This is a genomic window from Actinoplanes sp. CA-030573 (assembly GCF_050951115.1).
In the GTDB taxonomy this organism is placed as follows: Bacteria; Actinomycetota; Actinomycetes; order Mycobacteriales; family Micromonosporaceae; genus Actinoplanes.
This window is the reverse complement of record NZ_CP192038.1, coordinates 4,524,855-4,637,731: the sequence shown is the minus strand read 5'-3', so window position 1 is coordinate 4,637,731 and position 112,877 is coordinate 4,524,855. Positions and strand designations below refer to the sequence as shown.

The following is a 112,877-nucleotide window of genomic DNA, read 5'->3' as shown; positions in this document are numbered from 1 at the left end:
ATGAGCAAGGGCAACGAGGCCACTCCCCTGCTGCTGGCCGCCGCCCGCCGGCTCGAGCCGGTCGATCCCGGGCTGGCCCGCGCCACCCACCTCGACGCACTGCTGGCGGCCCTGTTCGGCGGCCGGCTCAACGATCCGGCGCTGACCTCGGAGGTCGCCCGTGCGGCCCGGGCCGCGCCGCGCCGGCCGGACGGCGCCACGGACGCGGGCGACCTGCTGCTGGAGGCGTTCGCGGCGCTCGCCGAGGACTACGCGACGGCGGTGCCGCCGGCCCGGGCGGCGCTGCGGGCGGTCGGTGACGACGACGGGACGTGGCTGCGCCGGCTGTGGCAGGGCGTCGTGCTCGCGCTGGAGGTGTGGGACGACCGGAGCTGGCACGATCTGGCCGAGCGGCACCTGCGGCTGTCCCGGCAGGCCGGCGCGCTGACCGACCTGCCGATGGCGCTCGGGTCGCAGATCCACGTGCTCGCCCTCTGCGGCGAGCTTCGGGCCGCCGCCCGGCTGGTCGACGAGGCGCGGTCGGTGCTGCACGCGACCGGCAAGACGGTGGAGCCGAACGGCGCGCTGCTGGTCGCCGCCTGGCGGGGGCAGGCGGGCGAGGCCAGCGAGCTGATCGAGGCGGGGCTTGCCGACGCGACCGCGCGGGGCGAGGGCATCGCGGTCGGGGTCGCGCACTACGCGCAGGCGGTGCTCGCCAACGGCCTGGGCCAGTACGAGGAGGGTCTGGCCGCGGCGACCAGGGCGACCGCCCATCCGCGGGAGCTGGCCGCGCCGAACTGGGCGCTGCCCGAGCTGGTCGAGGCCGCGGTGCGGCACGGCCGGCCCGATCTGGCCGCCGACGCCCTCGACCGGCTGACCGAGCGCACCAAGGCCGCCGGCACCGACTGGGCGCTCGGCATGGACGCCCGGTGCCGGGCCCTGCTGGCCGAGCCGGGTGAGGCCGAAGCCCTCTACGTGGAGGCGATCGACCGGCTCGGCCGCACCCGGCTGCGGCCCGAGCTGGCGCGCGCCCGCCTGCTCTACGGGGAGTGGCTGCGCCGGGCGGGGCGGCGGGTCGACGGGCGGCGGGAGCTTTCCCAGGCGTACGAGATGCTGAATGGGATGGGGGCCGAAGGCTTCGCCGAGCGAGCCCGCCGTGAGCTGGCGGCCACCGGCGCGACCGTGCGCAAGCGCAACCCGGAGACCCGCAACGACCTGACCGCGCAGGAGACGCAGATCGCGCAGCTGGCCCGGGACGGGCTGTCGAACACCGAGATCGGCGCGCAGCTGTTCATCAGCGCCCGGACCGTCGAGTGGCATCTGCGCAAGGTCTTCGGCAAGCTCGGGATCAGCTCACGCCGGCAGCTGCGCGGCGCCACCCTCCGATAGCGGCCGGCGGTCGTACCCGTGGAAGAGCGAGTAGTCCCCCGCCTCCCACGCCTCGCGCAGCCCCGGCGCCGCGAGATCCCAGTCGGGCCGGGTCTCCCGGGTCGCCGCCCGCAGGTCGAGCCACAGGTCGTCGGTGGACGGCCGGCCCCAGAACCAGTAGCCGTTGTAGATCGTGTGGATCACCAGCCCCGGCTTGAGGACGAGGGTGTGCGGGATCATCGGGTTGTTCCCGGGATCGGTGTACTCCTGGATGTCCAGGTCCTGCTGGACGATCCGGCCCGGGTCGGAGAGGAACGGCCACTGGGCGCCCACCGACGCGCGGAACTCCTGCGACCGGTGGTGGTCGTCGGTGGAGATCGTCGCGATCCGGGTGTAGGCCACGGCAATCTTCGGCTGGAAGGCGGCCAGTGCCAGGTGCTGCTGGTGCTCCTTCGGGCAGTAGTGCCCGCGGGCCAGCGTGAGGATCATCGGGTCGCGGCCCTGGATCTCACTCAGCCGGCGGACCGTGCCGGTGTGGTCGGGCAGCGCGTAGTCGGGGAATATCCCGCCGGGAACGATGTCGGAACGCATGCACCGACTGTGGCTCCGGGCCCGGCCGATCGCGCCCGTGCGAGTCCCTGGTGTCGGACCAGTGACTTTCCCTGGGTCGAAGGACACCGCGGCCGTGCGAGCTTTTACGGGCGGCGCCGGACGGCGCCGGCCAACCGCGAGAGGTGTTCCGATCATGGACTTCAGACTCGAGGTCATCGTGCTCCCCGTCTCCGACGCCGACCGGGCGCTGGCCTTCTACCAGAACCTGGGGTGGCGGCTGGACGCCGACTTCACCACCGACCCGAAGTTCCGGGTGATCCAGCTGACCCCGCCCGGCTCGCCGGCCTCGGTGATCTTCGGCGCCGGCCTCAGCAACGCGGCGCCGGGCAGCTACCAGGGTCTGCACCTGGTCGTCGACGACATCGAGGCGGCCCGGGCCGAGATCGCCGGCAAGGGGGTCCCGATCAGCGAGGTGTTCCACGACGCGGGCGGCGTCTTCCACCACGCCGGCACCGACGGACGGGTGGCCGGCCCGGCCCCGGAGCACGCCAGCTACGGCTCGTTCGCGTCGTTCGCCGACCCGGACGGCAACGAGTGGGTCCTGCAGGAGATCACCAAGCGGCTGCCGGGACGGTGAGCAGATGACCGCCGACTACGACGTGATCGTGCTGGGCGGCGGCGCCCCCGGCGAGCACTGCGTCGGTGACCTCGTCGACGGTGGCCTGCGGGTCGCCGTGGTCGAGCAGCGCCTGGTGGGCGGCGAGTGCTCGTACTACGCCTGCATCCCGTCCAAGACGCTGCTGCGCCCGGGTGAGGCCGTGCACGGCGCCCGGGAGGCGGCCGCCACCGCCGAGGTCGACGTCAAGGCGGCGCTGGCCTGGCGCGACTTCATGGTGTCCGACTACGACGACGCGGGCGCGGCGCGCTGGCTGGAGAACAACAACGTCGATCTCGTACGGGGTCACGGCCGTCTCGCCGGCCCCGGTGCGGTCGAGGTCGGCGGCGTCCGGTACACCGCCGGGCACATCGTGCTGGCCACCGGCTCGGAGCCGGCCTTCCCGCCGATCCCGGGCCTGGCCGGGCTCGACGGCGTCTGGACCAACCGGGAGGCCACCGCCATGCGGGAGGTCCCGTCCCGGCTGCTGGTGCTGGGCGGCGGCCCGGTCGGGGTCGAGCTGGCCCAGGCGGTGCGCCGGCTCGGCGGCGAGGTGGTGATCGTGCAGTCGGGCGAGCACCTGCTCTCCCGCGAGCCCGCCCCGCTGGCCGACGCGCTGGCGCAGGTGTTGCGCTCGGACGGCATCGAGATCGAGCGCGGCGCCCGGGCGACGGCCGCCGGCCGGGACGGCGACGACTTCGTGCTGACCCTCGGCGACGGCCGCGAGCTGCGCGGCGACCGGCTGCTGGTGGCCACCGGCCGCCGGATCCGCACCGAAGACCTCGGGCTGGAGACCGTGGGCGTCACCGCGAGCCCGCGCGGCATCCCGACCGACGCCCGGCTGCGCGCGGCCGACCGGCTGTGGGTCGTCGGCGACGCCACCGGCAAGTTCCTGCTCACCCACGTCGGCAAGTACCAGGGCGAGGTGGTCGCGTCGAACATCCTCGGCGAGGTCCGCGAGGCCGACTACACGGCCGTCCCGCGAGTGGTCTACACCGATCCGCAGGCCGCCGCGGTGGGCGCGACCGAGGCGCCGTTCCGCGGCACCGCCCCGCTCAACGAGATCGCCAAGACCGAGACCTACACCCGGGCCTACGCGGAGTCCAACGGCTTCCTCACGCTGCTGAGCGACGGCGAGCGGCTCACCGGGGCGTACGCGCTGGGCCCGGAGGCCGGCGAATGGCTGCAGCAGGCGACCCTGGCGATCCGGGCCCGGGTGCCGGTGGACGTGCTGCGCGACGTCATCCAGCCGTTCCCCACGTTCTCGGAGATCTTCGTCAACGCGCTGAAGGCGTTGCGCCGCGAGATCGCACGATGACCACGACCGCCTTGCGCAGCCCGGTCGGCACCGCCCTGATCGCCGCCACCGTGCTCTCCTCGATGGTCGGCTTCCTCGACGCCAACGTGGTCAACGTGGCGGTGCCGGCGATCGGCGCCGACCTCGGCGCGGGGGTGGTCGCGCTGCAGTGGACGCTGACCGGCCATCTGCTGACGGTCGCGTCGCTGCTGCTGCTCTCCGGCGCGCTGGCGCCGAGCCCGGGCGCGCTGATCGCGGCCCGGGTCGCGCCGGGCGCCGGCGCCGCCCTGGTGGTGCCGACCAGCCTGGCGGTGCTCAACGGCACGCTGCGGCGGGAGGACCGGGCGCGGGCGATGACCACCGTGCTGTTCTACGGCGCGCTGGCCGCCGCCGGCTACCTGCTGGTCATCCAGTGCCAGCTGGTGCTCGGCTACCCGGCCGCCCAGGCCGGCGCCGTCTCGATCCCGAACTCGATCCTGTTCCTGGCGCTGTCGCCGGTCAGCGGCTCGCTGGTGTCCCGGTTCGGGCCGCGCTGGCTGATGACGGCCGGCATCGTCGCGACCGGCGCCGGCTTCGTGTGGGTGTCGGCCGCGGGCGCCGTCGACGACGCCGACCTGGGCGAGGCCTCGGCGGTGAACGACGCCGCCTCCCGGATCGGTGGCGCGGTGACGATCGCCTGCGTGCCGCTGCTGATCGGCGCCGGTGGCGGGGACCTCGCCGCCGCCCTGGTCGACGGCTTCCGCCCGGCCATGCTGGTGCTGGCCGGCCTGTGCGGGCTGGCCGCGCTGGTCACCGCCGACTTCGTCAGCGACCGCAAGCCCGCCGCCGAGGTGCCCAAGCTCGCCCCGCCCGCACCCCACCGCGGATGCGCGGTGCCCGCGACCACATAGGAGGTTCACCATGCCCCAGCTGGACGGACAGACCGTCGTCGTCATCGGCGGCAGCGCCGGAATCGGGCTCGAGACCGCCCGCCTCGCCCGCCGGGAGGGCGCCGAGGTCGTCATCACCGGCCGCGACGCCGACCGGCTCAAGCAGGCCGCGGCCGAGGTCGGCGCGCGCGGCACCGCCGCGTTCGACGCCACCGACCCGGTACGGCTGGAAGGCTTTCTCGCCGACCTCGCCGGCCCGATCGACCACATCCTGCTGACCGCCGGCCACCCGTTCTACGGCCCGCTGTCCGAGCTCGACCTCGACGAGGCCCGGCGCTACGTCGCCACCGAGCTGGTGCAGCCGCTGGTTCTCGGGCGGGCCGCGATCGGCCGGGTGAACCCGGGCGGCACGTTGCTGTTCGTCAGCGGCACCGGCGCCCGCCGTCCCGCGCCCGGCCTGATCCTGACCACGGCGATGAGCGTGGCGCTGCCCCCGGTGATCGCCGGCCTGGCCCTGGAGATCGCGCCGATCCGGGCCAACGTGATCGCCCCCGGCTTCGTCGACACCCCGCTGTCGGCCCGGCTGCTCGGCGACGACCTGGAGAAGCGTCGGCAGCAGCTGCGCGACACGCTGCCGATCGGCCGCGTGATCGGTCCCGCGGACGTGGCCGCGCTGGCCGTGCACATCATGGCCAACACCGCCCTGAACGGCGCGACCTTCGACATCGACGGCGGCCAGCAGTTCGTACGGGGCGCATGAGCGACGCGGAACCGGCTCCGGCGCTCAGGACGCGCGGGTCAGCCGGGCCACCGCGCGCTGCCGCAGCGCGAACGCCTCCCGGGCCGCGTCGCGCAGGCCGGCCACCAGCGGCGACCGCGACCGGCGCGCCCACGGCACCGGGACCTCCGTCGTGCCGTACTTCTGCTTGTAGGCGTTGCCGCCGACGAAGTCGAACTCGGTGACCCCGCGCTCGGCGGCCCAGCGCAGCGCGTGCCAGATCAGCGCCTCGTTGGGGCGCAGGTGCTGGTCGGGCCGGTAGCTCGCCCCGCCCCAGAAGTACATCGTGCGGTGGTACCACGGGAGCACGGCGGTGGCGATGCACCGGCCGCCGGGGTCGCGGGCCCGCAGCAGCAGCAACCGCCCGGGCGGCCCGAGGTGCCGGATCAGCGACCGGACCCGCTCGATCGAATAGGTCGGCACCAGATTCTGTTTGGCGAATACGTCGCGCAACTGATCGTAGAATTCGGCCGCGAATTCCGGATCATCGTGCGCCTCCTCGATGGTGACGCCGGATTTCGCGGCCTTGCGGATGTTGCGGCGGCAGGCCGGTGCCATCGCGGCGAACAGCGCCCCCTCGTCCCGCGACAGGTCGATCACCGCGGTCGGCGCGGCCGACCAGCGCAGGCCCAGTCCGTCCAGGTCGGACTCGGCCGCGAAGCGGTCCCGGATCTCGACGTGGGCGCAGCCGAGCACGCCGAACGCGAACGGCATCAGCGCCTCCAGCGCGGACCGGCGCGACACCCCGGGACGCAGGCAGAAGCCCTGGTAGGAGGTCGTCCAGCCGGCCATCGGGCTGCCCAGGATGCGCAGGCCGAAGCGGCGGCTGACCAGGCCGGTGAAGTGCCCGACCACCTCGTCGCCGTCGTGCACGGTGGCCAGCACCGGCTCGGCTCGCTGCGCCTCGGCGACGAAATCCAGCCAGGCCCCGGTGTGGAAGATCAGGCGATCGCCGTACGTCTCCCGGTCCCGCCAGAGTGCGGCGGACGGCGTCGCGGGCTGCAGTCGAAGCATCGGGCGCCCCCTCGAAAATCAGGATGATGCGCCACCGCAAGTCCATTCCGCAAGGACGTCATATTTGATGTGAAGTTCCCTCACATTCAAGATGACAATTGCTACTGACGCGGCCCGGCCCGCCTTTGTCAGCCTGAATGACATGCGGCCGCCGACGGAGATGAGACGACGCCTGAACGAGCTCGGGCTGCGCAGCCGGCTGCGGGCGAACCCCCGACTGCAGGGCCGCATCCTGGCGCCGGCCGGAGCGTTGCGGCGGCTGCCGTCCACCGCGGGTCTCTACTTCCCCTTCTACCACGACGTGCCGCCGGAGTTCGCCGCCGGCCTGCGCCGCCACCTGCTGACGTTCCGCCGCCTCGGCCCGATGGTCTCCTGGGACGCGGCCCTGGAGATCCTGGCCGGCCGGCGCCCGCTGCTCGGCCCGATGTTCTGCCTGTCCTTCGACGACGCCCACCCCAGCTGGCGGGACGTGGTCGCGCCGGCCCTGGCCGACCTGGGCGTGCCGGCCACCTTCTTCGTCACCACCGCCCTGATCGGCCGGCCCGGCAACCTCGGCTGGGACGACTGCCGCGACCTGCTGGCCGCCGGGCACGGCATCGGCTCGCACTCGGTCACCCACCCCCGGCTCGCCGACTGCGACGACGGCACCGCGCTGCGGGAGATCGCCGAGTCCCGGCGGGAGCTCGAGGACGAGCTCGGCGCCGAGGTCCGGGACTTCGCCGCGCCGTACGGGCATCCGGCCGTCGACTTCACCCCGCGCGACGTCGGCTTCGCCCGCCAGGCCGGCTACCGCAGCTTCGCCACCACCCTCCGCCCGGCCATGCACGCCGGCGGGCCGCCGATGGCCATCCACCGGCAGGGCCTGCACCCGGCGTGGCCGCTGTGGGCAGTCAGGACCCGGGTCCATGAGTGACACCCGCATCTTCCTCTCCCCGCCCGACGTCAGCGACGTCGAGCGCAAGCTGCTGCTGGCCGCGTTCGACTCGAACTGGGTGGCGCCGGTCGGCCCCGACCTCGACGCGTTCGAGGCCCAGGTCGCCGAGCTGGTCGGCGTACGGCACGCGGTCGCCCTGGCCAGCGGCACCGCCGCCCTGCACCTGGCGCTGGTGGCGGCCGGCGTGCGCCGCGGCGACACCGTCCTCGTCCCGTCGTTCACCTTCGCCGCCACCGCGAACGCCGTGATGTACCTCGGCGCCCGCCCGGTCTTCCTGGACAGCACGCCGGACAGCTGGAACGTCGACCCCGGCCTGGTGGCCGAGGAGCTGCGCGCCCGCGCGCAGCGTGGACAGCTCCCCCGGGCGGTCGTCGCCGTCGACATGTACGGCCAGTGCGCCGACTACCAGCCGCTGCTCGACGCCTGCGACCGCTACGACGTGCCGCTGATCGAGGACGCGGCGGAGGCACTGGGCGCTTCCTACCGCGGCCGCCCGGCCGGGTCCTTCGGGCTCGCCGGCGTTCTGTCGTTCAACGGCAACAAGATCATCACGACCGGTGGCGGGGGCATGCTGCTCACCGACGACGGCCGGGTCGCGGCACAGACCCGGTACCTGGCCACCCAGGCCCGCGAGCCGGTGGCGCACTACGAGCACCGGACCGTGGGCTACAACTACCGGCTGTCCAACCTGCTCGCCGCCGTCGGCCGGGGCCAGGTGCAGCGGCTCGGCGAGATGGTCGCGGCCCGGCGCGAGACCGCCCGCTACTACCGGGAGGCGCTCGGCGACCGGCCCGGCGTCACGTTCATGCCGGTGGCCGGCTACGGCGAGCCCAACTGGTGGCTGACCTGCCTGCTGGTCGACCCGCAGGACCGCGACCCGATGCTGGCCCGGCTCGCCCGGCACAACATCGAGGCCCGCCCGGCCTGGAAGCCGATGCACCTGCAGCCGGTCTTCCGGGACTGCGTGATGCGCGGCGGTGCGGTCAGCGCCGACCTGTTCCGCCGCGGCGTGTGCCTGCCCAGCGGCTCCGCGCTCACCGCGCGCGACCGGGAACGCGTCGTCGAGGCCGTGCGGGAGGGATGAGCGGGATGCGCATCGTCTACATCCACCAGTACTACTGCAACCCGGGGATGACCGGCGGGATCCGCTCGTACGAGCAGGCCCGCCGGCTGGTCGCACACGGCCACACCGTCGACGTCATCACCACCGACATCGCCGGCGGCCCACGCCGGGTCACCGACGACGACGGCGTCACCGTGCACTGGTACCCGGTGCCGTACTCGAACCACATGTCGTACGCCCGCCGCCTGCGCGCCTTCGCCGAGTTCATGGCCCTCGCCGCGGTCAAGGCCGCCCGGCTCGAGGCCGACCTGGTCTTCGCCACCAGCACCCCGCTCACCGTCGCTGTGCCCGGGGTGATCGCCGCGAAGCTGCGGGGCGTGCCGTTCGTCTTCGAGGTGCGCGACCTGTGGCCGGAGGTGCCGATCGAGATGGGCGCCCTGCGCAACCCGCTCGCCCGCCGGCTCGCCTGCGGCCTCGCCAACTTCGCCTACCGCAACGCGGCCGAGGTCGTCGCGCTCTCCCCCGGCATGGCGGCGGGCGTCGCGGCCCGCCGGCCCCGGACGAAGATCACGATGATCCCCAACGCGGCGGACATGGCGATGTTCGATTCCGTACGGCCGGAAGCCGTGCGCCGCTTCCGCGAGGACAACCGGTGGCTCGGCGACCGGCCGCTGATCGTCTACACCGGAGCGCTCGGCCAGGTGAACGGGGTCGAGTACCTGGTGCGCGCCGCCCGCCGGATGCGCGAGGCCGACCCCGAGTGCCAGGTGCTGATCGTCGGGCACGGCCGGGAGTGGGAGTCGACCAAGGCGCTGGCCGCGTCGGCCGGCCTGCTCGACGTGACCGTGCGCATGTGGGAGCAGGTGCCCAAGGCCGACCTGCCGGTGATCCTGGGCGCCGCCACCATGTCGTCGAGCTTCGTGCGGCCGATCCGCGCCCTGTGGGACAACTCGGCCAACAAGTTCTTCGACGCGCTCGCCGCCTCCCGGCCGATCGCGATCAACTACGGCGGCTGGCAGGCCGACCTCATCGCGGAGTCGGGGGCGGGTCTGGTCCTCGACCCGTACGACGCCGACGCGGCCGGGGCGCTGCTGGCCACCCGCTGCCGGGACGAGCCGTGGCTGCGCCGGGCCCGGGCCGCCGCGCACGCGCTGGCCGTCGAGCGCTTCTCCCGCGACCTGCTCTTCGAGCGATTCGAGGCGGTACTCACCCGGGCCGCCGGCCGCACCACCGGAGTGGGAGCCGACCTTGGAACTGCGTGAATACGTACGGGCATGCCGCCGCCGTTGGCTCTGGCTGCTCGTCCCGGTGCTGATCGCCACCGCGGCCGCGGCCGGGCTGAGCCTCTCCTCGCCACCGGCCTACCGCTCGTCGGTGGTGCTGTTCGTGACGACCGCCTCCGGGGATCCGGACGCCCGGGCGAGCCGGCTCAACTCGTACATCGCGCTGCTCACCGGCCCCCGGGTGGCCCAGAGCGTGGTCGCCAAGCTGGGCCCGCCGCTCACCGCCGGCCAGGTCGAGCGGAGCCTGTCGGCCCAGGTGCAGGACGGCACCGACCTGCTCGTGGTGACCGCCACCGACCCGTCCGCCGCCCGCAGCCGGCGGATGGTCACCGCCGCCACCGCCGCCCTGGTCCAGCTGGCCAAGCAGCTCGACCCGCCGAGCGCGGCCGCGCCGGACGGCCCGAAGCCGTCGGTCACCGTCGCCCAGGACCCGGTCACCACCCGCGAGCCGAGCAACCTGGTGCGCAACCTCGCCTTCTCGGCCGTGCTCGGCCTGCTGATCGGGGCGGTCGCGGTCGCCGTGCGGGAGGCCACCGGCAAGACCGTCAACGACGAGGACGACCTGCGCCGGCTCGGCCTCGGCACGGTCGGCGTGATCGCGCTGCCCCGCTCGGCCGGACCGCCCGGGGAGGTGCTGGCCGAGGCGTTCCGGCGGCTGCGCAGCCTGCTGCCCGAGGTGGCGGGCGGCGACCGGTCCGGGCGCGGCGCCTCGCTGCTGCTCACCGGCAGCCACCCGAAGGAGGGCACCACCGCGATCGCCTGCGGGCTGGCGATCGCGGTGGCCGAGACCGGGGCCCGGGTCGTCCTGGTCGACGCCAACCTGCGTACCCCCGGCGTGGGGCGGTACCTGGCCATGGACGCCGGCCCGGGCCTCGCCGACGTCCTCGCCGGTCACGCCTCGGTCCGGTCGGTGCTGCGCGAGTCGCTCGGCGGCCGGGTCACCGTGCTGCCCTGCGGCCGCAGCGGCACCGACCCCGGCGAGCTGCTCGCCTCGCCCCGGCTCGGGGCGGCGATGAGCGCGCTGACCGAGTCCTTCGACGTGGTGCTGGTGGACGCGCCGCCGCTGGCCGGCGTGGCCGACCCGGTGGTGCTCAGCCGGGTGACCGACGGGGCGCTGCTGGTCGTACGGGCCGGTCGCACCCGGGTCGCCGACGTCCGGCGGTCCACCGACCTGCTGGAACGGGTCGGCGCGCGGCTGGCCGGCGCCGTGCTGAACGCGCTGCCGCGCAAGCTGCCCACCGGAACCGGCCTGCACCGGCCGCCCGAGATGGGCCGCTCCGAGGGCATCGGCCTGGTCACCGGGCCAGGCGCACCGGGCGAGCCCGTCGGGCCGGGCGTGCGCGGCGAGCCCATCGGGCCTGGCGGGCCGGGCGGGCCTGGCGGGCCGGGCGGGCCGGGCGGGCCGGGCGGGCCGGCCGAGGTCGCCGAGACGGTGGTCGTCGTGCCGCCGGAGGCGAAGCCGGTCCGCGCCACCGCCCGCGTGTCGACGGCGACGTCAACGTCGCCGTCGCCGTCGGCCGAGCCCAGCCGCGGCCGGGCCAAGGTCGTCAACGTCGGGCCCGACGGCGAACCGGAACCGGAGAACCTGCCGGTCAAGCGGGCAGACGACGACGATGAGTGAGCCGGCCGTTCGGCACGCCGACCCGATCGCCTGGCTCGGCGACCGGCTGCGCGAGCCGTACGTCCAGCTCGTCGCCTCCCAGCTGCTGGTCGGCGCGGTGGCGCTGGCCGCCAACATCATGATGGTCCGCGCGCTCACCCCGACCCACCGCGGCGAGGTCGCCCTCATGCTCCAGGTCGTCTACCTGGCCACCCAGGCGCTGCTGCTGGGCACCGAGCGCAGCTTCGTGGCCGCCTACCACGAGGCGCCACCGGCCGCCGCCGTCCGCGCCTACGGCCGGCTGCTGATCCTGCCCTTCGGCGCCGGCGCGGCGATCGCCGCCGGATACATCCTGGTCGCCGACGAGCCCGGCCCCGCGATCGTCGTGCTCCTCGCCGGCTACGCGATGCTGGAGGCGGCCGGCCTGGCGAGCCGGGCCGTGGCCATCGCCATCGGCCGGGTGCACGACTTCCTGACCAGCCGGGTCATCGAGTCGGTCCTGCTGCTGGCGGCGATGGCGGTCCTGTGCACGGCGCGGGTGGACAGCCCGGCGCTGTGGCTGGCCGCGTACCTCATCGCCTGTCTCGTCCCGACCGTCGGCTATCTCGTCTTCTGGCTGCGGCTGCCGGGCGGGACGCTCGACGACCAGAACCGGCTGGTCCGCCGCCAGGGCGCGGCGCTCTTCCCGGCCGCCATCTCGAACATGGCGATGCTGCGCTCGGACCGGCTGGCGCTGCCCGTGCTCGCCTCCACCACCGCGCTCGGCCTCTACGCCAGCGTCGCCACCATGACCGAGCTGCTGGCCTGGCCGCTGCGGGCGTACGCCGACTCGCGGCTCGGCCGCTGGCGGCAGGCGCACCGGGAGGGCCGGTTGCGCTCCCGGCCGATCATCGCCGCCACCGTGCTGTACGTGCTGGTGGTCGCGCCGATCGCGGCCGGCTGCCTCTATCTGCTGATCGTCCCCGTCTTCGGGCACGCCTACGCCCCGGCCAAGGCGGTCGTGCTCCCGCTGGTCGCCGCCGCCGGCCTCTACGCCGTCTCCCGCATCATCCTCGGCCTGCTCGTCGCCCGCGGGCACGGCACCCTGGTCTCCGCGGCCGAGATCGCCGGCTTCGCGGTCAGCTTCACCGCCTACGTGCTGCTCATCCCCGGCCACGGCATCGCCGGCGCGGCCTGGGGTTCGCTGCTCGGCTACGGCGCCGGCCTGCTCTTCGCGCTGGCCGCCGCCCGCTTCGCCCGCGCCCCGCTCGCCGCCCGCGCGCACCTCGCCGCCCCGGCCGAGGGCGGCGCGCGGTGACCTGGCTGCGCACGCCCCGCGTCTTCCTCGCGCCCGCGGTCGTGCTGATCCTGGTGGCGATCGGCGGCCGGTTCACCCTCGACCGGGCCGGCTTCCCCGACCTCGCCTGGGTCGACCTGCGGGTGGCCGGCCTGGCCGGCGCGCTGGCCGTGCTCATCGCCGACATCGCCCGGCGGCCCGCCCTCGACCGGGCGACACCGCGGCGCGAGGGATGGCTCGTCGCCACCGCCCTGTTCTTCCTCTACCAGATCGCCTCCGGGCTCTGGGCCCCGCACGCCTCCCGGGTCGGCCCGCAGACCCTCGACCTCGTGCTGATGGCGGCCCTGACGATCGCCTTCTACCTCTACGCCGCCGGCGACCCGGACACCGTCGTGCGTACCACCTTCCTGCTGTTCTACCTGGCCGGGATCGTCTTCGCGCTGGCCGCCCTGTTCATCAACGGGCCGGGCGAACAGGGCCGCTACTCGGCCTTCGGCGGCGGCCCCAACGTCTTCGTCCGCATCCAGATCCTCGGCATCATCAGCGCCGTCGCCCTGGCGCTGACCCGCGGCCGCCGATGGCCGCTGCTGGCCGTGCCGCTGTTCCTGCTCGCCGCCGTGCTCTCCGGCTCGCGCGCCGGCCTGCTCGCGGGGCTGGCGGTCGGCGCCGCCGCCCTGCTCAAGCTGCGCCACCGCCTCCGGGCCGGCCCGGTCGTCGCCGCGCTGCTGCTGGTCACCCTGGCCGGCGTCGTCGCCGGACGGTTCGCGCCGCCCCAGTTCACCGGCCTGTTCCGGGAACGGTTCGTCCAGCAGACCGTCCAGCAGCACTACCTTTCCGACCGCACCAGCATCTGGCGGTCCGCCCTGCACCTGGCCGCCGGCCATCCGTTCACCGGGGCCGGGCTCGACGGCTTCTACGGCTACATCGGCGTCAACCAGGGCATCGAATACCCGCACAACTACCTGCTCGGGGTGGCGGCCGAGGGCGGGCTGATCGGGATCGGGCTGCTGACGGTGGCGGTCGTGCTGTGGTCGGCGACCGTCCGCGGCGGCGGGGCCCGTCCCCGGCTGACCGGGCTGGCCGTGGCATCGGCCGCCTTCGTGGCGCTGAGCAGCCTGTTCTCCGGCGACTACTACGACGCCCGGCTGGCCTGGCTGTTCGCCGCCATGGCCGCGGCCGCCGCGACCGTGCCGGTGGCCGCCGCCGAGACCCGCGCCGTGACCGGGGATCTGGTGCCGGGATGAGACGACGGACGGTGCTGCTGCTGGGCGCGGCCTCGCTGCTGGCCGCGTGCGACCACGACCGCGAGGTGCCGGCGATGATGAAGCCGCTGCCCGCGCCGTCGGCTCCGGCCCCGCCGCCGGCGGCGCTGCGCCCGGTCGCCGACTGGGCCGGCGTCTTCCGGCAGAGCTGGGACTACCAGTGGCAGAACAGCCTGCCGCTGAGCCGCTCCGACGACAGCTGGGACCACTACGACCTGTCCTACTCGGTCGACTCGTGCGTGGCCATGTTCCGGGCCACCGGCGACGGCCGCTACCTCGACCGGGCGCTGACCTTCGTGGAGAACGTGGCCGCCGCCGCCCGGCCGTCCTCGTCGCTGCCGCATTCCAGCTTCCACGACCACTACCTCGGCTGGGCGTCGTCGAAATCGGGCGAGGGCGGCGACGAGGTGCCGCTCTACGAGAGCTACTTCTGGCGGTACGGGACGGCGCTGCTGGTGGCGATGCGCGACGGCCGCGTGGAGAACGACCGTTACCGCCGGCTGCTCGACTTCGCCGAGGTGCACGTCTTCGAGAAGTGGTTCGCGCGCGGGACCGGCAACATCTACCGCGAGCGCACCCACATGGCCGCGCACTGGGCGCTCATCGCCGGCAACCTGGCCCGGGTCACCGGCGACACCGGCCGGCGGGCCCGCTACACCGAGGTGGCCGCGAGCATCGACCGGAGGCTGCGCGGGCAGATGCGGCGCAACCCGGTCGAGCCGACCGCCTACTTCTGGTCGGACAAGTGGGGCTCGGCCAAGCGGCCCGGTCAGGACGTCAGCCATGGCAACGGCGTCATGGCGTACGTTTCGGAGTCGCCGGCCTGGTCCACCGCGGACATGGCGGCCTTCTGCTCGCTGCTCGGCCACGTGGTGTGGCCCGGCGGAACCGTCTACCGGGCGTACGTCGACGGCAGCGGGACGGACAACGGCTGGTTCTCCGACGGGTTCGTGAAGCTGGGCCGCTTCGACCCGGCCACCCAGATGCGGCTCGACGGCCACCGCGTCGTCAACGACCAGTTCGCCGCGAACATGGCGCTGAACGCCCGGATCCTGCGATCGGGGCGCAGGGAGGGGGGACGATGACGCTTCTGGACCCGTCGTCGGAGGTGTGGGCCGAGACGCTGGACCGTCTCGATCACGACCTGTATCACTCGCCGTCGTACGTTCGGCTGGACGCACGTCTCTACGGTGGGTCTCCGGTCGCGTTCCACTTCTCGCGGGACGGCCATGTCTTCCTGCTGCCGCTGATTCTGCGTGACATTCCGGACATTTCGCTTCGCGACGCGATCTCGCCGTACGGGTATCCGGCGCCGGTCAGCGACACCCTCGACCCGGCCTTCTGGGCGTCGGCCTGCGCTGCGCTGGTGGCGACGCTCCGCGACGGGGGAATCGTCTCCGCCTTCGTCCGATTGCACCCGCTCCTCGGCGTACCCCTGGAGGTCTTGTCTTCGGCGGGGGAACTCGTGCGGCACGGCGAGACCGTCTCGATGGATCTGACGGTGTCGCTGGAGGAGATGTGGCGGCAGACCCGGTCCGACCACCGCAACCACATCAACCGGGCGCGCCGGGCCGGCACCAAGGTGGTCTTCGACGACTGGTCCCGGCTCGGCGAGTGGGTGGAGGTCTACCACGACAACATGCGGCGGGTCGGCGCCGGCGACTACTACTTCTTCACCACCGAGCACCTGGCCGCGCTGCACGACGCGGTCGGCGACCGGATGCACCTGGCGGTGGCGCTCGAGGGCGACGAGGTGGTCGGCGGCAACACGTTCTTCACCCACGACGGGATCGCCACCGGCTATGTCTCGTCCACCCGCCGGGCCCGCAACCGCTACGCCGACGAGCTGCTGTACGACGAGGTGCGCCGCTTCTGCAAGGCGCGCGGCGACCGGGTCTTCCACCTCGGCGGCGGCAAGGGCGGCGCCGACGACTCGCTGTTCTTCTACAAGTCGGGCTTCTCGCCGAGCCGGCACCCGTTCCACACCTGGCGGGTGGTCGCCGACCCCGCGCGCTACCGGGAGCTGGTCCGGTCGCGGCGCCCCGGGGCCGATCCGGACGACCTGACCGCCACCTTCCCGAGCTACCGCCTTCCCTGAGGAGCCAGCATGCGGATCACCTGCGTCGGCGGCGGTCCCGCCGGTCTCTACTTCGCGGTGCTGGCCAAGCTGGCCGACCCGCGCCACGAGGTCACCGTCCTCGAGCGAAACCCGGCCGGTGTCACGTACGGGTGGGGCGTCGTCTTCTGGGACGATCTGCTCGACGACCTGTTCGCCCACGACCCGGTCAGCGCCCGCCGCATATGGGACGCGGCCTGCAAATGGGACGAGTACGAGGTGCGCGCGACCGGCAAGGCGACCACTCACCAGGCCGGGTACGGTTTCAGCCTGGGCCGGCACAAGCTGCTCGACATCCTCGCCGAGCGGGCCGCCGAGCTCGGTGTCGACCTGCGCTACCTTTCCTCGTTGTCGCTATCGCCGTCCTCATCGCCGTCCTCATCGCCGTCCTCATCGCCGTCCCCATCGCCGTTCCCGTCCCCCTCCTCGCTCTCGTCGCCGTCGCCGTCGCTTCTTGACGCCGATCTGGTGGTCGCGTGCGACGGCGCCGGCAGCCGCATCCGCGAGGCCGACGCCGGCCACTTCGGCGCCGAGGTGGCGACCGGCACCAACAAGTACATCTGGATGGGCACGCCGTACCGTTTCAAGACCTTCACGTTCGGTTTCGAGAAGACACCGGCCGGCTGGATCTGGTTCCACGCGTACCCGTTCAGCGACGAGGCGAGCACCTTCATCGTCGAATGCCAGCCCGCGACCTGGGCCGCGCTGGGCTTCGACCGGCTGGACGGCCGCCAGAGCTCCGACCGCCTGGCCGCCATCTTCGCGTCCCACCTGAACGGCGCCCCCTTGATCGACCAGCGCGCCGAGACCGGCGGCACCGGCTGGCTGAACTTCCGCCGCGTGACCACCCAGCGCTGGGACCACGGCAACGTGGTCCTGATGGGCGACGCCGCCCACACCACCCACTTCGCAATCGGTTCCGGCACGAAGCTGGCCATGCAGGACGCCATGGCCTTGGCCGCCGCGATCGCCACCAGCCGCGTCCCCGCCAGTCCCGGTACCGCCAGTCCTGGTACCGCCAGTCCCGGCCGCGCCCGCCCCGGGCCCGGCCCCGGCAGCCCCGGCCCCGCCAGCCCCGGCCCCGGCCCCGCCAGCCCCGGCCCCGCCAGCCCCGGCCCCGCCAGCCCCGGCCCCGGTCCCGCTCGGCCCGGCCCCGGCGCCCCCGGCGAGCTCGCGGCGGCGCTGGAGCGTTACGAGGACACAAGAAAGGCAGCGCTGGCCCCCCTGCAGCGAGCGGCAAAAGCAAGCAGCGAGTGGTTCGAGCGAATGCCCGAATACGGCGACCTACCCGCCAAACAGTTCTCCTACGCCCTGTCCAACCGCCGAGGCGAATACCCCAGGTGGCGCCACGCCCTGCACATGACCACCCAGTTCCCGCCCACCAGGGCCATGCTGCGCCGAGCCCTGACACTCCGCCGGGCGCTACGAGCCCGCCGCCGAACCAAAGCACACCCGGCAGATCAACACAACCTCATCCACAGCACCCAGTTATCCACAGCCCCAGACCGCCATCCGAGCGATCTTTCATTTTCTCCGCCACAATGACGAGCGGGGGCTTCCCCCAGGGAGGGCGGGCCTTTGCCCGACTTTGTCCATTCGATTCGGCGGTGCGCGTTCGTCACCATTATCTGCCATGACGCGAGCCACGCTGAGATGACATTTCCCTGAATGCTTTTTTCCGGGTGGACATGCTGCAGTCAGGAAGGCGGGTGACGATTTTCGGAAAGCCGCGGCGCCTTTGGTGGCCGTCGAGCGCGGCGCAGCCTGGACAGGAGACGTCTGAACTCGGAGGGCCGGAAGTCCAATGTGTCGACGCTGCTCGAGATGGCGCCGCTCAGACCGAGGCTCGGCCTGCCTTTGATCTGCGCGAGAAAGTTGGGCCCGACGTTCGGCCCCCAGCTGCCGAACCTGACACAACTCAGCCCGGCGCTCGGCTTCACGCTGCTCGGCACGACAAACCTCGGCCCGGCACTCAGCCTCACGCTGCTCGACGCGACCAAGCTCGGCCCGGCACTCAGCCTCACGCTGCTCGACGCGACCAAGCTCGGCCCGGCGCCCAGCCTCACGCTGCTCGACGCGACCAAGCTCGGCCCAGCGCGGCTCGCTGCGGGCCCACTCGGCACGACCCTCATCCAGCCGGCCGCGCGCGTGACGCAATCGCTCGGCATGCCGCCGCGCCAAACCCCACGTGCGGTGGCGTTCGTGCTCTCGGCGGAATTCGTCGGCCTGCGGAGAACGGCGCCGCGATGCATTGTGGGCACGCATGGCGGTCAATTCTGCCGCCGTGAACAATAGCATCTGACGCATGGAAGAATTATCCCGCAACCCTACTTCGCCGCGTCAGTAAATGATCGTGCCATCCTCCATTCTTAGGCGGGAGGGGAGGCGGGAAACGACGCGGCCGGGGTTGACATTGTCGTGGCGTCAAGGTGTCTGCTGTCTGCATGCGGATCGGAGAACTCGCCGGCCTCGTCGGCGTCAGCACGCGGGCCATCCGTCACTACCACCGGATCGGGCTGCTGCCCGAGCCGGCGCGTCAGGGGAACGGGTATCGGGAGTACTCGCTGCGGGACGCGGTGGGGCTGGCCCGGGTTCGGCGGCTGGTCGAGCTGGGGCTGAGCCTCGGTGAGGTGGGTGACGTGCTCGCCGGGGACGCCGGGCGAGATCTCGCGGAGATTCTGCGGGAGCTGGACGCGGATCTGGCGGGGCAGGAGGCGGAGATCCGGCGGCGGCGTGGACGGCTGGCTCAGCTCCTGCGGCAAGCGGAAGCGGGCATGCCGGCCGAGCAGGCGCCGGTCTCGCCGGGGCTGGCCGGGCTCTTCAACGACATGGCCACGGCCGCGGCGCGGCGGGAACGGCCGGAGCCGGCGATGGCGGCCACGGATCGCGAGGTGATGGCGTTGCTCGAGACGGTGTCCACGGCCCACCGGGACAAAAGCTGGCTCGACGCGCTCACGGGGAGCCTGGAGGAAGATCCGGAGGCGGGCGAGCGGGCGTACGCGCTCTACGCCCTCCTCGATGAGCTGGCGGGCGCGGCGGCCGATGATCCGCGGGTCGAGGCGGCGGCCGAGGCGATCGTGGCGGCGATCCCGGAGGCCGCGCGGCGGGCGATCCGGATTCCGGACGGCTTCTTCGACGGGCCGCCCGAGGGTTTCGCCGGGGCTTTCTACGCGAACTTCGCGCCGGCTCAGGCCGCCGCGATCCGGCTGGCAATGAAGCAGATGAAGCAATGAAGCAGACGAAGCGATGAAACAGATGAAGCGATGAAACATGACGAGACGAGGAGAATCATGACTTCCACGACCGATCTGGTACGCGCGGCGTTCGACGCGTTCAATGCCGGCGACGGCGACAAGTGCATGGCGTTCACCGCCCCGGACCTGATCATGAACCTGGCCGAGATGCCGGAGCCGCGGCGTGGGCAGCAGGCGTGGCGCGAGGGGTTCGACCTGATGAGGCGCGCCTTCCCCGATCTTCGCGCGCACCTCGAGGACGTCGTCGCCGAGGACGACCGGGTCGCGCTCCGGCTGCGGTTCCGCGGCACGCACGAGGGCGAGTTCCTCGGCATTCCGGCCACCGGCCGCCCGGTCGAGTACGTCAGTCACGAGTTCTACCGGGTCGCCGACGGGCTGATCGCCGAGGAGTGGATCTGCTCCGACATGGCCACCCTGTTCCGGCAGATCAGCTGACCGGCTCCGAAGAAGGGGCCGGCTCCGAAGAAGGGGCCGGCTCCGAAGAAGGGGCCGCCGACGAAGCAAGGGCCGCCGACGGAGAAAGGACCGCCGGCGAAGCAAGGACCGCCGGCCGGACAAGGGCCGCCGGAAAGGCCCGCAACACGGCCGTCAGGCGGTGGACGTCGGCGGGCGTGCATCGATGGTCGGCGGGGACGGTGAGCATCCGGGCGGCCAGCCCGGCCGCCTTGCCGTCCCCGCTCCACACGCCCCCGCGGTCCTGCCGCCAGTGCACCGGCGCGTAGATGCCGTGCGCGGCCAGGTGGCGCAGCAGCGCGTCGCGGCCGGCCTCGGTCGGGCACACCAGCTGGAGCCGGAAGGATCCGGCGCCGAGCACCCGCCACGCGGCGGTGACGGGAGGCAGGGCGGCGGCGAGCGCCGCGGCGTTGGCGACGGCCCGGTCGCGCAGCGCCGGAGCGTCCAGCAGCGGGAGCACGGCGGCGGTGAACGCACTGGCCGGGGCGGAGCTGCCGAGCAACGTCTGCTCCCCGCGCTGCTGCAGGGCGCGGAAGGCGTCCTTGGCCACCGGACGACCCGCCAGCCACGCCGACTTCAGCACCATCGCCGCCAGCTTGAGCTGGGCGCCGGCGCTCCCGTCCCCGGCCGGCGCGGGCAGCTCCCGCGACTGCGGCGACCACAACAGACCGCCGTCGGGCACCGGCAGCGTCTTGCGGAGCGAGGCCATCGCGTACGGCGCCTCGCTCGTGCGCGCCCACGCACTCAGCGGATCGTGCGAATGGTCCTCGACCACCACCACCCCGGGATGGTCGCGCATCCAGGCCCGCCACACCGCGGGATCGTCGCGGCCGAACAGGTTCTGGGCGAGCACCACGTCGCCGGCGGCCGCGCGCACGGCCGGCAGGCGCGGTCCGCCGTCGTCGGGCAGGTGGCGGTAGAAGGCGATCGGCACCTCGGCGGCGAGCAGCTCGGCCACGCCCATGCAGAAGTACGACGGCAGGTGCAGCCGGCCGTGCGGGCGCAGCATCCGCAGCAGGGCGCGCAGGGCGCCGGAGCCGGTGGCGAACAGCTCGTGGCGCCCGGGCAGGAAGGGCGCGCCCGGCGACACGAGGGACGCGTCCCAGTGGAACTCGGAGCCGATCTCAGGCGGCACGGCGCTGGATGTTGAGCTGGTCGACGTGGACCGGCGGCTCGCCGCGGTGCAGCGAGGTCGCCGTACGCCACAGGATGCGCAGGTCGAGCGCGGGCGACCAGTGGTCGATGTACCAGCGGTCGAGCGCGAAGCGCTGCTCCCAGTCGATGTCCTCGCGCCCGTTGACCTGGGCCCAGCCGGTGATGCCGGGCTTGACCTCGAGCCGGCGCCGATCGGCCGCCGTGTAGTGGGCGACCTGCGGCAGCACGTCCGGGCGGGGGCCGACCAGGCTCATCGTCCCGGTCAGCACGTTGACCAGCTGGGGCAGCTCGTCGAGGCTGGTGCGGCGCAGGAACCGGCCGCAGCGGGTGATCCGGGGGTCGTTCTCGAGCAGCCCGAACGGGTCGGCCAGCCCGATCTCGCGGGCCATCGCCACCGAGTCGTGCACCATCGTGCGGAACTTCCACATCCGGAACGGCACCCCGTCCTTCCCGGCGCGCTCCTGCTTGAACAGCACGCCGCGTCCGTCGGCGATCCGGATCCAGGCGGCGACGGCCACAAGCACGGGAAGCAACAGCAACAGAGCGACGGCGGCGGCAACGCGATTGGCAAATTCCCAGGTCGTACGTCTCATAGCGACTCCACGTTCGGTCCGGTGAGGCGGCGGCGGGTGTCGAGCACATAGCCGGCGTGCTGAAGGACGAGGCCGAGGTCGAAGGCGTCGTGGTCGGCCAGCAGCAGCACGGCGTCGGCGTCCGCCAGCTGCGCGGGGGTCGCCTGGACGCGGGCGACCCGGCGGTCGACGTGCGCGTCCTCGACGACGTGCGGATCGGCGGCGCGGACGTCGGCGCCCATCTCCAGAAGCAGCGCGGCGATGCGGCGGGCGGGCGACTCGCGGGCGTCGCCGGTGTTCTTCTTGTACGCGAGGCCCAGCAGCAGGATCCTGGAGCCGTTCACCGCTTTGCGCCGCTCGTTCAGGGCCGCGACCAGGCGGCGTACGACGTAGTCGGGCATGTGGTTGTTGATGTCGTTGGCGAGCTCGACGAACCGGAAGCTCTGCCCGAGGGTCCGCTGCACGCGCCAGCTCAGGTAGGACGGGTCGATCGGCAGGCAGTGGCCGCCGACGCCGGGGCCGGGCACGAAGCGCAGGTAGCCGAAGGGTTTGGTGGCCGCCGCGCCGATCGCCTCCCAGATGTCGATGCCGAGGTCGTGGGCGAAGACGGCGAGCTCGTTGACCAGCGCGATGTTGACGTGCCGGAAGGTGTTCTCGAGCAGCTTGGCCAGCTCGGCGACCCGGGTGTCGGAGACCGGCACCGTGCGGTCGACGATGGTGTCGTAGAAGGCCTGGACGGCGCGCAGCGAGGGCTCGTCGATGCCGGAGACGACCTTGGGGGTGGTGACCAGGGTCCAGTCGCGGTTGCCGGGGTCGATGCGCTCGGGGCTGTAGCCGAGGAAGAAGTCGGTGCCGGCCACCAGGCCGGAGCCCTCCTCCAGCAACGGCGCCACCAGGTCGGCGGTGGTGCCCGGGTAGGTGGTCGACTCCAGCGCGACGGTGGCGCCCGGCCGCAGGAACCGGGCCAGGGTGCGGGCCGAGGCCTCGATGTAGGAGAGATCGGGCGTCCCGTCCCGCAGCGGGGTGGGCACGGCGATGACCGCGACGTCGAAGCCGCCGCAGGACCGGGGATCGGAGGTCGGGTGGAAGGACGTCAGGGACTGCAGCGCGGACGAGGGAACGTCGTCGACATAGGACTCGCCGGCGGCGAGGCGCTTGATCCGCTCCTCGTCGACGTCGAAGGCCACCACGTCGTGGCCGGCCTGCGCGGCGCGGACGGCGAGCGGCAGGCCGACGTATCCCTGCCCGCAGACGACGACTCGGGTCATGTCAGTGCCTTCCGTTGCCGTTGTGGGCGGCGGACAGGGCCGGGCTCTCGGCCAGCCAGCGCAGCACCGCGATGAGGTCCGGCCGGGGCGCGCCGGGGTCGAGCAGGGAGAGGACCGCGCCGTCCAGCGGCGGCACCGGCACCTGGGACAGCAGCGGGTGGTGGGGCCGGCGGTCCTCCTCGCCCGGGCCGAGCAGCACTTCGTGCAGCTTCTCGCCGGGCCGGAGCCCGGTGTAGACGACCTGGATGTGCCGGTCGGCCGCGTCGGCGAGCCGCTTGGCGACGTCGGCGATGCGCACCGGCTCGCCCATGTCGAGCACGAGCACCTCGCCCGCGCTCTGGACCGCGCCGGCCTGCACGACCAGCCGCACCGCCTCCTGGACGGTCATGAAGAAGCGGGAGACGTCGGGGTCGGTCACGGTGATCGGGCCGCCCTTGGCCACCTGCGCCTCGAACGCGGTCAGCACCGAGCCGCGGCTGCCGAGCACGTTGCCGAAGCGGACGCTGCAGTAGGTGCCGCCGGCCGACTCGTCGGCGGCCGCGGTCAGCCGCTCGGTGATGCGCTTGGAGTAGCCGAGCACGCTGCACGGGTCGGCGGCCTTGTCGGTGGAGATGTTGACGAACCGGTCGACGCCGTGCCGCAGCGCGGTCTGCAGCATCTGGTAGGTGCCGATGATGTTGGTCTTGAGCGCCTCCGACGGGTGCATCTCCAGCAGCGGCAGGTGCTTGAGGGCGGCGGCGTGGAAGACGACCTGGGGGCGGTGCTCGCGGAACACCTCGTCGAGGCGCTGCTGGTCGCGGATGTCGGCGACGACCAGGTTGCGGTCGTCGAGCAGGCCGCGCCCGTCCATCGAGAGCTGCACCGCGTGCAGGCCGGACTCGTCGCGGTCGAGCATCACCAGCCGCTCCGGGCCGAACGGGGTGATCTGACGGCACAGCTCCGAGCCGATCGAGCCGCCGGCGCCGGTGACCAGCACCCGGCGGCCCTCGAGGTAGCCGGCGATCGCGGCCAGGTCGATCCCGATCTCGCGGCGGCCGAGCAGGTCGGCGTGGCTGACCGGGCGGATGTCCTCGATGCTCACGGTCCGGCCGAACAGCTCGACCACCGGCGGGACGACCTTCAGGTCCACGTTGAGCGCGCCGGCCCGGTCGCTGAGCTCGCGGACGAGGTCGGCGCTCGCGCTCGGGATCGCGATCAGGACGGTGTCGGCGTCGTACCGGCTGACCACCGAGGCCAGCGCGTGCCGGGTGCCGGTCACCGGCACCCCCATGATCCGCAGCGCACGCTTGCGGGGGTCGTCGTCGAGCAGGGCGACCGGGACGTACGGGCTGGACGGCGTCCGCAGCATCGCGCGGACCACCTGGGCCGCCCCTTCGCCGGCCCCCATCACCACCACCCGGCTGCATCGCTCCGGCGACGGCCGCAGCCGCTGGTCCTGCAGCAGGCGCACGGCGTAGCGCACCCCGGCCGCCAGGACCAGCGCGATCAGGCCGGATCCGATGATCGCGGCGCGCGGCACGAGCCGGCCCAGCAGAGTGTCGAGGACGAAGACCACCGGCGTGGTCACCGCGGCGGTCCGGGCGAGCGCGGCGATCTCCTCGAAGCAGCCGTACGACCACCGGCCGGTGTAGAGGCCGAAGTGGATACCGGCGATGGTCTGCACCACGGCGGCGACCGCGGCCAGCTCGAGAAGGCCGGAGCAGTTCAGGTACTGCAGGTGGCCGTCGTGGCGCAGCAGCGTCGCGATCAGCATGGCGGCCGCGAGCGCCAGCGCGTCGGCGCCGGCCCGCGCGGCCCGGCCGGGGAGGGCGGCCCACAGCCACGGCGTGGGCCGTGAGCCGCCCGGTCGCCAGTCGCCGGGGGTGGTCTCGTCCATGGTTCCGCCGGGCGCCGGCCGAGCTTCCATGGTTCCCCCTCGCGACTGTTTCCGTCTCTTTTCCGGAGGGTGTCAGGCGCGGTGGGCGGCCCACAGTAGCAATTGTCATCACCAACGCGAGCAAGCTTCACGTTGGCTATGACACGGCTGCCACCAGGCTTTTTGCGGCCCGAGAAAGGTGAATGACCATCGCGATACCCGTGACATTTGCTTCTTTTAATACCGCCGCGCCGTTTGACAGCGTCGTTTCACCGGGTGTGCCGGAATGGAGTCGCAGATGAGAGTGCTGCACGTCATCACCGCGCTCGGCGACGGCGGCCCCGAGCACCAGCTGCGGCTCCTGGTCGACCGCCTGCCGCACGAGAGCGAGGTCGTCACCCTGTCGCCGCCGGGCGCGGTCGCCGACGCGCTGCGCGCCCGCGGCACCACCGTCCACGAGGTCACCGGCCGGCGCGGGCTGGGCGCCGTCGGCGCGCTGCGCCGGCTCATCCGCCGCGGCCGGTTCGACCTCGTGCACACCCACGTCCACCGGGCCTGCGTGCCGGGGCGGTTCGCCGCCCGCCTGGCCGGCGTCCGCCGGGTCGTCGCCACCGAGCACCGCCTCGGCGACACCGCCGGCCGGCTGTACCTGACGACCGAGCGGCTCGGCCAGGTCACCATCGCCGCCTCCCCCGCCGTCGCCCGCCGGCTGGCCGAGTGGGGCGTGCCGGACGAGCGCATCGAGGTGATCCCGAAGGCGGTGGCGCCCGGCGAGTTCGGCTACGACCCGCGGCTGCGCGCCGCCGCCCGGGCCCGGCTCGGCATCGCCCCCGGCGCGGCCGTGGTCGGCGGGGTCGGCCGCCTCGAGCCGGGCGAGCGCTTCGACCGCCTGATCCGGGCCGTCGCCGAGGCGCCGGGCGCGACGCTGCTGCTGGCCGGCGACGGCCCGGCCCGGGACGCCCTGCAGAAGCTGGCCGCGATCGAGGGCATCGCCGATCGGGTCGTCTTCGCCGGCCGGGTCCCGCACGCCCGCGAGATGCTCTGCGCCATGGACGTGTTCGCCTCGCCCGGCGAGGACACGTTCGGCCTGGTCGTGCTGGAGGCGATCGCCGCCGGGCTGCCCGCGCTCTACGCCCGCTGCCCGCCGCTGGAGGAGCTGGCCGCCGCCCGGGCCACCGTCGAGGGCGCCCGCCGGCTGACCCCGCACGACCGGGAGTCGCTCCCCCGGGCGCTGCGAGCCGAGCTGCTCTGCCTGGCCGAGCGCCACGGCGAGCGCCTGCCGGCCCGGGCCGCCGGTCCCCGCTACGACGCCGACCATCTGGCCCGCGAGGTGGACCGCGTCTACTCCCGCACCGGCCCCGTCTCGTGAAGCACAATGGCGGGATGGCGATCCTGCGGTCGGTCAACGTCGGTCTGCCCAAGGACGTGGTGTGGCGGGGACGGACCGTGCACACCGGCATCGGGAAGTCCCCGGTGGACGGGGCGGCCATGGTGCGGCGGCTCAACATCGACGGGGACGGGCAGGGCGACCTCGGCGGGCACGGCGGCGAGCAGCGGGCCGTCTTCGTGTACCAGCTCGACTCGTACCGCTACTGGGAGAAGTTCCTCGGCCGCGACGACTTCACGCTCGGGCAGTTCGGCGAGAACTTCACCGTCGACGGCCTGCCCGACGACGAGGTACGCATCGGCGACCGCTACCGGATCGGCGGCGCGCTGTTCGAGGTGACCCAGCCGCGCGTGACCTGCTACCGGGTCGGCATCCGCACCGGCGAGCCGCGCATGCCGGCCCTGCTCGTCCAACACCACCGGCCCGGCTTCTACTTCCGGGTGCTCCAGGAGGGTGAGGTCCGCGCCGGCGACGACATCGTCAAGGTCGCCGACGGCCCCGAGCCGCTGACCGTGTCCGAGGTGGACGCCCTGCTCTACCTGCCCGGCCACGCCCGCGAGCGGATCGCCCAGGCGCTGCGCATCCCGGCGCTGAGCCCCGGCTGGCAGGGCTCGTTCCGGGCGATGCTGGCCGAGCCGGAGTCCGGCACCGGCAACGCCGGCCTGGTCGACGCCGCGCCGCCGCCGGCCTGGACCGGGTTCCGGCCGCTGCGGGTGACCGCGGTCGAGGCCGAGAGCAGCACGATCGCCTCGGTGCGGCTGGCCGACCCCGGCGGCGCGCCACTGCCGGCGGCGCTGCCCGGGCAGTTCCTCACCGTACGGGTCGGCGCCGGCCTGGTCCGCAGCTACTCGCTCTCCGGGCCGCCGGGCGCCGCCGAGTACCGGATCAGCGTCAAGCGGGAGCCGCACGGCCGGGCCAGCGGCTACCTGCACACGCACGTCCACCCCGGCGACACGGTCCAGGCGGCCGCGCCGCGGGGCACGTTCGTCCTGCGCCCGGGGCCGGCGCCGGTCCTGCTGGTCAGCGGCGGGGTCGGCGCGACGCCGGTGATGGCCATGCTGCACGCCCTGGCCGCCGGGAAGTCCCCGCGCGAGGTGTGGTGGCTGCAGGCGGCCCGCGACGACGCGGAACGCCCGTTCCGGGCCGAGGCGGCCGCGCTGCTGGCGGAGCTGCCCCGGGCCCACTCCTGCGTGGTCCTCAGCCGGCCCGGGCCGGACGACCGCGACTTCGATGCCCCCGGCCGCCTGACGGCGGATCTCCTGCGGACGCTGCGGCTGCCGGCCGGCGCCGACGCGTACCTCTGCGGCCCGGCCGCGTTCCTCACCGACGTCGCCGCCGCCCTGACCGGCCTGGGCGCGCGGGTGCACACCGAGATCTTCGGCGCCCGGCCCGGCCTCACTCCCGGCATCGGCGCGGCGCCGTCCCGGCCCCCGCACCCGCCGGCCGCCGGGGCCGCCGGGGCCGCACGGGCCGCCGGGGCCGCCGCACCCGCCGGGGCCGCCGCACCCGCCGGAGCCGCCGCCGGGCCCCCGGTCTCGTTCGCCCGCAGCGACCTGACCGTGCCCTGGCCCGACGGCGCCGGCAGCCTGCTCGACCTGGCCGAGGCGTGCGACGTGCCGGTCCGCTGGTCGTGCCGGGCCGGCGTGTGCCACACCTGCGAGTCCGGGCTGCTCGCCGGCGACGTCGACTACACGACCGAGCCGGTCGACCCGCCGGCCGCCGGCAACGTGCTGATCTGCTCAGCCCGCCCGCGCGGCCCTGTCGTCCTGGACCTGTGAGACCGGGGCCCCGGCCGCGCTCCCGACCACGCGGCGGACCGTGCCGAACCGCAGCAGCGCATGGAAGGCGAGCCAGCCCAGATAGACCCCGAGCACGTTCGACACCAGATCGTTGGCCTCGGCCCAGCGGTTGTCGTGCACGGTCAGGATCAGCACCGCCTGGGTGATCTCGATGCTCGCGCTCAGCATCAGGCCGAGACGGAGCACCCGGGCCCGGTCGCGGATGCCGAACAGGATGTCGAGCAGGCCCGCGAAGGGCAGCGTCATCACGACGTTCAGCACGAAATCGGTGGGGCGCAGGGCGTACAGGGGAAGGGGGTTGATCCGGAAAAGCTGCGGCGGTGACCCGGGGGCCAGGTGCATCGGCAGGAACGTGGCGCCGAGGACGGCCACCGCATACCAGCCGGCGAACCAGCAGGCCGCGAGCCGCATCGGGGTGAGCAGGCCGCGGCGGCGCAACAGCAGCCAGGAAACGACCATGGCCAGTACGCCCAGCGGCAGCAGGATCGGCAGCGCGGGCACGACGACCGGGTCGTTACGCATCCCGGCCAACGGTACGTCGACCCGGCGGTCACCGTCCGCTCAGTGCAGCCAGCCATCCTTGCGGGCGATGCGGATCGCGTCGAGCCGGTTGCGGGCGCCGGTCTTCGCGATGATCGCGGACAGGTAGTTGCGCACCGTGCCGCCGGAGAGGTAGAGCCGGCTGGCGATGTCCTTGACCGAGTCGCCCTCGGCGGCCAGGCCCAGCACCTCGAGCTCGCGGGTGCTCAGCGAGCGCTCGGCGTTGAGCGACGCCGCCTGCAGCATCGGCGAGACGATCCGCTCCCCGTTGGCCAGCCGGCGCACCGAGTCGGCAAGCAGCGTCTCGGACGCGCCCTTGACCAGGAAGTTGAGCCCGTTGGCCCGGCGCCGGGGCGGGAGCATGCCGCGCTTGGCCGGGTCGGAGAGCACGAGCATCGCGCAGGACGGGATGGCGGTGTGCAGGTCGGCGGCGAACGGCAGCAGCTGGCTCACCATGTACTCGGTGTCGAAGACGATGACGCCGGGCCAGAGCTGGACGGCCCGCTCGACGAGATCGCCGTCGAGCGGCAGGGTCGCGACGTAATGCATGCCGGGCTGGGACTCGATCAGCGCGCGCACCGGTACCCCGAAATACCCCTCGTCCCGCACCACCAGCACCCGGATCATGACACCACCTCGTCGAAGTGCCGCGATTTGTGCGGATCAATTCGGGAGCTCACCGCACCCGCTCAACGTACCGTTCACCGGCAAGCCGGGCACGGCCCCTGACCGATCGAACGATGCAGATATGGCGGATCTTCGCGCCGGCCGGCCGAACCGGTGGCCGGGTGCGGATCTCGGGCGTAGGCTGCCCGGCATGGCGCCCCGCGAGAATCCCCCGTTCCGGGCCGACCACGTCGGCAGCCTGCTGCGACCCACCCGGCTGCTCGAGGCGCGGCAGAGACGCGCCACCGGCGAGATCGAGGCCGGCGAGCTGCGCGCGATCGAGGACGACGCGATCCGCGACGTCGTACGGATGCAGCGCGAGGTGGGCCTGCGCTCGGCCACCGACGGCGAGTTCCGGCGCACCTCCTGGCACATGGACTTCATCTACCGCCTCGGCGGCGTGCACCCGACCGACGAGAAGATCCAGGTGCACTTCCGCAACGCCGGCGGCGAGCTCGACTTCGAGTCGGCGGCGCTGGCCATCGACGGGCCGGTCCGGCTGAACGAAACGATCTTCGGCGACGACTTCTCGTTCCTCGCCTCGACGGTCGAGCCCGGCATCACCCCCAAGCTGACCATCCCGTCGCCGAGCATGGTCCACTACCGCGGGGGCATGGCCGCGATCGACCCGGCCGTCTATCCCGACCACGAGCAGTTCTGGGCCGACCTGTCCGCGGCCTACGCCGAGCAGGTGCGCCGGGTCGCCGCCCTCGGCTGCCGCTACCTGCAGCTCGACGACACCAGCCTGGCCTACCTCAACGACCCGGCCCAGCGGCGCCTGCTCACCGAGCGCGGCGACGACGCCGACCACCAGCACCTGCGCTACATCAAGCAGATCAACGCGGCGATCGCGGACCGCCCGGCCGGCCTGAACGTGACGACCCACATGTGCCGCGGCAACTTCCGCTCGTCGTGGGCGGCCGAGGGCGGGTACGACTTCGTGGCCGAGGCCCTGTTCAGCGAGCTCGCCGTGGACGGCTTCTTCCTCGAGTTCGACGACGACCGGTCCGGCGGCTTCGCCCCGCTGCGCTTCGTCCCGCCCGGCAAGATGGTCGTGCTCGGCCTCGTCACCACCAAGCGCGGCGAGCTGGAGTCGAAGGACACCCTCAAGCGCCGGATCGACGAGGCGAGCAAATACGTCCCGCTCGAGCAGATCTGCCTCTCCCCGCAGTGCGGCTTCTCCTCCACCGTCGAGGGCAACGTGCTCACGTACGACGAGGAGGTCGCCAAGCTGCGCCTGATCGTGGAGACCGCCGAGGAGGTCTGGGGCTAGAACGCCTTGTCGTAGAGCGCGAGCATCTCGTCCGACACCTCGCCGCTGTAGCCGCAGATCATCACGTCGCCCTGCGCCGACGCGACCAGATAGTCCTTCCCGGTCACGAACGTGCCGCTGCCGCCCAGCAGCTGCTCCGAGCTGTCGTCGGTCTGTGCCACCTTGACCTCGGCGAAGTCGGCGCCCTTGAAGACCTTGGTCACCCGCAGCGTCACCATCCCGCGATCGATGCCGGTCACCGTGCCCTGAACGGCGAAATCGGCATCCGCGGCCAGGCGCGCCGGTTCCGGTTCCCGGCATTTCGCCTGTACGTCCGGAAGCCCGATCGTGGTGGACGGACCGTCGGCCGGGGTCGGCGCCGCCGCGATCGGCGTCCCCGGCGTGGGTGACGACGGCCGGCCCAGCCACCAGCCGGTACCCGCGACGATCAGCACGACGGCGGCCGCGGCGAGGGCGGCCAGGTGCCATCGCACCGGTGGTTTGGTCACGGCGGTGGCGCTGCTGCTCATGGTCTCTCCGATCAGACGCGAAACGTGGCCGGGAGCCGGCGGCGGCACCGACGCCGCCGGATCCGCCCGGCGCAGGCGCGAACGCAGGTCGTCGTCGGTCATCGCCGTCTCCCTTCTCTCGCCCCGTCATGTCCGGCCGGCCCGGTCACCTTTCGCAGCTCCTCGCGCAGTCGCTGTTTGGCGCGGTGCAGCCGGATGCTGGCCGCGTTGGCCGAGATGCCCAGCACCACCGCGATCTGCCCGGCGGCCAGGTCTTCCCACGCCCACAGCCGCAGCAGCTCCGCGTCCTCGGCCCGCAGTCCGGCCAGCGCGGCGGCCAGGTCGTCGTCGGCCGGCGCCGGCCCGTCGACGACCAGCGGCGGCGGATCGAGCGCCGTGATACGGGCGGCAAGCCGCGCCTGCCGCCGCCGCCCGCGCTCGGCGTTGGCCAGGCACCGGCGCGCCACCCCGTAGACCCACGGCAGATGATCGTCCGGAATCTCCCCGAGCCGCCGCCAGCACACCAGCAGCGTCTCGGAGAGCACGTCATCAGCCGTGGCCGAGTCGGTGCGCCGCACAAGAAACCGCCGAACCGCATCGATCACCCCCGGCGCCATACCCTCAAACCGACGCCGGCGCGCGTCCACGTCCACAAGGTCCACCTTCGCTCATGTCCGGCACCGGGCCGGCCCTTTCGCCGCGTCTTCAACCCCCGAAGCCGATGGTCGGCGGCCACATCCGTCGGTCGTCACCGGTGCGCCCGGCGGGGGTCGCGACCGTAGGTGCCGACCTGCCCTTCCGCCGCCCTTTGCTCTGCTCACCAATACGCGCCACCAGTGGATCAGCCGCTCGCCCGCCCGGTCAGCCGGTCCGCCCGCTCATCCGGCCCGCCCGCCCGCTCACTCACCTGGCCCGCCCGCCCGCTCGCCGCCCGCTCAAACCAGCCCGCCCGCTCACTCGCTCAGCCGGCCCGAGCAGTGCGATGCCGCCGAGGGCGACCGTGTCGGTGATCACCACGCCGCCGCCCACTCACCCGCTCACCCAGCCCGCTCGCCGCTCGCTCACCCGGCGCGCTCGCCGCTTGCTCACCGGCGCGCTCGCCGCTCGCTCGCCCGGCCCGCTCACCGCGCGCTCACCCGGCCCGCTCGCCGCTCGCTCGCCCCGCCCGCTCACCGCCCGCTCACCCGGCCCGCTCGCCACTCGCTCGCACCGCCCGCTCACCGCCCGCTCACCCGGTCCGCTCACTTGCTCACCCGGCCCGCATATCCGCTCACCCGCCCGCTGACCCCGCTCGTCGGCGTCGAGCACGGGCAAGCAACGGCAAGTCGCAGCTTGGGGACAAGCGTGCGAAATTGTCGTAGGTTGGCCGTAGAGTCCGGCCCACCCAGTGACGGGGTGGGTCAGGTTAACGCAGTGTCGGAGTGGCCACGTTTCACCCAGCGACGGCCTGGGCCGAGTTTCACCCCGTGACGGGCTGGGCGAGGTCTCACCCAGCGACGGGCCAAGCCACTATTCACCCCAGCGACGGGCCAAGCCACGTTTCACCCCAGCGACGGACCGAGCCACGCCTCACCCAGCGACACGATGGGCCAGACACGTCACAAGCACCTTCACCGCCCACCTCCCGCCCTCCCCCGCCAACGACGTCATGCTCCCGGCTCATTGCCAGGGTGTCTCACGGGTGCGATCCCCGGCGTACGTGCGGAAAGGTCTTGGTCATGAGTGACACGCGCAAGGACGTCGCGGAGCTCGCCCAGCTCCTGCACGAGACCTCCGAACGGCACGGCGCCTTCGAGGCCGTCGCCCCCCAGCACGACTGGTGGGACTGGTACGCCGCCTACCTGGACGCCCGGCAGCGCGGCCGCGCCCCGCGGGATGCGGTCGCCGCCGCCGACGACTACATGGCCGAGGTCAAGAACATTGTCCTGCCCCCGGACGTGGCCGCTAGCCGAAGGTGAACGAGTAGAGCTCCGCCCCCGGGTCGAGGAACGTGATCTCGGCGGTGCGGTCGGCGACCCGGCCCGGCTGCCGCAGCAGCTGGTAGAGCCGGCGGTCGGCGGCCGTGCCGTGGCCGTCGGGGTCGAGGTCGCCGCCGGCCGCCTCGCCGGGGGGCGCGCCGTCGAGCCGCACGCGGAACCGCACCGGGGTGGCCGCGCCCATCACCACGTTGAGGTCGCGGGCGTGGAACCGGTACGCGACGCCGCCCGCCGCCGAGTTCAGCGTGGTGGCCTGCTCGCCGATCGTCCAGTCGCCGTCCAGCGCCCAGGAGTTCAGGCCGAGCCGGCCGGGGACGCTGTAGCGGCGGGGCTTGTCGTGATCCAGGCCCTCGGGCGACGCGAACCGCTCGGCGCGCGCGTAGCCGGCGTAGTTCTCCGGCGAGCGCAGCGTGCCCCAGTCGGCGCCCACCTCGGCCCCGGACGCCTCCACGGTGACCAGGTGGTGCGACGAGGAACCGAGCAACTCCTGCAGGACCAACTCGGTACGCCCGTACTCGCCCTCCCCGAAGTGGTGGTACCGGATCCGGCCCTCGGTGTCGGCCAGATAGAGCGCGGGCCAGTAGTGGTTGGCGAACGCCGTCCAGATCGCGTAGTCGTTGTCCATCGGCACCGGCCAGCCGACGCCCCGGGCCGCGACCTCCCGGCGTACGTTGGCCTGGTCGTGCTCGAAGGGGAACTCCGGAGTGTGCACGCCGACCACGACCAGGCCGGCGGCGGCGTACCGGCGCGACCACTCCCGCACGTAGGGGAGCTGCCGCAGCCAGTTCACGCAGGTGTAGGTCCAGAAGTTGACCAGGACCACCTTCCCGCGCAGGCCGCCCGGGGTGAGCGGCGGCGAGTTGAGCCAGGTGGTGGCGCCGTCGAAGGCGGGCAGGTGCCCCTCGACCGGGAGGCGGGCGGACCGATGCGCTGTCATGCCTCCACCGTCGCCGCCGGAGCGACGCGTCGCACCAGTGACGGCCACTGGTGTCTCAGGCCGGGCACAGCACGGGCGGGCGATGATGCGGGCATGACGACGCTGGCACAACGCCCCGCGGCCCTGCTCGTCGCCGTGTCCCGCCCGTGGTTCTGGCCCGTCTCCTGGGTGCCGGCGTACCTGGGAACGGTCCTGGCCGGCCGGTCCTGGTTACCCGCCGACCCGTTCCGGTCGCTGGTGGCCCTGCTGGTGCTGGGACCGCTGATCTGGGGCGCGGTGCTGGCCCAGAACGACCTGCACGACCTGCCCAGCGACCGCGCCAACCCGCGCAAGGCCACCGCGCCGCTGGTCACCGGCGCGGTGACGGCTTCGCGACTGCGGCGGTGGTACGCCTGCCTGGCGCTCGCGTCGCTGGCCACGGCCCTGCTGGTCGGCACCCTCTTCGTGCTCGGCGTGGCCGGCGTCCTGGTGCTGGGCTGGGCCTACAGCGTTCCCCCGCTGCGCCTGAAGACCCGCCCCGGCTGGGACATCGCGGTCAACGCCCTGGTCGTGGGCCTGGTCTCGCCCGCCGCCGGCTGGTCGATCACCCGCTCGCCGGAGGAGTTCCCGTGGCAGTTCGCCGTGATCGGCGTCCTCTTCGCCGCGGCCCTCTACGTGCCGACGACGGTGACCGACCTGAGTGCCGACCGAGGAGCGGGAGACACCACCTTCGCCGTACGCTTCGGGCCGCGCACCGCCTATCGCCTGGGTGTCGCCCTGTGGGCCGCCGCCCTGGCGTTCTGCCTGCTGTGCGCCGCGCTCGACGTGCTGGTCCCCCGCTCGACGCTCGTCCCGCAGCTGCTGACGGTCCCGGTGCTGCTGGCCGGCTACGCGGCGCTGACCCGCCGGCCGACCATCGCCAAGATGGCCGCCGTCTCGATCCTGTTCGGCATCCCGACGATCGGATTCGCGCTCGCCTACATCGGCTGAGACGCGGACTGAGGCGGCGGAAAATCCGGTGGGCGCCGCCCCCATCGGTCTCTACCATGGTGGCATGGACGTCAGCAGGCGACTCACCACCGCGACCGCGCGAGCTACCGGCTCGACGGTCGCCGCTGCCTGACTTCTTCCTCATTCGCCGGCGACCGGAAACGGCTCGCCGGCTTTTTCGTGCCCGCGGTCCCCTTCCGGTCGCCGTTTTGTCCGGAAAGGACCACTGCCATGAACGTCGACGACACCGTACGCACCTTCATCGACTTCTACCGGGATCGCGGCCACGTCCCGATCCCCGGTCATTCGCTCGTCCCGCCGCCCGGGGATCCGGTCCTGTTCACCACCTCGGGCATGCACCCGCTCACCCCGTACCTCGAAGGAGACCGGCACCCGCAAGGCCGCCGCCTGGTCGATGTGCAGCGATGCCTACGCACCACCGACCTCGACGAGGTCGGCGACGACACCCACCTCACCGTCTTCGAGATGCTGGGCTCCTGGTCGCTCGGCGACTATCCGGGCACGCAGAGCCTGACCTGGGGCTACCAGCTGCTGCGCGACGGCTTCGGGATCGAGCCGGGCCGGCTGCACGTCACCGTCCACGAGCAGGACGAGCCGTCGCGGGAGACGTGGGAGCGGCTCGGTGTCCCGATCGAGCTGACCACCGACGAGAACTGGTGGTCGAACGGGCCGACCGGACCCTGCGGCCCGGACTCGGAGATCTTCGTCTGGACCGGCGACGGGCCGCCGACCGGCACGCCGACCACCGACGAGCGGTGGACCGAGGTCTGGAACCACGTGATGATGCGCTACCGGCGCCTCGAGGACGGCACGCTGCGGCCGGTCGAGCCGGAGAACATCGACACCGGCATGGGACTCGAGCGCATGCTGACCGTCCTGCAGGGCAAGCGGTCGGTCTTCGAGACCGATGTCTTCCGGCCGTGGACGGGCCTCTGGGAGCTGGACGAGCCGGACCGCCGCCGGGTGGTCGACCATCTGCGCTCGGGCATCGTGGTGATCGGCGACGGAGTCCGGCCGTCGAACACCCGTCACGGCTACGTGCTGCGGCGGCTCGTCCGCCGCACGCTGACCACGCTCTGGCGCACCGATCCGACCCGCACGCTCGGTGACCTGCCGTCCGAGCCGATCGAGCACACGATCGACCACTTCGAGCTCAAAACCCTTCCCTCCCCCGTACGCGATGTGCTCGGCACCGAGGAGAAGACCTTCCGCGACCTGCTGCGGCGGGGCCGTTCCGTGGTGTCGCGGCGTCGCGAGCGAGGGCCGCTCACCGACGACGACTACCGCTTCCTGCACGACACCCACGGGCTGCCGCGTGACCTCGTCGACCTCATTCGGGGTTGACGTCGGTGCGCATGACGCAGTTCTTCGTCCCCTTGGGCCGCACGTAGGTGAAGCCGGCCCGCTCGAAGAGCGCGCGGGTGCCCGAGTAGAGCACCGACACCTTCTTGCCGTCGTTGTCGTGCGGATAACCCTCGACCGTGCCGCCGCCGTCGCGCGCGATGAGCTCGAGCGCCCCGCCGAGGGCGACGGCCAGCAGGCCCCGGCGCCGGTGCTTCTTGTCCACGAACATGCAGGTGATCCGGTAGTCCGGCAGCACCTCGGTTTCCGCGTCGTACTGCTTGCGGTGATAGATGTTGGGCAGTTCGGCCGGCGACCCGTACTGGCACCAGGCCACCGCCTCGTCCCCGTCGAGGACGAGGGCCGCATGGGCCCGCCCGCACCCGACCAGCTCGCGCTTGAGCTCCCGGTTCTTCTCCGCGCTGAAGGTCTTCTCCTCGTGCATGGTGTGGAAATAGGTGCACCAGCACCCACCGAAGACCCCGTTGTGGCGCTCCATGAGGCGCGCATAGGCGTCCCAGGTCTCCGGGCCCAACGCCGCGATCGTGTAGTCCATCGGCCCTCCTCCCGCCGACCGAGCTTCGCCACCCTGTCCACCTCCCGTCAAGCGGGCCGCGCCAGGGCGGGCGCGTTCCACGGCGCGGCGGGCAGTGACGAGATCAGGTCGACCTCGTCGGCCATGACCGCGGAGAGGTCCATCAGCAGCCGCCGGACTCCGGGGAGATCCCAGCCGTAGCCGGCGACCCGCTCGCTCGCGTCGAGCAGGGGCCGGGCGAACCGGTCGCGGGCCCGCTCGTAGCCCGCGAGCGCGTCGCGTTGCCGGCGGCCCGGCCCGGGTGCGGCGACCACGGCCCGGGCCAGCAGCTCGGCGTCGCGGAGGGCGTCGGTCATGCCGTGCGTGCTGAGCGGGTCCTTCCACTGCCCGGCGTCCCCGGCCAGCGCCCAGCCCGGTCCCCACGCCCGGCGCAGGCGGCCGGGGACGCCGCGGACGTGGCGGACGGCGTCGGCGCGACGGCCGGCGGCCAGGCGCGCGCCGACGCCGCACTCCGCGGCGAGCCGGTCGAGGGCCGCGCCGGTCCCGCCCCCGCGGACCAGCCGGTCCATCGTGGCCGGATCGGTGCCGAGGAAGACACAGGTCAGGCCGTCGTTGGTGGGAATCAGGCCGGCGCTGACCCCGGGACGGTAGAACCACTCGTACCCGTCGGCGGCGAGCCCGGACCAGTAGCCGTACAGGACGGCGGACGACGCGTGACCGGCGGCCCGTACCGGCGCCCGCACCCAGTCGGCCACCGCCGACCGGCGGCCGTCCGCCCCGACGACCAGCGCGGCACGTTCGGCGTCGGCCGAGCCGTCGCGGGCGCGGGTGGTCACGCCGGTCACCCGGCCGTCGCCGTCGCGCAGCAGGCCGGTCACCGCGGTGCCGAACCGGACCACGGCGCCGGCCTCGGCCGCCGCGTCGGCGATCACCCGGTCGATGACGGTCCGGCGCGGCGCGTACAGGGCGTCGACCCCCGCCGCCGGCCGGATGGTGACGGAGACGGTCTCGTCGCCGTAGTGGAAGACGGTGCGCCGGACGGCCGGTGTTCCCGCCTCGACGATCGGGTCGAGCAGCCCCCATTGCCGCAACAGCAGCGTGCCCGGGCGCATCAGCGCGTGCGTCGACAAGGTGTCGCTGCCGTGGCGGGCGCGGTCCAGGCACAGCACCCGCAGCCCGGCCCGGGCCAGCAGCAGCGCGGTGGAGGCGCCGGCGACCCGCGCACCGACCACCACGACGTCCCACGGCGCGGTCATGCCGCCCTCCCGTCCCGTGGCCGAGCGGCCGCGCCGAGGTGGCGCAGCACCCGGCCGGTCACGGCGGCCGCGTCGTGGCGGACGCCGTCGAGGAACGTGGAGTTGCGCCGCGACTGCCAGCGCATGCCGACCACGTACAGGCCAGGCGCCGGGGTGCTTCCGCCGGTGTGCACGATCTCGCCGGCCCGGTCGAGGACCGGCACGTGCAGCCAGGGGTACGCCCGCCGGTAGCCGGTCGCCCAGACCACGCTCCCCACCCCGTCGCGGCGCAGGTCCAGCCGCTCGACGGCGCGGTCGGTGCGGGCGGCGAGCACCTGCCCGGGCCGCTCGGTCCCGTCCGCGAGCCCGTTCGCCGCGGCGTACCGGTCGATGCGGTGCCGCAGCCGGCGCAGCCGGAGGTCGGCCGCGGCCGTGGTGAACGGAAGGTCACCGGCGAACCGGACCCGGCGCCGGTCGGCCGCGACCAGGCGGCCGGCGAGGACGACCCCACGCCGCTGAAGAGACCACAGGTCCACGTCCCGGCCGCCGGCGTTGCCGGCGAGCTGCAGGGACGGTTCCCGGCGCGTCCCGGCCGGCCGCGGATGCTCGTCGAGCCGCCGGTCGAGCACGCCCATGGCGTCGAGCCACCACATGATGTCCCGGCCGCGGTACCGCCGGGGCACCCGGCTGTGCGAGCCGGCGGCGAGCACGACCGGGCGTCCGGCGGCGGTCAGCTCGTCGGCGATCTGGGCGCCGGTGGCGGAGGCGCCGACGACCAGCACCCGGCCGTCCGGCAGGGATTGCGGGTTGCGGTAGGTGGCGGGGGTGACCTGCGCGATCCGCGGGTCGAGGGCCCCGGCGAGGGCCGGGACCGCCGGCACGTCGCACCAGCCGGTGGCCACCACGACGGCCCGGGCGGCCCAGGTCCCGGCGGTGCTCGTCACCTCGTACCGGCCGCCGCGCGGGCGCACCGACAGCACCTCGGCGCCGGCCACGACCGGGGCGGCGAAGGCCGCCGCGTACGACCGGAGGTAGGCCGCCACCGACGCGGCCGGCATGAACCCGCCGGGATCCGGGCCGGTGTACCGGAATCCGGGCAGGCGGCTGAGCCAGTTCGGGCTGAGCAGGCGCAGCGACTCCCACGGATGGGACGCCCAGCGGTCGGCGATGCGGCCACGGTCGAGCACGACGTGGGGCACGCCGGACGCCGTCAGCGACCAGCTGACCGCCAGGCCGGCCTGGCCGGCGCCGATGACCACGACGGGTATGCCGGACATGAGAGCTCACTTCCTCGGGACGGGGCCTACCGGCTCGGGGTGGCGGCGACGTCGATGACGACGTCGGTGCCGTTGGTCAGCACGTCGTACACGGCGGACCGCCGGCGGGACCGCTCGACCAGCGCGGCCAGCTCCTCCGCGCTCGCGTCGCCGTCCACCTCGAAGTGGACGCGGATCTGCCGGTAGCCGTTGCGGACGTCGGCGGCGAGCCCGAGGATGCCGAGCAGGTCGATGTCGCCCTCGACGGTCGACTCGACCCGGTGCAGGGTGATGCCCCGGGCGGCGGCGATGTTGGCCAGGCCGGCGGTCAGGCACGCGGCGACGGCGTGCAGCAGGAACTCGACCGGCGTCGGTCCCTTGCCGGTGCCGACCAGGACGGCCGGGTGGTCGGCGTCGTAGGTGAACGGCTCGGTGCGGGTGGTGTCCTCCTGGCCGGCGCCGAAGAAGCCCTGGATCGTGGTGCGGTTGTGGGTTCCGCTGATCCACGTGTTGCGGGCCCGGAACTGGAAGCCGGCGATCTCGGGGCTGGCCTTGACGGCGTCGAGGGTGGCGAACAGGGTGGGTACGTCGACGCCGTTGCGGGCGACGCGGGTGGTGGTCTCGGACATGACAGCGGCTCCTCGGTGTTTGTGAAAACCTGTCGCCCGGGACGCTAGGGAGCGGACCTTCCCCGGACCTTCCCCCGGCGTTCCCCGTCCCGACCGGGGAGGATGGCTGTGCCCGACGTCCGGATCACGCTGCTGGGAGGCTTCGGCGTCGTCGTCGACGGCCGCGGGGTCCCGGCCGCGCAGTGGCGGCGGCGGCAGGCGGCGGCACTGGTCAAGATCCTGGCGCTGGCGCCGGGCCGGGCGCTGCACCGCGAACGGGTGATCGACGCGCTCTGGCCCGGGCTGGAGGTCGGCGAAGCGGCGCCCCGGCTGCACAAGGCGGCCCACTACGCCCGCCGGACGCTGGGCGACGCCGGTTCGCTCGTGCTCGGCGGCGAGTCCGTCGCGCTGTGTCCCGGCGCCGCGGTCGACATCGACGCCTGCCGGTTCGAGCGGCTCGCCGAGGCGGCGCTGGCCGCGGGCGACCCGCGGGCCGCCGGGCGGGCGGCCGACACGTACACCGGGGATCTCCTGCCGGACGATCCGTACGAGCCGTGGACCACGGCGCCGCGGGAGCGGTTCCGGCTGCTGCACTCCCGGGTGCTGCGCCTGGCCGAGCGGTGGGAGACGCTGGCCGAGGCCGAGCCGGGCGACGAGCAGGCGCACCTGGTGCTGATCCGCCGCCGGGCCGACGCCGGCGACCGGCGCGGCGCGCTGCGCCAGTTCCGGCAGATGGAGCGGGAGCTGCGCCGTGAGCTGGGCGTCTCGCCGAGCACGGCGGCGCTGCGGCTCCGCGACGAGTTGATCGGGGAGGGCCGCGCCGCGCGGAGCGGCACGCCCGCGGTCGCCCTCGTCGGCCGCGGACCGGAGCAGGCCCGGATCGACCGGCTGCTCGACGCGGCCCGGCAGGGCCGCGGCCGGATCCTGTTCCTGGCGGGCGCCGCCGGCGTCGGCAAGTCGGCCCTGCTCGCCCGGGTCGAGACCGCCGCGGCCGGCCGCCGGATGCGGATCGGCCGGGGCGCCGCCGCCCGGATCGAGGGCGACTGGCCCTACGCGCCCGTGCTGGAGGCCCTGGCCGACCTGTCCCGGCAGCATCCGAGCCTGCTCGACGGGCTGGACGACGCGTTCCGGGAGGAGATCGAACGGGCGCTGTCCGGACGGCAGTTCAGCTGGGACGGGCGGGGCGCGCATCAGCGGCTGTTCATCGCCGTGGCCGAGCTGGTCGGCCTGGCGTCGGCGGGCGAGGGCGCCGTGCTCGTGGTGGACGACGTCCACGACGCCGACGAGGGCAGCCTCCGCCTGCTGCACTACCTGGCGCGTACGGCGGTCACCCAGCGCCTGCTGATCGCGGTCGGGCACCGGCCGGTGCGGTCCGGGACGCTCGCCGAGGTTCGCCGCAGCCTGCTGGCCCGGGGCAGCGCCGTACCGCTCGACCTGGCCCCGCTCCAGGCCCCCGACGCGGCGGCCCTGGCCCGCCGGCTCGTCCCGCGGGCGGACCCGGTCATGCTCGACGCGATCGGCCAGGCGTCCGGCGGGTTGCCGTTCGCGATCCTGGAGATCGCGCGGGGCATGGCCGCCGAGGGCCCGGGCCGGGCGGCGGGGACGCTGGTGCCGGCCGCCCTCTCCGAACGGGCGCGAAGGGCCCTGTCGGCGGCCGCGGTGCTGGGGTCCACGGTCGACGCCGACGAGTTCGCCGGGGTGACCGGGCTGTCCGACGACGACGCCGACGCGGTGCTGGAGCAGGCGGTCGAGCTGCGCGTCCTGCATCGCGCCGAGGCCGGCTACGCGTTCCGGCACGCTCTGGTGCGCGAGGCGTTGCTGGAGGCGGCCGGGCCGGACGGCCGGCGGGAGGCGCACCGGGCGGCGGCCCGGACGCTGGAACGGCTCGGGCGGTCGCCGGCCCGGATCGGGCACCACCTCGTCCAGGGCGGCCGGGAGAAGGCCGCCGTGGGCTGGCTGCTGACCGCCGCCGAGACCCAGGCCGCGCTCGGCGCCTACCGCGACGCGCTGGCCACCCTCGAGACCGTCTCGGCCGCGGCGTCGGGACCGGACCGGGCCCGCCTGCTCACCCTGCGGGCCGACCTGCTGACCGCGTGCGCCGACCTCGGCGCGGTGGACGCCTACCGCGACGCCCTGCGCGCCGTGTCCGACCCGGCGGCCCGCAAGCCGTTGCTGACCCGGCTCGCCCGGGCGGCCACCACGGCCGGTGACCTGGAGACGGCCGAGGTGGCGGTGGCCGGGCTCGATCTCGACGGCAGCGACAACGACGCGGCGCTGCTGCTCATGCGCGGCAACCTCGCGTACTACCGGAACGACTACGCCGCCGCCGAGGAGGCGGCGGCCGAGGCCCGCCGGCGGGTGGCGCTGGGCGGCCAGAGCTGGCGGTTGTTCGACCTGATCGCCCTGCAAGGCCTGCTGGCCCACCACCGGGGCGAGTGGTTCCAGCGGCTGCGCGGCGAGCTGCGCAACGTCATGCGGCGGCCGGACCTGGCGGTCGGCATCTTCGACTCCCACCTGTGCGTGGCCGAGTTCCTGCTCTACGGCCCCACCCCGTACGACGAGGTGATGGAGCTGGCCCGGCAGCTGCGGGACACCGCCGAGCGGGCCGGCGTGCCGCGGGCGGTGGCCTTCGCCACCGCGCTGCGCGGCGAGGCGGCGCTGCTCAAGGGCGACCTGACCCTGGCCGAGACCGAGCTGCGGGCGGCGGCCGGCCTCCACCACGACCTGGAGTCCCCGACCGGGGAGGCGCACTGCCTGGAACGCCTGGCCGAGGTCGAGCTCGCCCGCGGCGACCGCGCCGCCGCCGGCCTCCTGCTCCACCGGGCGTTGCCGCTGGCCCGCTGGTCGATCATCGGCCAGCATCTGCTCCAGCGCGTGTGGGGCACGATGATCATGGCGGCGCCCGGCCCGGAGGCCGCCCGCGCGGTGGTCGACCGGGCCGAGGCGACGTTCGTGGCCGAGGACAGCTGCTCGTTCTGCGTCATCATGTTCGCCGTGCCGGCCGCATGCGCCTGCGCCGACGTCGGCGACCTGGCCGAGGCCCGCCACTACCTCGCCCGCGCCGAGACCTCCGAGGCCATGTGGGAGGGCACCGCCTGGCAGGCCTCCCTGCTCGAGGTCCGGGCCCACATCGCCCGCGCCGACCACGACGACAGCACCGCGCGCCGCCTGTTCGGCGAGGCGGCCGCCCAGTTCGAGGCGGCCGGCCACCCCCTCGACGCCCAACGGTGCCGGGCCTGATCCCGCGCGGGAAGTTTCCGGGCCGCCGTGTCGATCGGGGCCGCCGCCGTCCGACCTTGGGATGAGAGGGTCGGAGCGCGACCCCGCGAGCGAGGAGAGAACCCACCATGGCGAAGTACATGCTCATCATGCGCGGCACGGACGAGACGGTGGCCAAGATGATGGAGACGCCGTTCGAGGAGATGCTCGAGACCATGGGTCGCTTCAACGACGAGCTGATCCGGGCCGGCGTCCTGGTCGCGGTCGAGGGGCTCGACGACCCCCGCCAGGGCGTGGTCGTCGACCACACCGGCGAGACCCCGATCGTCACCGACGGGCCGTACGGGGAGACCAAGGAGCTGTTCGGCGGCTTCTACATCCTCGACGTCGCCTCCCAGGAGGAGGCCGTCGAGTGGGCGAAGCGCCTGCCCGCCTTCCCCGGCACCAAGACCGAGATCCGCCGGGTGCCGAGCATCGGCGAGTTCCCGCAGGACAACGAATGGGTCGTCAAGGAGAAGGCCTGGCGCGAGCGGACCGGCCAGCTCTGATGCAGCCGGTCGAGGCCGTCTGGCGGATGGAGTCGGCGCGGATCGTCGGCGCGCTCGCCCGTTACACCCGGGACTTCGCGCTCGCCGAGGACGTGGCCCAGGAGGCGCTGGCCGAGGCGCTGGTCTCCTGGCCGCGCGACGGCGTGCCGGCCGACCCGGTGGCGTGGCTGCTGTCGACGGCCCGGCGGCGGGCCATCGACGCCTTCCGCCGGCGGTCGGCCCGGGACGACCGGTACGCGACGCTGGCCGCTTCCCGGGAGGCGGCCGGGGACGACGAGCTGCCGTGGGACCCCGACCGCATCGAGGACGACCTGCTCGCCCTGATGTTCATCTCGTGCCACCCGGTGCTCTCGCCCGAGGCCCGGGTGGCGCTCACCCTGCGCGCGGTCGGCGGCCTGACCAGCGAGGAGATCGCCCGCGCGTTCCTGGTGCCGGTGCCGACCGTGCAGGCCCGGATCACCCGGGCCAAGAAGACGATCGCGGCCGCCGGCGTGCCGTTCGAGCTGCCGCCGGCCGAGGAGCGGCGGCAGCGGCTGGGCGGTGTGCTCAGCGTGCTCTACGTGATCTTCACGGAGGGATCGACGGCGACGGCGGGCGACGATCTGTTGCGCACCGATCTCGCGTACGAGGCGATCCGTCTCGCCCGGATGCTGTGCTCGCTGCTGCCGGCCGAACCGGAGGCGCACGGCCTGCTGGCGCTGTTCGAGCTGACCGCCTCGCGGTTCCCGGCCCGCACCGGTCCCGGCGGCGAGGCGATCCTGCTGGAGGACCAGGATCGCCGGCGCTGGGACCGGTCGGCGATCCGCCGGGGACTGGCCGCGCTCGGGCAGGCGGCGAAACAGGGCCGCGGCCTCGGCCCGTACGGGCTGCAGGCCGCGATCGCCGCCTGCCATGCCTGCGCCGCCTCGGTCGCCGCCACCGACTGGGAGCGCGTCGTTCTTCTCTACGAGGCTCTGGGCCGGGTGGCGCCGTCGCCCGTGGTCGAGCTCAACCGGGCCGTCGCGGTCGCGATGGCCAGCGGGCCGCGGCCGGCGCTGGAGATCGTCGACGACCTCGTCGCCACCGACCGCCTGGCCGGCTCGCACCTGCTGCCGACGGTGCGCGGCGAGCTGCTGACCCGGCTGGGCCGCACCGCCGAGGCCCGGGCCGAGCTGGAGCTGGCCGCCCGCCTGTGCGGCAACGTCCAGGAGCGCGCGGTGCTGCTGCGCAAGGCGGCCGCGCTCAGCGACGGATGAGCTCGACGACCGGGATCTCGCGCCCGGCCGCCTTCACCTCGTGGTCGGCGAAGAACGGGTAGGCGGCCTTGATCTCGTCCCACGCGCGTGCCCGGTCGTCGCCGGTCAGCGGCACGGCGGTCGCGTCGTACGACGAGTCGCCGATCTCGACGGTCACGGCCGGGTCGGCGACCAGGTTGCGGTACCAGTCGGGGTCGGCGGTCGCGCCCGCGTTGGAGGCGATCACCAGCAGGCGGTCGCCTTCCCCCGCGCGGTGGAACATCATCGGCGTCGTGTGCCGCCGCCCGGTCCGGGCGCCGGCGGTGGTGAGCAGCAGCAACCGGTCGCGGTGCATGCCCTCGATCTCGCCGCCGGCCCGGAACTGCCCGATCACCCGCTCGTTGATCGCCCGGATGTCCATCAGCCGAGCGCCTTGAGCTGCTCCTCGAGGCGCTCGCGACGCTGGGTCAGCACGTCGATGACGGCCTCGGTCTCGTTGAGGTTCGTCAGCTCGCTCGCGATCTCCTCCGGCTCGACATAGCCCTCGGACGTGTCGGTGTCCTCGCCGCGGCGGGCCTGCACATCGCCGGCGACCCGGCGCAGCTCGGCGATCTCCGCGTCGACGTCGCTGATTTCCTGGCGGAGCTGCTCGGGCGTGGTCTCGTCGCTCATTCCACCATCCTAGAACCCGCATGATCCGGTACGCGTCCCCGGCCGCGCCGCCCGGCTACGGTCGGGTGGGGTCGGGCAGGCCCGCCGCCGTGAAGGCCTTCCGCACGTCCTCCGGGCCTTCGGTGAAGTGCGCCCAGCTGTCGATGTGCGCGGCGTGCACCTCGCCGGCGCGCAGGATCCGGGCCGCCTGCACCATCCCGGCGGCGTCGAGCGTGAGGTTCGCGTCGCCGACCAGCTTCGTGCGCGCGGCCCCGCCGAAGAGGATCGCCACGTCGATCGAGGGGAACCGCTCCGCGATCCCGGCCACCACCCGCAACGAGGCGTTGTCGCCACTCACGTACACGGTCGGCAGGCCTTTCCCCTGCAGCACGAACCCGGTGACCGGCCCGACCAGGTGCTCGACGCCGTCCGGACCGTGCTGCGCCGGCACCGCGGTCACCGTGACCCCGCCGTCCAGGTCGATCACCTCCCACGTCGCCAGCCCGCGCGCACTGATCCGCTCGGCCGCGGCCGGCGTGCTCAGCACGAGCGGCACCGTCGCGGAGAACTCGCGGCCGGCCCGATCGAGGTTGTCCGGATGCTGGTCGTGCGACAGCAGCACCACGTCGATCGTCCCGGCGGCCGGGCGCGGCAGCAGCGGCGGCGCGGTCCGGGTCAGCTTCCGGTCGCCGATCGGGTAATCGCCCGGCTCGTCGAATGTCGGGTCGGTCATGAACGTGACACCGCCCAGCGTGAACTGCACGGTCGGGCCGCCGAACGAGCGGATCGCCAAACTCATGACGCCCATGTTGGGCCTCACCAGCACAACGGCACAGTGGCGCAAAAGCCATCCTGCGATAAATTCAAGCCATGACCCGCAGCCGTACGACGGTGGGCGTGCTCGTCGGCGACGATGCGCCCATGCTCGAGGTCGCGGTGGCCCCCCGTGTGTTCGAGGCCGGCCGGCACGAGGTGCGGGTCGCCGGGGAGCACGAGGGACCGCTGCGCACCACGGCCGGCATCGCGATCACCCCGCCCTGCCCGCTCACCGCGCTCGACGAGGCCGGCATCGTGGTCGTCCCCGGCTGGCGGCTGCCGGGCGGCACCCCGGTCGGTCCCGGCATCCTCGACGCGTTACGCCGCGCCCACGACGAGGGCGCCACCGTGGTCGGCCTGTGCCTCGGCGCGTTCGTGCTGGCCGAGGCCGGCCTGCTCGACGGCCGGCGGGCCACCACACATTGGCGGTACCTGCCCGAGCTGGCGGCCCGGTTCCCCGGCATCGAGGTCGTCGCCGACGCCATGCGGCACGCCCTCGACCACCTGGGCGACCCGGCCCTCGACGTCGACCGGCTCGCCACCGTCGTCCACGTCAGCCGCCGCACGTTCGACCGCCGCTTCCGCGAGGCGGCCGGCTGCTCGCCACTGCAGTGGCTGCTGCACCAACGTGTGCTGCACGCCCAGGACCTGCTTGCCGGGACCGAACTGACGATCGACGGCGTGGCCCGGGCGGCCGGTTTCGCCGGCGGCGTCGCGATGCGCCCGCACTTCCGCCGGATCCTGGGCGTCTCCCCGCAGGCGTACCGCGCCGCCTTCAAGATTGATTGATCCCACTATGATCGCCCTCACGTCAGCCGATGCAGGGGAGGCACAGGCGATGGGCGACACCGGGCCTTCGGGCACGTTGGACACGGGAGTGCCGCACGGCGCCCGGATCTGGAACTACTGGCTCGGCGGCAAGGACAACTTCGCGGCCGACCGTGCCGTCGGCGACCAGGTCAAAGAGGTCTACCCGGACGTGGTCGAGGTGGCCCGGGCGTCCCGGCAGTTCCTCGGCCGTGTCACCCGCTTCCTGGCCGGCGAGGCCGGCATCCGCCAGTTCCTCGACGTCGGCACCGGCCTGCCCACCGCCGACAACACGCACGAGGTGGCCCAGCGCGTCGCCCCCGAGTCCAAGATCGTCTACGTCGACAACGACCCGCTCGTGCTGGTCCACGCGCGGGCCCTGCTGACCAGCAGCCGCGAGGGCGTGACCGACTACGTCGACGCCGACGTCCACGACCCCGGGAAGATCCTGCGCGCCGCCGCCACCACGCTCGACTTCGCCCAGCCGGTGGCGCTGATGATGCTGGGCATCCTCGGCAACGTGGCCGACGACGACACCCCCGGCCCGGCCGAGATCGTCGACGCGTTCGTGAGCGCCGTGCCGTCCGGCAGCTACCTGGTGCTGAACGACAGCGTCATCACCGCCGAGACCGCCGAGGCGGTGAGCACGGCCCGCAGCGGCGGCGCCGACTACCACCTGCGCACGCCCGAACAGATGCGGGCCTTCTTCACCGGCCTGGAGCTGCTCGAGCCGGGCGTGGTGTCCACCCCGTTGTGGCGCCCGGAGGCCGGCGCCGAGCCGGCCCACCTGAACGTCTACTGCGGAGTCGCCCGCAAGCCGTGAGGCGGCTCAGCTCGATTCCTCGCCCGAGCGGTTCAGGTACGCGTGGACGAGGGCGTTGCGCTGCTCGTAGGTGACCGTGCCCTTGAACCGGACACCGTCGATCCCGATCTCGACGTCGGCCGGTTGCCGGCGCAGCCAGGAGGCGATGACCTCCAGCACCGAGGTCACGAGCACCGGCGCCGGCGTCACCACGAGGCTCCCGGGTGGTTCGCCGGCCGGCCCGACGGCGACGTCGCCGACGTCCAGGAGCGTCTCGCGGAGGTTCCGCGTCAGCTCCGCCACCCGGGAGTCGTCGAGGCCGTCGCCGCACAGGGTCAGGCGCAAGCCGTTCGCGTTCACGTTTCCTCCGGCCGTCGGTCGCCGGCCCGCGTCGCGCTTCCGCCGGGACGCGGCCGGCCCGGTCCGGCGCACGAGAACGATGCCGGCGGCGGGAGCGGCGCGGCGACGGTTCATGACCTTCACCATGACGGCGCTCGCCGGACACCGGACATCAGCCGGACGGGTCGATCCGCCGCCCGGACACCCCATTGCGCCGGACGGATCAGGCCGGGACCGCGGGCAATCCGGCCAGCGCGGTCGCCACGGCCTCGTCGGAGAGCTCGTGGTCGGCCATCTCGCCGGCCAGGAACGTGCCGTACGCGGGAAGGTCCAGGTGACCGTGGCCGCACAGGGCGGTCAGGATCACCTTCTGCTCGCCGGTCTCCTTGCAGCGCAACGCCTCCTCGACGCACGCGGCCAGGGCGTGCGTCGGCTCCGGCGCCGGGATGATGCCCTCGCTGCGGGCGAAGCGGACGCCCGCCTCGAAGCACTCCCGCTGCGTCTTGGCGACCGCCTCGATCAACCCGAGCTCGTAGACGTGCGAGATCAGCGGCGACATGCCGTGGTAGCGCAGGCCACCGGCGTGGATCGGGTCCGGGATGAACTCGTGGCCGAGCGTGTGCATCTTCATCAGCGGCGTCATGCCGGCGGTGTCGCCGAAGTCGTACGCGTACGTGCCCTTGGTCAGCGACGGGCACGACGCCGGCTCGACGGCGCGGATCGTCGGCGCCATGCGGCCGGCCAGCTTCTCGCGCAGGAACGGGAACGCCAGGCCGGCGAAGTTCGAGCCGCCGCCGGTGCAGCCGACGATCAGGTCCGGGACGTCGCCGGCCTTGGCCAGCTGGAGCAACGCCTCCTCGCCGATGATCGTCTGGTGCAGCAGCACGTGGTTGAGCACGCTGCCGAGCGCGTAATTGGTGTCCGCGCTCCGGGCGGCGACCTCCACCGCCTCGCTGATCGCGATGCCGAGCGACCCCGGCGACTGCGGATCCTCGGCCAGCACCTTGCGGCCCGCCGCCGTCAGCGGGGACGGCGACGGATGAATGGTGCCGCCGAAAGTCTCGATCATGATTTTCCGGTACGGCTTCTGGTCGTACGACGCACGCACCTGCCAGACCTCGCACTCCACCCCGAACTGTGCACAGGCGAAGGCGAGCGCCGTCCCCCACTGGCCGGCGCCGGTCTCCGTGGTCAGGCGCCGCACGCCCGCCGCCGCGTTGTAGTACGCCTGGGGAACCGCGGTGTTCGGCTTGTGCGAGCCGGCCGGCGACACCCCCTCGTACTTGTAATAGATCTTCGCCGGCGTGCCGAGCGCCTTCTCCAGACGCCGCGCCCGATAGAGCGGCGACGGTCGCCAGAGCCGGTAGACCTCGAGCACCTCCTCGGGAATGTCGACGTAGCGCTCCGGCGTCACCTCCTGCGCGATGAGCGCCATCGGAAACAGCGGCGCGAGATCATCCGGCCCGACCGGTTGCAGCGTGCCCGGATGCAGCACCGGAGGCGGCGGCGCCGGCAGATCGGGCACGACGTTGTACCAGCGGCGGGGCATTTCCTCTTCGGACAGAAGAATCTTGGTGGTCATACGCCCGATCATCCTCCGCCGTGCAGACATGACCGAGGAGTCCACCCACACTGTTGACACAACGGAAGAGATGAGCGGGACGGCCTCTTCCGCGGAAGGCGGCCCGGCGTCGTCGTGGGGCGACCTGCGGGAAGCGATCGACGACGCAGCTGTCGACCAGACCGAGCCGATTTCGCGGGCCGATCGCCCCGAGGTGGAGTCGCACGCCGCGGTCGAGCGCCACGACGGTGGCGACTCCCGCAAATGGTGACATCGGAGCAGCCGCCGAGATCGCGCTGCGGGCCCGCTTCGTCGAGCAGCACGGTGAGCTGGTCAACGCCTTCTACTGCGTGAACGTCATCGCCGGCTGCGCGCTCACCGAGCGTTCCGAGCGTCGACGGCGCCGGCGGTACACGACCCGCACGCTGCACACGGTCATGAACCGGGCCTCGCCACGGCCGGCCGAGCTCGAGGACACCTGCAACAAGCTCGCCGCCCGCGCCATGGGTCCGGGCGCCATCCGGCCGCTGGTCGGCGCCACCTTCGGCGCCGTGGCCTATCTCGGTTCTCGTCGCGGGCATTCTGGGCTCGACCACGACCGCCGCCAGTCCGACAGTCGCGTTCGGCCTTGCCGCGATCACCGGCTTCAGCGAGCGGCTCGCGACCGACGTGGTGAAGCGCGCGGAGGCGTTCGGCACCGTGGCGACCGTCCGAGAGGGGGATCCGGCCGCCTCCGGACGGGTCCGACCGGCGGCGTGCATGCCGGTCGCAGTCCGGCCGGCCCACCGTGGCGGGCCGGCCGGCACCGGGCCGCCTATCCCGCGGTGACGACGCCGGTGAGGACGGCGGCGCCGCTCACGTCGTCGGTGTGCAGGACGACCGACTCGTCGGGCTCGGTCAGCGTGTCGGTGATGGTGGGGATCGAGAGCTCGCCCGTTGTCCGGCCCGGCTCGACGGAGGCCCACGGCACGACGCCGGTCGAGGACAGCGGGCGGGACGGCTCCGGGTCCTCGAACGAGTACCAGGTGAACCAGTCGGGGTCGACGTCGGTGCTGGACAGCTCGGCGCCGGCGGTGGGCGCGACCGGCACGCCGGCCACGTAGTACGGCGTCTCGGTCGGCGCCGACAAGGTGAACGGCCACGTCAGCGCGCCGCCCTCGGCCACCCGCACGGTGGTCGGCGACCAGGTGACGGCCGGGCGCGGATCGTCGTCGACGACCTGGATGCCACCCGAGTAGTCGCCGATCACGAAGCCGCTGACCGTCTTCGCGTACAGGTAGGAGGCCTCGCCCTCGCCGAAGAGGGTGTCGCCCTTGACCTCGACCGGCACCGGGATGCTGCGGGCGCCGGGGCGCACGGTCGCCAGCCAGGTCCTGACCGCGTAGCTGGTGCCGTCGACCAGGAACAGCCGCACGACGCCGCCGCCCCGGCCGGTGATCTTCACCGGCACCTGGTAGGTCCTGCTGCCGGCGTCGCCCTCGGGCGCCTGGATCTCGCCGATGTCGATGCGCGGCAGGCTCGCCTCGCGCGGGTCCGGCGTGCCGGGGTTCCAGCCCCAGGCGTCCAGCAGCCAGGCCTTGCCGTTCGCGCTGCGCGGGGTGATCTGCAGCGCGGCGATCCGGCCCGCGAAACCGCGGAGCGAAACCCGGACTTCCTGGCCCCAGTACGCCGAGTTCAGCCCCGCCGCCGGCAGGCCGTCGAGCCGGGCGTCGCCGAGGTCATGGCGCTTGCCGTCCTCGCCGGTCACGCTGACGGTGAAGCGGGTGCCGGCCGAGCTCGGCGGGACGATCACGCGCAGCGCGAGCTCGCGCGAGCCCCGCAGCGACACCGGGCGGGCCGGCGACAGGGAGATCGGGCGCCCCGGGCTGGTCCAGCTCAGCGCCGCCGCGTACCGGCCGGGCTCGGGAATCACCGGGCCGAACGTGGTGAAATGCACCAGCCAGGCGTTGAAGTCGTCGGGGTTCAGGCAGGAGCGCGCGGCCACGTCGGTGACCTGCTCGCAGATGCGCGCGCCGGCGGAGACACGCACGCTGGGGCCGGGGGCGAGCAGGGCGGTGCGGTTCGCGCCGAGTGCGGCGCTCAGGACCCGGGCCGGGTACGCGCTGGGAGCACCCCGCCCACTGCCGTCGAGCAGGGGACGGACCCGGTCGTCGCCACCGGCGAACAGACGCGCGGCGGCCGCGATGTAGGTGGCGCCGGCGTTCTGCTGCTGGGTCGCGGTCAGCCGGGTGGGCGCGCCGGGCGAGCACACCGGGTCGGGCTCGTCGCCCGGGGTGAAGTCGTCGGACGAGGGCGCGGCGGCCTGTCCCGGCGTCCACTCGGTGTTGAAGAAGTTGTGGTTGGCGCCGACCACGTAGAGCGCGCTGTGCAGCGCCTTGCCCCTGCTGACGCCCCGGGTCGCATCGACGAACATCTGGCCCTGCAGGTCGTAGACGTCGCCGTCGCAGCCCGGCAGGATCGTCGCCGACGGCACGTCCGGGACCGGGTCGTGCCCGAAGATCGTCGGGCCGATCAGCAGCAGGCCGCGGATCGTCCAGCGGACCGGCCCGTGGTAGCCGTCCTGCGCGGCCGGGGGCGGGGTGAGCGTGTCCATGGCGGCCCGGCTCACGCCCTCGCCACCGCGCGAGTGGCCCATCAGGAACACCTTGCTCAGATCGGGCCGTGCGGAGCGTACGACCGCGGGGGTGGGGGAAGCCGGGTTGGAAGCCCACTCGGCCCACCTGGCCAGATGCAGGCGCACCAGCGAGGACCGCGCCTGGGCGCCGCCGTCGTCCGCCGCCCAGTCCTGGCCGTTGATGCCGTTGGCCGAGATCGACACCGTGAGGTAGCCCTGCGAGGCCAGCAGTTGCTGGGCCTGGAGATAGCCGCGGTAGCTGGGGATGGGTTCGGTGCCGGCCGGGCAGGGCCACTCCTGCGGCACGTCCTCGTCGGCGCCGTGATAGCAGACCGCGTGGCGGCCGTGCAGGAAGAGCGCAAGGGGCCGCTTCCCGGGCGCACTCACCGGCGCCACGACGACGGCTCGCATCTCGACCTTCTCCGGGAAGTCCGGGAGCTTGACGGGGTCGAGGTTGTACTCGCCGCTCGTCGTCCGGTAGGGCCCCTTCTTCCCGGGGTCGACCGCGTTGGGCGGCAAAGCGCCGGTCGCCGCTTTCCCTTCCTGCCCGATTTTCCGGGATTTACCGGGCGATAGCCGGTCGATGCGCTTACCTCCGGCGCGGACGGTGAGGTCCCCGAGGCTTGTCGCATCGTCGAGGGTGAACGTCTTGCCGTCGGGCGCGGGCCGCGGCCGCCCGAGCAGCTTGTCGCCGGACCAGAACTCGACCGCGGCGTCGCCCATCGGGATCCGCTTGTCCGAACGCCACGTCAGCCGCCCCTGTTCGACCGTCCAGCCCGCGTCGACGCCGCCGGGGGTCGCCGGACCTGGCGGCTCGGCACTCGCCTGCGCTTGCCATCCGGCGACGGTCAGAGACAGGGCGAGGGCAGCCACCAGGAATCTCCGCATGCGACTCTGTCTATCCAACCGGCGCAAGTCGGATACCGCGCCGCTGTTCCCCGGAGTGAGCCGCCGTCAGCCTCTGCCGATCGCCGGTCGATCGCCCTGGCCGTCGCCCGCCCGGCGCAGACCGCCGCCCGACCACGCGGGTCCGCCCTACGCGGCCGCCGGTCTGCGGCTCCCGGCGCCCGGGTCAAGACCAAGAACGGACGAGACCGGCCACCTGCTCGGCGAACTTCCGCACGCTCTCGTGCGGATCGAGGGCAGCGCGGTCATCCAGCAGCGGCTGAGTCCCGGGATGACCGGGCCAGCCCACCGCTACGGCATGAAGCGCTGACTTCCGCACTTCTTCGTCGGGGTCCCGGACGGCACGCTCAACCAGCAAGGGCCGACTACCAGCGTCCTCGGGCCATCCGAACGCGATAGTCCATAGGACATCACTTCGTGTGAGCGCGTCGCGGTCGACGACCAGGCGGCGATGAAGCCAGTGCGGCGTGCCGCGCCGGTCGTGCCACCGGTCGGCCACCAGCCGAACGACCTCGCTGCGGACGATGGAGAACGGGCCAGGATCGTCGTCGCCGCGCCGGCACAGCCAGGTGAAAGTGCCCGGGTCGTCCGGCCGGCCACGAGCGACCGCCCGCACGGCATCCCGGCGCACGTTCTCCTCGGGATCCTTCTCCCCTCGATCACGAAGCAGCGCCAGATTGTCACCGGTGCCGGACCAGCCCGCCGCGATCGCCCGGACGGCGGCCGCCCGCACGTCTTCGTTGTCATCGAGGACGGCGCGGACGCGCAGCAGCGGCAGGACACTGGAATCACCGGTCCAGCCGGCGGCCATCGCCTCCAACGCTGCCCGCCGCGCATACCCGAACATGCCGTCGTCGGCGGTGGCCCGTTCGCGCAGCCACGACAGGGTCTCCGGCCGGTCGGGCCAGCCGCTGGCCACGGTCTCGACCGCGATCCGACGCGCGTATTCGTCATCGTCCTCGACGGCTCGGCGCCGCAGCCACGGCAGAGTGGCGTGGTCATCCAACCAGCCCGAGACGACGGCACGCAACGCGTGGTACCGGACCGTCCCGTCAGGGTCGGCCGTGGCGCGTTCACGCAGCCAGTCACGCGCGTCCGGTTCGCCCGTCCAGGCGGCCACGACGGCCTCCATGGCATCCAGCCGCACGAAGGCACGCGGATCGTCGACCGCCCGCTCCCGTAGCCACGCGAAGACGCCGGGATCGGCCGGCCAGCCGGCGGCGATCGCCCGCACTGCTGCCCGGCCGGCGTTGCTGAGGTGGCCCGGATCGTTCGCCGCACGCTCGCGGAGCCAGGCAAGCGTGCCGGGTTCCGTGGCCCAGCCGGCGGCGACCGCCTCCACCGCAGCCTCGCGTACGGCTTCCTCGTCGTCCGCGGCGACGTCGTCGCGAAGCCAGACCAGGGTGTCCGGGTTGCCGGCCTCGACGGTCCCGATGGCGCGCACCGCGGCGCCGCGGACGGCGGGATCCCCATCGGCCGCTCGTTCGCGCAGCCAGGAATCGAGCCCGGGATCGCCGGGCCACCGGCTCGCTATCGCTTCCACCGCAGCGGCTCGCACCGCCCCGTGGGTATCGGCGATTCGTTCGTACAACCAGGGCCGGACGTCAGGATCGCCGGCCCAGCCGCCGGCCACTTCCTGAACGGCGGCTCGCCGCAGGCGTTCGCTAGGGTCGCCGGTGGCCAGGCGGCGCAGCCAGGCGAGCGTGCCAGGATCGCCGGCTTCGACCGCGGCCAGTGCCTGGACCACGGCGATCCGCACATTCACGTCCGGCCCGAGAGCGGCGACGACACGGAGATGGCGGCGGAACGGCTCCGAGGGGTCCAGGACGGCGGCGATCCGCACGGCGAGCGGGATCACGCTGTACTGGGGAAAGAACTGCTGGTGCGCCTCGTGCCCCCGTACGCGGTACCACGCCAGGTAGTGGTCACGACCGGGCCAGTCGGGCCCGGCGACGGAAAGGGCTGGGAGAACCGCCTGCCCGACGGCGTCCATCACGCCGGGGTCGAACGACAGTTCATTGAGGGTCTCGAGGAGGTCGGTGAGGGCCCGCGCGAGGGCGGTGTTCTGCCCCTTCAGGGCGCCGGGCATGCGGATCTCACCCAGGCAGCGCACGGCGAGCAGGATGTGGTGCGGCACGACGCGGGGACGAAGGGACCAGAGAGGGTCGGCGGCCAGCAGCCGCTCGACCACGCGGCCCGCGAGGTCCTCCCGCATGCCGATCAACAGCAGCAGCACCTCGTGCCAGGCCGGATCCTTCCACCGCCGCCCGAAGACGCCCGCAACGAGGTCGTCCCCGGACAGCTCCCCCTTGCCGAACCGGAGATCGATGTCGGCGGCGGCGAAGTACTCCAGGAACGCCCGGTGGACGAAGCCGTACACCTCGCCGCCGAACCGGCTGAGGATGAAGTTCCGGTGCCGGAACTGCTCCACCATGGCCCGGGCCGCGACCCGGGCCGGGCCGGGCGGCAGCCCGTGGCTCTCCTGCAGATAGGCGCGGAACATGTCCAGCAAGGCCGGGCCTGCGATGTGGTTGCCGGCCAGGCCGGCCCGGCTGTCCTGCAGGCGCCGGGCGACCAGCCGCAGGAGCTCGAGCTTGTCCTCTTGATCCAGTTGGGGCAGGCCGGGACCGGCCGCCGCTAGATGTTTACCGACCTCCCAGTGTTCGACGAGTACGGTGACGGCGTGCTCGTACACGCGCCGGCGATCGCGGGGCAGCTCCCCGCGCCGGCCGATAGCCGCCAGGATCGTCAGCAGCAGTGGGTTGCCGGCCAGCTCACGAACCGCGGGCGAGTCGTCGATCGCGGCCAGCAGGCGGTCGGCGAGCCCGCCGGGCGTGGAGGTGGCGTCCAGGAGGGCCGCGCGGTACCAGCGATCCGTGAAGGCGGCGATCCGATCCCGGTCGAGATCCTGGAGCAGATGATGGACGAATCCGGCCGCGTCCAACGCGCCCCGGACGTAGCCCACCCGACGGGAGGTGACCAGAACCCGGACGCGCGGATAGCGGGCGGCGAATCCGGCGATCCGATGGGTGACGCGCTCGCGGTCGCCGAGGTCGAACAGCTCGTCCAGCCCGTCGAACACGACCAGGACGCGCCCGGAGCCGAGCCTCCGTTCGAGCAGTTCCCGAGGCAGTCCAAGCCGTTCGTCGGTGCCCCGGTACTGGTGATCCAGGTAGTCGAGGAAGGTGCCGTCCCGCCATCGGGGCTCGGCGTAGCTCCGGAGCTCGACCAGCACCGGCAGGTCCGCACGCGGGTCCCGGGCGAGTGCTACGGCGAGGAACCGGGCCAGCGTCGACTTACCCGACCCCGGATCGCCCAGCACTACGCTCCGGCGCCCGGCCGGCTCGGCGAGCACGTCCAGAACCGGCCGGGGCGTGCGCTGCTCGTACACCCGGTGCGCTCGCAGCAGCGCCTCTCGGTCGAGACCGGCGGGCAGATCGCGAGCGCCGGCGGCCCCGGGCGCGGCCCGCCGCTGCCACAGCTCCCGGGGAAGCTCGACCGGCGGCGGATCGGGCCGCACGGCCGGTACGACGAAGACTTCGCGCAGCTCGATGTGCGCCGGCTGGTCCTGGCCGTCCAACGGGAGCACCGCGGCGATGTCCAGGCGGCCGTACCGGTTCAGCAGCCGCTCCCGGTACGCCTCCAGCAGGTCGTCGTCGGGCTCGCGGGCACGGCGTCCGGCAGGATAGGCCTCGTCGTAACGGGCGCGCCATCGCGCCATGTCGTGATCGGATTCCACCAGCGTGTGGGGACGACCGTCGGCGTACCGCAGACAGGCGTCGATGAACGCCTCCACGGTGGCCCAGCGTGGGCGACCGTGGCCGGTCGGCAAGCCGATCAGCGTCGAGGTGGCGACGCTGTGCCCCGCCCGGTCGGCGTTTCGTTTCAGGGCATCCTTGGAAGGCCGGCCGGCCCGCTCGTGCAAACCGCGAAGTTCCTCGTGCATGCGCCGTCCGCTCATCCGACCGCCGGCAGTCCATTGTCCGGACGGTCCACAACGAGACCGAACCAGACGTTGCCGCCCCGACGGTGTACTCCATCAAGTTGCCCATCGGCAAGGAGCACATCGATGTCCGGCACACTTCATCAGCTCACGGCCACCATCTTGGGGTTGCTGCCCGAGCTCACCACCGTGGCGCGGTTCCTTACCGCGCTCACCGCGCTCGGGCTGGCCGCCGACCGCGCCGCGCGGAGGTCTCGCCGGCGCCGGCGAGACCGGACGGGACGGTAGCCGGCTGCCGGTGACGCGGGCAGGGGCCGCCGCCGGTGGCCGCCGCGCACGGCCCTTTCGGGGTCGGGTGCCCGCACTGCAGCGCCGGGTCGTGGACGTGGCACAGGCCGGACCGGCCCGCGTTGATGCTGCACGGCGCGCCCCTGCGGGTGGTGGCCCGGCAGGCGACCACCTTGCCTCGCGGCATCGGCACCCCCTTTCCGAGGAAACTGAAGCGCCGAAGGCTACTCGGGTTCACGTCTCCGCGAGTGTCCCCTGTGGATAACACACGCGTCACCGCCGCGGGCGGCTTCGGGGAAGGGAGCTCGAGCTACCGCAGCAGGCTGAAGACCACGCCCGCGACGGTGGCGCCGATCGCGGCGCCCACGATCACCTGGGCCGGGGTGTGGTCGCGCAGGCGGACGCGGGACCAGCCGACGGCGGCCACCACGGGCGCGATCACCAGCAGGAGCGGGCCAAAGACCAGGACCAGCACCACCGCCGAGCCGGCCAGCACGCCGGTGTGGATGCTCGACTTCCAGAAGTGGTTGATGCCGGTGGCCACCACGCCGCCCGCGAACGACGCCACGATCAGGGCGACCAGCTCACGCGGCGCCGCGGTCAGCACCAGCAGGGTCAGGCCCACCGACACCGACAACAGCCCCAGGAGCAGGGGCCGGGTGCGCTGCTCGCGGACCCCGATGTGCCGATCGCTCAGCCGGCCTCGACGGACACCAACGGCAATCATCCCGTACGGGATGAGCGCGCAGAACGTGCTCGCCAAGAGCCCCCACGCCAGGCCTTGGACCGGCCCGGCGGCGTGGATGCCGATGACCACCGGCAGCACGGCGGCCGGCACCGCGGGCGCGAACACCTCGGTGAGCAGGCGGGCGACGGTCGGCATCGCCCTCATCCTGCCCAACGAGGTGTCCCCTGATCATCGCGGGGCCGGAAATTCACCCCGGCCGGGAAGATCAGCCCGCGTCGACGGTGAAGGTGGTCAGCCGCTGGGTCCCGGGACCGATCGGGACGATCACGCCGCGCACGGTCCGCGGATCCCGCCACGCGAGGTCGACGGACGGGGCCTGCTTGCCGGCGGCGAAGCCGGGGATCGGCCGGTCCGCGACGACGCGGCCGTCCCGGGCGACGGCGATCATGCCGTCGTCGTGGACGATCGCCAGGCCCGAGCCGTCCGGGGAGAGGCGCAGCCCGTTGACGAAGTGGCAGTCCTTGCCCACGTCGACACTCCCGGCCGGGCGGCCCCCGGCGGTGTCGAAGACCAGCAGCGAGCACGGGTCCGCCGCCCGGGAGACGACCAGCCGGCGCCCGGCGAGGTCGGCGGCCTGGACCTCGCCGCCGATCGTCGGTTCCGGCACGAGCAGGCGCTCGCGGCCGGAGCTCAGGTCGTGCCCGACCAGGCCGGCCGGCCGCCACAGATACGCGCTCGTGGCGTCGGCCGCCAGCAGGCTGACGGGTGCGCCGGGGCGCCGTACGTCCCGCTTGATCTGGATGTCCCCGCTCGCGGTCGCGACCACCAGGTTGATCTCCAGGCCGGTCACGCCGGGCCCGTCCGGGCGATGGCTGCCGGGCGCCGTGTCGTGCGGGCCGAGCGCCACGATGCGGCCGTCGGGGAGGCCGATCGCGCGGTCCCAACCGTCGGCCCCGTGCACGGCGTGGGTCGTCAAGCGGCCGTCGGCACCCAGCTCGCCGATGCGCTGATCGCCCCCGAGCGTGGCCGTCTGCCCGTTCACCCGGTATCTGCCCGCGGCATCGGCCAGCAGCAGGCGTTGGCTCGGTGCGGGACTTCCGGCGGTCGCCGCGGCGGCGGGCAGCGGCGCCGGCCGCGGGACCGGCCGCAAGCCCCCGCTCGCCGCGACGAAACCGACCACGGCGACGGCTGCGGCTGCGGCTGTGCAAGCTGCCGTCACCTGACGGGCCCGACGCCGCCGGGCCCGCCGCGCGACCCCCTCCAGCCCTTCGCCGCCATATCCCGGCCCCTCGGCGGCAACGGCCCGGACCGCCGCGCCGACGTCGTGCGGAATCTCGTTCACGATCACTCCTTCTCGCTCAGCGCGGATCGCAGCGCGGCCAGGCCGCGAGCCAGCCGGCTCTTCACGGTGCCCTCGTTCAGCCCGAGGGTCTCGGCCGTCTCGGCGGTGGTCAGGTCGAGCAGGATGCGGCAGGTCACCACCGCCCGCTGCGGCGCCGGCAGCCGGGCCAGCGCCGCCCGCGCGGCGACCGCGTTGTCGGGCGGATGCACGGCCCGCCGGTCCTCGCCCGCGGGCGGCCGCTCCCGGCGGATCTTGCGCCACCAGGAGGTGGCCCAGTTCAGCCCCACCCGGAACACCCACCCGGCCGGGTTGTCCAGGCGCCGCACGACGGCCCAGCGCGCGTACGCCCGGGCCATCGCCTCGTCGACCGCCTCCCGCGCGAGGTCGTCCCGCCGCAGCGTCACCGCCAGCGCGCGGTAGACCCGGTCCACATTGGCCCGGTAGAAGGCCTCGAAGCCCTCGCCGGCGCCGGCCGAACCCCCGGCCGAACCCCCGGCCGAACCCCCGGCCGAACCCTCCGCCTGATCCCCGGCCGAACCCTCGTCCTCGCCCACCGGCATCGCCGTAACCACCATGTCCCGTACACGCGCGACCCCGCCGCGGGGTTCCCAAGCAATTCGCCGCCGTAGATCCTGGTGCCATGACGCAACCCGATGTCATCGCCGACCTCGAGGCCGAGCAGGACGCGCTCGAGGCCCTGCTGTCCAAGCTCTCCCCCGCCGACTGGACGAGCCCGTCGGCCGCCGCCGGCTGGACCAACGCCGACGTGGTGCTGCACCTCGCCCAGACCGAGGAAGCCATGGCCGCCGCCATCGAGGGCGGCACGCCGGTCGACTGGCGCGGTTACGGCCCGGACGTGGACGCGGCCATGGACGCCCTCGTGCGCGCCCAGCCGGGCCCGCCCGGGGAGATCTTCGAGCGGTGGCGGGCCGGGCGGCGGGCCGCCCTCGCCGCATTGCGCGCCGCCGACCCGGGGACGCCGGTGCCGTGGGTGTCGGCCTCGCTGAAGCCGCGCACGCTGGCGACCACGCGGCTGGCCGAGCACTGGGCGCACGCGCTGGACATCGCCGGTCCGCTCGGTCTGGACTACCCGGACACCATGCGGCTGCGGCACGTCGCCTGGCTCGGCTTCAGCACGTTGCCGTACGCTTTCCGCCTCGCCGGCGAGACGCCGCCGGCCCTGTTCTGCGACCTGACCGCGCCCGACGGTTCGACCTGGACGTTCGGCGATCCCGCGGCCGAGTCGTCGATCAGTGGTGCGGCCGGCGCGTTCTGCCGGGTGGGCGCGCAGCGTCTGGCGCCCGCCGACTCGGGTCTGGAGACCACCGGCCGGTACGGCGAGACGGCGCTCCGCCGGCTGCGGAACTACGCCTCGACGTAAGAACCATAGCCACTTTGCATCTTTCGTCGGAGGCAGGGTCACCCGAACGGCGGTTGGCGGGCGCATGCCGGAAATCCACACTGACGCGGTGATGAGTCGGACATCCTCGTGGCCGCCGCGGCGGCGTCTCTGGCGGCGGCTCAACCCGATCCAGTGGGCCGCCGTGATCGCGGTGGTGCTGGGCTGGCTGGCCGTGCTCGGCGTGCTGATCGCCGGGCCGGGCCCGCACCCGGCGCCGGCCCCGCCGGCGGTCCACTCCACGCCACATTGAGGACATTGTCCGTTGTGGTGGTTTGCGCGCATCGACGAACGGCACTTTCGGGCTCCGCTTACCCACGGTGACGAGACAGCGGGTGACGGACGGTATACGGTGCGCCTATCCCGAAGCGACCGCCGCATCCGTACGCCATCCGGGAAATGACGACTGACCAGCCGGTTTCCGTTATTTTCGGCCGTGCCGCCTGACTAGCCAGGTGTTTCGAAAGATCGATTCCGCGGATGCCCGACGATCATTGTGGAAAACGTCGCCGATCCGGGGCTCACCTGCCGGAACGCAGATCATTCGAGCGCTTTTCCGGATCGGGGGAAACTATTGACCCGGGGTACATGATGTGGGCGTGGCAGCAGAATCTCACCAGTTGGCGCGGGGGCGGCATCGGCCTCCGGTGGATCCACGGCCCTACCACAACACCGTCGTGTCTTCCCGCACCCGGGTGCGCGAAGTGCGTTATGAACAGCTCGACCTCGGTCGCGGCGAGGCCATTCAGGCGCTGACCCGCGACGTTCTCATTCACCGTTCGCTGGAGGTGTCGCCGAACGGCTTCATCACCATCATCAGCATCATCCAGGGCGTCGCACTCGCGCTTCTCGCACAGAACACGTTTCCGAAGCCATCCGTGCTCGTCGTTGCACAGAGCGTGACTTTGATGCTGGTCTTCGTCTCGGTCTTCTACTACTACATGACGATGAGCATCCTGGTCCGGTGGGCGCCGTCGTTCCTCGACTGCTTCCTGCCGTTCGCGGTCGCCGGGCTGGAGATCCCGCCGGCGTTCTTCCTCGGCGACGCCGTGGCCTGGAGCTCGTGGCTGACCGCATTCTGGTTCTTCACGGCCGGCGGTCTCTGGATCACGATGCTGTGGGCGCCCCCGTCGCACTTCGGCAAGGCCGCCGACGCCCACCGCAAGTTCCAGCTGATGCTGCGGGAGCTGCGGCTGACCGCCATGGTCGGCGGCGTCGCCGTCGCCACCTGCGGCCTCGGCGCCAAGGTTTACCCGCGGCACGAGACCGCGTGGGGCCTGGCCGGGCCGTTCACCGTGCTGCTCACGGTCGCCACGGTGGTCGCCGTCACCGAGCGCCGATCAGCCCAGATCCACACCCGGTACGGGGTGAACCGGCCACCGTTCAACTAGGCCCTTCGACCGGGCCGCGGAGCCATTGTGTTTCGACGGGGTGGCGTCTATGTTAACGTTCACATCCCATCGATGACCCTCGTTGCAGAAGAGGTCACACATGGCACTCCACCGTCCCCCCAAACCCCTGCTGCTCGTCGCGGCCGCCACCGGCGCCCTGCTCACCGGCCTGCTCACCGGCACCGGCGCCGCCCAGGCCGCGACCTCCCAGGCCTGCGACATCTACGCCGCCGGCGGCACGCCCTGCGTCGCCGCGCACAGCACGACCCGGGCGCTGTACGGCTCGTACACCGGCTCGCTCTACCAGGTCCGCCGCGCCTCGGACAACGCCACCGCCAACATCGCGCCGCTGAGCGCGGGCGGGGTGGCGAACGCCGCCGCCCAGGACTCGTTCTGCGCGGGCACGTCCTGCGTCATCACGGTCATCTACGACCAGTCGGGGCGGGGCAACAACCTGACCCAGGCGCCGCCCGGCGGGTTCAACGGGCCGGCCGCGGGCGGGTACGACAACCTCGCCAACGCGACCGCGGCGCCGGTCACGGTCGGCGGCCACAAGGCGTACGGCGTCTTCGTCGCCCCCGGCACCGGATACCGCAACAACAACACCAACGGCATCGCGACCGGCGACCAGCCCGAGGGCATGTACGCGATCTTCGACGGCACCCACTACAACGGCGGCTGCTGCTTCGACTACGGCAACGCCGAGCGCAACAGCCGGGACAACGGCAACGGCACGATGGAGGCCATCTACTTCGGCAACATCAAGGTCTGGGGCTACGGCACCGGGAACGGGCCGTGGATCATGGCCGACCTCGAGAACGGCCTGTTCTCCGGCGTGAACGCGGGCTACAACGCCAACGACCCGTCGATCAGCCACCGGTTCCTGACCGCCGTCATCAAGGGCGAGCCGAACCACTGGTCGATCCGCGGCGGCAACGCCCAGTCCGGCAGCCTGTCCACCTTCTACAACGGCGCGCGCCCGAACGTGTCCGGCTACAACCCGATGAAGAAGGAGGGCGCGATCATCCTCGGCATCGGCGGCGACAACAGCGTCGGCGCGGCCGGCACCTTCTACGAGGGCGTGATGACCTCCGGCTACCCGTCGGACGCCACCGAGAACTCGGTCCAGGCCAGCGTGGTCGCGGCCGGCTACAGCACCTCCGGCTCCGGCACGCCAGGGCCGGCCGTGGGCTCGACGATCTCGCTGCGGGCCACCACCGCCTGCTGTACCACCCGCTACATCTCGCACTCGGGCGCCACGGTCTCGACCCAGGTCGTCTCGTCGTCGAGCTCGGCCACCGCCAAGGCCAACGCGTCCTGGATCGTGCGGGCCGGCCTCGGCAACGGCTCGTGCGTCTCGTTCGAGTCGAAGAACACCGCGGGCAGCTACCTGCGGCATCAGAACTACCAGCTCTACCTGCACGCGAACGACGGCAGCTCGCTGTTCGCCCAGGACGCCACCTTCTGCCCGCAGGCCGGGCAGAACGGGCAGGGCAACTCGTTCATGTCGAACAACTACTCGAGCCGCTACATCCGGCACTACAACAACAACGTCTACATCGCCAGCAACGGCGGCTCCAACGCGTTCGACTCGTCGACCTCGTACGCCGACGACGTGAGCTGGGTCGTCACCGCTCCCTGGACGCCCTGACCCACGCCGGGCCGCCCGGACTCCCCCACCGGGCGGCCCCCGGCAGGATCGATGGATCGACAACTCTCTAAATTGGATGTTCGGCCCATGCCGGGCCGCCCCCTCGTGCGATCGGATGCCAGAGGACCGGTCATAACCGTTCGCAACCGAGGAGGGACCGTGCGCACACCATCCCGTGCGTTACCGGCAGCCACCACCATGATCGTCACCGCCGCGCTCGTCCTGGGCGTCCCGGCCGTCGCCGGCGCGGCGCCCCCGGGCCGCGGCGACGATCACGACCAGCACAGCATCGACAACCGCCGCGGCTCGATCGCGCCGACCGCGCGGCAACGCGCACTGACGGCCGGTGCCGACGCCCGCTGGAACCGCTTCGGCACCCCGGCCACGCTCGTCCCGGCGGCCGAGCCGCTGGCCACCGGCCTGCCGGCGGACCCGATCGCGGCCGCCCGCGCCTTCGTCGACGGCAACCGCGACGTGCTCGGGCTGACCGAGCGCGGCGCCGCGGCGCTCGACCTGCTGACGTCGGCCCCGATGGGCGACGGCGCGGCGGTCGTCTTCCGGCAGCGCTTCGGCGACCTCGTCGCCGGGCACGACGGCCTGCTCTCGGTGGGCGTGCGCGACGGCCAGGTCTGGTACGTCAGCTCGTCGCTGGCCCGGGACGCGGCCGCACCGGAGCCGGCCACCCTCACCGCCGCCGACGCCGCCCGGGCCGCCGCCGCGGACGCCGGCCTGACCAGCCCGACGGTCATGGCCAACCGCCTGGTGGCGGTGCCCACCGCCGACCGGGGCGCGCGGGCCGCGTACCAGATAACGCTCGGATCGGATCTCGCCGGGGCGGAGCCGGTGGCGTACACCTCCTATGTCGACGCTCGCGACGGCGGTGTGCTTCTCCGCGAGAGCATCGTGGACTCCGACAGCGACGACGCCGAATGGGAAGCGTTCCCCTCGTCGCCGCCGGTCGACTACTCCTCCCGTGACACCCGGCTGACGTGGTGTTCGCAGCCGCGACGCGGTTGCGACGAGATCGTCCCGGCCTGGGACGTCATCCCGTCGGCCGGCGTCACCCACACGACCGCCGGCAACAACGCGATCGCGGTGGAGAACTGGAACTCCAACGACCCGTTCACGGTCGGGACCGAGACCGCCACGCCCCGGCCGGACCGCGACTACAACTACGCGTGGACCAACCAGTGGCAGCGGGAGCAGTGCTCGCCCGCCGTCTTCGACACCCCGCAGCGCAACGACATCGACGCCGCGCGGGCCAACCTGTTCGTCCTGCACAACCGCATGCACGACTGGGCCTATCACCTCGGCTTCACCGAGAAGACCTGGAACATGCAGGACGACAACATCGCGCCCGGCGGCCTGGCCGACGACCCGGAGCAGGGCAACGCGCAGGCCGGCGGGATCAGCGGCGGCCCGCCCGCCTTCGCGGCGCGCGACAACGCCAACCAGATCACCCCGCCGGACGGTCAGGCGCCGATCACCAACATGTACCTGTGGCAGCCGATCGCCGGCTCGTTCTACGCGCCCTGCGTGGACGGCGACTACGACATGTCGGTGGTCGGGCACGAGTACACGCACGCCATCACCAACCGGATGATCGCCGGCCCCGACGCGGGCGTCAGCACCCCGCAGGGCATGAGCGAGAGCTGGTCCGACCAGATGGCGATGGAGTACCTCAACGAGAACGGGTACGCGCCGCACGGGATCCGGGCGTACACGATCGGCCAGTACGTGACCAGCGACCCGATCGCCGGCATCCGCAACTACAACATGAGCCGCAGCCCGCTCAACTACAGCGCCATCGACTACGACTTCGTGGGCCTCCAGGTGCACGCGTCGGGCGAGGTGTGGACGGCCACCAACTTCGACATCCGGCAGGCCATGATCAAGCGGTACGGCGCGGGCACGCCGGCGTTGCAGAGGTCGTGCGCCGCCGGGAGGACGCCGGTCACCCGCTGCCCCGGCAACCGTCGCTGGGCGCAGCTGGTCTTCGACTCGTTCCTGCTGATGGCCAACAGCGCCAACAGCATGGTGGACGCGCGGGACGCGATGCTCGGCGCCGACCTCGTCCGCTTCGGCGGCGCGAACCAGGCCCTGCTGTGGAACGCCTTCGCCAAGCGCGGCCTGGGTGCGGGTGCGGCCAGCAACGGCGCCGCCGACATCAACCCCACCCCGAGCTTCACGTCCCCGTACGCGCCGGAGTCCGCCGTCGCCTTCAAGCCGGTGGACGAATACGGCCGCCCGGTGCCCGGCGCCAAGCTGTTCGTCGGCGACTACCAGGCCCGGGCCGTGGCGGTGGCCGACACCGACCCGGCGACGGTCCTGCCCGACACCGTCAGCCTGGTCCCCGGGACGTACACGTTCATCGCCCAGGCCCCCGGCTACGGTGAGGCGCGGGTCCGCCCCACCACGGTCCGCTCCGGCCACCCGGCCCGGCTGACCGTCCGGCTGCCGCACAACCTGGCCTCCGGCAACGCGGGCGCGACGGCCACCGGCGACGGCGTCAACGTGGCCCGGCTGATCGACGACGACGAGGCCACCAACTGGGCGTCCCTGGCCAGTCCGGTGGCCGGCAAGCAGGTCACCGTCGACCTCGCCGGCGACGCCCAGCTCGTACGGCGGGTGCAGGTGAGCGCGATGCTGCGCCCGCCGATCGCCACCGACGCCGACCCGCTGGCCCAGAGCCGCTTCTCGGCGCTGCGCCAGTTCCGGGTGCAGGCGTGCACCGCCACCGCCACGGTGACGTGCTCGGACGCCGCCGACTTCCACACCGTCTACACCAGCCGGCCGGACGCGTTCCCGTCGGTCGCGCCCCGGCCACGCGCGCCCGAGCTGATCGTGCGCTCGTTCCCCATCCACCCGACGGTGGCGACCCACTTGCGCTTCGAGGTCCTGACCAACCAGTGCACCGGCGCGCCCGCCTACGCGGGCGAACAGGACGCCGACCCGCGAGCCGCCACCGACTGCGGATCCGCCAGCCCTCAGGCGCTCAACGTGCGGGCCGCCGAGTTCCAGGCCTTCACCCGCTGACATCCCGTGGTGCTCGGCCAGGGCGCCCGCCTCGGTTCGGTCCGGGGCGGGCGCCTTCGTTTCGCCGGGTGCCGTGCCGGCGAGCGTGAACGTCAGCGCGGCAGCGAGGAGAGCTTGGCGCGCACCGTGCGCTCGTCGGCATGACCAAGAACGGACAGGATGCGTACGGACGCGGACCACGCCGCTCGGGCCTCGTCCGGTGATCCGGCCGCCGCGTGGCTGTCGCCGAGGTGGTCGAGGATCTGCGCCTCGGCATACTGGTCGCCCAGCTCGTGGGCGACCTCGGCCGCCCGCCGGTAACGGGCCGCGGCCTCGTCGTAGCGGCCCAGGTGGTGGTGCGCGTAGGCGAGGCTGTCCAGCACGTCGGCCTCGCCGCGGCGGTCACCGACCTGGCGGTGCAGCTCGAGCGCCTGCTCGCACCACGGTATGGCCTCCTCGTACCGGCCCAGCATGTCGTTGAACCAGCCGAACTGGCTCAGCGCGATGGCCTGGCCGCGGGGGCTGCCCGCCTGCCGGTAGAGCTCGAGCGCCTTGGCCGTGTGCTCGAGGGCGAGCTCGTAGTCCTGCGACCGGGAGACCGCCAGCTGGCCGAGCGTGTTGTGCACGTATCCCTGGCCGGCCGGGTTGCCGGTCTGCTCGTAGAGCTCGGCGGCGCGGCTGAGGCTGGCGCGGGCCTCGTCGTGGCGGCGGAAGCCGACGTAGACGCGGCCGAGGCTGCGGTACGCGATGGCCAGCGCGGTCAGGTTGCCGAGCCGTTCGGCCGCGCCGAGCGCGATCGTCCAGAGACGACCCTGGTCATGCCAGAGGCCGCGCCGGAACAGGAAGGTGTCCAGCGCCCACGCCAGCTGCCAGGCGCGGGCGTCGTGCCCGGTGTCGGCGGCGAGCCGGGCCGCCGCGAGCAGCACCCGGTGCTCGGCGGCCAGCCAGGCCATCGCCTCGTCGTGGCCGGCCAGCGGCTCCGGCTCGCCGGGGGGCAGCGGCAGCTCGATCGGGTCGCGGGCGGGATAGAGCAGCCGGTCGGCGGCGTGTGCGGTGAGCACGAGGTGGTCGAGCAGCCGCTCCCGCGCCTGCTTCCCTTCAAGCGAGGAGGAGGCCGCGAGATCGGCGGCGTACGCGCGCAACAGGTCGTGCAGGATGTACCGCCCGGGCGCGTGCTCGGTGACCAGGCTCGCCTGGACCAGCCCGGCCAGCAGCCGCCGGGCCGGCGACCCGGCCAGCGCCGACGCGGCGGCGACCGGGATGTCGGGGCCGGGGTGCACGCCGAGCAGCCGGAAGAGGCGGGCCGCGGGGGCGGGGAGGGCCGCGTACGAGCAGGCGAAGACGGCCCGCACCTCGACGTCGGGGTCGCCCGCGTCGAGCGCGTCGAGCCGGGCGCCCGTCTCGCGCAGCTCGGCGGCCAGCACCGCCAGCGGGAAGTCGCTCTGCTGGGCGCGGGCGGCGGCGATCGCCAGTGCCAGCGGGAGCCGGCCGCAGGCGGCCACGATGGCGGCCACGGCCTCCGGCTCGGCGTCGGCCCGGGGCAGCCGGCGCCGCAGCAGCTCGCGGGCCTCGTCGTCGCCGAGCACGTCGAGGGTGACCAGCCGGGCGCCCTCGACCGCGAGCAGGCCGGCGAGCCGGTTGCGGGAGGTCACCACGGCCGCCGTGCCGGGACCGGCCGGGAGCAGCGGGCGTACCTGCTCGGCGTCGCGGGCGTTGTCGAGCACCACCAGCATCCGCTTGCCGGCCAGCAGGCTGCGGTAGAGGGCCGACTGGGCGTCGAGCCCGTCGGGGACCCGGTCGCGGGCGACCCCGAGCGCGTCGAGGAAGCCGCGGACCGCGTCGGCCGGGTCCATCACCCGCCCGCCGGCGTCGAAGCCGCGCAGGTTCACGTAGAGCTGCCCGTCCGGGAACCGGTGCGCGACGGTGTGGGCCCAGTGCACGGCCAGGGCGGTCTTGCCGACGCCGGCCATGCCCGAGACCGCGACGATCGCGCCGCCGTCGAGCCGGGCGAGCTGGTCGGCGCGGCCGGTGAACCCGAAGACGTCCGGCGGGAGCTGGGCCGGGCCGGAAACCGGCGGCTCGGGCGGGGCGGAACCGCGGAGGATCACCTGGTACGCCGCCTGCAGCTCCGGGCTCGGGTCGGCGCCCAGCTCGTCCACCAGATGCCGCCGCACCGTCTCGTAGCGGGCGAGCGCCTCGGCCGGCCGCCCGGCCGCGGCCAGCGCCCGCATCAGCACCGCCGCCAGGGACTCGGTCAGCGGGTGCTCGCCGGCCAGGTCGGCCAGCACCGCGATCGCCGCGGCCGGGTCGCCGGCCCGCAGCTCGGCCTCGCCCCAGGCGACCGCGGCCGCGACGTGTTCCTGCCGCCAGACCTGCCGGTACTGCTCGGCCCACGGCCCGCGCACGCCGGCCAGCGGCTCGCCGCGCCAAAGGTCGATCGCCTCGCGCAGCAACGTCAGCCGATCGGGGTCGTCGACCTTGGGCGAGCGGGCCTGCGCCGCCAGGTGACGCATCCGGTGCAGGTCGACGCGCAGCGGGTCGATCTCGAGCGTGTAGCAGCCGGCCGCGAACGTGAGCGGGATGTCGCCGAGCATCTGCCGGATGCGGGTGACGTGCGCCTGCAGCGACGCCCGGGCACCGCGCGGCGGGGCCTGGCCCCAGACCCGGTCGACGACCGTGTCGACCGGCACCGGGCGGCCGGCGTCGGCCAGCAGCGCGGCCAGGACCGCCCGCTGCCGCGGCTGCCCGGCGTCGATGCGCTCGCCGTCGGCGCGCACCTCGACCGGACCCGACATCAAGAACTCGATCAATTCGTCCCCAAGCGCCGCCGACCACGAGGCCACAAGAATTCCACAAGCGAATCGACCGGCGGCATCGGCGACCGTATCCGTAACGGGGGGTCGGTGATCGGTCGCCGGGCGTGAGCCCGGCCACCGGCACCGGCCGGAAACGCCCGGATATCGAGAGGATGCCGTGAACACCCCGACCGTCGACTGGACCTGAGCCGGATCGCCGCTACGATCCCCGGTGCGGCACCGCCGCTCCGTTGCCCCCCGGCGAAGGGAAGATCGTGAGTCGGCACCTGAGCCGGGTCGGCGTCCGCGTCGTGTCCGTCGGCCTGCTCGTGGCCGGAGCGGCCGGCGGCATCGCGCTCGGGCAGGGCCGCCCGGTCCCCGTGCCGGCCGGCCGGGCCGATCTCGCCGTTCTGGCCGAGGCCGACGACATGCAGCTGCTCAAGGCCCGGCAGAACGCGCACGTCGCGGCCCGGGCCTGGCAGCGCGAGGCGGAGACCGAGGCGGCCGAGAAGGCGGCGGCCGAGGCGCGGACCGCCGCCGGCCGGGCGCACCACCTGGCCAAGGCGGTGACGGCCGAGAAGGCCGCGGCCAAGGCGAAGGCGTCCGGCGCGACGGTGCCCTACAACGGGCCGATCCCCGGTTCCTGCCAGGAGTTCAGCGGCAACCGGGAGACCGGCTGCGCGCTGATGCTGGCCGCCGGCTTCGGCATCGACCAGTTCCCCTGCCTCAACAACCTGTGGAAGAAGGAGAGCGGCTGGAACCATCGGGCCGCCAATCCCAGCGGCGCCTACGGGATCCCGCAGGCCTTCCCCGGCAGCAAGATGTCCGCCATCGCCGACGACTGGAAGACGAATCCGGCCACGCAGATCAAGTGGGGGCTCGGCTACGTGAAGGGGAAGTACGGGACCCCGTGCGGCGCCTGGTCACACTGGCAGTCGGCGCACTCCTACTGATCGATCTCGGTCACCAGGTCGTCCCCGCTGGGCGGGGGCAGATCGCGCAGGTGGCGGTTGTGCCGCGGTTCCTGCTTGGTCTTGGCGTCGTTCAGACGGCGACGGAGATCATCCCGTACGTCCATGATCGCCGCGTGCAGATCCTCCTCCGACGAGGTCGTGACAATCTTGTCGCGACCGCCGATCCAGCATTCCAGGGTGACCTTCTGACCGCGCGCCTCGCGGTCCTTCACGGAGATCTCCAGTTCCGTCGCGTCGGCGTGGAACGAGGCCAGCCGGGCGTCGAGCGTGCCGAACTGCTCGGCGATCCAGTGGCGGTCGCCCTGGCTGAAGCCGGTGCCGACGCGTAGACACTCCTCGACGGTCGCCGGGTTGCTGACGGCGCTCATCCAGACCTCCAGGTGGTGGGACAACTCGGACAAGGCACCCTTCCCCGAAGATCAGGCTTCACAAACGCGAAACGAGATTGTTCAATGTCTGGGAGCGCTCCCAACGCTCGGCCCGCTCCCCGACCAAAGGGCATCCCCATGCGCCGTCTCCTGCTCGCCACGGTAGCCGCGGTCCTCGCCGCCGCCGCCGGGATCTTCGCCGCCGCCAACTCCCCGGCCGCCGCCGCGGGCGCCTTCAACTACGGTGAGGCGCTCCAGAAGTCGATGTTCTTCTACCAGGCCCAGATCGCCGGCAAGAAGCCGTCCTGGAGCCAGGTCTCGTGGCGCGGCGACGCGGCCATGAACGACGGTGCCGACGCCGGGCTCGACCTGACCGGCGGCTGGTTCGACGCCGGCGACCACGTCAAGTTCGGCTTCCCGATGGCGTTCGCGACCACCATGCTGGCCTGGGGCGCGGTCGAGTACCGCGACGCGTACACGAAGTCGGGGCAGTTGACCTCGTTCCTGAACAACCTGCGGGTGCCCAACGACTACTTCATCAAGGCGCACCCCTCGGCCAACGTCCTCTACGGGCAGGTGGGCAAGGGCGACGACGACCACAAGTGGTGGGGTCCGGCCGAGGTGATGCCGATGGCGCGGCCCTCCTACAAGATCGACGCCAGCTGCGGCGGCTCCGATCTGGCCGGGGAGACGGCGGCGGCGATGGCCGCGAGCTCCATGGTCTTCCGGGCGACGGATGCCGCGTACGCCGACAGGCTGTTGAGCCATGCGAAGCAGCTCTACACGTTCGCCGACACGGTGCGGAAGGCCTACAGCGACTGCATCACCGACGCGCAGGCGTTCTACAAGTCGTGGAGCGGCTACCAGGACGAGCTGGTCTGGGGCGCGATCTGGCTGTACCGGGCGACGAACGACGCCACCTACCTGGCCAAGGCCGAGAGCGAGTACGACAAGCTCGGCACCGAGCCGCAGACCACCACCCACTCCTACAAGTGGACGATCGCCTGGGACAACAAGCAGTTCGGCGCGTACGTGCTGCTGGCCAACCTGACCGGCAAGCAGAAGTACATCGACGACGCCAACCGCTGGCTGGACTGGTGGACCGTCGGCGTCAACGGCGACAAGGTGCGCTACTCGCCCGGCGGCGAGGCGGTGCTCGACAGCTGGGGATCGCTGCGGTATGCGGCCAACACGGCGTTCGCCGCGCTTGTCTACAGCGACCGGACCACCGATTCGGTACGCAAGGCGCGGTACCACGACTTCGCGGTGCGCCAGATCAACTACGACCTCGGCGACAACCCGCGACAGTCCTCGTACGTCATCGGCTTCGGCGCCAACTCCCCCCGGAACCCGCATCACCGTACGGCTCACGGGTCCTGGTGGGACAACATCAACACGCCGGCGGGCACCCGGCACGTCCTCTACGGCGCACTGGTCGGCGGGCCGTCCACCAACGACGACGCGTACACCGACACCCGCGACAACTACGTGATGAACGAGGTCGCCACCGACTACAACGCCGGCTTCACCTCGGCCCTGGCCCGGCTCTACAACGAGTACGGCGGTACCCCTCTCGCGAACTTCCCGCAGGCCGAGACGCCGGACCTGGACGAGATCACGGTCGAGACCACGGTCATGCAGGACGAGCCGCGGGACACCGCGCTCAAGGTGATGATCTACAACAAGTCGGCGTTCCCGGCGCGGGCCCTGACCGGCGCCTCGTACCGGTACTTCTTCCGCCGCGAGGGCACGGCCGCCCCGGTGGTCACCCCCGGCTACACGCAGGGCTGCCCGTCGCCATCCACCGCCAAGCAGTGGTCCGGGGACATCTGGTACGTCGAGGTGAACTGCGCCGGCTACTCGATCGCGCCGGCCGGGCAGTCGGCGTACCGGATGGAGGTGCAGTTCAAGGTCGGCGTGCCCGAGGGCGGCACCTGGGACTCCTCGAACGACCCGTCCTATCTGCCCGGCACCGCGGTCAACCGCAACGTGCCGCTGTACGAGGGCGGGAAGCTCATCTGGGGCCAGGAGCCCGGCACCTCCTCGCCGTCCCCGTCTCCGTCCTCCCCGTCGCCCTCGCCGTCGTCGCCCTCGCCCTCGCCCTCGTCGCCCTCGCCTTCGCCCTCGTCGCCGACGCCGCTGCCGTCCGCCGGCTGCCGGGTCGCCTACAGCGTCAACGACTGGGGCGGCGGCTTCACCGGGACCGTGGCGATCACCAACACCGGAAGCTCGGCCTGGAGCGCCTGGACCCTCGGCTTCACGTTCCCCGGCAACCAGAAGGTCAGCCAGGGCTGGTCGGCGACCTGGAGCCAGACCGGCGCCCAGGTGACCGCGGCGAGCCTGTCGTACAACGGCGCGGTGCCGGCCGGCGGCTCGGCCGGCATCGGGTTCAACGGCACCTACACCGGCGCCAACACCGCACCGTCGGCGTTCACCGTCAACGGGATGACCTGCACCAGGGGGTAGAACGGGCGGCGGAGCGGGCCCCGGGCGGCCCGCTCCGTCTCCCACCCGCTAACCATCCGCTAAGCATCCGGCCTACGCCGCCGGCGCACGCTCCCTCCGAGTCACTTCACCGGAGGGAGACATTCCATGTTCCACAAGCGCATCGTCACGACGGTCGCGGTTCTCACCGCCGCTCTCGGCGTCCCGCTGGCCAACGCCTCGCCGGCCGCGGCCGCCGCCAAGCCGAGCCGGCCGTCGACCTGCGAGGCGAACTGGTTCTGCTTCTACAAGGACGACCAGTTCAACAAGAACAACCCCCGCGACACCCGGGGCCGGGTCCAGCAGACCCAGAAGGATCTCCGCGTCTTCAGCCACCCGACCTGCAAGGGGCGCAGCAACGGCACCTGGAACGACTGCATGACCTCGGTGTTCAACGACACCGCGGCCTGCTGGCACCTGTTCGACAGCCTCAACAACATCGGCGGGTACCACAACCTCGGCGCCCACGACGGCTACGTCAACCTCGGCACCCAGGCCGACTACAACGACGTGGTGTCCTCGCTGAAGCGGGGCGGCAGTTCCTCGTGCGCCTTCTAGCCCTTCTGACCGCGGTGGTGGTCTCGTCGGCCGGCTGTTCGGAGGCAGCCGGCGGCGGGACCACCGCGCCGGACGGATACGCCCTCGACATGGTGACCCACAGCGGCGGCTACTGGGACGACGCCGACGTCATCGCGGCGGCCGAGGAGCGGCTGGTGCGGGAGTGCATGCGGGCGCGGGGCTTCACCACGCCCGCGCCCGCGGCGGCCGAGCCGGCGCCCCGCCATGGCGAGGTGGCCGGGGTGGACCTCGGGTACCGGCGCGCGCACGGCTACGGACTCACCGACGACGCCGTGGCCGCCCGCTCCCCCCGGCCGCAGCCACCGGCGCCGCCGCCCGGCTACGACCACGCGCTCCGCGGCGACACTTCGGTCACGGTGGGCAAGGTCGTCGTGGCCTCGGGCGGGTGCATGGGGCAGGCGCGGGCGGCCGTGGCCGGCTCGGTGGAGCGCTGGGCGACCGCCGTCTACGCCCCCGACTTCCTCAACGACGACCTGATCGCGGCGACCGCGGCCGACCCGGCCCGCGACCGGGCCGAGCGGGAGTGGCAGGCCTGCATGGCCGGGCAGGGCTATCGGTTCACCGGTTACGACCAGCCCCGTGCCGAAGCCGCGCGGCACCCGGCGGCCGAGCGCCGGATCGCGACCGCCGACGGCGTGTGCCTGGTCCGGGCGCGGGTGATCGAGACCGGCATCGAGCTGCGCCGCCGGGCGGCGCTGGCCATGCCGCCGCAATGGCGGGCGGAGCTGGTCCGGGCGGCCGAGATCCGGCGCGCGGCGGCGGCCGGGATCCGGCGCGAAGCGGCCGCCGGGATCCGGCGCGCGGCGGCCGCCGGGGCCCCGACCATCCCGGGCGGCGCCTAGCCCTCACTTTCCGGCGAGCCGGCGACCAGGGCGCGAAGGCGGTCGGCGTCGGCCGTGCGGCCCAGCTCCTCGTAGACGCGCAGAGCGTCCCGGCGGGCGGCCCGCGCCGCGGCGTCGTCGCCGCGGGCCGCCTCGCTGGCGGCCAGGCGTTCGAGCGTTCCCGCCTCGTTGCGCTGGTCGCCCATCTCGACCAGCAGCGGAAGGGTCTCCCGAAACCAGCCGACGGCCTTGTCGTAGCGGCCGCGGGCGTGCTCCAGCTCGCCGAGGCTGTCCAGCACCGCGGCCTCGCTGGTCGAGCCGACCGCGCGGACGCCGTGCAGCGCCGCGGTCAGGTGCTGGGCGGCCTCGTCGAGGCGGCCGAGCCGCACCAGATAGAGGCCGGCCTCGTTGTGCACGTCGGCCACCGAGCTGGGCCGGTCCAGCTGCTCGTAGAGGCACAGGGCGGCGAGCGCGCCGGCCAGCGCCCGCTCGTCGTCGCCGTGCTGATCCCAGCAGAAGCCGATCGCGTGATGGATGCGCGCCTGCTCGAGCCGGTCACCGGTCTTCTCGGCGAGCTCGAGGGCCCGGTGCAGAGAGGCGATGCCCCGGTCGAACTGGCCCGCCTTCACGTAGGTGGTGCTCATCAGGCGCAGCGCGCGGATCAGCGTGCCGGGGCGGCCGAGGCGCTCGGCGGCGGCGAGGCCGGCCTCCCAGACCGCCACCTCGTCCTCGGCCCGGAACAGCCGGTGGTGGTAGTTGTCCATGCTCCAGGCCAGCTGCCACACGGCGTCGTCGCGACCCTGCTCGGCCGCCTGCCGCTGGGCGGCGCACAGGTTGTCGTACTCGGCGCCGATCCAGCGCTGGGCCGCGCGGGCGTCGGCCGGGTCGTGCGGGACGACGCCGGGCGCGGGCGGGGGTATCTCGATCGGTATCCGGTCGGGGGTGGCCCGGGTCTCCGCCCGGAAGGCGCTGTGCAGGTAGTAGTCGATCAGCCGGTCGAGGGCGGCCGGGCGGTCCGGCGCCGCCGTCTCGGCCGCGTAGAGCCGGACGAGGTCGTGCATCCGCCAGCGGCCGGGCGCGTGCTGGTGAAGCAGCGACAGCCGTTCCAGGGCGCGCAGCTCGGGGCCGGGTGGGCCGCCCAGCAGCGCGGCCGCGGCCGGCTCGCCGATGTCCGGCCCGCCGGCGGCGCCGAGCAGCGCGAACGCCCGGCGCTGCGGCGCGGTGAGCGCGGCGGCCGTGGTGGCCAGGACGGTGCGCAGGCCGGCCACGGTGTCGCCCTCGAGGGCGCTGAGCCGGGTGCCGGCGTCGCTGAGCTCGGCGGCGACCGGCCCGAGACCGAGGTGCGGCTCGGCCGCGGCGCGGGCGGCGGCGATGCCGAGGGCCAGCGGCAGCCCGCCGCAGGCGGCGACCACCGCGGCGGCCGCGGCGTCGTCGCCCGGCGCGCGCGGGTCGAGGCGATGTCGCAGCAGCTCGTGGGCGTCCGCGTCGTCCAGGACCGCGAGCGGGACCGCGGCCGCGGCGTGCGCGGCGATCAGGCCGGTCAGCCGGTCGCGGCTGGTGACCACGACGGCGCTCTCGCCCGCGCCCGGCAGCAGGGGCGCGACCTGGGCGCTGTCGCGGGCGTTGTCGAGGACGATCAGCATCCGGCAACCGGCGACCAGGCTGCGGTAGAGGCCGATCTGCGCCTCGAGCCCGCCCGGCTGGGAGCGGGCGGGGACGCCGAGCGCCTCCAGGAAGCCGCGGACCACGCCGCCGGGCGCGGCCGGGGCGCCGACCGGATCGAAGCCGCGCAGCTCGGCGTAGAGCTGGCCGTCGGGGAAGGTGTCGCGGTGCCGGTGCGCCCAGTGCGTGGCCAGCCAGGTCTTGCCCACGCCGCCGGGACCGATGATCACCGCGAGACGGGTGGTGGAGAGGGCTTCGCCGAGGGCGGCGAGCTCGGCCCGGCGGCCGGTGAACGACGCAGCGGCGGCCGGGAGTTGCGCCGGGACCGGAACGGCCGGTGTGGACGGTGCGGCGGGCATGGCCGACCCGGCTGCTCCGGTGGACGCCGGCAGCGCGGGCGACGCGGACTGCGCTGGCTGCGCGGACGACGCGGGCGACGCGGGCGACGCGGGCGACGCGGACTGCGGTGGCGGCGCGGACGACGCAGGCTGCGCGGGCTGCCCGGGCGACGCGGACTGCGCTGGCTGCCCGGGCCACGCAGGCTGCGCGGGCGCCGCGAGCGCGCCGGTGGGCGCGGCCGGTGCCGGCGGTGCGGCGGGGGCGGGCGGGGTGTGGAGCACGGCCCGGTGGGCCGCGACGAGCTCGGGTCCGGGATCGGTGCCCAGCTCGTCGCGCAGGCGGCGGCGCACGGCCGCGTAGTGCTCCAGCGCGTCGGCGGTCCGGCCGGCCTGGTGCAGCACCCGGATCAGGGCCGCCGCGACCGGCTCGACCAGGGGGTGCGCGGCGTCCGCCTCGACCAGGCGGCCCAATGCCGCCTCGGCGTTGCCGCCGGCGGCCGAGGCCAGCGCCCAGGCGACGGTGGCGCTCAGGCAGTCGTGCACCAGAGCGCCGCGGACCCGTTCCGCCCACCGGCCCGGCAGCCCGGCCAGCGGCTCGCCCCGCCACAGGTCGAGCACCTCGCCGTCGGGCGTGCGGGCCGCCAGCGCCGCGCGCAGCCGCAGGGCGTCGACGGCGCCGGGCGCGACGTCGAGCACGTAGCCACCGGAGCGCCGGATCAGCGGCGCCGGTTCCCCGGCGGCGCGCTCGAAGACCCGGCGCAGCTGGGCGATCGCGACGTGCAGGGTGCGCCGGGCGCCGGCCGGGGCCTCGTCCCACACCCGGTCGATGAGCGTCTCGGTGGTGACCGGATGGCCGGCGTCGAGGGCGAGGGCGGCGAGCACGAGGCGGTGCTGCGGCGGCCCGGCCGCGGCCGACCGCCCACCCGCCACGATCTCCACCGCGCCGAGCAGCCGGATCTCGACCCCGTCGCCCATGGATCGAACGGTATCAACGCAGGTCCGGTGCGCCGGTCGGCAATCCGACCGCGGGCGGACGGTCAGCCGACCACCTTTCCGGGGTTGAAGAGGTTGAGCGGGTCGAGCGTGCGCTTGACCGCGAGCTGCATGGCGAGCACCGCCGGCGACAGCTCCCGCCGCATGCCGCCGCGCTTGAGCAGACCCACGCCGTGCTCGCCGGTGACCGTGCCGCCCATCCCGATGGCCGCGTTCAGCATGTCCTCGAACGCCGCCTGTGCGGCCCGGCGTGCGTCCTGGTCACCGGCCGGGGCGAGGATCATCGGGTGCAGGTTGCCGTCGCCGGCGTGGGCGATGGTGGCGATCGTGGCGCCGTGCCGGGCCGCGATGTCCTCGATCGCGGCCAGCATGCCGGGCACCCGGGAGCGGGGGACGCACACGTCCTCGGTGAGCACCGGGCTCAGCCGTTCCAGGGCCGGGTAGGCCAGCCGCCGGGCGGCGAACAGGGCCTCGGCCTCGATCTCGTCGGTCGACTGCTCGGCCCACAGCGCCCCGGCCGCGCGGAACACGCCGGCGACCGCGGTCGCCTCGTCGTCGCCGGCCACGCCGGGGGTGTCGAGCTGGGCCAGCAGCAGCGCGGCCGCGTCGGCCTCGAGGCCCAGGTGCTTCCACTCCTCGACGGCCCGCAGGCAGGTGCGGTCGAGCAGCTCGAGCGCGGCCGGCAGCAGCCCGGCGCGGGTGATGGCGGCGACCGCCTCGCCGGCCTCGACCACGCTCGCGAACGCGCCGACCACGGTGCGCGGCGCCTCGCGGCGGGCGGGGCGCAGCCGTACGGTGATCTCGGTGATCACCCCGAACGTGCCCTCGGAGCCGGTGAAGAGCCCGGCCAGGTCGTAGCCGCTGACCCCCTTGGTGGTGCGCCGGCCCAGCCGCACGACGGTGCCGTAGTCGCCGGCCGGCCCGCCCACGACCGCCTCGAGCCCGAGCACGTAGTCGCGGGTCACGCCGTATTTGAGGCAGCACAGCCCGCCGGCGTTGGTGGCCACGTTGCCGCCGATCGTCGACCACGGCGCGCTGGCCGGGTCGGGCGGGTACCACAGCCCGTGCTCGGCGACCGCGGCCTTGAGGTCGTCGTTGACCACGCCCGGCTGCACGGTGGCGGTCATGTTCTCGGCGTCGATCTCGACGATCCGGTTCATCTTCGACAGGTCGAGGACCAGCGCGCCGTCGACCGCGTTGGCGCCGCCGGACAGGCCGGTGCCGGCCCCGCGGGGCACGATCGGGATGCCGCGCTGCGCGCAGGCCGCGACCACCCGGCGTACGTCCTCGGTGGTCCGGGGACGGACGGCCGCGACCGGCTTCCCGTAGGGTGCCCACTCCGCGTCGTCGTGGCTGAGGCTCTCCAGCACATCCGGGTCGTCGACCAGGTCGAGGCCGGTCAGCAGGTCTCTCATGGGTCCTATGCTCCACCCCTTCAGGTGAACCGGGCCGGTTCCGGGGTAGTCCAGCAGCGTGAGCGCCGAGTCCACCGCCGCGTCCCGCCGCACCGTCGGCGTGGGCGCCGCTGCGTGTGGCCGCGTTCCGCAGCCTGTGGCTGGCGCTGCTGGCCAGCAACATCGGCACCTGGATGCAGACCGTCGGCGCGCAGTGGCTGCTGGTCGAGCAGTCCGGCTCGGACACGCTGGTGGCGCTCGTCCAGACCGCCAGCACGCTGCCGATCGTGCTGCTCGCCCTGCCCTCGGGGGCGCTGGCCGACACCCTCGACCGGCGGCGGCTGCTCATCGCCGTGCAGGGCTTCCTGATCGCGGTCGGCGTGGTGCTGACCGCGCTGACGCTGGCCGGGCACATGCCGTCGGCGCTGCTGCTCACGCTGACCTTCGCGCTCGGGGCCGGGCAGGCGCTGACCGCGCCGGCCTGGCAGGCGATCATCCCGGAGCTGGTGCCGCGGCCGCAGCTGGCGTCGGCGTCCGCGCTCGGGGCGATCAGCATGAACCTGGCCCGCGCGGTCGGGCCGGCGGTGGCCGGGGTGCTGATCGCGCGTACCGGCCCGGGTGCGGTCTTCGGGCTCAACACGCTCACCTTCGTCGTCTTCGTCGTGGCGCTGTGGCGGTGGCGGCCGGCGACCGGGGACGCCGGCGGCGCACCCGAGCGGTTCGCCGCCGCGGTGCGAGCCGGCGGCCGGTACGTGCGGCACTCCCCCGTGGTGCGGCGGATCCTGCTGCGGGCGGCCCTGTTCCTGGTGCCGGGCAGCGCCTTGTGGGCGCTGCTGCCGCTGGTCGCGAGCCGCCGCCTGGGGCTGGGCTCGGGCGGGTACGGCGTGCTGCTCGGCGCGGTCGGCGCGGGCGCCGTGGTCGGGGCGGTGCTGCTGCCCAACCTGCGGGCACGGTGGACGGTCAACCGGCTGCTGCTGATCGCGAGCGTCGTCTTCGCCGCGGTCCTGGCCGTGCTGGCGCTGGTCCGCAACGAGGTCGTGGTGGTGCTGGCGCTGCTGCCGGCCGGCGTGTCCTGGGTCATGGTGCTGTCCAACATCAACGCCGCCATGCAGCTGTTCCTGCCGAACTGGGTGCGCGCCCGGGGCCTGGCCGTCTACCAGATGGTCTTCGCCGGCGCCCAGGCCGCCGGGGCGCTGCTCTGGGGCGCGCTGTCCGACGCGGCCGGGCTGGTCGTCGCGCACCTGGCCGCGGCCGCGGTGATGGCGGCGGGCGTGCTGACCCTGCGCTGGTGGCCGATGCGGGACACCGAGGGGATGAACCGGGACCCCGCCGTCTACTGGCCGGAGCCGCACCTCGAGGCCGACCCGGACGCGCACGACGGTCCCGTGCTGGTCACCGTCTCCTACCCGGTCGCCCCGGAGCACGAGGAGGCGTTCGTCGCGGCCATGGAGGAGGTGCGGCGGAGCCGGCTGCGGACCGGCGCCGTCCGGTGGGGGCTGTTCCGCGACGGCGAGGAGCCGGGGCGCTTCGTCGAGGCGTACCTGGTGCCGAGCTGGGACGAGCACCTGCGGCAGCACAGCGGCCGGCTGACCGGCGGCGACCGGGAGGCCGAGGAGCGCGCGCTCGCCCTGACCGACGGCCCGGCGCACGCGAGCCACCTGCTCTCCGCCCGCTGACCGGACAGCTTGGCGAGCGCAATGATCCACCGGTTGAAATATGTACCCGGGTGAACCTTATCGTGGACCCGTGCACGGCGGCTTTCTCGCTCCCCTGGTCCCGGCCAAGACGGCGCGGCCCCGGACCCTGCGCACGGCGGTCGATCGGCCGCAGCTGATGACGTTGCTCGACGACGCCGTCCGGTGTCCCGTGACCCTGGTGTGCGCCGGCGCCGGATGGGGCAAGACCATGGCCGTCTCGGCCTGGGCGCGGACCCGCCGCACCCCGGTCGCCTGGCTGAGCCTCGACCGGCACGACAACGACCCGCAGATCTTCTGGGCGTACGTGCTGGCCGCCCTGCGGGTCGCCGGCGCCCTGTCCCCGGCCAACCCGCTGGCCGCGCTGGGCTCGGTGCCCGCCGACGAGCGCGAGCGGACCGGCCGCCTGCAGGCCGGCCTGGCCGAGGTGCCGGCCGGGACCGTGCTGGTCCTCGACGACATCCACGAGATCGACGACGCCGGCGTGCTGCGTGAGCTGGCCGAGCTGCTCCACCGCCTGCCGCCGCCCCTGCGGGTGGTGCTCGCCGGGCGCGCCGAGCCGCCGCTGCGGCTGCACCGGCTGCGCGCCTCCGGCGGCCTGGCCGAGATCCGCACCGGGCATCTCGCGTTCACCGAGCCGGAGGCGGCCGGGCTGCTCACCGGCCACGGGCTGAGCGTCCCCGGCGAGGACATCGCGACGCTGGTGCGGCGCACCGAGGGCTGGGTGACCGGGCTTCAGCTGGGGGCGGCGTTCCTGGCCGGGCACGACGGGCCGCCCGCGGTCGGTGACTTCGCCGGCGACGTACGCGGGGTGGACGACTACCTGACCGAGGAGGTGCTCGCCACCAGCACCCGCCGCCAGCGCCGGTTCCTGCTGCAGACCAGCATCTGCGAGAACGTCTGCGCCGGCCTGGCCGACGCGATCACCCGGGACGGCGACGGGCAGCGCACGCTGGAGCAGCTGGAACGCGACAACGACTTCGTGCTGCGGCTGGGCGCCAAGCCGCTCTGGTTCCGCTATCACCACCTGCTGCGCGACCTGCTCGGGCACCGGCTGCTGATCGAGTCGCCCGGGACGCTGCCCGAGCTGCATGGGCGGGCCGCCCGCTGGCACGCCGAGAACCACTCGGTGCTGGAGGCGCTCGACCATGCCGTGGCGGGCGGCGATTGGGCGTACGTGGGAAAGCTCGTCACCACCCAGGCGGCGCCGCTGATGGTCTCCGCGCACCGCCAGGCGCTCGTGAAGATCCTGCGGGAGATTCCCGGCGACACCATGACCACCACACCGGAGTTGCTGATCTGCGGCGCGCTGCTGCTGTTCCACACCGGCGACTACGAGGCGATCCCGGCCCGGCTCGACACCGCCCTCGCGATGCTGGGCGAGCGACCGGCGCCGGCCCGCGAGTCGGTCGAGATCATGACGTACGTGCTGCGGCTGGGCGCCGATCGCGCGGTGGGCGACATGCCGGCCGTCATCCGCGGCAGCGACCGGTTGCTGGAGCTGCTCGGCGCCGCGACCGTCACCGCCGTCCCGGCCATCGCCCAGAACCGCGCGATCGCCCTCAACAACAAGGGTCTGGCACTGCTCTGGTCGGGCGATCGGGACGAGGCCGAGCGCTGCCTGTGGGCCGCCTCGAGCGCCGCCCGCACCGCCGGGGTCGAGCTCGCCGAGATCAACGCGACCGGGCACCTCGCGCTGCTGCAGGCCATGTCCGGCTCGGTGCACGAGGCCGGCCGGCTGGCCGCGAGCGCGTGCGACGTGGCCGACCGGCGCGGCTGGCGGTACGCACTGCAGACCGTCGCCGCCCACCTGGCCCGCGCCCTGGTGCACATCGAGGCGCTGGAGCTGGACGAGGCCCGGCGCGCGCTCGAGGACGGCCTGCGGGCACACCACAGCGATCCGGAGGCGGCGCAGCGCCTCGTGGCCCTGGGCGTCCAGGTCCGGCTGGACACGGCCACCGGCGACCTGGCCGCCGCCCGCAAGCGGCTGGCCGAGGCGCACGCCGGCCGGTCCGCCCGGCTGCGCGTCCCCGGCATCGACCGGTGGCTGCTGCTGCAGGAGTCCCGGCTCGACCTGGCCGACGACCAGCCCCGGCGGGTCGCGGGGCGCTACTCCGGCGCCGATCCCTCGCTCGCCGAGGTGGTCTGCCGGGCGCAGGCCGCGTACGACGAGGGCGCATACCGCCGGGCCGAGATCCTGCTCGCCGAGGCGCCCGCCGGGCCGCGCGACACGATCTCCGGCGTCGAGGCCGGCATCCTGCGGGCGCTGGTGGCCGACGCGCGCGGCTACCCGGTGCAGGCCGCCGACCTGCTCGGCGAGGCGGTCGCGCTGGCCGGCCGCGAGGGCATCCGCCGCCCGCTGGCCGCGCCCGGGCCCCGGCTGGCCGCCCTGCTGCGGCGGCTGCAGCTGCTCGGCGAGCCCGCCCCCGCCGGCCGGGCCGCGCCGGCCGGCCCGGCGGTCGAGGGGCTGAGCGTCCGCGAGGCCGAGGTGCTGCGTTACCTGACCACCATGCTGACCGCCGCCGAGATCGCGACCCAGCTCGGCCTCTCGGTCAACACGGTCAAGGCGCACATGCGCGCCGTCTACCGCAAGCTGGGCGCGAGCCGGCGCAGCGAGGCGGTGGCGCTCGCCCGGGAGAACGGTCTCCTGTGAGCCCGCGGGGGTGATAATCGTCAGGTGTCTGACGTTCGGTGCGACGTCGAGTTCGTCGGCGCCCGCCTGCTGGTACGCGTGAGCGGCCGGCTCTCGTCGGCGACGGCGCCGCGGGTGCGCGCCACCCTGCTCAAATGCCTGTCCGAGCAGCCCGAGGCGGTGGTGGTCGACCTGTCCGGCGTCGACGTCATCGAGCCGGCCGCGGAGGCGGTCTTCCTGGCCGCCTCCCGCCACGCGTCGATCTGGCCCGGCACCCCGCTGTTGATCTCCACCCCCGACCGGTCGCTGGCCGGCATGCTCCAGCGGCGGTACGGCCGGCTGGCCGTCCACACCTCGGCCGCGGAAGCCCTGACCGCCTCGCCCCGGCTCCGGCTGCCGACGATCAGCGACGTGCTGCTCCCGGTCATCGGCGCCGCGAGCCGGGCGCGGGCGCTGGTGCTCTCGGCCTGCGAGCAGTGGGAGCTGCCGCACTTGATCGGGCCGGGCGCCGTCGTCGCGGGCGAGCTGGTGTCCAACAGCGTCGACCACGCCGGCACCATGATCACCCTCCGGCTGTCACTGGGCCGCCGCTACTTGTTGATCGCGGTGCGCGACGGGGCCGCCGCCGGACCGGTCCTCACCGTCCCGCCATCGCCCTCCCCGTCGGCACCCCGGGGGCTCGTGCTGGTCGACGCGCTGGCCCAGAGCTGGGGGACCCACCGGACGGACGACGGCAAGGTGGTCTGGGCGGCGCTTCGCAGAGGTTAATCTGACTCTCGCACCTGTCGCCTCTCCTGGGGGATCCTGATGGCCAACCCGTTCGCGGTCAGCAAGGAGGACCGGGCAGGTGTCGCGTGGCTGTCCGTGACCGGCGAGATCGACCAGGACGTCAGCGCGTGCCTGGCCACCTTCTTGACGAACGCGGTGACCCAGCCCGGCGTGACCGAGGTCGTGGTCGACCTGCGCCACGTCACCTTCCTGGCCGCCGCGGGCGTGCGCGCGCTGCTGTCCGGCCATGAGGCGGCCACCGGCCGCGGTTGCGCCTACCGCGTGGTCAACGCGTACGGGCTGGTGCGTGAGGTGCTGGTGATCAGCGCGTCGCTTTCGCTCCTGAGCCCGGCGCCCGATCCGCAGCTCTCCGAGGCCGCCGCCCGCTGAGAAGTCTTCAGCGTCCGCCCGCCGCTACCGATACAGGGAGGCATGGCGGAGAACCGCATGATCGACCCGGCGGGGCGGGAGGCCGTTCTCGCCGCCGTGGTCGCGGAGAACCCCGAGGCGTTCATCGCGGCGATGGCGCCCACCGGCTTTCTCGTGCCGCTGCCGGACGAGCTGGCCGCGACCGGCCTGCGCCCGATCGAGGGGCCGGCGTCGCTGCTCGGCGTCGTGGTCGGCGAGGACCACGTGACCGCTCTCGACGCGTGGCATCAGCTGCTGGCCGAGGGCGTGGGCGAGTGCCTGGTACGCCCGGTCGCCGCGCCCGACCGGCAGGTCCGGCTGCACCTGATCGACCTCACCCACCGGCTCGGCGTCCATGCCGGCCTGATCACCGGCATGGCGGGCGGCCTGGCCGGCCCGGCCCTCGCGCACGACGAGGTACGGCCGCGGCTGGTGACGATGCGCAAGGACCAGAACTCGGTGATCACCGACATCGGGCCCGAGGTGGCGCCGCTGCTCGGCCGGCAGCCCGAGGAGCTGGCCGGCACCCGCAGCCTCGACCTGGTGCACCCCGACGACCGGGAGCGGTCCATCGCGAGCTGGATGGACCTGCTCAGCGCCGGACCGGGCGCGGTCCGGCGGGTACGGCTGCGGCACCTGCACCGGGACGGCACCACGGTCTGGTTCGAGATCACCAACCACAACCGGCTCGGCGACCCCGAGCGTCCCGCGGTGATCGCCGAGATGCTCGACATCTCCGACGAGATGGCGGCCCAGGAGGCGGTCCGCGCCGCCGAGCAGCTCATGCGGCGGCTCACCGAGACGCTGCCGATGGGCGTCCTGCAGCTGGACGCCGGCCGCCGGATCAACTACCTCAACGAACGGGCCGCCCGCGCCCTGCACGCCCGGCTGGGCGACCCGGTCGACGGGCTGCTCGACGCGATCGCGCCCGCCGACCGCCCGGCCGCCGCCGGCGCCCTCGCCGAGGTCCTCGGCACCGGGCGCGACGTCGACCTCGAGTACGGCACCCGCGAGCCCGGCCGGCCCGCGCGGCGGATGCGGGCGAACCTGCGCGCGCTCACCGACGAAGCCGGCGCGGTGACCGGGGCGATCATCTGCCTCACCGACGTCACCGAGGACGTACGGCTGCGCGAGGAGCTGCGCCACCGGGCCACCTTCGACGAGCTGACCGGCTGCCACAACCGGGCGGCGACGATGGCCGCCCTGCACGACGCGGTCCAGTGCGCCGACGCCGGCGCCGCGGTGGTCTTTCTCGACCTCAACAGCTTCAAGCAGGTGAACGACCGGTACGGGCACGCGGCGGGCGATCAGTTGCTGGTGCACGTCGCCGCCCGGCTACGGCTGGCCGTGCCGTACGGCGGCCTGCTCGGCCGGATCGGCGGCGACGAGTTCGTGGTCATCTGCCGCGACGTGCCGTCACCGGCCGACGCCCACCGCATCGGCGCCGCCCTGCTGGCCAGCTTGGCCGGCGACGGCGACGGCGACGGCATCCGGGCGGCCGGCGAGGTCCTGCGGCCCCAGGCCAGCATGGGCATCGCCTGGTCGCCGTGCGGCGCGAGCGACCCGGAGGAGCTGATCGCCCGCGCCGACGCCGCGATGTACGAGGCGAAGAAGAGCCGCACCGGCCCGCTCGCCGTGGTGCTCGCCTAGCTCTCGCGCTTACATCTACGGCGGCCGATATGGAAAGATCCTTAACACTATGGTTGCCTTCGAGCTGGCGGTTCAGGATTCGCACGGCCTGGCCGTGGCGGCACGGGTCGGCGCCGACCGCATCGAGCTGTGTTCGGCGCTCCCGCTCGGCGGGCTGACGCCCTCGCTGGCCTTCATCGAGGCGGCCGTGGCCACCCCGGGCATTCCGCCGGTTCATGTTCTGGTGCGCCCGCGCCCGGGCGGCTTCGACTACTCCCCCGACGAGATCGCGCTTCTCCTGCGCGACGTCCGGCACGCCCTGAACGCGGGCGCGAGCGGCGTGGTCATCGGCGGCGTCCGCGACGACCGGATCGACAGCGGCCTGGTCGGCCGGGTCACCGGCATCTGCGGCGAGGTCACCTTCCACCGCGCGATCGACACGCTGAGCGACCCCGAGAGCGCGATCAAGACCCTGGTCTCGTACGGGGTGAAGCGCGTGCTCACCTCGGCCGGGGCGGCCCGGGTGGCCGACGCCCTGCCCGCGCTCGCCGCGCTCGTGCGCGCCGCCGGCGGCGGTCTGGAGATCATGGCCGGCGGCGGGGTGCGGCCGGAGTCCGTGGCGGCGATCGTGGGCACCGGCGTCGCCGCGATCCATGCCTCGGCCAAGCACGTCGTGGCCGAGACGGTCGGCGTCGCGCTCGGCACGGCGGCCCCGGCCGGCGAGTCCGGGCGCGAGACCACCGACGAGGCCGGCGCCCTCGCGATCAGGGCAGCGCTGGCTCGGGCGACCGGGCGAACCGTACCTGCGACACCGGCCGGAACCGGTCGTCGAGCGTCACCAGCAGGCTGAGCAGCGCGGCGAAGAAGAGGGCGTTGCCGACGTTGAGCCCGCCCCCGGCCTTTCCGAGCAGCCAGCCGGCACCGACCACCAGGGCGACGTCGATGACCAGCCGGGCGCCGAACGCGGCCAGAACCGAGTCCAGGCTGCCGCCCCGGCGGGCGATGGCGAGGCTGATCGCGGCGTTGACCACCACGAACGCGGCGATGCCGAGGAACAGCTGCAGATCGGTCGAGCTGCGGCCGGGCAGCACCTGCCCGTAGATCACGCAGAGCAGGCCGATCAGCACCACCTTCTCAAGGGTGGCCGAGGAGAAGATCCGCCCGTGGACGGCCACCCAGGAGTCGCGCTCGGCCGCGGTGTCGATCGCCGCCGGCAGCGGTTCGGCGGCCCAGCGCCGGCCCCAGGCCGGTGCCGGCAGCCGCGGGCGCAGCCAGAACCAGAACCACAGCCCCGCGATCACCGCGAGCACGAGCAGCAGCGGCGTGATCCACGGGTTCGCGGCCACGGTGTCGGTGAAGTCCAGCTGGGCGACGTGGATCCACCACTCCTGCGGCAGCTTCACGAAGATCCAGATGCAGGCCGCGGTGATCACCCACCGTCGCATGCCCACGCGCGCCGGATCCCAGCGGAGACGCACGATCTCGTACGCGATGAAGAAGTATTCGAAGGTGTTGGGGAAGACGAGCAGGATCCACCGCTGGTCCAGCAGCTCGAACAGCACCACCCCGACGAGGCGGTAGAAGAACAGGAAGCGCGCCACCCGCAGGGCGGGCCGGCTCGTCCAGTTCCGCAGCACCGACAGATAGGCGACGGACAGGTAGAACATGTCCATCGCCTTGTCGTAGCCCTGGTATCCGGGCGGGTCGTAGCCGAACCACTGGAACACCGACTGGTCGATGCCGTCGAGGACCAGCGCCGTGACGATCGCGGGCAGCGGGAAGAGCGGGATGAACAGCGGCACTGCGAACCGCGCGCCCACCACGACCAGGAACACCAGAGTCGCCTGAGCGCTCATGGCCGGAAGTTTGCAGCCCACGGCCGGGCCGCACAAGGTTTGACCGGCGGTTTCATCCGGCGCGGATGAGCGGTCGGGGCGCAGCGCCCGGACCGTCAGCGCGCAGGTGCACGTGGTGCCCGGCCGCGCGCCACGACCCGGCAGACCGTCGCCCACCTCGGCCGGGCTGTACCAGCGGTGGAGCCCGCAACAGAACCTGTCACGCCCACACCACGACCTTCCCGGCCGGCCGCAGCCGCATGGCACTCGAGACGTTCCGCCGGGCCCAGTCCGTCCGGGGCCGGGGCGCACCATGCCGCGAGATCGCCGCCGAGCCGCGCGGCAACGAACCCCAGAAACCGCCCGGCCCCCAGGCCACCCCCACCCGTGACTGGGTGGGGCCGAAAATAGCGGCCGCCTACGACAAAACCCGGCGGATATCCACAGCGCAGGCGCTCACCTCCGCGGCCATGCCCGTCGCGGTACGCTACCGGCACCGAGCGTAGGGGGTTCCGTGAGCCGCTTCGTCGACGGCGTGATCGCTACCGCCGCCACCGCCCGGACGGGCATGGTGACCGGGGAGCCGGGCGCGCCGCGGCGTCGCACGTGGACCGAGCTGCATGCCGAAGCGCGCCGCGTCGCCGGCTCGCTGGTGGCGTCCGGTCTCCAGCCGGGGCAGGCGGTGGCGGTGCTGGCCGGGCTGCCCGCCGACATCGCGCCGGTGGCTCAGGCGATCTGGCTCGCCGGCGGCAGCATGACGATGCTGCACCAGCCCACGGCGCGGACCGATCTCGACGTCTGGCGCGAGGACACCCTGCGGGTGCTCAAGATGATCGATGCCCGGGCGGTCATCGTCGGGTCGCCCTTCGAGGCGGCGACGGCGGTGCTCGAGGCGTACGGGATAAAGCACCACCTGGCCGGCGCCCTGAGCGACGGCCCGGAGCTCACGCCGGTCTTCACCGGTGAGGACACGCCGGCGCTGCTGCAGCTCACGAGCGGGTCGACGGCGGAGCCCAAGGCGGTGCGGATCACGCACCGCAACCTGTTCGCCAACCTGACCGACTCGGCGCGCCACCTGGGCTGCGACACCAGCGGCGTGATGGCGTCGTGGCTGCCGATGTTCCACGACATGGGCATGGTCGGCTGCCTGCTGCTGCCGATGCTGAGCGGGATGGAGCTGGTCAGCCTCACGCCGGCCGACTTCCTGAGCCGGCCGCTGGTGTGGGCCGAGGTGATGAGCCGGTACGGCGCGACCATCACCACCGCGCCGAACTTCGCCTGGGCGGTGCTGACCCGGCAGCTCGCGCGGGTGCCCGACGGCGCGCTCGACCTGTCGAAGCTGCGGGTCGCGGGCAACGGCGCCGAGCCGGTCGACCCCACCACCATGCGCGCGCTGGTCGCGGCCGGCGCCCGGTTCGGGCTGCGTCCGGAGGCGGTGAACTGCTGCTACGGGGCGGCCGAGAGCACCCTGGTGATCTCGATGTCGGCGATGGACGACCCGATGCTGCTGGACACGGTCGACGCCACCGAGCTGGAGGCGCATCGGCGCGCGGTGCCGGCCGCCGGTTCGGCGCGGCAGCTGCCGTTGCTGGGCGAGCCGTTCCCGAGCGTCACGGTCCGCGTCGTCGACGACCGGGGTGCCGTGCTCGGCGACCGCCAGGTCGGCCGCATCCAGCTCAGCGGCGAGTCGGTCACCGAGACGTACGTGACGCCGGCCGGCGAGCGGAACGCGCGCGACGACGAGGGCTGGCTCGACATCGGCGACGAGGGCTACCTGGTGGACGGGCAGATCGTGGTCTGCGGCCGCCGCAAGGACGTCATCATCATGGGCGGGCGCAACATCTACCCCACCGACATCGAGCGCGCCGCGGGCCGGGTCGAGGGCGTCCGCGAGGGCAACGTCACCGCCGTCCGCCTCACTCCGGGCGAGGACGACGTGCCGCGCGAGTCGTTCGCGGTGCTGGCCGAGTCGCGCCGGGCCGGCGACGAGGAGGCCGAGGAGCGCATCCGCCGGGAGATCGTGTCCACCGTGGTGGCCGAGGCCGGCGCCCGTCCGGCGGTGGTGCGGGTGCTTCCCCCGGGCTCGCTGCCCAAGACCCCGTCCGGCAAGCTCAAGCGCTCCGCCGCCCGCTCACTGCTCTGATTCCCGTACGCCCCAGACCTTGCCGTCCTTGCCGACGGTCTTGATGTTCTCCACGACGTCGATCTGGCCGGCGATGCGTCCCTCGAAGCCGACCACTTGACCGTAGACATCACCGAGCGCGAGCCGGACGGTCACCTTCGAGCCGGTCGGTTCCCGCTGCTCGCCCCGGAACGTGAACCGCTGCCCGTAGGCGGCCTCGAGCAGCGCGCGGAGCTTCCCGGCCTGTTCCGCCAGCTCGTCGTCCTCCAGATCGATGTCCGCCAGATCGAGCGCGTACGGCGAAAGCGCTCCCCAGAGCCGCGCCAGCTCCTTCTCCTCGCGCGCCACCACGCCCGCGTCGACCACCGGATCGGCCGGCTCGCCGTCCAGGATGTCGTTCGGCACGATCGGCACCCGCAGCTCGTCGTGCCGGCCGGCCGCGCGCCGCTCGCGCCACCCCTTCAGCAGTTCCGCCGCCTGCCCGTAGAGGAACTTGATCCCCTCGGCCGCGGCCACCCCGCCGAGCACCGTCATCGTCAGCGGATCCGGCATTGCCTCACCTCCATTGCCCCGAGCTCCACGGCCGTCCCGTGGTGAACGCCTGCGTCGTCAGCTCGGCCAGCGCCCGCACCTCGTCGTCGCCGCGCCGCTCGAGCCCGGCCCCGACCAGCCGCGCCAGCAGCGCGTCGAGCCCGGTCGTGTCGGCCAGCGCGAGCGGCACCAGCCGCGCCACCTGCCGGGCGGTCGCGCCGCCCGCGCCGGACCAGCGGGCCGAGATCAGGCCCCGGTACGCGGCCCGGGTGTCCAGCGCGCCCATCCGCGAGTGCCGGGCCAGGGCCGTCTCCGGGTCGGGCGGCGGCTCGTCGCGCCACAGCCGATGGTCGGCCACCAGCACGAGCCGCTCCTGACCGAACTCGGGGTCCTGGACGGTCCGGGCGAACTGCTCGGCCATGTCCGGCATCGTCTGGTCGCCGCGCGGGCCCCAGATCGGCCGCCCGGCCAGTCGCGGACGGCCGATCTCGTGGCAGCGGTCGATCAGGGACAGCACGGCGAGCGTGCCGTAGCCGGCGTAGGCGGTCGCCGCCCGGGAGCCGTCGAGCAGCAGGTGGTAGGCCCGGTCGGGGTCGCCGAGCCGGGACGCCGCGGCGGCCCGGGCGCCGTTGAACCGCATCTCCGTACCCCAGATGTCGTCCTGGGCGGCGGCCTGGCCGACGTAGGCGCGCAGCTCCTCGAAGTGCAGACCCCGGCGCTCGCCCTCGGCCACCAGCAGCACCGGGAGGTCGAAGGTGAACGTGACGCCCTCGTCGTCGAGGCCGGCCCGCAGGATGCGCCGCAGTCGCGCCCGCGCCCAGAGCCGGTCGGGCGAGCGCAGCACCGCGGTGCCGATCTGCCGCAGCGCCAGATCCCGGTACCGCGGGTACGGGTTCCGGCTGACCGCGGCGAGCGTCCGCTCGATCAACGCGCGGCCGATGGGGTGCGCCGCGGTCCGGCCGAGGCCCTCGCCGAGCGAGTAGGCGAGCATCGAGCTGCTCTCCGGGCTCAGCAGGTCGGTGTGGGGACGCAGCGTGGCCATGAGCGCGGACGTGACCGGCTCCGATTTGGCGTCGATGTGCCGCTCCAGCCGTTCGATCTTGGGTTCGAGGTCGAGGACGGCCGCCTGCAACTCGTCCGGCGAGCATTCCGGCGCCACCTCGTAGAGCTCGCTCGTCCGCGGGTCGCCGCCCAGCTCCCGCACGCTCACGCCGAGCGCGGCCGCGATCCGGGCCAGGAACGCGCCGCCGAGGTCGCGATAGCTCGGGGCGGCCTGGCCGACCAGCTCGCGCGCCCGCGCGCCCGCCCCCGACTCGGCCGCCTCCCAGGCCAGGTAGAGCTTGAGGACCTCGTTCCAGCAGGCGGACGCGTTGGGCCCGGTGGTGTAGTGGGACATCTTCCGGACCGCCCGGCCGAAGTCCCCGACGTCGACCGCCTCGAAGACGGCGGCCGACAGGCTCTCGGCGGCGGTGACGCTCCGGTATCCGGCCACGCAGCGCAGCGCCGGCAGCAGGTCGCCGCGGGCCAGCGCGACGTCCAGGGCCTCGCGCAGATCGGTCAGCGACCGGTGGATGCCGAGCCGGTCCTGCTGGGCGAAACGGAACCGCTCGTCCAGCACGATCCGGTAGAGGTCGTCGGCCGGGCCGCCGAGGCGGGCACGGGCGGCGAGGTGGTGGACGAGGCGGCGCAGGCAGTACTCGTCGGCCCGCTCCCAGTCCGGTGCGCGGAGGTAGTGCTCGACGATCCGCTCGTGCTGGCGCAGCGGCTCCACGTAGTACCGGTTGCGCCGGCGCCGGCCGCCGTCCTCGTACTCCTCGGTGACCAGGAAGTCGGCGACCGAGCGGTGGTAGAGGCGGTAGCCGGGGTCGCCCTCGGATGGGTCGGGCACGTGCTCGACGGCCTGGGTGACCTCGTCGAGGTGCACGTTGAGCTGGGCACGGGACCAGTCGAGCCAGCGGGGCAGGGCGGCGTCCGGCGCGACCGGGGTGGCCACGGTCAGGCAGCCGAGGAACGGCTCGTGCCGGGTCAGCCAGGCGTCGCCGGAGGGGACGAGACGATCGAGGAACGCGCGGTAGAGCCCGTTCAGGCCGCGGGGCAGCGCGCCGATGTCGGTTCCCCGGGCGAGCTCGGCCAGCAGCCAGTACGCGTACAGGAAATTGCCGTCGGCCTGCCGCACCAGATCGTCCACCCGGTCCCGATCGCCCACCCGCCCGGCGATGTAGTCGCGGAGATCCTCGTCGGTGCGCGCGGCGAACTGGGCCCCGGACAGGTTGACCAGCCGGGCGTCGTCGAACGCGTCCACCACCGCCGGAACGTCGCGGGTGGTGAGCACGAACCGGACGCCGGACGGGAAGTCGCCGGAGCCGGCCAGCAGCCCGACGATGGCCGGCGCCTCGTCCAGGGCGTCGACCAGGATCGTCCGGATGACCGGGGCGCCGCCGCCGGCCAGGCGTTGCAGCGGGCGGCGGACCACGCGGTGGTACACGTCGCGCGGGTCGACCTGGTTGACGACGAGGTTCTGCAGGGCGATGACCTGACCGGCGTTCCGGCCGACGTTCTGCACGATCCGGGTCTCCGGCGACAGCTCGGCCAGCAGGGCCAGCGCGACCCCGTCGTCGGACATGAGCTGCTGGGCCAGTCCGGTGGCGAACTGGGCCGGGTTGGCCGCGCCGTCCTGACCTCGGCCCACGCAGAAGTGGGTGGCGTCGATCCGGGACCGCACGGCGTCGACCCGGGCCCGCAGGGGGCCGGCCCGGGACGGGGCCGGATCGTCACCGGCCAGCCACCGGGCGACCGCGGTCTTGCCCCAGCCCGGCTCGGCGACCAGCAGCAGGAAGCGCTCGTCGCCGCGGAACAGCCAGTCCTCGACGGCATCGAGTACCCAGGCGCGCCCGACGACCATAGGGACCGACGGTCCGCGTCCGGGGCGGCGTCGTCAAGACAGTTGTCGGCAACAGGCCCGTCGGCGGTCCGCTCAGGGACGGCGGGCGGAGACGAGCCAGGAACGCGCTCCGAACCAGACGCCGTCCTCTCTCCGGTGGGCGGTCACCTCCCGCCGCAGGCGGTCGAGCGCGACCTCGGCGGCCGGCGGGCCGAGGCGGCCGAGCAGCTCGCCCGTGCAGCTGAAGCCGCGGATCCAGGCCATGGCGGACGGCACGTCGGGGCCGAAGCAGATCGGCTCGCGGACGTCGGTGAACGTGACCTCGTCGAAGCCCGCGGTGTGCAGCAGGCCGGTGACCGCTTGCGGGTCGGCGAGCGTGAACGGGTCGGGGCCGTTGGCGGCGGCCGACGGGGTGCCGGGGGCCAGGGACCGGCGGATCGCGGCGTCCCACTCGTTGCGGTCGTGGGACTGCCAGACCAGCATCACCAGGCGGCCGGAGGCGCGCATCGCCGAGGCGATGTTGACGAAGGCGGCCACCGGGTCGGCGAAGAACATGGTGCCGAAGCGGCTTATCGCCACGTCGTAGTGCAGGGCCGGGAACGGGTGGGTCTGGGCGTCGCCCTCTTCGAAGCGGACGTTGGTCAGGCCCTCGTCACGGGCCGCGGCCCGGGCCCGCTCCAGGGCGGGCGCGGAGACGTCGACGCCGAGGGCGGTGCCGCGTGCGGCGGCCCGCGCGGCCTCCCGGGTGGTCAGGCCGGCGCCGCAGCCGATGTCGAGGACGTGCTCGGTGGGCGCGATGGCGGCGGCGCGGCGCAGCACGTCGTTCAGCAGGCGGAGCTCGGCGTCATATCCGGTGGCGTGCATCGGTCACGCCCCGCTCTCGGCGACCGCGTAGGAATGCAGCAGGGCGGCCAACTCCCGCGGATGGCTCAGGGCCGGCGTGTGGCCGCCGTCGATCTCCTCCGGCGTGATGCCCAGGCGCTCGCGCGACACCCGGCGGAGGTACGGCAAGGGCAGCAGCCGGTCGTCGCGGCACGCGATCACCCGGGTCGGTACGGCCGGCCATGCCGCGAGCGGGGACGGCTCGGACAACCGGGTCTCGGACTGGCGGCGTGAGCGCTTCATCGCCTCGGCCGCGAGCTCGGCCGGAACGTCCTGATAGAACAGATCGCCCTCGGCCTCGTGGTCGTACCCGGTGTCGGCCCAGTAGTCGGCGGGGGCCTCGCCCGGCGCGGGGATCATGGGAGCGACCAGGACCAGCTGGGCCACCGGCACGCGGTCGCACACCAGCGGCGCGACGAAGCCGCCCAGGGACTGCGCCACGACGATCGGCGGGCCCGGCGCGGACAGCGCGCCGATGGCGGCGGCGACCACGTCGGCGTATTCCACGAGACCGGCCGCGTCGTCATCGCACGGCAGATCGGGGGCCGAGGTCGTGTGGCCGCGGTCGCGCAGGTCGGCCTCGACGAGGTGCCAGTACCAGCCGACGTCGCCGGCGCCGTGGATCATGACAAAGGTGGCCATGCCGACACGCTAGACGCCGCCTGCGACATTTCCCGGGTAAGACCGTGGCATGGACGATCGCGAGACCCTCGAGAGGTACACGGCCTATCTCGCCGCGTGCAACGACCGGGACTGGGCGGCGGTCGCCGGCTTCGTGCATTCCGCGGTGCTGGTGAACGGGGTTCGGCGGACGCGGGAGCAGTACGTCGACGACATCCGCAAGACGGTCGCCGTGTTCCCGGACTACACGTGGGAGATCCGGCACGTCGTCCGGCAGGCGCCCTGGCTGGCCGTCCACCTGCACGACCGGGGAACACGGCACCGGCCGTTCCTGGGCGCCCCGGGCGACCGGTCGCCGGTCGAGACCGACGAGTTCGCCATGTACCGGATCGCCGGCGGGCGCATCGCCGAGCTCTGGGGCACCGCCGACAACGCTCGCCTGCGCCTTTGACGCGACAAAGCCGGCGCCGCCTACCAGGGCACGACGCCGGCGTCCTCGAAGAAGCCGCCGGTCGGCCCGTCGTCCGGGAGGGTGGCCAGCTTGATCGCGATCGCGGCGCCCTGCTCCGGCGTCCGTACGCCACGGAAGCCGTTCAGATCGGTGGCGGTGTAACCGGGGCAGCCCGCATTGATCAGGATGTTCGTGTCGCGCAGCTGCTTGGCGTACTGGATGGTCACCGCGTTGAGGAAGGTCTTCGACGGCGCGTAGGCCACCGAGATCGGGCCGACGTCGCCGCCCGCCGTCTGGCGGGTGAGGGAGCCGACCGTGCTCGACATGTTCACGATGCGCGGCGACGCCGACCGGCGCAGCAACGGCAGCATCGCGTTGGTGACCCGGATGACCCCGATGACGTTGGTCTCCACCGCTGCCCGCACGGCGTCGAGGTCGGCGCCGATCGGATCCTGCGGCATGCCGCCGGTGATCCCCGCGTTGTTGATCAGCACGTCGAGACCGTCGCGCTCGAGCAGCCGGGCGGCCGCGGCCACGCTCGCGTCGTCGGTCACGTCCAGTGGCACCCCGAACGCCTTGCCGCCCAGCTTCGCCACCGCCGTCTCCCGGCGATCCTCGTCCCGGGCGCCGACGCCGACGCTCCAGCCCAGCGCCAGCAGGCCCGCCGCGATCTCGTACCCGATCCCCTTGTTCGCGCCGGTGACCAGCGCAATCTTCGTCTCGCTCATGAGTCGATCCTGTCCGCGCGCGGCGGTGGCCGCCAACACCGTCTGAGTACCCGGCGATACCCCGCGGGTATCGTCGGCGGCATGGAGACGCGGGAGCTGCGCTATTTCGTCGCCGTCGCCGAGGAGCGGCACTTCGGGCGGGCGGCCGAGCGGCTGGGCATCGCGCAACCGCCGCTGTCCCGCGCGATCCAGCAGCTGGAGCGGCGGCTCGGCGTCACCCTCCTGGAGCGGTCCAGCCGGGCGGTGACGCTCACCGAGGCCGGTTCGGTGCTGCTGGCCGAGGGGCGGGCGGCGCTCGACGCGGTGGCGGCGGCCGATCGGCGCACCCGCCGGGCGGGGGCGACCAAGCCCGGCCTCGTGCTGGTCACCAAGGCGGGCGCGTCCAGCGAGCTGCTGGCCAAGCTGCTCGACGCGTACGCGGTGGAGCCCGGCGCCGTGGAGGTCGAGGTGCTCCTGTGCGGGATCGGCGAGCAGGAGCGGCTCCTGCGCGACGGCCGGGCCGACGTGGCGCTGCTGCACCGGCCGTTCGACGCCGCCACCGGCTTCGACGTCGAGGAGCTGATGACCGAGGGCCAGGTCGCGGTGCTGCCCGCCGGGCACCCACTGACCACCCGCCCGGCGCTGTCGATGGCCGAGGTGGCCGCCGTTCCGGACCTGCCGATGCCGCGCTGGCCGTGCCGCGACGGCTCCTATCCGGACGGTCCGGGCCCCGAGGTGCGCGACCACACCCAGTTGCTGCAGCTGATCCAGCTCGGCCGCACGGTGGCGGTCCTGCCCGAGTCGTGCCGGGGTCAGCTCGGGCACGGGCTTCACCCCGTACCGGTGCCGGATGCGCCCCGGGTGACCACGGTGATCGCCTGGCCCCCGCAGAGCCGTTCCCGCGCTCTGGCCGGTTTGGTCCGCGCCGCGACCCGCCTCTAGATCTCCGCCGTCACGAAGCCGATCTCCCCCGCCGGAACCTGCGCCACCACCCGCCCCGACGGATCGATCACGGCCGTCGGCCCAAGACCCACGCGGGACCCGTCACGCTCGCCGGTCACATCGGCCGAGACCCACCACAAACCCGTCTCCCGTACGCGGCGAGCGCGCACCGCGTTGTGCCGATGTTCCCAGGCGAGGGCACTCGCCCGCCGCATCATGTTCTGCGCCGGCTGCAGCACCACCCGCGCACCGGCCGCCGCGACCGCCCGCGCCGCCTGCGGATACTGCGCGTCGAAGCAGATGTTGAGGCCGAACCGCACCCCCGCGCACTCGAAGACCGGATAGCCGTCACCCGCCGTGAACACCGACTCCCCCGCGGTCAAGAACATCTTCCGGTACGCGCCGAGCACCCGGCCGCCGCTCACGACGAGCGCCGTGTTGAAGAACCGCCGGCCCGCCCGCTCGATGATGCCGAGCACCAGCATCCGGTCCGCGACCGCGATCCGGGCCAGCACGTCGTCGAGCTCGGCCGAGCCCAGTTCGAGGGCCGTGTCGCGTACGTGCTGGCCGGTGACGAGATAGCCCTGGAGAAAGCACTCCGGGAACAGCAGCAGGTCGGCGTCCTCGGTCCGGGCGGCGAAGTCTCGCACCACGGCGATCGCCGAGTCGACGTCGCCGAGAATCTCCGGCGTCTGACAGGCCGCGATCCGCATGGCCAACCTCTCGTCCCGTTCGGCCTCTCGTGCCGTTCGGCTTCTCGTCCCGTTCGGCTTCTCGTCATGGCTCGTGGAACGGCTCGGGCTCGGCCGGGATCCGCTTGGACATCAGGCAGAACTCGTTGCCCTCCGGATCCTCGAGAACGACCCACGAGCCGCTGCCGACGATCGCCGACCGTCGCGCGCCGAGTGCGAGCAGGCGATCCAGCTCCTCCGCCGGCGACCGGTCGGTCGGGCAGACATCGAAATGCAGCCGGTTCTTGCCGGCCTTCCCCTCGGGCACCGTGATGAACAGAATGTCCGGGCTGACGGTGGCCCCGCGGATGGCCACGCCGGTCGCGTCCCGCGCGAAGACCCGGTAGCCGAGAACCTCGCACCAGAACGCCGCCATCAGCTCCGCGTCGCCACAGTCGACAATGATGTCCCCGATCCGGCTGGCCACAGAGCCGCATCCTACGGAGGCGGCCGCCCGCAGACCGCCCCCACCCTTTCTTGGGTGGGGCCACATTCGACCACGGCCCACCGACATTTTCGGGCCGTCGTCCACAGGCGTCCCGGCCGCCCGCTCAACCGCCGGCCGGTGCGTTGCGGCCTGCGTTGAGGGCGGCCTGCCGCTCCTTGATTGCCGGCCATTCGGCGGCCAGCACCGAGAACATGGCCGAGTCGCGCAGGCGGCCCTCCTCGCCCGGCGCCCAGGAGCGGCTCCACGAGCGCAGCACGCCCTCGAACCGGCCGCCGACGCGCTCGATCGCGGCCCGGGAGCGGTGGTTGCGGGCGTCGGTCTTGAGGTCGACCCGCTCGACCCGCCACTGCTCGAAGGCGTACCCGAGAAGCAGGTGTTTGGCCTTGGTGTTGACGCCGGTGCCCTGGGCCGAGGCCGCGAGCCAGGTGAAGCCGATCTCGACGGCGAACAGCTCGTCACGGCCGGGCCAGAGCCGGGGATCCAGGTAGGCCGTCGCCCCCACCGCGCGCCCGTCCCAGATCTGCGCGAACGGGATCAGCCATCCGGTCGCGGCCCGCGCATGCTGCTGGTCGATGTAGTCGCCTACCTCCTCGGCGCGGGGCACCCAGGTGAAGCGGTAGGCGTCCCGGCTCTCCTCGGCGGCCAGCGCGAGGCCGGCGGCGTGGCGCCGGTCGAGCGGCTCGAGGCGCACCCGGTCGCCCTCGAGCACGGGCGGCGTGACGGTGGCGGGAAAGGGCATGGCTGCAGCACTCCGTTCGCGACTTGCCCGGCGCCCCGTGCGCCGGACCCGGTCCTCACCCGGGGCACCCCGCCCGCGAGAGGAGGGTTGCCGGCCAGCAAGCCGGGGCTGCGCGCTGGCACTCATGACCTGCGGACACCGTGCCATCGCCGGCGGCCGTAGGCAAGCCGGTTCCCGGCCGGGGCGAGCCGCGGGTGAGCCGCCGCCGGAAGACGATGCGGGAACGCCGCCCGGCGTGGTGGGATGGGCTTTTGCGGAGGGGGCGACATGACCAACCACGTGTACCGGCTCAGCGAGATCGTCGGCAGCAGCCCGACCAGCATCGACGACGCCATTCGCAGCGGGATCGCCAAGGCGGCGCAGACCGTGCGCAACATCGAGTGGTTCGAGACGCAGGAGGTTCGCGGCCAGGTGGTGGACGGCCAGGTCGCGCACTTCCAGGTACGCCTGAAGATCGGCTTCCGGGTCGAGGACTGATCACCGCCGCCCTACAGTGGGCGGGTGGATCTTCCCGGGAACCTGGTCGAGCTGCTGCGCCGGCCCAGCCTCTGCTTCCTCACGACGCTCATGCCCGACGGCTCGCCGCAGATCACCGAGGTCTGGGCGGACACCGACGGCAATCACGTCGTGATCAACACCGTGCGCGGGCACCAGAAGGTCCGCAACATCGAGCGGGACCCGCGGGTGGCGGTCGCGGTCGCGGACCCGGAGAACCCGAGCCGGTACGTCGCGGTGCGCGGCCGGGTCCTCGAGGTGACCGAGCACGGCGCCGCCGAGCACATCGAGGAGCTGTCCCAGCGCTATCTGGGCCGCCCCTACCCGTGGTTCGGCGGCCGCGATCAGGTCCGGTTGATCGTGCGCATCGAGGCGGACCGGGTCACCGGGTAGTCGACGTACGCGAACCGGTCGCCGGCCGGGGACCAGCTGTTGACGTTGATCGTCCCCTGGCCGCCGTCGAGCGACACCACCGTGCGCGCCGACCGCCAGTCGTCGCCGTCGACCAACCGCAGCAGCACCGGCAGATCGGCCGGATGCCCCGCCGTCCCGGGCGGGAAGCTCAGATAGACCGCCCGGGAGCCGGCCAGATGCGGGAACCAGTTGACCCGCTCGTCGAAGGTGAGCTGCTCCAACCCGCTGCCATCCGGGCGGATGCGAGCAATCTGCGCGGCGCCTCCGCCGAACCGCTCGGTGTTGAAGTAGATCCACTCCCCGGACGGCGAGTACTCCGGCCCGTCGTCGGCGCCCGGCCCGGAGGTCAGCTGCCGGCTGCCCCGCCCGGAGACCCCGACGGTCCACAGCGTGCCCGACGTCCACTCCCCGGGCGTGATGCCGACGTAGGCGAGCGTGGACCCGTCCGGGCTCACCCCGTGCAGGAAGTGCAGGAACCCGTCGTCGGGGGTCACCCGGCGGACCGCACCGCCCTCCAGCGACCCCTCGTAGATGTGGCCGTCGTCGGCCGACATGTAGACCAGGCCGCCCGGCCCGAGCACGTGATCGTTGTTCAGCGCCGGCAGGCCCTCGAAGACGATCTGGGCCGGGGCGGACCCGTCGAGGGCCAGCCCCCAAAGCAGTCCGTCCCCGTTGAGCACGAGCCGGTCGTCGGCGGCCCAGTTCGGCGCCTCGAACAGGACCGTCGAGCTCTCGTGCACGACCGAAGCGGTGCCCGAGCCCAGATCGAAGATCAGGACCCGGCACCGCTGTCCGTCGGCGAGCGCCCGGCTCAGTGGATCATCACCGGAGGCTCGACCGCCTCGCCGTCACCGCCGGCCGGAGCCGCGGGCGCGGCCTCCTTCTTGCGCGGCAGGAAGGCGATCGGGATGAACACCGTCAGCATCAGGATCCAGCCGACCGTGAACGTGTGGGCGAACGAGTCGGCCACGAACTGCAGGCCGCGCTCGAGGATGTTCGGCGGCAGCGGGATCGGCGCGCCCTGCTGGTGGGCGATCGCCGCGCCGGCCTCGGTGATCGGCTCACCCGTCCGCGGGTTGGTGACGCCGGGGATGACCGGCGAGCCGTTGAGCTGACTGGTCAGGATCACGGACATGGTCGCCGTGCCGATCGAGCCACCGATCTGCTGGAGGATGTTGACCAGGGTCGAGCCGCGGGCCACGTCCTGGTGGTGCAGCGTGCGCAGCGCCGAGGTCATGATCGGCATCATCGTGCCGCCCATGCCGAGGCCCATCACGAACAGCGAGCCGCACAGCAGCACGTACGAAGTGTCGACGCCGACCTGGGTGAACGTGAAGAACCCGGCGCCGATCAGCAGCATCGCGAACGGGACCGTGCGGCCGACCGGGATCTTGTCGGCCAGCGTGCCGGCGATCGGCATCGTGATCATCGCGCCGATGCCCTGCGGCGCCATCAGCAGACCCGCGTGCAGCGTCGACTCGCCGCGCACCTGCAGGAAGTAGCTGGGGAACAGGAGGCCGGAGCCCATGAACGCGATGACGAAGACGAACAGCGAGATCGTCGAGACGGTCAGCCGCTTGTTCTTGAACAGGCGCAGGTCGAGCAGCGGGTGCTTGGGCTTGAACGAGTAGAGCACGAAGGTGATCACCAGCAGCGCGCCGACCACCATCGGGATCCAGACCTTGGGCGCGGTGACCGTGCCCTCGGCCGGCAGCGACGAGACGCCGTAGAGGAACAGCGCGAGGCCGGGCGAGAGCATCAGCATGCCGAGGAAGTCGAACGACTCCGACGGGTGCGGGTCGTCCTTGGGCAGCGCGAACTGCGCGTAGATCAGCGCGACGATGCCGATCGGCAGGTTGATCAGGAAGACCCAGTGCCAGCTCGCGGCCTCGATCAGCCAGCCGCCCAGGATCGGGCCGCCGATCGGGCCGAGCAGCATCGGGATGCCGAGCACGGCCATCAGCCGGCCGATGCGCTGCGGTCCGGCCGCCCGCGTCATGATCGTCATGCCGAGCGGCATCAGCATGCCGCCGCCGAGGCCCTGCAGGACCCGGTAGCCGACGAGCTGCTCGATCGAGGTGGCGGTGGCGCAGAGCACCGAGCCCAGCGTGAACAGCAGCAGCGCCAGCATGTAGAGGCGCTTGGTGCCGAACCGGTCGGCGGCCCAGCCGCTCAGCGGGATGACGGTGGCCAGGGCCAGCGTGTAGCCGGTGAGGGTCCAGGCGACCTCGGCGTACGTAGCGTTGAACTCGGTCTGGAAGGTCGGCAGCGCGACGCTGACGACGGTGATGTCGAGGATCGACATGATCGCGCCGAGCACCACCACGCCGGCGATCTTGAGCACGGCGCCGTCCAGCTTGGTGGGCGGCGCGGCGGCTTGATCAGTCACGTGACGCTCCAGGAAGTTATTGCGAGTCGTTGTCGGCTCGAATCCTTCCATCGACGCACTCGGACGAGCATCCCTTTTTCCGTCAGGGTGAGCCCCGTCACTCAGTGCATTCTCAGGCGGGCTTTCTCAGGCGGCCAGGAGCTGCCGCTCCGGTTCCGGCCGGCGGGCCCCGGGCGCTTGGGAGATCACGCTGAGCGCCCACCGCATGCGCGGGGCCGCGGTCTCCGGGTAGTCGCCGTAGGCGGCGGCCATCATGGCGACACATCCGCGGCTGCCACCGTACGCGTGGACGGCGGTCGCGATGGCGGCCTGGACGGCCGTGGGCGCGGGCCGCGAGCCGGTCGGGAGCTCGCTGGCGAACAGGGCGGCGGCGCGGGCGGCGAGAAGCTGGGTTCGCATTCCGATCATCTCCGGTTCAAGTGGTTTCGGTGTGCCCTCAGAGTGCGCCTCGCCCGCCACAGATCACCTCCGGGTTTCTGCCTGACTCGGGCCACGAAAACCCTCAGGGCATTTCCCGTACGCCGGGTGTAAGCACCGCTCCGAGCTGCATTCCCTGGTCGCGGTCCTCGCGACGATCAAGGGGATGTCACCCGGCGATGCCGAAAGACGACAGCGCCGTCAGTTCCAGGCGGTCGTCGCCAGCTTCCCGGTCGTCCCGAGATCGAGCGCCGACGGCAGCGCGATGGTCTGGTGCTCGGTGCCGGCGAGCGCCGCCACCGCGAGATAAGCGCCGGTCGCGACCTCCTTGCCGGCCTCGACCGTGCTGTGCCAGGACAGCGTGGAGCTCGCCTTCTCGCCCGGCTTCAGCACGATCCGCCGGGGCGGCGCGGTGACCAGCCGGTTCGGCTCGACCACGACCGGGAGCGGGTTCCGGTCCGCGCCGAGCACCACGATGTCGGGCCGCCCCTGCAGCTGGTAGTCCCGGTCGCCGCAGTTCTCCAGGTAGACGGTCATCTCGCGGTAGCCGGCGGCGGCCTCCCCGCGTTCGGCGCTCGCCCGCAGCCCGGAGGGTGGGCACGCCGGGATCGTCGCGGGCGGGACGGACACGACCCTCGGCATCGGCTCGACCGGGGACGCTTCGCGCGTACAGCCGGAAAGGAGGACGAGGACCGCGAGAGGGACACCGAGGGTACGCATTGCGCCGATCTTTCCCGATCGGCGCAAGGCGTCGGTGGCGGCTAGGAGGTGTACGTCTCGAACTCGGCGACCCGCGGGGTGCCGGACGCGCTCTGGATGTCGAAGGTGATCTTCTTGAGCGAGGTGCTCGCGAAGGTGATGACGCCGGAGCCGGAGCCGGTCCTGAGTACAGCGCCGGTGTCGCCGTTCAGGACGCGGTAGCTGCCGATCGCGCCGCCGCCGCTCGTCTCACGGATGGCGATGCGGGCGACGGTCGTGGCGCTGCTCCACTTGATCGAGATGTAGCCGGTGCTGCCGGTCGGCGACCAGTAGGTGGTCAGGCTGCCGTCGCGCACGTCGCCGTAGCTGGTGCCGCTCGCCTTGCTCGACCCGTCGGAGCCGGCGCCGATGCTGAGGTTGGTTCCGCTCGGCGTGGTCGGCGCGGTCGGGCTGGGTGTTGTCGGGCTGGGTGTCGTCGGGCTGGGTGTCGTGGGGCTGGGGGTCGTGGGCCGGGGTGACGTCGGGCTCGGTGAGGTCGGGGACGGCCCGCTGGTGGTCGGGCAACTGCCGGTGGAGGTACGCATGCCCAGGTTCGCGCCCGCGGTCTGGCGCACGATCGACGGGATGCACGAAGCGCTGTCCAGCCCGTACGCGTACGGGATGCTGATGGTGGTGTTCGACGGCATGAGCGGGCCGGCCGGGTTCGTCTCGCTGTCCTTGGCCGACCAGGTCACGTTGTCGAGGATGTTCCCGGAGGCCTGCCAGTAGCCGGCCGCGTCGGTGTAGAACGTGCCGAGGACGTCCCGCGAGCTCTGGAAGTAGTTGTTCTCGACCTTGGCCCGCGCCCCGGCCCGCGAGTTGATGCCCGACTCGTTGAGGCTGTAGTAGAAGTTGTTGTAGATGTGGGCCACCCCGCCGCGCAGCAACGGCGTACGGGAGTCGATGTTCTCGTAGCGGTTGTGGTGGAACGTGATGAAGCTGTTCCCGGTGTCGCTCTCGCTCGAGCCGATCAGGCCGCCGCGCCCCGAGTTCTTGAGGTAGCTGTAGGAGAGCGTCACGTACTGGACGTCGTCCTTGATGTCGAACAGGCCGTCGTAGCCGGCGTCCTCACCGCCGGACGCCTCGAGGTTGACGTGGTCGACCCAGACGTTGCGGACGGTGCTCTCCATGCCGATCGCGTCGCCGCCGTTGGAGGTCGGCGAGCCGGACTTCTTGACGTTCCGGACCGTCACGTTCTGGACGATGATGTTGCGCGAGTCCCGGATGTGGATGCCGAGCTGGTCGAAGACGGCCCCGCCGCCGACGCCGACGATCGTGACGTTGCTGATCTCCTTGAGCTCGATCTTGTCGGCGGCCGTGTTGCAGCTGTCGCCGGAGACCTTGGTCGTGTTGCCGTGGTTGATCGTGCCCTCGACCTCGATGGTGATCGGGGTGCTGCTGCTGGCCCGGTTGCACAGCGCCTGGTGGATCTGGGTGCCGGTGGTGGCCCGCACGGTGGCGCCGCCGTTGCCGCCGGTGGTGCCCCCGTTCTGCGACGCGTAGCCGGTGGCGGCGCCGGCCGCGGCGGCGTCGGCGTGCCGGGTGGGCAGACCGGCCACCACGGCGGCGACCGCCGCGCCGGCGGCCAGGGCAGCGATGCTACGTCTCATCCTCGCCTCGCTTCTCGTGTCGGGAACGCCTGCCCACCGCCGTGACCGGCGGGCCCACGAGGCAGGAAAGCGCTTACCTGTGCAAGAATAGAGACACATCTATGACGGGGACAAGCAGAAGTTTCCCCGGGCGGCGACCGGGCCGCCCGGGCCTGCAGCACGCCGGCCGCGCCGGCCGCCCCGGCCGGCGGCCGGGGCGGCGAGATCAGCGCAGCAGCGCCGGCATCGCCTCGGCGAGCTGCTCACGCCACCCGGGCAGCGGCGCGACACCGGTTCCGGCCCAGCGGTCGTGACCGAGCACGCTGTAGGACGGACGCGGCGCCGGCCGGACGAACCGGTCGCTGGTAGTCGGCCGCACCCGCGCGGGATCGAGGCCGGCGAGCTCGAACGTCGCCCGCGCCAGCCCGAACCAGCTCGTCGACCCGGCCGCGGTGCCGTGATAGGCCCCGGGCGCAGCGTCACCGCCTGCGGCCGCCCGCCCGAGCGCGACCAGCTGGCCGGCCAGCGCGTAGGACCACGTCGGCGGCCCCACCTGGTCGTCGACCACGTCGACCGTCTCCCGCTCGGCGGCCAGCCGCAGCATCGTGCGGACGAAGTTCGGGCCGTGCTCGCCGTAGAGCCAGGCGGTGCGCACCACGTACCCGCCCGAGCCGAGGACCGCCCGCTCCCCCAGCGCCTTCCCCCGGCCGTACGCGTTGATCGGGTTCTGCGGTGTCTCCTCGGCGATGGGGGTGGTGGCCGAGCCGTCGAACACGTAGTCGGTGGAGACGTGGATCAGGCGCTTGCCGGCGGCGGCGGCCAGCAGCCCGACCGCGTGCCCGTTGACCGCCGTCGCCGCCTCCTCGTCGGTCTCGGCGCCGTCGACGTTCGTCCAGGCCGCCGCGTTCAGCACCACGTCGGCATCGGCGACCGCGGCCCGCACCGCTTCCGCGGAAGTGATGTCGAGGTCGGCGCGCGTCGCGGCGACGACCTCCGGCTCACCAAGATCGGCGAGCACGGCCAGCAGGTCCTGGCCGAGCATGCCCCCGGCGCCGGTCACCAGCCAGCGCATCAGAGCGCGCTCCGGGCCTTCAGCGGCTCCCACCAGTCACGGTTCTCCCGGTACCAGGCCACCGTGTCGGCGAGCCCCTGCTCGAGCGTGACCTGCGGCGCGTACCCCAGCTCCTCGCTGATCTTGGTGATGTCGAGCGAGTAGCGCCGGTCGTGGCCCTTGCGGTCGGCCACCGGCCGGACCATGTCCCAGCCGGCGCCGCACGCCTCGAGCAGGCGCTCGGTGAGCTCGCGGTTGGTCAGTTCGGTGCCGCCGCCGATGTTGTAGACCTCGCCGGCCCGGCCCTTGTCGAGCGCGAGCTGGATGCCCCGGCAGTGGTCGGTCACGTTCAGCCAGTCCCGGATGTTGCCGCCGTCGCCGTAGAGCGGCACCTGCTTGCCGTCGAGCAGGTTGGTGACGAACAGCGGGATGACCTTCTCCGGGAACTGGTGGGTGCCGTAGTTGTTGGAGCAGCGCGTGACGACCACGTCCATGCCGTGGGTGCGGTGCGCGGCCAGCGCCATCAGGTCGGAGGAGGCCTTGGAGGCGGCGTACGGCGAGTTGGGCGCCAGCGGCCACGTCTCGGTCCACGAGCCCTCGTCGATCGAGCCGTACACCTCGTCGGTCGACACGTGCAGGAAGCGGCCGACGCCGGCCCGGCGCGCCTCGTCGAGCAGCGTCTGGGTGCCCAGGACGTTGGTGGTGACGAACGGCAGGGCGCCCGAGATCGACCGGTCCACATGGGATTCGGCGGCGAAGTGGACGACCGCGTCATGGCCCGGGAGGAGGTCCCGCAGGAGGGCGGCGTCGGTTATGTCGCCCTGCACGAACCGGAGCCGGGAGTCCGTTTCCGGAAGGTTCGCCCGGTTTCCGGAATAGGACAACAGGTCCAGAACCGTTACCGACGCGCCCACGGCGCTCGCGTATTCGTCCTGCAAGAGGGCCCGCACGTAGGCGGAGCCGATGAAACCGGCACCCCCGGTCACGAAAATCTGCACGGGTGGGGAGTGTAGTGGCTTGCGGCCTGCGCATAACCTCCTCCGGTGCGCGGAATTCTGCTGGCCGGTGGTACCGGCTCACGTCTCTGGCCGATCACCATGGCCATGTCGAAACAGTTGATGCCGATCTTCGACAAGCCGATGATCTATTACCCCCTCACGACCCTGGTGTCGGCGGGAATCCGCGAGATTCTCGTCATCACCACGCCCGAGGACCAGCCGCTCTTCCAGCGGCTGCTGGGCGACGGGAGCAGCATGGGGCTGAGCTTGACGTACGCGGCGCAGCGCCGGCCCGAGGGCATCGCCCAGGCCTTCCAGATCGGGGCCGACTTCATCGGCGACCAGCCGGTGGCCCTGATCCTCGGCGACAACATCTTCCACGGCGTCGGCCTCGGCCGGCAGCTCGCCAGCTTCGCCCGGCCGGCCGGCGGTCGCGTCTTCGCCTATCCGGTGGCCGACCCGGAGCGCTACGGCGTCGTCGAGTTCGACGAGAACGGCAAGGTGCTCTCGATCGAGGAGAAGCCTTCCCGGCCGCGTTCCACGTACGTCGTTCCCGGTCTCTATTTCTACGACGCCGACGTGGTGCAGATCGTCGAGAAGCTGGTGCCCAGTGAGCGCGGTGAGCTCGAGATCACCGCGGTCAACGAGGAGTACCTGCGTCAGGGCCGGCTCGACGTGACGGTGCTCGACCGGGGCACGGTCTGGCTGGACACCGGCACCTTCCAGTCGATGGTGCAGGCCTCGGAGTACGTGCGGGTCATCGAGGAGCGGCAGGGCCTCAAGATCGGCTGCGTCGAGGAGGCGGCCTGGCGGCTCGGCTTCATCGACGACGATTCGCTACGGTCGCTGGCGGAGCCGCTGCTGAAGAGCGGCTACGGGGACTATCTGGTACGGCTGCTGGCGGCCGGCCGGTTCGGGGGTTCGCTGTGAAGATCCGGCCGTTGACGATCGAGGGCGCGTACGAGATCACGCCGGTCCAGCACGGCGACGCCCGCGGCAGCTTCCTGGAGTGGTACCGCTTCGACAAGCTGGCCGAGGCGGTCGGCCATCCGCTGGAGCTGGCGCAGGCCAACCTCTCCACGTCGGCCCGCGACGTGGTGCGCGGCATCCATTTCGCCGACGTGCCGCCCGGGCAGGCCAAGTACGTGACGTGTGTCGCGGGCGCGATCCTCGACGTGATCGTCGACATCAGGGTCGGCTCGCCCACCTTCGGCGCGTGGGAGGCGGTCCCGCTCGACGACCAGGAGCGCCGGGCGGTGTACCTGGCCGAGGGGCTGGGGCACGCGTTCTGCGCGCTGACCGAGGGCGCCACGGTCACCTATCTGTGCTCGAGCACGTACCGGCCCGGGCACGAGCACGGCATCGACCCGCTCGATCCCGAGCTGGGCATAGCGTGGCCGTGCGAGACGCCGCTATTGTCCACGAAGGACGCGGCCGCTCCGTCGCTGTCCGAGGCGCGGGCCGCCGGCCTGCTGCCGAGCTTCGATGCCTGTAACAGATACATCGAAGAACACCGTCGGATTTAATACATTCTGCTTTCCCGCTCGGCCGATTGACCCGTACCGTTCGATCGAGTATGAGTTCGCCTGTCGCAAGGAATTTCGTGGACGTTACGCAGCGGTGTGTGCCGAGGGTCCGGTACGCCCGATCTGACAGCTTTGGCCCACATATGGAATTGGCATCATCCGATTCGCCATTCCTCTAACACGTAAGGCTGTACCGAAACGCCACTCGAATGGGAAGGCTCTGCTACTGGGCCCGGCGGGTCACCACCCGCCGGCACCGATGAAAGAGGCGTGGCCTGTACGGGCATGTCCGGCAGGCCCGGAGCAAACGGACCGTGGTTGACCGCCATCAATGACGGAGGCAAGGCGTGCAGACGATCGACGATGGTTCCACCATCGAGATCACACCGGAGAAACCGCAGCTCACCACGTTACGGGCGGCGGAGTTCCGCCCGAGCGCACCCCGCATGGACTGGCGTGGGCGGTACGCGCGCCGGCTGTACCTGATCGACTACGTGGTCGGGCTCGTGGCCGCGTCCTCCGCGCTGTTCCTGCGATTCGGGCCGGACGCCGCCCAGCCGTTCCTGCTGGACTACCTGCTGCTCACCCTGCTATTCCCGCTCGCCTGGATCGCGGTCCTGGCGATCAACCGGGCGTACGAGTCGCGTCATCTCTTCGTCGGCACCGACGAATACGCGCGGGTAGTCCGATCCGGGCTAGGCCTCACCGCTACGCTGGCCATTTTTTCCTTCGCGCTCGACCTGCGTTTGGCCCGTGGTTACGTGATTATCGCGTTACCCATGGCAACGTTGCTCGACGTCGGCGCCCGCTACCTCTACCGGCAATTGCTGCACCGCCGCTGGGCGGCCGGCGAGCGGCTGCACAAGGTGATCCTGGTCGGCCACGCCCGGGCCATCGCCGACATGGCCCGCCGGCTGGCCCGCGAGAGCCACCACGGCCTCGGCATCATCGGCGCCTGCGTCCCGCCCGGCGCGGTCGACGACGAACTGCCCGGCCTGCCAACAGTTTTCGGCGACTTCGACAACGTGGCCGGCGCGGTCAGCCTCTCCGGCGCCGACACCGTCGTGGTGCTGTCCTGCCCCGAGATCGACGGTCCCGCGCTGCGCCGCCTCGCCTGGCAGCTCGAGCGCGACGAGATCGACCTCATCGTCGCCAGCACGCTGGTCGACGTGGCCGGCGACCGCACCACCATCCGCCCGGTCGACGGCCTGCCGATGCTGCACGTCGAGCACCCCCGTCTCAAGGGCAGCTCGCGCCTCATCAAGGCCGCCTTCGACCGGGTCGGCGCGTTCGTCCTGCTCCTGCTGAGCATGCCGGTTCTGCTCGTGCTGGCCGCGCTGGTCGCCTTCGGGCCGGGCGGCCGCGGGCCGGTCATCTTCCGGCAGGAGCGGGTCGGCAAGGACGGCCGGCTCTTCGTGCTCTACAAGTTCCGCACCATGGTGGTGAACGCCGAGGCGCGCCTGCAGGAGCTGCGGAACCTCAACGACACCGACGGCGAGCTGTTCAAGATGCGCAACGACCCGCGCATCACGCCCGTCGGCCGCTGGCTGCGCCGGCTCTCGCTCGACGAGCTGCCCCAGCTGCTGAACGTGCTCAAGGGCGACATGTCGCTGGTCGGTCCCCGTCCGCCGCTGGCCCGCGAGGTCGCCGGCTACCCGGCCGACATGCGCCGCCGCCTGGCCGTCAAGCCCGGCCTCACCGGCCTCTGGCAGGTCTCGGGTCGCTCCGACCTGTCCTGGGACGAGTCGATCCGGCTCGACCTCACGTACGTCGAGAACTGGTCCCTCGCGATGGACCTGGCCATCCTGGCCCGCACGGTGAGTGCGGTGGTACGAAGCTCCGGAGCCTACTGATGAACTTGCTTCCCCGTCTGACCGTCATCGGCACCGGATATCTCGGTGCCACCCATGCGATCTGCATGGCGGTGATGGGCTACGAGGTGATCGGCGTCGACGTCGACCCGGTGAAGATCGAGAAGCTGGCGAGCGGCGAGGTGCCGTTCTTCGAGCCCGGCCTGCCCGAGCTGCTGACCAAGGCGCTCGAGACCGGCCGGCTGCGGTTCACGACCTCGTTCGCCGAGGCGGCCGAGTTCGGCGACGTGCACTTCATCTGCGTGGGCACCCCGCAGCAGAAGGGCTCGCACGCGGCCGACCTGACGTACGTGGAGGCGTCGGTCACCTCGCTGGCCCAGCATCTGACCCGCCGTGCGCTGGTCGTCGGCAAGTCCACGGTCCCGGTCGGCACCGCTGCTCGCCTGGCCCGGCTGATCCGTTCACAGGCGCCGGCCGGCGACCAGGTCGAGCTGGCCTGGAACCCGGAGTTCCTGCGCGAGGGCTTCGCCGTCGACGACACGATGCGACCGGACCGGATGGTCTTCGGCGTCACCAGCGCGTGGTCGGAGCAGATGCTGCGGGCCGCGTTCGAGCCGGTGCTGGCCCAGGGCGTGCCGGTCAAGGTGACCGACCTGGCCACCGCCGAGCTGGTCAAGGTGGCGGCGAACTCGTTCCTGGCGACCAAGATCTCGTACATCAACGCGATGGCCGAGATCTGCGAGGCGACCGGCGCGGACGTGCACGACCTGGCCGAGGCGCTGGCCTACGACGAGCGGATCGGCGGCAAGTTCCTGCGGCCGGGCCTCGGCTTCGGCGGCGGTTGCCTGCCCAAGGACATCCGCGCCTTCGCCCATCGCGCCGAGGAGCTCGGCGTCGGCCAGGCGGTCGGCTTCCTGCGCGAGATCGACGGCATCAACACCCGCCGCCGGGCCCGCACGGTCGACCTCGTGGTGGAGCTCTGCGGCGGCGACGTGGCCGGCAAGCGCATCGCCGCCCTCGGCGCCGCCTTCAAGCCCAACTCCGACGACATCCGCGACGCCCCGGCCCTCGACGTGGCCGCCACGCTGGCCCGCATGGGCGCGTCGGTGGTCGTCTACGACCCGGCGGCGATGGACAACGCGCGCCGCCAGCATCCCGAGCTCGGCTACGGCGAGAACGCGATCGACGCCGCCCGCGACGCCGACGTGGTCGTCCTGCTGACCGAGTGGACCGAGTTCCGCGAGATCGACCCGGACGCGATGGCCGCGGTCGCCGCCGGGCGCCGCATCGTCGACGGCCGTCACGCCCTGGACCCCGCCCAGTGGCGCGGGGCCGGGTGGGAGTACCGGGCGCTCGGGCGCCCCTGATACGCCGCCACGGGAAAGGCGCCCCGGCCGTGATCGGCCGGGGCGCTTTTCTGTGCGCTTTGCTTTGCTCACCTATACGCGCAGACGATCCCACGCCGGTCTCCGCGTTGAGCCGGGCGCGAACCCCACCGCGACGCCGAGGTATTGGGCAGCGCCTACCGAACCCCACCCCGTTCACTGGGTGGGGCCAACTCAAGCGGACGGGTCCGACAATTTTGGGCCGTAGTCCACAGCATCGCCCGTTACCTTTGATCGTCCCCACCCGGGGACTTGTGCACGGCGATTACCGGGTGTTCCTCGGCCTTGATGTCGGCAAGGAGGGCCACCACGCCGTCGCCTTGGACCCGGGCGGGAAGCGGCTGCACGACGCCCCGTTGGTCAACACCGAGCCTCGGTTGCGGCAGGTGTTCGACAGACTCGCCCGCCACGGCCGGATCCTTGTAGTCGTCGACCAGACCGCCTCGATCGGCGCCCTGCCGGTCGCGGTCGCCCGAGCCTGCGGCCATCAAGTCGCTTACCTGCCCGGACTGGAGATGCGACGCATCGCCGACCCGCACCCGGGTGCGGCGAAGACCGACGCCCGCGACGCCTACGTGACCGCGGACGCGGCCCGCACCCTGCCGCATACGCTGCGCCGTGTCGACGCCGGAGACGAAACCCTCGCCGAGCTGGAGGTCCTGGTCGGCTTCGACGACGACCTCGCCGGCGAAGCCACCCGCGTCCCCAACCGGATCCGTGGCCTGCTCACCCAGATCCACCCCGCCCTGGAACGCGTCCTCGGACCGCGGGTGCAGCACAAAGCCGTCCTCGAGCTGCTGTCGCGCT

Annotated in this window: 99 protein-coding genes, 1 pseudogene and 1 riboswitch (2 of these 101 cut by a window edge); of the genes and pseudogenes, 55 read left to right on the top strand and 45 right to left on the bottom strand. The window is 73.1% G+C overall.

Annotation, left to right across the window (positions count from 1 at the left end):
- Positions 1–1,368, top strand: the final stretch of a protein-coding gene (locus ACQP2F_RS21515; RefSeq protein WP_433306707.1) for an ATP-binding protein. It extends 1,374 nt beyond the left edge of the window; only the last 1,368 of its 2,742 coding nucleotides appear in the window; the start codon falls outside the window, past its left edge; it ends in the stop codon at positions 1,366–1,368.
- Here the strand turns inward: ACQP2F_RS21515 and ACQP2F_RS21510 are convergent.
- On the bottom strand, positions 1,333–1,938 hold the full coding sequence (locus ACQP2F_RS21510) for a redoxin domain-containing protein (protein WP_433306705.1): 606 nt from the start codon (positions 1,936–1,938) through the stop codon (positions 1,333–1,335). The genes ACQP2F_RS21515 and ACQP2F_RS21510 overlap by 36 nt on opposite strands.
- A 154-nt stretch (positions 1,939–2,092) precedes the next feature.
- On the opposite strand from ACQP2F_RS21510, the gene ACQP2F_RS21505 reads away from it, so the two are divergent.
- From ACQP2F_RS21505 to ACQP2F_RS21490, 4 genes are read left to right on the top strand one after another with little or no spacing between them, the layout of a single operon-like run.
- Positions 2,093–2,536: a VOC family protein gene (locus ACQP2F_RS21505; RefSeq protein WP_433306703.1), complete on the top strand. Its 444-nt coding sequence runs from the start codon at positions 2,093–2,095 to the stop codon at positions 2,534–2,536.
- A gap of 4 nt (positions 2,537–2,540) precedes the next feature.
- On the top strand, positions 2,541–3,872 hold the full coding sequence (locus tag ACQP2F_RS21500) for a dihydrolipoyl dehydrogenase family protein (protein WP_433306701.1): 1,332 nt from the start codon (positions 2,541–2,543) through the stop codon (positions 3,870–3,872).
- On the top strand, positions 3,869–4,741 hold the full coding sequence (locus ACQP2F_RS21495; RefSeq protein WP_433306699.1) for a hypothetical protein: 873 nt from the start codon (positions 3,869–3,871) through the stop codon (positions 4,739–4,741). Before ACQP2F_RS21500 ends, ACQP2F_RS21495 begins: the two co-directional genes overlap by 4 nt.
- A gap of 10 nt (positions 4,742–4,751) precedes the next feature.
- The gene (locus tag ACQP2F_RS21490) at positions 4,752–5,480 is read left to right on the top strand and encodes an SDR family oxidoreductase (protein WP_433306696.1); all 729 of its coding nucleotides are present in this window, start codon (positions 4,752–4,754) and stop codon (positions 5,478–5,480) included.
- Between the two features lie 24 nt (positions 5,481–5,504).
- Here the strand turns inward: ACQP2F_RS21490 and ACQP2F_RS21485 are convergent, their stop codons facing one another.
- On the bottom strand, positions 5,505–6,512 hold the full coding sequence (locus ACQP2F_RS21485) for a GNAT family N-acetyltransferase (protein WP_433306694.1): 1,008 nt from the start codon (positions 6,510–6,512) through the stop codon (positions 5,505–5,507).
- 142 nt (positions 6,513–6,654) lie between these two features.
- Here ACQP2F_RS21485 and ACQP2F_RS21480 point away from each other — a divergent pair, with 142 nt between their 5' ends.
- The 12 genes from ACQP2F_RS21480 to ACQP2F_RS21425 all read left to right on the top strand — a co-directional run bounded on the left by ACQP2F_RS21480 (position 6,655) and on the right by ACQP2F_RS21425 (position 19,735).
- Positions 6,655–7,425: a polysaccharide deacetylase family protein gene (locus ACQP2F_RS21480; protein WP_433306692.1), complete on the top strand. Its 771-nt coding sequence runs from the start codon at positions 6,655–6,657 to the stop codon at positions 7,423–7,425.
- On the top strand, positions 7,418–8,530 hold the full coding sequence (locus ACQP2F_RS21475) for a DegT/DnrJ/EryC1/StrS family aminotransferase (protein WP_433306690.1): 1,113 nt from the start codon (positions 7,418–7,420) through the stop codon (positions 8,528–8,530). The genes ACQP2F_RS21480 and ACQP2F_RS21475 overlap by 8 nt, the downstream gene beginning before the upstream one ends.
- Before the next feature lie 5 nt (positions 8,531–8,535).
- Positions 8,536–9,771, top strand: coding sequence for a glycosyltransferase family 4 protein (locus tag ACQP2F_RS21470; RefSeq protein WP_433306688.1), 1,236 nt, complete (start codon positions 8,536–8,538; stop codon positions 9,769–9,771).
- Complete coding sequence (locus tag ACQP2F_RS21465) at positions 9,758–11,413, top strand: Wzz/FepE/Etk N-terminal domain-containing protein (protein ID WP_433306686.1); 1,656 nt, start codon at positions 9,758–9,760, stop codon at positions 11,411–11,413. Before ACQP2F_RS21470 ends, ACQP2F_RS21465 begins: the two co-directional genes overlap by 14 nt.
- Positions 11,406–12,689 (top strand): lipopolysaccharide biosynthesis protein, encoded by a 1,284-nt coding sequence (locus tag ACQP2F_RS21460; RefSeq protein WP_433306684.1) that lies wholly within the window; start codon positions 11,406–11,408, stop codon positions 12,687–12,689. The genes ACQP2F_RS21465 and ACQP2F_RS21460 overlap by 8 nt, the downstream gene beginning before the upstream one ends.
- On the top strand, positions 12,686–13,912 hold the full coding sequence (locus tag ACQP2F_RS21455; protein ID WP_433306682.1) for an O-antigen ligase family protein: 1,227 nt from the start codon (positions 12,686–12,688) through the stop codon (positions 13,910–13,912). Before ACQP2F_RS21460 ends, ACQP2F_RS21455 begins: the two co-directional genes overlap by 4 nt.
- Entirely contained in the window at positions 13,909–15,015 is a 1,107-nt protein-coding gene (locus ACQP2F_RS21450) for a hypothetical protein (RefSeq protein WP_433306680.1), read from the top strand. The genes ACQP2F_RS21455 and ACQP2F_RS21450 overlap by 4 nt, the downstream gene beginning before the upstream one ends.
- Positions 15,012–16,028 carry a GNAT family N-acetyltransferase gene (locus ACQP2F_RS21445; RefSeq protein WP_433306678.1) on the top strand — a complete coding sequence of 339 codons (1,017 nt, stop codon included), beginning with the start codon at positions 15,012–15,014 and terminating at the stop codon, positions 16,026–16,028. The genes ACQP2F_RS21450 and ACQP2F_RS21445 overlap by 4 nt, the downstream gene beginning before the upstream one ends.
- Positions 16,029–16,037: 9 nt before the next feature.
- Entirely contained in the window at positions 16,038–17,591 is a 1,554-nt protein-coding gene (locus ACQP2F_RS21440) for an FAD-dependent monooxygenase (RefSeq protein ID WP_433306676.1), read from the top strand.
- Between the two features lie 261 nt (positions 17,592–17,852).
- Entirely contained in the window at positions 17,853–18,341 is a 489-nt protein-coding gene (locus tag ACQP2F_RS21435; RefSeq protein ID WP_433306674.1) for a hypothetical protein, read from the top strand.
- Between the two features lie 149 nt (positions 18,342–18,490).
- On the top strand, positions 18,491–19,279 hold the full coding sequence (locus ACQP2F_RS21430; RefSeq protein WP_433306672.1) for a MerR family transcriptional regulator: 789 nt from the start codon (positions 18,491–18,493) through the stop codon (positions 19,277–19,279).
- 57 nt (positions 19,280–19,336) lie between these two features.
- Positions 19,337–19,735, top strand: coding sequence for an ester cyclase (locus tag ACQP2F_RS21425; RefSeq protein WP_433306670.1), 399 nt, complete (start codon positions 19,337–19,339; stop codon positions 19,733–19,735).
- On the opposite strand, the gene ACQP2F_RS21420 is transcribed toward ACQP2F_RS21425, so the two are convergent.
- From ACQP2F_RS21420 to ACQP2F_RS21405, 4 genes are read right to left on the bottom strand one after another with little or no spacing between them, the layout of a single operon-like run.
- Positions 19,728–20,888 carry a hypothetical protein gene (locus ACQP2F_RS21420; protein WP_433306668.1) on the bottom strand — a complete coding sequence of 387 codons (1,161 nt, stop codon included), beginning with the start codon at positions 20,886–20,888 and terminating at the stop codon, positions 19,728–19,730. The two genes, ACQP2F_RS21425 and ACQP2F_RS21420, sit on opposite strands and share 8 nt — an antisense overlap.
- Entirely contained in the window at positions 20,878–21,501 is a 624-nt protein-coding gene (locus ACQP2F_RS21415; protein WP_433306665.1) for a sugar transferase, read from the bottom strand. The genes ACQP2F_RS21420 and ACQP2F_RS21415 overlap by 11 nt, the downstream gene beginning before the upstream one ends.
- Complete coding sequence (locus ACQP2F_RS21410; protein ID WP_433306663.1) at positions 21,498–22,748, bottom strand: nucleotide sugar dehydrogenase; 1,251 nt, start codon at positions 22,746–22,748, stop codon at positions 21,498–21,500. The genes ACQP2F_RS21415 and ACQP2F_RS21410 overlap by 4 nt, the downstream gene beginning before the upstream one ends.
- Before the next feature lies 1 nt (position 22,749).
- Positions 22,750–24,654, bottom strand: coding sequence for a polysaccharide biosynthesis protein (locus ACQP2F_RS21405; protein ID WP_433306661.1), 1,905 nt, complete (start codon positions 24,652–24,654; stop codon positions 22,750–22,752).
- Positions 24,655–24,901: 247 nt separating this feature from the next.
- Here ACQP2F_RS21405 and ACQP2F_RS21400 point away from each other — a divergent pair, with 247 nt between their 5' ends.
- Together ACQP2F_RS21400 and ACQP2F_RS21395 are read left to right on the top strand one after the other, a co-directional pair.
- Positions 24,902–25,972, top strand: coding sequence for a glycosyltransferase (locus ACQP2F_RS21400; protein ID WP_433306659.1), 1,071 nt, complete (start codon positions 24,902–24,904; stop codon positions 25,970–25,972).
- Between the two features lie 14 nt (positions 25,973–25,986).
- The gene (locus tag ACQP2F_RS21395) at positions 25,987–27,768 is read left to right on the top strand and encodes an MOSC domain-containing protein (RefSeq protein ID WP_433306657.1); all 1,782 of its coding nucleotides are present in this window, start codon (positions 25,987–25,989) and stop codon (positions 27,766–27,768) included.
- Here ACQP2F_RS21395 and ACQP2F_RS21390 read toward each other — a convergent pair.
- Complete coding sequence (locus tag ACQP2F_RS21390) at positions 27,730–28,311, bottom strand: VanZ family protein (protein WP_433306655.1); 582 nt, start codon at positions 28,309–28,311, stop codon at positions 27,730–27,732. The two genes, ACQP2F_RS21395 and ACQP2F_RS21390, sit on opposite strands and share 39 nt — an antisense overlap.
- 39 nt (positions 28,312–28,350) lie before the next feature.
- Positions 28,351–28,956: a LuxR C-terminal-related transcriptional regulator gene (locus tag ACQP2F_RS21385; RefSeq protein WP_433306653.1), complete on the bottom strand. Its 606-nt coding sequence runs from the start codon at positions 28,954–28,956 to the stop codon at positions 28,351–28,353.
- A gap of 190 nt (positions 28,957–29,146) precedes the next feature.
- On the opposite strand from ACQP2F_RS21385, the gene ACQP2F_RS21380 reads away from it, so the two are divergent.
- Entirely contained in the window at positions 29,147–30,268 is a 1,122-nt protein-coding gene (locus ACQP2F_RS21380) for a 5-methyltetrahydropteroyltriglutamate--homocysteine S-methyltransferase (protein WP_433306651.1), read from the top strand.
- On the opposite strand, the gene ACQP2F_RS21375 is transcribed toward ACQP2F_RS21380, so the two are convergent.
- Both ACQP2F_RS21375 and ACQP2F_RS21370 read right to left on the bottom strand, forming a co-directional pair.
- Entirely contained in the window at positions 30,265–30,879 is a 615-nt protein-coding gene (locus ACQP2F_RS21375) for a hypothetical protein (RefSeq protein WP_433306649.1), read from the bottom strand. The genes ACQP2F_RS21380 and ACQP2F_RS21375 overlap by 4 nt on opposite strands.
- Positions 30,876–31,361 (bottom strand): RNA polymerase sigma factor, encoded by a 486-nt coding sequence (locus ACQP2F_RS21370; protein ID WP_433306647.1) that lies wholly within the window; start codon positions 31,359–31,361, stop codon positions 30,876–30,878. The genes ACQP2F_RS21375 and ACQP2F_RS21370 overlap by 4 nt, the downstream gene beginning before the upstream one ends.
- A 1,113-nt stretch (positions 31,362–32,474) precedes the next feature.
- Here ACQP2F_RS21370 and ACQP2F_RS21365 point away from each other — a divergent pair.
- Positions 32,475–32,714: a bleomycin resistance protein gene (locus ACQP2F_RS21365; RefSeq protein WP_433306645.1), complete on the top strand. Its 240-nt coding sequence runs from the start codon at positions 32,475–32,477 to the stop codon at positions 32,712–32,714.
- On the opposite strand, the gene ACQP2F_RS21360 is transcribed toward ACQP2F_RS21365, so the two are convergent.
- Entirely contained in the window at positions 32,701–33,669 is a 969-nt protein-coding gene (locus ACQP2F_RS21360) for a redoxin family protein (protein WP_433306643.1), read from the bottom strand. The two genes, ACQP2F_RS21365 and ACQP2F_RS21360, sit on opposite strands and share 14 nt — an antisense overlap.
- 93 nt (positions 33,670–33,762) lie before the next feature.
- Here ACQP2F_RS21360 and ACQP2F_RS21355 point away from each other — a divergent pair, with 93 nt between their 5' ends.
- Both ACQP2F_RS21355 and ACQP2F_RS21350 read left to right on the top strand, forming a co-directional pair.
- Positions 33,763–34,638, top strand: a complete 876-nt coding sequence (locus ACQP2F_RS21355) for a UbiA prenyltransferase family protein (protein ID WP_433306642.1) — start codon at positions 33,763–33,765, stop codon at positions 34,636–34,638.
- A 231-nt stretch (positions 34,639–34,869) separates the two neighbouring features.
- Entirely contained in the window at positions 34,870–36,003 is a 1,134-nt protein-coding gene (locus tag ACQP2F_RS21350; RefSeq protein ID WP_433306640.1) for an alanine--tRNA ligase-related protein, read from the top strand.
- On the opposite strand, the gene ACQP2F_RS21345 is transcribed toward ACQP2F_RS21350, so the two are convergent.
- Genes ACQP2F_RS21345 through ACQP2F_RS21330 form a run of 4 tightly spaced genes read right to left on the bottom strand, consistent with a single transcriptional unit; the run spans position 35,990 to position 39,655 of the window.
- A complete protein-coding gene (locus tag ACQP2F_RS21345) occupies positions 35,990–36,556 on the bottom strand; it encodes a GNAT family N-acetyltransferase (RefSeq protein WP_433306638.1) in 567 nt (188 codons plus the stop codon). The two genes, ACQP2F_RS21350 and ACQP2F_RS21345, sit on opposite strands and share 14 nt — an antisense overlap.
- Positions 36,557–36,603: 47 nt before the next feature.
- On the bottom strand, positions 36,604–37,791 hold the full coding sequence (locus tag ACQP2F_RS21340) for an NAD(P)/FAD-dependent oxidoreductase (protein ID WP_433306636.1): 1,188 nt from the start codon (positions 37,789–37,791) through the stop codon (positions 36,604–36,606).
- Positions 37,788–39,047 (bottom strand): flavin-containing monooxygenase, encoded by a 1,260-nt coding sequence (locus tag ACQP2F_RS21335; RefSeq protein WP_433306634.1) that lies wholly within the window; start codon positions 39,045–39,047, stop codon positions 37,788–37,790. Before ACQP2F_RS21335 ends, ACQP2F_RS21340 begins: the two co-directional genes overlap by 4 nt.
- A gap of 26 nt (positions 39,048–39,073) precedes the next feature.
- Positions 39,074–39,655, bottom strand: coding sequence for an OsmC family protein (locus ACQP2F_RS21330; RefSeq protein WP_433306632.1), 582 nt, complete (start codon positions 39,653–39,655; stop codon positions 39,074–39,076).
- A gap of 108 nt (positions 39,656–39,763) precedes the next feature.
- Between ACQP2F_RS21330 and ACQP2F_RS21325 the strand changes: the two genes are divergently transcribed.
- From ACQP2F_RS21325 to ACQP2F_RS21315, 3 genes are all read left to right on the top strand, one after another.
- A complete protein-coding gene (locus tag ACQP2F_RS21325; protein WP_433306631.1) occupies positions 39,764–42,874 on the top strand; it encodes an ATP-binding protein in 3,111 nt (1,036 codons plus the stop codon).
- 107 nt (positions 42,875–42,981) lie between these two features.
- The gene (locus ACQP2F_RS21320; protein WP_433306629.1) at positions 42,982–43,401 is read left to right on the top strand and encodes a YciI family protein; all 420 of its coding nucleotides are present in this window, start codon (positions 42,982–42,984) and stop codon (positions 43,399–43,401) included.
- Entirely contained in the window at positions 43,401–44,636 is a 1,236-nt protein-coding gene (locus tag ACQP2F_RS21315; RefSeq protein ID WP_433306627.1) for an RNA polymerase sigma factor, read from the top strand. Before ACQP2F_RS21320 ends, ACQP2F_RS21315 begins: the two co-directional genes overlap by 1 nt.
- Here the strand turns inward: ACQP2F_RS21315 and ACQP2F_RS21310 are convergent.
- Genes ACQP2F_RS21310 through ACQP2F_RS21300 form a run of 3 tightly spaced genes read right to left on the bottom strand, consistent with a single transcriptional unit; the run spans position 44,623 to position 46,065 of the window.
- On the bottom strand, positions 44,623–45,036 hold the full coding sequence (locus ACQP2F_RS21310) for a nitroreductase/quinone reductase family protein (protein ID WP_433306625.1): 414 nt from the start codon (positions 45,034–45,036) through the stop codon (positions 44,623–44,625). The genes ACQP2F_RS21315 and ACQP2F_RS21310 overlap by 14 nt on opposite strands.
- On the bottom strand, positions 45,036–45,287 hold the full coding sequence (locus tag ACQP2F_RS21305; protein WP_433306623.1) for a hypothetical protein: 252 nt from the start codon (positions 45,285–45,287) through the stop codon (positions 45,036–45,038). The genes ACQP2F_RS21310 and ACQP2F_RS21305 overlap by 1 nt, the downstream gene beginning before the upstream one ends.
- Before the next feature lie 55 nt (positions 45,288–45,342).
- Positions 45,343–46,065, bottom strand: a complete 723-nt coding sequence (locus ACQP2F_RS21300; protein WP_433306621.1) for an MBL fold metallo-hydrolase — start codon at positions 46,063–46,065, stop codon at positions 45,343–45,345.
- 71 nt (positions 46,066–46,136) lie between these two features.
- Here ACQP2F_RS21300 and ACQP2F_RS21295 point away from each other — a divergent pair, with 71 nt between their 5' ends.
- A complete protein-coding gene (locus tag ACQP2F_RS21295) occupies positions 46,137–46,871 on the top strand; it encodes a GlxA family transcriptional regulator (RefSeq protein WP_433306619.1) in 735 nt (244 codons plus the stop codon).
- Between the two features lie 49 nt (positions 46,872–46,920).
- Complete coding sequence (locus ACQP2F_RS21290) at positions 46,921–47,712, top strand: SAM-dependent methyltransferase (RefSeq protein WP_433306617.1); 792 nt, start codon at positions 46,921–46,923, stop codon at positions 47,710–47,712.
- Between the two features lie 6 nt (positions 47,713–47,718).
- On the opposite strand, the gene ACQP2F_RS21285 is transcribed toward ACQP2F_RS21290, so the two are convergent.
- Together ACQP2F_RS21285 and ACQP2F_RS21280 are read right to left on the bottom strand one after the other, a co-directional pair.
- Positions 47,719–48,165 carry a hypothetical protein gene (locus tag ACQP2F_RS21285; RefSeq protein ID WP_433306616.1) on the bottom strand — a complete coding sequence of 149 codons (447 nt, stop codon included), beginning with the start codon at positions 48,163–48,165 and terminating at the stop codon, positions 47,719–47,721.
- An 88-nt stretch (positions 48,166–48,253) separates the two neighbouring features.
- The gene (locus ACQP2F_RS21280; protein ID WP_433306614.1) at positions 48,254–49,612 is read right to left on the bottom strand and encodes a TrpB-like pyridoxal phosphate-dependent enzyme; all 1,359 of its coding nucleotides are present in this window, start codon (positions 49,610–49,612) and stop codon (positions 48,254–48,256) included.
- Positions 49,613–49,640: 28 nt separating this feature from the next.
- Here ACQP2F_RS21280 and ACQP2F_RS21275 point away from each other — a divergent pair, with 28 nt between their 5' ends.
- Positions 49,641–49,862, top strand: a complete 222-nt coding sequence (locus ACQP2F_RS21275; RefSeq protein WP_433306612.1) for a hypothetical protein — start codon at positions 49,641–49,643, stop codon at positions 49,860–49,862.
- A 543-nt stretch (positions 49,863–50,405) separates the two neighbouring features.
- Here the strand turns inward: ACQP2F_RS21275 and ACQP2F_RS21270 are convergent.
- Complete coding sequence (locus ACQP2F_RS21270; RefSeq protein WP_433306610.1) at positions 50,406–53,093, bottom strand: hypothetical protein; 2,688 nt, start codon at positions 53,091–53,093, stop codon at positions 50,406–50,408.
- Positions 53,094–53,277: 184 nt separating this feature from the next.
- Positions 53,278–57,057, bottom strand: coding sequence for an NACHT domain-containing protein (locus ACQP2F_RS21265; protein WP_433306608.1), 3,780 nt, complete (start codon positions 57,055–57,057; stop codon positions 53,278–53,280).
- A 123-nt stretch (positions 57,058–57,180) separates the two neighbouring features.
- Here ACQP2F_RS21265 and ACQP2F_RS21260 point away from each other — a divergent pair, with 123 nt between their 5' ends.
- On the top strand, positions 57,181–57,342 hold the full coding sequence (locus ACQP2F_RS21260) for a hypothetical protein (RefSeq protein ID WP_433306606.1): 162 nt from the start codon (positions 57,181–57,183) through the stop codon (positions 57,340–57,342).
- Between the two features lie 310 nt (positions 57,343–57,652).
- Here the strand turns inward: ACQP2F_RS21260 and ACQP2F_RS21255 are convergent, their stop codons facing one another.
- From ACQP2F_RS21255 to ACQP2F_RS21245, 3 genes are all read right to left on the bottom strand, one after another.
- Positions 57,653–58,225 carry a phosphoesterase PA-phosphatase gene (locus tag ACQP2F_RS21255; protein ID WP_433306604.1) on the bottom strand — a complete coding sequence of 191 codons (573 nt, stop codon included), beginning with the start codon at positions 58,223–58,225 and terminating at the stop codon, positions 57,653–57,655.
- Between the two features lie 70 nt (positions 58,226–58,295).
- Positions 58,296–59,372 (bottom strand): hypothetical protein, encoded by a 1,077-nt coding sequence (locus ACQP2F_RS21250; protein ID WP_433306602.1) that lies wholly within the window; start codon positions 59,370–59,372, stop codon positions 58,296–58,298.
- Between the two features lie 2 nt (positions 59,373–59,374).
- A complete protein-coding gene (locus tag ACQP2F_RS21245) occupies positions 59,375–59,932 on the bottom strand; it encodes an RNA polymerase sigma factor (RefSeq protein ID WP_433306600.1) in 558 nt (185 codons plus the stop codon).
- 80 nt (positions 59,933–60,012) lie between these two features.
- Between ACQP2F_RS21245 and ACQP2F_RS21240 the strand changes: the two genes are divergently transcribed.
- From ACQP2F_RS21240 to ACQP2F_RS21220, 5 genes are all read left to right on the top strand, one after another.
- Positions 60,013–60,753, top strand: coding sequence for a maleylpyruvate isomerase family mycothiol-dependent enzyme (locus ACQP2F_RS21240; RefSeq protein ID WP_433306599.1), 741 nt, complete (start codon positions 60,013–60,015; stop codon positions 60,751–60,753).
- A gap of 91 nt (positions 60,754–60,844) precedes the next feature.
- On the top strand, positions 60,845–61,024 hold the full coding sequence (locus tag ACQP2F_RS21235; RefSeq protein WP_433306597.1) for a hypothetical protein: 180 nt from the start codon (positions 60,845–60,847) through the stop codon (positions 61,022–61,024).
- A gap of 451 nt (positions 61,025–61,475) precedes the next feature.
- Positions 61,476–62,162: a hypothetical protein gene (locus ACQP2F_RS21230; protein ID WP_433306595.1), complete on the top strand. Its 687-nt coding sequence runs from the start codon at positions 61,476–61,478 to the stop codon at positions 62,160–62,162.
- 100 nt (positions 62,163–62,262) lie between these two features.
- Entirely contained in the window at positions 62,263–63,813 is a 1,551-nt protein-coding gene (locus ACQP2F_RS21225) for an alpha-L-arabinofuranosidase B (RefSeq protein ID WP_433306594.1), read from the top strand.
- Between the two features lie 159 nt (positions 63,814–63,972).
- Entirely contained in the window at positions 63,973–66,849 is a 2,877-nt protein-coding gene (locus ACQP2F_RS21220; RefSeq protein ID WP_433306592.1) for a M36 family metallopeptidase, read from the top strand.
- Positions 66,850–66,941: 92 nt separating this feature from the next.
- On the opposite strand, the gene ACQP2F_RS21215 is transcribed toward ACQP2F_RS21220, so the two are convergent.
- Positions 66,942–69,623 carry a BTAD domain-containing putative transcriptional regulator gene (locus tag ACQP2F_RS21215; RefSeq protein WP_433306590.1) on the bottom strand — a complete coding sequence of 894 codons (2,682 nt, stop codon included), beginning with the start codon at positions 69,621–69,623 and terminating at the stop codon, positions 66,942–66,944.
- Positions 69,624–69,898: 275 nt separating this feature from the next.
- Between ACQP2F_RS21215 and ACQP2F_RS21210 the strand changes: the two genes are divergently transcribed.
- Positions 69,899–70,576: a lytic transglycosylase domain-containing protein gene (locus ACQP2F_RS21210; protein ID WP_433306588.1), complete on the top strand. Its 678-nt coding sequence runs from the start codon at positions 69,899–69,901 to the stop codon at positions 70,574–70,576.
- Here the strand turns inward: ACQP2F_RS21210 and ACQP2F_RS21205 are convergent.
- Entirely contained in the window at positions 70,570–70,965 is a 396-nt protein-coding gene (locus ACQP2F_RS21205) for an HPF/RaiA family ribosome-associated protein (RefSeq protein ID WP_433307579.1), read from the bottom strand. The two genes, ACQP2F_RS21210 and ACQP2F_RS21205, sit on opposite strands and share 7 nt — an antisense overlap.
- A 138-nt stretch (positions 70,966–71,103) precedes the next feature.
- On the opposite strand from ACQP2F_RS21205, the gene ACQP2F_RS21200 reads away from it, so the two are divergent.
- From ACQP2F_RS21200 to ACQP2F_RS21190, 3 genes are all read left to right on the top strand, one after another.
- Positions 71,104–73,431: a glycoside hydrolase family 9 protein gene (locus ACQP2F_RS21200; protein ID WP_433306586.1), complete on the top strand. Its 2,328-nt coding sequence runs from the start codon at positions 71,104–71,106 to the stop codon at positions 73,429–73,431.
- Between the two features lie 126 nt (positions 73,432–73,557).
- A complete protein-coding gene (locus ACQP2F_RS21195; protein ID WP_433306584.1) occupies positions 73,558–74,007 on the top strand; it encodes a peptidase inhibitor family I36 protein in 450 nt (149 codons plus the stop codon).
- Positions 73,995–74,870 carry a hypothetical protein gene (locus ACQP2F_RS21190; RefSeq protein WP_433306582.1) on the top strand — a complete coding sequence of 292 codons (876 nt, stop codon included), beginning with the start codon at positions 73,995–73,997 and terminating at the stop codon, positions 74,868–74,870. Before ACQP2F_RS21195 ends, ACQP2F_RS21190 begins: the two co-directional genes overlap by 13 nt.
- Here ACQP2F_RS21190 and ACQP2F_RS21185 read toward each other — a convergent pair.
- The gene (locus ACQP2F_RS21185; RefSeq protein ID WP_433306580.1) at positions 74,867–77,824 is read right to left on the bottom strand and encodes a BTAD domain-containing putative transcriptional regulator; all 2,958 of its coding nucleotides are present in this window, start codon (positions 77,822–77,824) and stop codon (positions 74,867–74,869) included. The two genes, ACQP2F_RS21190 and ACQP2F_RS21185, sit on opposite strands and share 4 nt — an antisense overlap.
- A 62-nt stretch (positions 77,825–77,886) precedes the next feature.
- Positions 77,887–79,266, bottom strand: coding sequence for an FAD-binding oxidoreductase (locus tag ACQP2F_RS21180; protein WP_433307577.1), 1,380 nt, complete (start codon positions 79,264–79,266; stop codon positions 77,887–77,889).
- Between the two features lie 107 nt (positions 79,267–79,373).
- Here ACQP2F_RS21180 and ACQP2F_RS21175 point away from each other — a divergent pair, with 107 nt between their 5' ends.
- The 6 genes from ACQP2F_RS21175 (at position 79,374) to ACQP2F_RS21150 (ending at position 87,217) form a co-directional block, all read left to right on the top strand.
- Positions 79,374–80,912: an MFS transporter gene (locus ACQP2F_RS21175; RefSeq protein WP_433306578.1), complete on the top strand. Its 1,539-nt coding sequence runs from the start codon at positions 79,374–79,376 to the stop codon at positions 80,910–80,912.
- A gap of 70 nt (positions 80,913–80,982) precedes the next feature.
- Entirely contained in the window at positions 80,983–83,583 is a 2,601-nt protein-coding gene (locus ACQP2F_RS21170; RefSeq protein ID WP_433306576.1) for a LuxR C-terminal-related transcriptional regulator, read from the top strand.
- 24 nt (positions 83,584–83,607) lie between these two features.
- Entirely contained in the window at positions 83,608–84,330 is a 723-nt protein-coding gene (locus ACQP2F_RS21165) for an STAS domain-containing protein (RefSeq protein ID WP_433306574.1), read from the top strand.
- 39 nt (positions 84,331–84,369) lie between these two features.
- Positions 84,370–84,720 (top strand): STAS domain-containing protein, encoded by a 351-nt coding sequence (locus tag ACQP2F_RS21160; protein ID WP_433306572.1) that lies wholly within the window; start codon positions 84,370–84,372, stop codon positions 84,718–84,720.
- A 42-nt stretch (positions 84,721–84,762) separates the two neighbouring features.
- Positions 84,763–86,388 carry a diguanylate cyclase domain-containing protein gene (locus ACQP2F_RS21155; protein WP_433306570.1) on the top strand — a complete coding sequence of 542 codons (1,626 nt, stop codon included), beginning with the start codon at positions 84,763–84,765 and terminating at the stop codon, positions 86,386–86,388.
- A 49-nt stretch (positions 86,389–86,437) separates the two neighbouring features.
- Positions 86,438–87,217 (top strand): copper homeostasis protein CutC, encoded by a 780-nt coding sequence (locus ACQP2F_RS21150; RefSeq protein ID WP_433306568.1) that lies wholly within the window; start codon positions 86,438–86,440, stop codon positions 87,215–87,217.
- On the opposite strand, the gene ACQP2F_RS21145 is transcribed toward ACQP2F_RS21150, so the two are convergent.
- The gene (locus ACQP2F_RS21145) at positions 87,132–88,223 is read right to left on the bottom strand and encodes a hypothetical protein (protein ID WP_433306566.1); all 1,092 of its coding nucleotides are present in this window, start codon (positions 88,221–88,223) and stop codon (positions 87,132–87,134) included. The genes ACQP2F_RS21150 and ACQP2F_RS21145 overlap by 86 nt on opposite strands.
- Positions 88,224–88,716: 493 nt before the next feature.
- Here ACQP2F_RS21145 and ACQP2F_RS21140 point away from each other — a divergent pair, with 493 nt between their 5' ends.
- Positions 88,717–90,345, top strand: coding sequence for a fatty acyl-AMP ligase (locus tag ACQP2F_RS21140; RefSeq protein WP_433306565.1), 1,629 nt, complete (start codon positions 88,717–88,719; stop codon positions 90,343–90,345).
- On the opposite strand, the gene ACQP2F_RS21135 is transcribed toward ACQP2F_RS21140, so the two are convergent.
- The 4 genes from ACQP2F_RS21135 to ACQP2F_RS21120 all read right to left on the bottom strand — a co-directional run bounded on the left by ACQP2F_RS21135 (position 90,334) and on the right by ACQP2F_RS21120 (position 95,260).
- Positions 90,334–90,876 (bottom strand): hypothetical protein, encoded by a 543-nt coding sequence (locus ACQP2F_RS21135; protein ID WP_433306563.1) that lies wholly within the window; start codon positions 90,874–90,876, stop codon positions 90,334–90,336. The two genes, ACQP2F_RS21140 and ACQP2F_RS21135, sit on opposite strands and share 12 nt — an antisense overlap.
- Positions 90,877–90,880: 4 nt before the next feature.
- The gene (locus tag ACQP2F_RS21130; RefSeq protein WP_433306561.1) at positions 90,881–93,757 is read right to left on the bottom strand and encodes a hypothetical protein; all 2,877 of its coding nucleotides are present in this window, start codon (positions 93,755–93,757) and stop codon (positions 90,881–90,883) included.
- Positions 93,758–93,829: 72 nt separating this feature from the next.
- Positions 93,830–94,600 carry a class I SAM-dependent methyltransferase gene (locus ACQP2F_RS21125; RefSeq protein ID WP_433306560.1) on the bottom strand — a complete coding sequence of 257 codons (771 nt, stop codon included), beginning with the start codon at positions 94,598–94,600 and terminating at the stop codon, positions 93,830–93,832.
- A gap of 3 nt (positions 94,601–94,603) precedes the next feature.
- Positions 94,604–95,260 carry an alpha/beta fold hydrolase gene (locus tag ACQP2F_RS21120; protein WP_433306558.1) on the bottom strand — a complete coding sequence of 219 codons (657 nt, stop codon included), beginning with the start codon at positions 95,258–95,260 and terminating at the stop codon, positions 94,604–94,606.
- Between the two features lie 49 nt (positions 95,261–95,309).
- Here ACQP2F_RS21120 and ACQP2F_RS21115 point away from each other — a divergent pair, with 49 nt between their 5' ends.
- A complete protein-coding gene (locus tag ACQP2F_RS21115; RefSeq protein ID WP_433306556.1) occupies positions 95,310–95,690 on the top strand; it encodes an ester cyclase in 381 nt (126 codons plus the stop codon).
- Between the two features lie 20 nt (positions 95,691–95,710).
- On the opposite strand, the gene ACQP2F_RS21110 is transcribed toward ACQP2F_RS21115, so the two are convergent.
- Positions 95,711–96,418 carry an SDR family oxidoreductase gene (locus tag ACQP2F_RS21110; RefSeq protein ID WP_433306554.1) on the bottom strand — a complete coding sequence of 236 codons (708 nt, stop codon included), beginning with the start codon at positions 96,416–96,418 and terminating at the stop codon, positions 95,711–95,713.
- Between the two features lie 81 nt (positions 96,419–96,499).
- Between ACQP2F_RS21110 and ACQP2F_RS21105 the strand changes: the two genes are divergently transcribed.
- Entirely contained in the window at positions 96,500–97,339 is an 840-nt protein-coding gene (locus ACQP2F_RS21105) for a LysR family transcriptional regulator (protein ID WP_433306552.1), read from the top strand.
- Here ACQP2F_RS21105 and ACQP2F_RS21100 read toward each other — a convergent pair.
- From ACQP2F_RS21100 to ACQP2F_RS21090, 3 genes are all read right to left on the bottom strand, one after another.
- Positions 97,336–98,052 carry a carbon-nitrogen hydrolase family protein gene (locus ACQP2F_RS21100; protein ID WP_433306550.1) on the bottom strand — a complete coding sequence of 239 codons (717 nt, stop codon included), beginning with the start codon at positions 98,050–98,052 and terminating at the stop codon, positions 97,336–97,338. The genes ACQP2F_RS21105 and ACQP2F_RS21100 overlap by 4 nt on opposite strands.
- Before the next feature lie 64 nt (positions 98,053–98,116).
- Positions 98,117–98,497 carry a VOC family protein gene (locus ACQP2F_RS21095; RefSeq protein ID WP_433306548.1) on the bottom strand — a complete coding sequence of 127 codons (381 nt, stop codon included), beginning with the start codon at positions 98,495–98,497 and terminating at the stop codon, positions 98,117–98,119.
- A gap of 124 nt (positions 98,498–98,621) precedes the next feature.
- Positions 98,622–99,257 carry a GNAT family N-acetyltransferase gene (locus ACQP2F_RS21090; protein WP_433306546.1) on the bottom strand — a complete coding sequence of 212 codons (636 nt, stop codon included), beginning with the start codon at positions 99,255–99,257 and terminating at the stop codon, positions 98,622–98,624.
- A 14-nt stretch (positions 99,258–99,271) separates the two neighbouring features.
- Positions 99,272–99,387, bottom strand: a riboswitch (SAM riboswitch).
- Between the two features lie 137 nt (positions 99,388–99,524).
- On the opposite strand from ACQP2F_RS21090, the gene ACQP2F_RS21085 reads away from it, so the two are divergent.
- Complete coding sequence (locus ACQP2F_RS21085; protein WP_433306544.1) at positions 99,525–99,734, top strand: dodecin; 210 nt, start codon at positions 99,525–99,527, stop codon at positions 99,732–99,734.
- A 24-nt stretch (positions 99,735–99,758) separates the two neighbouring features.
- Positions 99,759–100,145 (top strand): PPOX class F420-dependent oxidoreductase, encoded by a 387-nt coding sequence (locus ACQP2F_RS21080; RefSeq protein ID WP_433306542.1) that lies wholly within the window; start codon positions 99,759–99,761, stop codon positions 100,143–100,145.
- On the opposite strand, the gene ACQP2F_RS21075 is transcribed toward ACQP2F_RS21080, so the two are convergent.
- The 7 genes from ACQP2F_RS21075 to rfbB all read right to left on the bottom strand — a co-directional run bounded on the left by ACQP2F_RS21075 (position 100,097) and on the right by rfbB (position 107,348).
- A complete protein-coding gene (locus ACQP2F_RS21075) occupies positions 100,097–100,906 on the bottom strand; it encodes a TolB family protein (RefSeq protein WP_433306540.1) in 810 nt (269 codons plus the stop codon). The two genes, ACQP2F_RS21080 and ACQP2F_RS21075, sit on opposite strands and share 49 nt — an antisense overlap.
- A gap of 71 nt (positions 100,907–100,977) precedes the next feature.
- Positions 100,978–102,555 carry a DHA2 family efflux MFS transporter permease subunit gene (locus tag ACQP2F_RS21070; protein WP_433306538.1) on the bottom strand — a complete coding sequence of 526 codons (1,578 nt, stop codon included), beginning with the start codon at positions 102,553–102,555 and terminating at the stop codon, positions 100,978–100,980.
- 126 nt (positions 102,556–102,681) lie between these two features.
- Positions 102,682–102,954: a hypothetical protein gene (locus ACQP2F_RS21065; protein ID WP_433306536.1), complete on the bottom strand. Its 273-nt coding sequence runs from the start codon at positions 102,952–102,954 to the stop codon at positions 102,682–102,684.
- Between the two features lie 219 nt (positions 102,955–103,173).
- Positions 103,174–103,614: a DUF4232 domain-containing protein gene (locus ACQP2F_RS21060; protein WP_433306534.1), complete on the bottom strand. Its 441-nt coding sequence runs from the start codon at positions 103,612–103,614 to the stop codon at positions 103,174–103,176.
- A 119-nt stretch (positions 103,615–103,733) separates the two neighbouring features.
- A complete protein-coding gene (locus tag ACQP2F_RS21055; protein WP_433306532.1) occupies positions 103,734–105,320 on the bottom strand; it encodes a pectate lyase family protein in 1,587 nt (528 codons plus the stop codon).
- Positions 105,321–105,525: 205 nt separating this feature from the next.
- Positions 105,526–106,371, bottom strand: a complete 846-nt coding sequence (gene rfbD / locus ACQP2F_RS21050) for a dTDP-4-dehydrorhamnose reductase (RefSeq protein WP_433306530.1) — start codon at positions 106,369–106,371, stop codon at positions 105,526–105,528.
- Positions 106,371–107,348 (bottom strand): dTDP-glucose 4,6-dehydratase, encoded by a 978-nt coding sequence (gene rfbB / locus ACQP2F_RS21045; RefSeq protein WP_433306529.1) that lies wholly within the window; start codon positions 107,346–107,348, stop codon positions 106,371–106,373. The genes rfbD and rfbB overlap by 1 nt, the downstream gene beginning before the upstream one ends.
- 45 nt (positions 107,349–107,393) lie before the next feature.
- Between rfbB and rfbA the strand changes: the two genes are divergently transcribed.
- From rfbA to ACQP2F_RS21020, 5 genes and pseudogenes are all read left to right on the top strand, one after another.
- Positions 107,394–108,278: a glucose-1-phosphate thymidylyltransferase RfbA gene (gene rfbA, locus ACQP2F_RS21040; protein ID WP_433306528.1), complete on the top strand. Its 885-nt coding sequence runs from the start codon at positions 107,394–107,396 to the stop codon at positions 108,276–108,278.
- Positions 108,275–108,874: a dTDP-4-dehydrorhamnose 3,5-epimerase family protein gene (locus ACQP2F_RS21035; RefSeq protein WP_433306526.1), complete on the top strand. Its 600-nt coding sequence runs from the start codon at positions 108,275–108,277 to the stop codon at positions 108,872–108,874. Before rfbA ends, ACQP2F_RS21035 begins: the two co-directional genes overlap by 4 nt.
- A 347-nt stretch (positions 108,875–109,221) precedes the next feature.
- Complete coding sequence (locus ACQP2F_RS21030; protein WP_433306525.1) at positions 109,222–110,727, top strand: sugar transferase; 1,506 nt, start codon at positions 109,222–109,224, stop codon at positions 110,725–110,727.
- On the top strand, positions 110,727–112,052 hold the full coding sequence (locus tag ACQP2F_RS21025; RefSeq protein ID WP_433306523.1) for a UDP-glucose dehydrogenase family protein: 1,326 nt from the start codon (positions 110,727–110,729) through the stop codon (positions 112,050–112,052). Before ACQP2F_RS21030 ends, ACQP2F_RS21025 begins: the two co-directional genes overlap by 1 nt.
- Before the next feature lie 272 nt (positions 112,053–112,324).
- Positions 112,325–112,877, top strand: a pseudogene (locus ACQP2F_RS21020) (IS110 family transposase); its annotated part runs 320 nt beyond the window's last position; the annotation flags it as partial.

Coding starts and splice junctions, on each gene's coding strand:
- ACQP2F_RS21055 (WP_433306532.1), bottom strand. CDS start 105,320: ATGAGACGTAGCATCGCTGCCCTGGCCGCCGGCGCGGCGGTCGCCGCC.
- ACQP2F_RS21115 (WP_433306556.1), top strand. CDS start 95,310: ATGGACGATCGCGAGACCCTCGAGAGGTACACGGCCTATCTCGCCGCG.
- ACQP2F_RS21415 (WP_433306665.1), bottom strand. CDS start 21,501: ATGAGACGTACGACCTGGGAATTTGCCAATCGCGTTGCCGCCGCCGTC.
- ACQP2F_RS21275 (WP_433306612.1), top strand. CDS start 49,641: ATGACCGAGGAGTCCACCCACACTGTTGACACAACGGAAGAGATGAGC.
- ACQP2F_RS21155 (WP_433306570.1), top strand. CDS start 84,763: ATGGCGGAGAACCGCATGATCGACCCGGCGGGGCGGGAGGCCGTTCTC.
- ACQP2F_RS21120 (WP_433306558.1), bottom strand. CDS start 95,260: ATGGCCACCTTTGTCATGATCCACGGCGCCGGCGACGTCGGCTGGTAC.
- ACQP2F_RS21380 (WP_433306651.1), top strand. CDS start 29,147: ATGGCGCCCCGCGAGAATCCCCCGTTCCGGGCCGACCACGTCGGCAGC.
- ACQP2F_RS21085 (WP_433306544.1), top strand. CDS start 99,525: ATGACCAACCACGTGTACCGGCTCAGCGAGATCGTCGGCAGCAGCCCG.
- ACQP2F_RS21445 (WP_433306678.1), top strand. CDS start 15,012: ATGACGCTTCTGGACCCGTCGTCGGAGGTGTGGGCCGAGACGCTGGAC.
- ACQP2F_RS21310 (WP_433306625.1), bottom strand. CDS start 45,036: ATGGACATCCGGGCGATCAACGAGCGGGTGATCGGGCAGTTCCGGGCC.
- ACQP2F_RS21305 (WP_433306623.1), bottom strand. CDS start 45,287: ATGAGCGACGAGACCACGCCCGAGCAGCTCCGCCAGGAAATCAGCGAC.
- ACQP2F_RS21240 (WP_433306599.1), top strand. CDS start 60,013: ATGACGCAACCCGATGTCATCGCCGACCTCGAGGCCGAGCAGGACGCG.
- ACQP2F_RS21375 (WP_433306649.1), bottom strand. CDS start 30,879: ATGACCGACGACGACCTGCGTTCGCGCCTGCGCCGGGCGGATCCGGCG.
- ACQP2F_RS21185 (WP_433306580.1), bottom strand. CDS start 77,824: ATGGGCGACGGGGTCGAGATCCGGCTGCTCGGCGCGGTGGAGATCGTG.
- rfbD (WP_433306530.1), bottom strand. CDS start 106,371: ATGCGCTGGCTGGTGACCGGCGCCGGGGGCATGCTCGGCCAGGACCTG.
- ACQP2F_RS21425 (WP_433306670.1), top strand. CDS start 19,337: ATGACTTCCACGACCGATCTGGTACGCGCGGCGTTCGACGCGTTCAAT.
- ACQP2F_RS21150 (WP_433306568.1), top strand. CDS start 86,438: ATGGTTGCCTTCGAGCTGGCGGTTCAGGATTCGCACGGCCTGGCCGTG.
- ACQP2F_RS21105 (WP_433306552.1), top strand. CDS start 96,500: ATGGAGACGCGGGAGCTGCGCTATTTCGTCGCCGTCGCCGAGGAGCGG.
- ACQP2F_RS21340 (WP_433306636.1), bottom strand. CDS start 37,791: ATGACCGCGCCGTGGGACGTCGTGGTGGTCGGTGCGCGGGTCGCCGGC.
- ACQP2F_RS21160 (WP_433306572.1), top strand. CDS start 84,370: ATGGCCAACCCGTTCGCGGTCAGCAAGGAGGACCGGGCAGGTGTCGCG.
- ACQP2F_RS21345 (WP_433306638.1), bottom strand. CDS start 36,556: ATGGACTACACGATCGCGGCGTTGGGCCCGGAGACCTGGGACGCCTAT.
- ACQP2F_RS21100 (WP_433306550.1), bottom strand. CDS start 98,052: ATGCGGATCGCGGCCTGTCAGACGCCGGAGATTCTCGGCGACGTCGAC.
- ACQP2F_RS21300 (WP_433306621.1), bottom strand. CDS start 46,065: ATGAGTTTGGCGATCCGCTCGTTCGGCGGCCCGACCGTGCAGTTCACG.
- ACQP2F_RS21280 (WP_433306614.1), bottom strand. CDS start 49,612: ATGACCACCAAGATTCTTCTGTCCGAAGAGGAAATGCCCCGCCGCTGG.
- ACQP2F_RS21195 (WP_433306584.1), top strand. CDS start 73,558: ATGTTCCACAAGCGCATCGTCACGACGGTCGCGGTTCTCACCGCCGCT.
- ACQP2F_RS21470 (WP_433306688.1), top strand. CDS start 8,536: ATGCGCATCGTCTACATCCACCAGTACTACTGCAACCCGGGGATGACC.
- ACQP2F_RS21265 (WP_433306608.1), bottom strand. CDS start 57,057: ATGCACGAGGAACTTCGCGGTTTGCACGAGCGGGCCGGCCGGCCTTCC.
- ACQP2F_RS21130 (WP_433306561.1), bottom strand. CDS start 93,757: ATGGTCGTCGGGCGCGCCTGGGTACTCGATGCCGTCGAGGACTGGCTG.
- ACQP2F_RS21290 (WP_433306617.1), top strand. CDS start 46,921: ATGGGCGACACCGGGCCTTCGGGCACGTTGGACACGGGAGTGCCGCAC.
- ACQP2F_RS21360 (WP_433306643.1), bottom strand. CDS start 33,669: ATGACAGCGCATCGGTCCGCCCGCCTCCCGGTCGAGGGGCACCTGCCC.
- ACQP2F_RS21065 (WP_433306536.1), bottom strand. CDS start 102,954: ATGCGAACCCAGCTTCTCGCCGCCCGCGCCGCCGCCCTGTTCGCCAGC.
- ACQP2F_RS21450 (WP_433306680.1), top strand. CDS start 13,909: ATGAGACGACGGACGGTGCTGCTGCTGGGCGCGGCCTCGCTGCTGGCC.
- ACQP2F_RS21355 (WP_433306642.1), top strand. CDS start 33,763: ATGACGACGCTGGCACAACGCCCCGCGGCCCTGCTCGTCGCCGTGTCC.
- ACQP2F_RS21335 (WP_433306634.1), bottom strand. CDS start 39,047: ATGTCCGGCATACCCGTCGTGGTCATCGGCGCCGGCCAGGCCGGCCTG.
- ACQP2F_RS21125 (WP_433306560.1), bottom strand. CDS start 94,600: ATGCACGCCACCGGATATGACGCCGAGCTCCGCCTGCTGAACGACGTG.
- ACQP2F_RS21135 (WP_433306563.1), bottom strand. CDS start 90,876: ATGCCGGATCCGCTGACGATGACGGTGCTCGGCGGGGTGGCCGCGGCC.
- ACQP2F_RS21320 (WP_433306629.1), top strand. CDS start 42,982: ATGGCGAAGTACATGCTCATCATGCGCGGCACGGACGAGACGGTGGCC.
- ACQP2F_RS21225 (WP_433306594.1), top strand. CDS start 62,263: ATGGCACTCCACCGTCCCCCCAAACCCCTGCTGCTCGTCGCGGCCGCC.
- ACQP2F_RS21270 (WP_433306610.1), bottom strand. CDS start 53,093: ATGCGGAGATTCCTGGTGGCTGCCCTCGCCCTGTCTCTGACCGTCGCC.
- ACQP2F_RS21495 (WP_433306699.1), top strand. CDS start 3,869: ATGACCACGACCGCCTTGCGCAGCCCGGTCGGCACCGCCCTGATCGCC.
- ACQP2F_RS21430 (WP_433306672.1), top strand. CDS start 18,491: ATGCGGATCGGAGAACTCGCCGGCCTCGTCGGCGTCAGCACGCGGGCC.
- ACQP2F_RS21200 (WP_433306586.1), top strand. CDS start 71,104: ATGCGCCGTCTCCTGCTCGCCACGGTAGCCGCGGTCCTCGCCGCCGCC.
- ACQP2F_RS21260 (WP_433306606.1), top strand. CDS start 57,181: ATGTCCGGCACACTTCATCAGCTCACGGCCACCATCTTGGGGTTGCTG.
- ACQP2F_RS21330 (WP_433306632.1), bottom strand. CDS start 39,655: ATGTCCGAGACCACCACCCGCGTCGCCCGCAACGGCGTCGACGTACCC.
- ACQP2F_RS21295 (WP_433306619.1), top strand. CDS start 46,137: ATGACCCGCAGCCGTACGACGGTGGGCGTGCTCGTCGGCGACGATGCG.
- ACQP2F_RS21510 (WP_433306705.1), bottom strand. CDS start 1,938: ATGCGTTCCGACATCGTTCCCGGCGGGATATTCCCCGACTACGCGCTG.
- ACQP2F_RS21215 (WP_433306590.1), bottom strand. CDS start 69,623: ATGTCGGGTCCGGTCGAGGTGCGCGCCGACGGCGAGCGCATCGACGCC.
- ACQP2F_RS21090 (WP_433306546.1), bottom strand. CDS start 99,257: ATGCCCTTTCCCGCCACCGTCACGCCGCCCGTGCTCGAGGGCGACCGG.
- ACQP2F_RS21235 (WP_433306597.1), top strand. CDS start 60,845: ATGAGTCGGACATCCTCGTGGCCGCCGCGGCGGCGTCTCTGGCGGCGG.
- ACQP2F_RS21350 (WP_433306640.1), top strand. CDS start 34,870: ATGAACGTCGACGACACCGTACGCACCTTCATCGACTTCTACCGGGAT.
- ACQP2F_RS21025 (WP_433306523.1), top strand. CDS start 110,727: ATGAACTTGCTTCCCCGTCTGACCGTCATCGGCACCGGATATCTCGGT.
- ACQP2F_RS21205 (WP_433307579.1), bottom strand. CDS start 70,965: ATGAGCGCCGTCAGCAACCCGGCGACCGTCGAGGAGTGTCTACGCGTC.
- ACQP2F_RS21365 (WP_433306645.1), top strand. CDS start 32,475: ATGAGTGACACGCGCAAGGACGTCGCGGAGCTCGCCCAGCTCCTGCAC.
- ACQP2F_RS21285 (WP_433306616.1), bottom strand. CDS start 48,165: ATGAACCGTCGCCGCGCCGCTCCCGCCGCCGGCATCGTTCTCGTGCGC.
- ACQP2F_RS21245 (WP_433306600.1), bottom strand. CDS start 59,932: ATGCCGGTGGGCGAGGACGAGGGTTCGGCCGGGGATCAGGCGGAGGGT.
- ACQP2F_RS21440 (WP_433306676.1), top strand. CDS start 16,038: ATGCGGATCACCTGCGTCGGCGGCGGTCCCGCCGGTCTCTACTTCGCG.
- ACQP2F_RS21400 (WP_433306659.1), top strand. CDS start 24,902: ATGAGAGTGCTGCACGTCATCACCGCGCTCGGCGACGGCGGCCCCGAG.
- ACQP2F_RS21460 (WP_433306684.1), top strand. CDS start 11,406: ATGAGTGAGCCGGCCGTTCGGCACGCCGACCCGATCGCCTGGCTCGGC.
- ACQP2F_RS21255 (WP_433306604.1), bottom strand. CDS start 58,225: ATGCCGACCGTCGCCCGCCTGCTCACCGAGGTGTTCGCGCCCGCGGTG.
- ACQP2F_RS21060 (WP_433306534.1), bottom strand. CDS start 103,614: ATGCCGAGGGTCGTGTCCGTCCCGCCCGCGACGATCCCGGCGTGCCCA.
- ACQP2F_RS21110 (WP_433306554.1), bottom strand. CDS start 96,418: ATGAGCGAGACGAAGATTGCGCTGGTCACCGGCGCGAACAAGGGGATC.
- ACQP2F_RS21490 (WP_433306696.1), top strand. CDS start 4,752: ATGCCCCAGCTGGACGGACAGACCGTCGTCGTCATCGGCGGCAGCGCC.
- ACQP2F_RS21500 (WP_433306701.1), top strand. CDS start 2,541: ATGACCGCCGACTACGACGTGATCGTGCTGGGCGGCGGCGCCCCCGGC.
- ACQP2F_RS21315 (WP_433306627.1), top strand. CDS start 43,401: ATGCAGCCGGTCGAGGCCGTCTGGCGGATGGAGTCGGCGCGGATCGTC.
- ACQP2F_RS21395 (WP_433306657.1), top strand. CDS start 25,987: ATGGCGATCCTGCGGTCGGTCAACGTCGGTCTGCCCAAGGACGTGGTG.
- ACQP2F_RS21390 (WP_433306655.1), bottom strand. CDS start 28,311: ATGCGTAACGACCCGGTCGTCGTGCCCGCGCTGCCGATCCTGCTGCCG.
- ACQP2F_RS21145 (WP_433306566.1), bottom strand. CDS start 88,223: ATGAGCGCTCAGGCGACTCTGGTGTTCCTGGTCGTGGTGGGCGCGCGG.
- ACQP2F_RS21485 (WP_433306694.1), bottom strand. CDS start 6,512: ATGCTTCGACTGCAGCCCGCGACGCCGTCCGCCGCACTCTGGCGGGAC.
- ACQP2F_RS21405 (WP_433306661.1), bottom strand. CDS start 24,654: ATGGAAGCTCGGCCGGCGCCCGGCGGAACCATGGACGAGACCACCCCC.
- ACQP2F_RS21385 (WP_433306653.1), bottom strand. CDS start 28,956: ATGATCCGGGTGCTGGTGGTGCGGGACGAGGGGTATTTCGGGGTACCG.
- ACQP2F_RS21505 (WP_433306703.1), top strand. CDS start 2,093: ATGGACTTCAGACTCGAGGTCATCGTGCTCCCCGTCTCCGACGCCGAC.
- ACQP2F_RS21475 (WP_433306690.1), top strand. CDS start 7,418: ATGAGTGACACCCGCATCTTCCTCTCCCCGCCCGACGTCAGCGACGTC.
- ACQP2F_RS21410 (WP_433306663.1), bottom strand. CDS start 22,748: ATGACCCGAGTCGTCGTCTGCGGGCAGGGATACGTCGGCCTGCCGCTC.
- ACQP2F_RS21480 (WP_433306692.1), top strand. CDS start 6,655: ATGCGGCCGCCGACGGAGATGAGACGACGCCTGAACGAGCTCGGGCTG.